Below are 115,343 nucleotides of genomic sequence, written 5' to 3' on the forward strand. Positions count from 1 at the left end.
GGTTTAGAACACGATGGACATTCTCAACTAGCAGATGAAAGCTTTACTCCAAAAGGTTGTAAAGTAAAAGGCGGTTATCCACAAATTACCAAAGCAAATATAGAACAAGTTTTTAATATCAAGCTTAGTGATAAAGAAAAAGAATTAATGGGTGCTAGTTGGAGTACTGATATTTCAGGTATTATCCTTGAAAAGTGTAGAGAAAAAAGTGCTTGTTGTTTAGGTAATGCTAGAGCTAGGATGAAAGTTTGGGAATTTGCTGATCCTATTCCTTTGCATAGAGAGCCTATACATTCACCGCGTTGGGATTTGGTCAAAAAATATCCTACTTGGGGCGATCAAGAGAAAAACTTTAGAGTGGAAAGTAAATTCATTAGCGAACAGCAAAAAACAGATTGGAGTAAAGAGTTTCCAACTATTATTTCAAGTATGCGTTTAGTGAATTTAAGTGGAGCAGGTATGCTTGAAAGAACCAGTAAATATCTTGCAGCTATTACGCCTGAAATGTTTGCAAATGTTCATCCAGAGCTTGCTTTAAAATATGGTATTAATGATGGAGATATGATGTGGATTCACTCTCCACAAGGCACAAAAATCAAAGTAAAATGTGTTCATAATCAATCGGTTACTCCAGATAGAATTTGTTTACCTTATAATTTTGCAGGGATTATGCAAGGGGTAGATTTAAGCTATAATTATCCAGAAGGAACCAAACCTTATACTATAGGTGAAAGCTCAAACACTGTGACAAATTATGGTTTTGATATTAACACGCAAATTTCTGAATTTAATGCAGGGCTTTGTAGACTTGAGAAAGCTTAAAAAGGATAAGTTATGGCTAGAATGAAATTTTATGTAGATAATAATCGTTGCATTTCTTGCTTTGCTTGTCAAGTGGCTTGTTCGAGCGCTCATGAAGTGCCAGTTGGGATAAATAGAAGAAAAGTAATTACTTTAAATGAAGGTATCGAAGGAAAAGAATTTTCTACTACTCTTGCTTGTCAGCATTGTACTGATGCACCATGTGAGCAAGTTTGTCCTGTAAAATGTTTTTATATAAGAGCTGATGGCATAGTTTTGCATGATAAAAAAACCTGTATAGGTTGTGGATATTGTCTTTATGCATGTCCTTTTGGCGCTCCACAATTTCCAAGAGATGGTGCTTTTGGTATAAAAGGAGAAATGGATAAATGCACCATGTGTGCAGGTGGTCCTGAGCCTACAAATTCTTACGAAGAAAGAGAACTTTATGGGCAAAATCGTATAGCAGAAGGTAAAGTTCCTATGTGTGCAGCCGTTTGTTCTACTAATGCACTTTTAGTTGGTGATGCAGCTGAAGTAAGTGCTATGTATAGAAAAAGAGTTATGCTAAGAGGACAAAATTTAGGACTTGATGTAAAATGAATTGAAAAGAGCACTTTTGGTGCTCTTTGATTTAAGGTTAGTAGATGAAAAAACTTAATGAAGAAATTCAAAATAATCTTGATAAAGATAATAAACTTTCTTGTGCTAAAGCTTTACAAATACTGAAAAACTATTCAAAAGAAGAATTTATTAATATTATTTCAAATTTAAAAATTAAAATTTCAGATTGTGAGCTTGGGCAATTTGGAAATTTGGATAAAACTTTTACCAGAAGTAAAATTTTTGAAACATTAGAACCATTTTTAGATCAAAAAAATCGTATAGAATGTAAATGTGCTTTAGAGAAAACTAAAAATTTTGATATGAAAGAAGTTAGGGCTACTTTAAAAGATTATAAAATTGATATTAAGTATTGTGAATTAGGATGTTTTAAAGAAAAAAAAGGTAAAAAATTTAATGTAAAAAGTAAGATTTGGATTGAAAATCCTGATGGAAAATTGCTTTTTGGTAAAGGGAAAACTGATATTTTAGAACTCATTGGAGAACATGGGAGTATCGCTAAAGCCGCTAAAATTTTGGGTATTAGCTATAAAAAAGCTTGGCTTTATATACAAGATTTGCAAATAAATATGAAAGAAGAATTAATTGTTGCAAAAAAAGGAAGAGGAGAAGAATCAGGGAGTAAATTAACTCCAAGAGCATATGAATTGATTAAAAATTATAAAATTTTACAACAAGATGTAGAAGAATTTACAGATAAGCGTTTTAAAGAATTATTTTTCAAAAAAAATGAAAAAAATAAATAAAGTTAATTTCCTTACAAGTTATAAGACTATATCATTATCTTTACTTTAGTTAAAAGGATAAATTATGAAGATTGATTGTAGAGATTTAGCTTGTCCGCGCCCTGTTATAGAAACTAAAAAAGCATTAGAAGAACTTTCCAAAGATGAGAATTTGCAAATTCTTTTAAATTCACAAGCTTCTAAAGAAAATGTTATGCGTTTTTTAAAATCTTTAAATATAGAATTTGAAACTAAAGATATAGAAGATGAAAGCATAATAAGTATCAAAAATAAAATGCCACTGCAAGAAAATCAATACAACAATGATGAATTTAATGTTTTGTTTTTAAAAAGTGATAAAGTCGGAGAAGGAGAGCTTGGTCAAAATTTAATGGTAGGTTTTTTAAAGACTTTAAAAGATGTAAATAATTTTCCTAAAAAAATTTTATGCGTTAATGATAGCGTTTTAATCAATACTAATTCTTCTCATATAGCTTTTGAAGCTATGAAAGAATTAGAACATATGGGAATAGAAATTTATAGTTGTGGAGCGTGTTTAGAGTATTTTGGTAAAACTCAAGAATTAAAAATAGGCAAAATAGGTAATGCTTATGAAATTTTAAATGAATTATTTGGAAAGGCTAAAATTATTTCTTTATGATTTATAAGAATCAAAAACTAACTCAATATGTTAAAGCTGCGGGTTGAGCTGCTAAGTTGGACCCGTCGGGTCTTGACAAAATTCTTGGCATTTTAAAACCCCATGCAAACATTCTTAGTGGTATTGTTAATAATGAAGATGCGAGTGTGTATAAACTAAATGAAGATTTAGCTTTAGTTCAGACTTTAGATTTTATAACTCCTATAGTAGATAGTGCATATCATTTTGGTGCTATAGCAGCAGCTAATGCGCTAAGTGATGTATTTGCTATGGGCGCTGATGTGCTTAGTGCATTAAATATAGTAGGATTTGATAAATGTCATTTTGATGATGAAGTTTTATTGGAAGTTTTGCAAGGAGCTAGAGATAAGGTCGAAGAAGCTGGAGGTGTTATAATAGGTGGTCATACTATACAAACTAGTGAATTTATTTTTGGTTTGAGTGTAACAGGTAAAGTTCATCCTAAAAAGTTTTTTGCAAATAACCATGCTAAAGAACAAGATGTGATTTTACTTACCAAACCTATAGGAAGTGGTATTTTAAGCACAGCTTTAAAGGCAAATTTATTAGATAAAAATGATATTTTGATAATGTGCGAGCAAATGGGTTTTTTAAATCTTTATGCAAGTAATATTTTGAAAAAATTTAAAAGTTTAAGTGCTTTGAGCGATGTCACAGGGTTTGGGCTTTTAGGGCACTTAAAAGAAATGTTAAATTCTGCTATTAGCATAGAAATTTATAAAGAAGAAATTCCTTTTATGAATAAAGTGATAGATATGGCAAATATGGGTATTATACCTCAAGGAGCTTATAATAACAAACAAGCTTTAAATAAATATGTGATTGTAGATAGAGAAAAAGAAGATGATATTGTGCTATTTGATCCACAAACTTCAGGCGGACTTTTAGCTGCTATGAATGAAAAAGAAGCCAATGAAGCTTTGAAAATTTTAAAAGATAATAATATTAATGCAAAAATTATTGCTAAATGTGTAAAAAATACCCGTAATTGTTTATTTTTGAAATAGATTGTATCTAATACTTCGATCAAATAATTATTAATGTTACTTTTTTTCCTATTTAATTAAAATTTTAAATTAATATATGTTAATTTATGTTTCATTTTTTGTATTATAGATATACATTAACTATCAAGGTGGAGGAAAAAATGATACAAAAAGCTTTACTTTTAGCAGAAGAATTGCAAAAAAAAATTGAAAGCAATATTTCTCAAAATGAAAAAGAATTTCATGCAAAAATGCAAAAACTTCTCAATAATCCAAAAAATAAAGTAATGCTCATAGAACTTTTAGATCGTTCTTTTAGATGTAAAGATAAAAGTGCAAGTTTTGAACTCATAGAGCACACTTTAAGTAAATATGGAATAGCAGATTTTTTTAGTGCTTTTGAAAAGTTTTTACTTTTTTCGTTTTTAAATTTTGGAAAATTCGCACCTAAAATAAGTGTTCCATTTTTTATTAAACATTTAAGAGAAGATACAAAGGCTATGGTTTTGGATGCAAATCCTAGTGTATTAGAACCTCATATGGTAAAAAGAAAAAATGAAGACAATATCACTTTAAATGTGAATTTAATTGGAGAAGAAGTTTTAGGTGAAGCTGAGAGCTCTTATAGAATGAAAAAATATGAAGAAGCTTTGAAAACTAGTTATATTACTTATATTTCGATTAAAATTACTACTATCTTTTCGCAAATTAATATCATTGATTTTGAGTATTCTAAAGATGAGGTTGTAAAAAGATTAGATAAATTATATGCTCTTGCTTTAGAAGAAGAAAAAAAGCAAGGCGTGCCTAAATTTATAAATCTTGATATGGAAGAATTTAGAGATTTAGAATTAACCGTTGAAGCTTTTATGGAGAGTATTTCTAAATTTGATATAAAAGCTGGTATTGTTTTACAAGCTTATCTTCCTGATTCTTATGAGTATCTTAAAAAACTATTTGCTTTTTCTAAAGAAAGAGTTTTAAAAGGTATGAAACCTATAAAAATACGCTTTGTCAAAGGTGCTAATATGGAAAGTGAAGAAACTATAGCATCTCAAAGAGGATGGGCTTTACCTACTTTTTATAAAAAGATTGATACTGATAGTAATTATAATAAAATGTTAGATTTTGTCTTAGAAGATGATAATTATAAATACATCAATATAGGTATAGCAAGTCATAATATTTTTGAAATTGCTTATGCTTATACACGCATAAGCGAGACAAATGCTTTAGATAGTTTTACTTTTGAAATGCTAGAAGGTATGAGTTTGCAATGTTCTTATGAATTATCAAAAATGCATGATCTTATACTTTATGCACCAGTTTGCGATGAGGCTCATTTTAATAATGCTATTGCTTATTTGGTTAGAAGACTTGATGAAAATACAAGCGAAGATAATTTCATGAGATATTTTTTTAATCTCAAAGTTAATGACTCTAATTGGCAAGCTCAAAAAGAATTATTTATTAAATCTTTAGAAGGCATCAAAACCCTTGATAATTCTACCCACAGAACTCAAGATAGAAATAAAGAGCAGCAAGTTGTGAGTTCTTATAAAAGCAAAGAATTTAAAAACGAGCCAGATACTGATTTTATCTTAAAAGCAAATAGAGAATGGGCAAAAAATATTAGATCTCAATATGAAAATTTACAAAATTATGATGTTTATCCAGTTATCAAAGAAGAGATTAAAAAAGATGGCTTAAAAGTTGTAGAAGTCAAAGATAAAATTCAAAACCGCATCATAGGAAAAGCGTATTTAGCAGGTGAAGAAGAAATCAAATATGCCTTAGATGTAGCTAAGGGTTCAAATTTTAGTGAGTTAAGTCATGATGAAATTTATAAAATTTTAGCAAACACTGCTCAACTTGTGAGAGAACGAAGAGGTGATTTGATAGGTATAGCAGCATTAGAAGTAGGAAAAACATTTTTAGAAATTGATCCTGAAGTAAGTGAAGCTATAGATTTTTTAGAATTTTATCCACATTCTTTAGAAAAATTAAAAGAGCAAAATCCAAATACAATTTTTAAAGCAAAAGGAGTGGGGGTTGTTATAGCACCATGGAATTTTCCAGTTGGAATTTCAGTAGGAACCATAGCAGCACCTTTAGCAGCAGGCAATAGAGTAATTTATAAGCCATCATCTCTTTCTATGCTAACAGGTTATATGCTTTGTAAATGTTTTTGGGATGCGGGTATTCCTAAAGATGCATTGATTTTTTTACCATCTAAAGGAAGCGATATTTCAAAATATCTTTTAGTAGATGAAAGTGTTAAATTTTCAGTATTAACAGGTGGAGAAGAAACTGCTTATGCAATGCTTAAGGCAAATCCAACCTTGCTTTTAAGTGCTGAAACAGGTGGAAAAAATGCAACTATAGTATCTAAATTTGCTGATCGTGATAGTGCGATTAAAAATATCATTCATTCAGCATTTTCAAATTCAGGTCAAAAATGTTCAGCTACTTCTTTACTTGTATTAGAAGAAGAAGTGTATGAAGATATAGAATTTAAAAAGACTTTAGTAGATGCAGCATCATCTATGGCCGTAGGAAATCCTTTTATATTTAAAAATAAACTTGGAGCTTTAGCGGATAAACCTGATGAAAAACTTACAAAAGCACTTGAGGAATTAAAACCTTATGAAAGTTGGGCTTTAAAACCAAGATTTGTTGATAATAATCCTTATCTTTTAACTCCAGGTATTAAATACGGAACTAAAAAAGGTGATTTTACTCATATGAATGAGCTTTTTGCGCCAATTTTAACCGTAATGAAGGCAAAAAATTTAAAAGAAGCTATTGAGATAGTAAATTCTACTGGCTATGGTCTAACAGCTGGATTTGAAAGTTTAGATGAGCGTGAGTGGGAGTATTTTCATACCAATATAGAGGCTGGAAACATATATATTAATAAACCTACAACAGGTGCTATAGTTCTTAGACAGCCTTTTGGTGGAGTAAAAAAATCGGCTATTGGCTTTGGTAGAAAGGTTGGGATTTATAATTATATTACTCAATTTATGGATTTAGAGCAGGAAAAAGCCGATTTAAATGTTTTAGAAAATGATTTGGTAAAAAAACTTCAATCTATGCATTTAAATTTAAATGATAAAGATAAGCTTGAATTTGAAGTAGTTAAAGATATGGCAAAAAGTTATGCTTACCATGCTAAAAATGAATTTGCTTTAGCTAAAGATTATGTAAATATTAGAGGTGAGGATAATTTATTTTCTTATACTAAAGTTAAAAATATTGCTTATAGGGTGTATAAAGATGATAGTTTAAAAGATATTTTAGGGGTTATTTTAGCAGCTAGTATTTTAAATATTGATCTTATTTTAAGTTATGATGAACATGAAAAAATTGATTTGATTAGAGAGATAAATAAACATATTAGTGCTAAAACTTTATTTCTTAAAGAAAGTAAGGAAAATTTTATTAATAAAATTAGTGAGTATGAAAGAATTCGTTATTTTGCACCTTTGGATAAAAATGATGAGATTTTCAAAAAAGCAGCAAGTTGTGCAAAAATTATTGCAAATACTAAACCTTTGCTCAATGGTCGTTTTGAGTTGCTTTTGTATCATAATGAAAAAGCATTGAGTATATCTTTCCATCGTTATGGAAATTTAGGTATTCGTGCATTAAAATAAGAAAGGAGTATAAATGGAAGTAGTTCAAATTAATACACAAATTGCGATAATGTTTATCGCATATTCAGCTTTAATGCTTTTTATAGGTTTTTATTTTTATAAACAAAATAAAAATTCTGAAGATTATTTTTTAGGTGGTCGTTCTATGGGGCCTGTTGTTTCAGCGCTTAGTGCTGGAGCTTCTGATATGAGTGGATGGCTTTTGATGGGCTTGCCTGGAGCTTTATATGTGAGTGGTTTAGCTGAAAGCTATATAGCTATAGGTCTTAGTATAGGAGCTTTTTTAAATTGGACTTTTGTGGCAAAAAGACTTAGAATTTATACTAGTGTGATTGCAAATTCTATTACAATTCCTGATTATTTTGAGACTAGATTTGATGATGATAAGCATATATTAAGAGTAATTTGTGCTTTTGTTATTTTGATATTTTTTACTTTTTATGTTTCTTCAGGATTAGTTGGTGGAGCAAAACTTTTTGAAGCAACTTTTGGGATAGATTATGATTATGCTTTGACTACTGGAACGATTATTATTGTTGCTTATACTTTTTTAGGTGGGTATAAAGCAGTTTGCTGGACAGATTTAATCCAAGGACTTTTAATGATGAGTGCTTTAATCATAGTTCCTATAGTGATGATTTATCATTTAGGTGGTTTTAGTGAGACTTTAAATATAGTGAGTGAAATAAAGCCAAATGCTTTATCTATGGGAGAAGGATTAAGTTTTATAGGTATAGTTTCAGCATTATCTTGGGGACTTGGATATTTTGGTCAACCTCATATTTTGGTGCGTTTTATGTCTATACGCTCAACTAAAGATATCCCAACTGCTACTTTTGTAGGGATTTCTTGGATGGTTGTATCATTAATTGGAGCTTGTATGATAGGAATTTTGGGCATAGCTTATGTGAGTAAATTTGAATTAAGCTTGCAAGATCCTGAAAAGATTTTTATAGTGATGTCGCAATTACTTTTTAATCCTTGGATAGCTGGAATTTTATTAAGTGCGATTTTGGCTGCTATTATGAGTACGGCTAGTTCTCAATTGCTAGTTTCAAGCTCAACTATAGCTGAGGATTTTTATAAAAGAATTTTCAACAAAGAAGCCTCAAATCAAACTGTTATGACTTTAGGTAGATTTGGAGTTTTAGCAGTTGCTGTAATTGCATTTGTGATTTCAACCGATAAAAATTCAAGTGTTTTAAGTATAGTTGCTTATGCTTGGGCTGGATTTGGTGCTAGTTTTGGTTCTGTAATGTTATTTTCGCTTTTTTGGTCTAAAATGACAAGATATGGGGCAATTGCAGGTATGGTTACTGGTGCTGTGGTTGTAGTTGTTTATAAAAACTTTTTAGCTGCTTGGTTAAATTCTAGTCTTTATGAGATTGTGCCAGGATTTATAGCTGCTTGTATTGCTATTGTAGTAGTGAGTTTATTTACCGCTGTTAGACCTGGAACTAAAGCAGCTTATGAAAAAATGCTACAGCATTTATGATTTTAAAGATAAGGTTATCTAACCTTATCTTATATAACTTTTTTTAATATAAGATGTTATTTCTTTGGCACTTTCGTCTAATACTCCTTTAGCATCTCCTCCTAAAAATCCCATTTTCATTTCTGAAGAGCTTTCAAAGCTAGCTATATTAAAGTCAAAATTATTTTTTAAGATTATTTTGATTTTAGACTTTGCAGCGCCTACTCCCATTGCACCTGTTGGAGCAAAATGTCTAAAAAGTCTATTTCCTTCATCATAGTATTTTATATTACATTCTATTTTTAGTGCATTACCATAAATTTGTTCTTTTTTTAAATAGTGATTGATTTGTTTTTGTAAGTATTGTTCTTCTTTTGAATTTCCACATTTAGCGTAAGCGTCTTCGTATTTTTTATAGCTTGATTTTCCTTTGATTTTTCCAATTGTAGTGCTAGCACATGCGGTAAAAATTAAACTTAAAATTATTAGTAGGGTTAATTTTAGATATTTCATTTGTAAGCCTTTTCTAAAATAGTGCTTATTATAACTAATTTTTCTGTATTTATAAAGTTTTTATATAATTGTGTTTTGGAAGGTTAGTTTATCTGGTGATAACCACTGACTTCAAATCAGATGAAAGGATAGTTGACTATTCTTTGGGGAGTTCGATTCTCTCACCTTCTCGCCAATTTTTATTAAAAAAATGGAGTTTTTTATGAGCAAAGCAGATATAGTTGTAGGAATTCAGTGGGGTGATGAAGGAAAAGGTAAAATAGTTGATAAATTATGTGAAAATTATGATTATGTTTGTAGAAGTGCTGGTGGGCATAATGCTGGACATACTATATGGGTCAATGGTCAAAGATATGCTTTACATTTAATGCCATCAGGAATACTTAATGATAAATGTATAAATATTATAGGTAATGGCGTGGTTGTTAATCCAGATGTTTTAATCAGCGAAATGGCTCAATTTGAAAATTTAAAAGAAAGATTATATATAAGCGATAGAGCTCATTTAAATTTAAATTGTCATGCTCTTATAGATCAAGCAAGAGAAAAATTAAAAGGTGAAAAAGCCATAGGAACAACTGGTAAAGGTATAGGACCAAGTTATGAAGATAAGATTAGTCGTACTGGACATAGAGTAGGAGAGCTTTTAGAGCCTGAAAAACTTTGTGAAAATTTAATGAAAGATTTTGAATTTAAAAAAAATTATTTTGATACTTTAAATATAGCAATGCCAAACTATGATGAAATTTTACAAGATTTAAAACGATTTAAAGAGATTTTAGCACCTTACATCACAGATACCACTAGAATGCTTTGGAAAGCTTTAGATAAAGATAAAAAAGTGCTTTTAGAAGGTGCACAAGGCTCTATGCTAGATATTGATCATGGAACTTACCCTTATGTAACTAGCTCAACTACTATTGCAGCAGGGGCTTTAAGTGGCTTAGGATTAAATCCAAAAGAAATAGGAAAAGTTATAGGTATAGTTAAAGCTTATACAACTAGAGTGGGAAATGGTGCTTTTCCAAGTGAAGATTTAGGTGAAGATGGAGAAAAAATAGGACTTATAGGTAAGGAAATTGGTGTAAGTACAGGTAGAAAAAGAAGATGTGGTTGGTTTGATGCTGTGGCTGTAAGATATACAGCTAGATTAAATGGTTTAGATTATTTATCTTTAATGAAACTTGATGTTTTAGATGGTTTTAAAAGCGTAAAAATATGTAAAGCCTATGAATATAATGGAAAAGAAATTGATTATGTTCCATGTGATTTAGAAAATGCAAAGCCAATTTATGAAGAAATGGAAGGTTGGGATAAGGTAGCAGGTATTAGAGATTATGATTTATTACCTGAAAATGCTAAAAAATACATTAAGCGTTTAGAAGAACTTAGTGGAGTTAAAGTTGGATATATATCTACAAGTCCAGAAAGAGATGATACTATCATTTTATGAAAAGTAAATATTCTTCTGTTATAAAGCTTAGAAAACAACAACTTGATAAAGCAGAAGCAAATTTAACCAAAACTAGGCAAAAAATTCTACAATGTGAAGAAGAATTAAAAGAAGCTACAAAAACTTGTGAAAGCTTAAGTTTAGCAGATAAAGGTTCTATAGCACTTTTAAGATCTTCTTTAAAAATGCAAGAAATAGCAAGAGATGGGAAAAGACTTATTAAGCAAAAATTAGACTTATTAAAAAAAGAATTAGCTCATAATCATCATCTTTATAAAAGAGCGCATTTAGAATTTGAAAAAATGAAAGTTTTGGAAAATGAGGAATTGAAAAAAATTAAAAAAATATTACAAAAAGAAGAAGAAAAATTTATTGATGAACTTGCTATCACAAGACATTTTAACAAGGGAAAATAATGAAAAAAATTATTTTAGTATTTAATTTGTTTGCATTGTATCTTTATGCTCAAGAAAATTGTGAGCAGTATTTTGAAGCAAGAAAAACTCAAATGCAAGATCAAATTCGAGAGTATGATGAGGCAAAACAAAGTTTGGAGGCATATAGGGCATCTTTTGAAGCCTTGCAAAAAGAAAAAATGCAAGCATTATTAGAAAAAGAAGCAGATGTTAATGCAAGTTTGCAAGAGATTAAAACTTTAAAAGAGCAAAATGAGCGTATTTTAGAAGCTATTAAACAAAATCTTCAAGTAATTAACGATAAGACTATGGGTCGTATTGCTGAAATTTATGCCAAAATGAAAGATGTAGCAGTAGCTGAAATACTTAGTCAAATGGATGATGAGGAAGCTTCTAAAATTTTACTATCTTTGGAGCCAAGAAAAATTTCTTCTATCATGGCAAAAATGGATCCTAAAAAGGCTTCTGATTTAACATTGCTTTTAAAAAATTTAGATCAAAATGTAAGTTCACAATAAGTTTTAAGGAGTTTTTAGCTTTTTTTAGTATTATTTCAATAAAAATAAAAAGGTGGATAAATGCGTATTAAACCAGCTCATATACCTTATATTGCGAATAAAATAATATTAGATTTGATGCATTCTTCTTTTGTGAAAATTAAAGATGATAGTCAAAAATTACTTAAAATTATTAAAGAAATTTTAGAAATTGATGTTTTAAATGAACGCAAACTTGATGAAAAAACCAAAGAATTATTAGAAAGTCAAGAAGAAGAAATTGAATTTATGCAAATTGATAGAAAAAGTATGTTTTGGATGATAAAGAAAAAGCTTGCGAGTGAATTTAAATTCATACTCGATAAAGAAGATAGATATAACAACCTTGCACATAAAGTTTTAGAAAATTTAGTTAATGAAGATTTGATTAATTATAATGTTTCGGAAAATCGCGTTAAAAATTTAATTTTTTCAAGCATAATGACTTATTTAAAAGAGTATGAAAATTTAGAAGATTTAGTTTATGAAAAAATTTCAAATTATAAAAGAAAATTAATCCCTGGCTCTGAAGAATATGAACTAGTTTTTGAAAAATTATATCAGGAAGAACTAAGAAAAAAAGGGCTTTTATGAAAGCTTATATTTATATAGAAAATGATGTTTTTTTAACTGCTAGAGCTTTTGGTGCAAGTGGAACTTTTTTTGGAGAATTAGTTTTTAATACTTCTTTAACAGGTTATCAAGAAATTATTTCTGATCCTTCATACGCAGGACAATTTATAGTTTTTTCTATGCCTGAAATTGGCATAGTAGGTGTAAATGATGATGATAATGAAAGCAAACAAATTCACGCTAGTGGAGTAATCATTAGACAATTAAATGATTATTATTCTAATTTTAGAGCAAAAGAAGATTTGGATTCTTATTTAAAATATCATGGAAAAATAGGGCTTTGTGAAATAGATACTAGATTTTTAGTAAAAATGATTAGAGATAATGGAAATTTAAGAGCCGTTGTATCTACTGAAATTAAAGATAAAGAAGAGCTTAAAAAAATGCTAAATTCAAGTGCTAAAATTGATGAGGTAAATTATGTAGCACAAGTGAGCACAAAAACTTCTTATAATCATAAAAAAGGTTCTTGGGATCATAGCAGCAAGACTTTTAAAAATTCAGTAAAGACAGATAAAACAGTTGCTGTTATTGATTATGGTGTGAAAGAAAATATACTTAATGAGCTTGTAAGTGTTGGTTTAAAAGTACAAGTATTCCCATATAATGTAAAAGCTAAAGAATTAATAGATCTTTATGAAAAAGGATTAATTCATGGCGTGTTTTTATCTAATGGTCCAGGAGAGCCAAAAATATTAAAAGAAGAAATTGCTCAAATAAAACAACTCATCCAAGCAAAAATTCCTATGCTAGGGATTTGTTTAGGCCATCAATTATTGAGTAATGCCTTTGGATATGAAACTTATAAGATGAAATTTGGCCAACATGGTGCAAATCATCCTGTGATTAATCTTACTAATAATACAGTTGAAATTACTGCTCAAAATCATAATTATAATGTTCCTGAAGAAATTGCAAAGGTGGCAGTTATAACTCATAGGAATTTATTTGGAGATAATGTAGAGGGTGTAAAGTATAAAGAATATCCTATCATTTCTGTGCAACATCATCCAGAAAGTTCCTCGGGGCCACATGAAAGTAAATATATTTTTAAAGAATTTTTAGAGCTTTTGTGAATTTAGATTTTATCGCATTAATTAGCATTGCATTTCTTTCTAGTTTTGGGCATTGTTATGGAATGTGCGGAGGGTTTATTTTAGCTTTTAACCAACTTGCAAAAAATATTAAAATTCCATTTTTTTTACTAATTCTTTCTTATCATTCAACAAGAGTAGTTGCTTATATTTGTTTAGGTATTTTTTTTGGATATTTTGCAAAATTATTTTCTTTTAGTGAATTTGCAAAGACTATGATGTTTTTTTGTATCGGTATTTTTATGATAATTCTTGCTTGTGCTTTACTTTTTAGGGGAAAATTATTAGTTTTTTTTGAAAATTCTTTTATTTTTGATTGCGTAATTAAAAAAAATATGCAAAAACTTTTGCAGCAAAAATCTATAAAAAGTGCTTTGGTGTTAGGATTTTTAAATGGTTTTGTGCCTTGCGGTTTGGTTTATTTTTATATAGCTTTTGGAATGAGTTTGCAAAGTATATATTATTCTATTTTAATAATGCTTCTTTTTGGCATAGCTACCTTACCAGGGATGATTTTTCTTGCATATTTTAGTAAAACTTTAAATGATAAATTTCAAAAGATCGGATCTTTTATATCTTATATATTGATACTATGCTATGGTGTGTATTTTTCTTATATGGGCTTTGTTTTAACAGCATAATTTTTGATAATTATTTCCAATATTAACCAAGCGTTAAGAAAATTAATTTTTAAGCTAAAAAAGATATTAATTGTCATATAATAAAAAAATTGCTTTATTGCAGAAAAAAATTAAGGAGAGGAAATGCACCCAGGAAATGCATTAAACTATGACTATACGGTTGCCAAATATTTTATGTTTGCTACCTTATTGTTTGGTATTATTGGTATGGCAATTGGGACGCTCATAGCTTTTCAAATGGCACATCCGGAACTAAATTATTTAGCTGGTGAGTATGGTACTTTTTCAAGACTTAGACCATTACATACTTCAGGTGTGATTTTTGGCTTTATGCTTTCAGGGATTTGGGCGACTTGGTATTATATTGGTCAACGCGTATTAAAAGTAAGTATGGCTGAATCAGGCTTTTTAATGTTTATCGGTAAGTTACATTTTTGGCTTTACATGATTACTATGATTTTTGCAGTTGTTTCATTATTTTTAGGTATAAGTACTTCAAAAGAATATGCAGAACTTGAATGGCCTTTAGATATATTAGTGGTTTTAATTTGGATTTTATGGGGAGTAAGCATTTTTGGTTTAATTGGAATTCGTAGAGAAAAAACGCTATATGTGTCATTGTGGTATTATATAGCTACATTTTTAGGTATAGCAATGCTTTATTTGTTTAATAATATGGCAGTACCTACTTATTTTGTAACTGGAATGGGTGATTGGTGGCATAGTGTTTCTATGTATGCAGGAACAAATGATGCATTAGTGCAATGGTGGTATGGGCATAATGCGGTTGCGTTTGTATTTACTGTAGGTATTATCGCTCAAATTTATTATTTTTTGCCAAAAGAAAGTGGTCAGCCAATTTTTTCTTATAAATTATCTTTATTTGCATTTTGGGGATTGATGTTTGTCTATTTATGGGCTGGTGGACACCATTTAATTTACTCAACTGTTCCTGATTGGATGCAAACCATGGCTTCTGTTTTTTCAATTATCCTAATTTTGCCTTCTTGGGGTTCTGCTATTAATATTTTACTTACTATGAAAGGTGAATGGAGTCAATTAAGAGAAAGTCCATTGATTAAATTCATGATTTTAGCATCAACATTCTATATGTTTTCCACTTTAGAAGGTCCTATTCTTTCTATTAAATCTGTTAATGCTTTAGCGCACTTTACAGATTGGATTCCTGGACATGTTCATGATGGAACACTTGGCTGGGTTGGTTTTATGACTATGGCTGCACTTTATCATATGGTTCCTAGAATGTTTAAAAGAGAGCTTTATAGTAAATCATTAATGGAAGCTCAATTTTGGATTCAAACTACTGGTATAGTACTTTATTTTAGTTCAATGTGGATAGCAGGTATTACTCAAGGTATGATGTGGAGAGCTACTGATGAGTATGGTAATTTATTATATACCTTTATTGATACGGTTGAAGCTATTGTTCCATATTATTGGATTAGAGCTGTGGGTGGATTATTGTATTTGATAGGATTTTTTATGTTTGTTTATAATATTTATAAATCAATTTCGGTGGGTAGAGTGCTTGATAAAGAGCCAAAAAGTGCTTCACCTATGGCAGCATAAGGAGAGAAGGTATGTTTAGTTGGTTAGAAAAAAATCCATTCTTTTTCGCTGTAGCAGTGTTTATAGTGATTGCTTATGCTGGGATTATAGAAATTTTACCTGATTTTGCACAAAATGCACGACCTATTGAAGGTAAAAAGCCATATACGGTATTACAATTGGCAGGTCGTAATGTGTATATTAAAGAAAGTTGTAATGCTTGCCATTCTCAATTAATTCGTCCGTTTAAATCTGAAACCGATCGTTATGGCATGTATTCACTTAGCGGGGAATATGCATATGATAGGCCATTTTTATGGGGATCAAAAAGAACAGGGCCTGATTTATTGCGTGTAGGAAATTTTAGAACTACAGATTGGCATGAAAATCATATGTGGGATCCAGTTTCAGTTGCCCCTGGTTCTATAATGCCAGCTTATAAACATATGTTTAGTAAAAATGCAAATATACAAACAGCATATGCTGAAGCTCTAACGGTTAAAAAAATATTCAATGTTCCTTATGATATAGAAAATGGAACTAAACTTGGAACTTGGGAAGAAGCACAAGCTGAAGTAATGACCGAAGCCAAAGATATAGTTGATCAAATGAAAAATCAAGATGTTAAAGATGCATTTGCAAAAGGTGAAATTAAAGAAATTGTTGCATTGATTGCATATCTTAATAGCTTGAAGTAAGGCGAAGTATGAATTTAGAACTAATAAGAGAATTACAAGCTTATGGTTTTTTTGCACTTGTAGTATTTTTAGTAGTTGTTTTATATTCTTATTGGTTTCATTTGTATAGATCTGAAAAAACAGGTAGAAGAAACTATGAGCAATATGCTGATTTAGCTTTGAATGATGAAATCAGCGATTGCATTTTAGAGCAAAATAAAAGGAGTGCTTAATGCAATGGTTAAATTTAGAAGATAATGTAAATTTATTGTCTTTTATCGGTGCAATTTTAATTATTTTAACCACACTTTTTATGGTTGGAAAATTGTTTAAGAGTATGAAAAACGATAAAAGTGAAGGTGAATTAAGTGAGCATAGTTGGGATGGTATAAGAGAATTTAAAAATCCTGTTCCACTTGGATGGGCAGTGGTGTATTTTTTAACTATAGTATGGTGTATTTGGTATTTTCTTTGGGGATATCCATTAAATAGCTATTCTCAAATAGGTGAGTATAATAAAGAAGTTCAAGTACATAATGAAAAATTTGCTCAAAAATTTGCAAATTTAAATTCTGAAGATAAAAAAGAGATGGGTAAAAATATTTTTTTAGTGCAATGCTCATCTTGTCATGGAATTACAGGAGATGGTATGAATGGAAAAGCTCAAAATCTTACTATTTGGGGTTCAGAAGAGGGGCTTATAGAAGTTATAACTAAAGGTTCTAAAGGTTTAAACTATCCAATGGGAGAGATGCCAAGTGCTGCTGATAATGGCATAGAAGAAGCTGATATTTCAGCTATTGCGGCTTATGTTGCTTCTGAAATTTCAGCTATTAAAAAAACAGAGAATCCTCAGCTTGTAGCAAAAGGAAAAGAACTTTTTGTAACTTGTACTGCTTGTCATGGCGAAGATGGCACCGGAATGATTGATGGCCAATTAGTCGCACCAAATCTTACAAAATATGGTAGTGCTGATTTTGTTGTAGATGTATTAAATCGTGGGAAAATAGGCTTTATCGGAGAGATGCCTAAATTTAATAATGGTATATTAAATGAGCTGCAAAAAGAAGCAGTTGGTGAATATGTAATTTCTCTTTCAAAGGGCGAATAATGGAAAATTCAAATAGATGCGTGTTTTCACTTTCTGGAGTTGGTGGAATGCTTGTTGCGACTGTATTGTTATTGACAATTTTAGTTACATTGACAATTTGTGGGCTTAAAATACAACAAGAAGTAATGCAAAAACCTTATAAATTGGAAAATGCAAATGAAATTAAGATGTTTAACTCTAAAGAAGTAGATCATATTATTATAAAGGAATAATTGTGGTTAAAGTTATGGAATATTTAATTATCGCTGGATTAATTGTAGCAGCTGCTATCACGGCTTGGTCAGTTTTAACTGCGAATAATTTACATATAGGATGAAAACTATATTAAAAGGCGGTATTTTCACCGCCATTTTGATATTTTTTATGAATTTTTCTTATGCTGACATTTTGTTAAATGATGGTATTTTAAATCAAGCTATCGAGCAAAATATTACTACAACTTCTAAACAAATAAAAAAACTTACAGGTGTTGATATAGCGTTAGCCTTAAGTGATAAAAAAAGTTTTGAAGAACTTAGAGCTTATGAGCACAATTTGACTAATCCTTATATTTTGTTAGTTTTTTCTAAAACATCTCATAGGGTTGATATTTTTTCAAGCAAAGATGCAATGATTTTTTTTGATAAAGAAAAAACTTTAAGTCCTTACCCTGAAAAAGGAACAATTTTACCAATTCTTGCAAATCCTAAACAAAAAGATATATATAATGCAGCTATTTTAAATGGATATGCAGATATTGCTGATCAAGTTGCAAGTTATTTTAATATACAACCATTTTATGGAAATTCAAACAGAGATACTTTAAATATTATGCGAATTTTAATTTATGGTTTTGTTTGTGTAGCTATTTTAATGCTAGTGCAAAGAAATCTAAAAAGGAAAAAAATAATTAATGGAAAATAAAAAAACGTTTTGGCCTTATGGAATTTTAATATCTATTGTATTGATTGTGATTGCTTGTATTGTTACTATTTACATAGCAAGTAAAGCTCCAGTTTATAATGATAATTTTTATTTTGATACTTATGCAAATGTAGATAAAAATTATAATGAAATTCAAAAAAGACAAAAGCAATTTGATGAAAATTTCAAATTAAGCTTGGATAATGAAAGTTTTGAAGATCAAAACAAAATAATATATTTAATAAATGATGGAAAAAATTCACTTAAGATTAATGTAGAAAATTTTAAAAATTATGATTTAAATCAACTTCAAATTCAAGCCTTGCTTACTCGTCCTCATACTAATGAGATGGATCAAAAATTAAAAGCGATGATAGTAGATTCTTCTTTGGTTTTTGATTTTAATATTAGTGAAAAAGGAGTTTGGAAACTTCTTGTTAAAATCACACAAAATGAAGAGAGCGTAGGTTTTTTTGAATTTTTTATAAAAACTAAATGAAGCTTTTTGTTTTTAGTTCATCAAGGGCTATAAGAAAATATTATGAAATAAAATTACAAGATAATGCATTAATCGATCAAGCTATAAATATAGCTGATTTTATGGAGAAAATCATCTTTTCTCCGTATTTAAAAGCTACTCATTATGAATGTTTGCTTTTAATGAGACAAGCTTGCAAGATGACTAAAAATTTAGAACAAGAATTAAAAATTCCTAGTAATTTTTTTACTTTTTTAAAAAATAATTCTTATTTGTTTAGTTTTTTTAAAGAGCTAAGCTTAGAAAGAAAAGATATTACTAGCTTGTATTATGCTGATACTTACGCACAATATGATGAGCATTTGCAAATTTTAGATGAGCTTTTTAAAAATTATTTAACTCTTTTAAAAGAGCAAAAGTTATACGATGAAATTTCTTTACCTTTTGATTATGAGATTAATATTAATTTTTTAAAAAACTATGATGAAATAATCTTTGATTTTCAAGGATTTTTAAGTGGTTTTGAACTTGAAATTTTATCCAAATTAAAAGATTTAATTCCTTTAAAAATTCAATTTTCATGTTCTAAATTTAATAAAGATTTTTTAGATAATGTAAAAATATTTGAAAATGCAAATTTTAAAGAAAATTATCATTATTTATATGATTTAAATTCTCATCAAAAATTAAAAGAGCAATCTTTTGGCAGCAAAGCTTTGATTTCTTATAAAAGTTTTCATTTAAGATCTTTACAAGCTGCTTTTGTTTTTGAAAAAATCAATTCTTTTTTAAAAGAAGGGATAAAAGCAAAAGATATTGTTGTCATTACTCCAGATGAAAATTTTACACAAATTTTAAAACTTTTTGATAAAAACAATATGTTAAATTTTGCAAGTGGTTTAAGTATAAAAAATACTCTTTTTTATCATAAATTAAAAGCCTTATATGATAGTGCTAAAGATGAAAAATATTCTTATCAAACTTTAAATTTAGAAGAAGATGAGTATTTAAATTTATACACTTGTAATCTACATATTTTTCAAACTGAAGAACAATTTAGCTTATTTAAAAAATCTTTTGATGAAATAATTGATTTTACTTTTTTTGAAAATTGTATCAATGATTTGCTTATAGATAATGAAGAAGAACTTGTATATAAAATTCAAGAAGAATTAATTTTTATCAAAGAATTAATCAAAACTCATCAATTAACTTTTTGTCAAATTTTAGAACTTTTTTTCATGCAAATTGATGGTATAAAATTAAGCAGTGTAGGCGGTGGAGAAGTTACTGTAATGGGGCTTTTAGAAAGTAGGGGGCTTAGCTTTGATGGGGTGATTGTGGTGGATTTTAATGATGAATTTATTCCAAAAAGAGTTTCTAGCGAGCTTTTTTTAAATAATCAAATTCGTAAAAATTCAGGCCTTATCACGCACGCTCAAAGAGAAAATTTACAAAGGCATTATTATTATATGCTTTTAAGTAGGGCTAAATTTATAGCTATTTCTTGCGTGGAAAATGAAGATAAAATAGCATCAAGATTTTTAAATGAGCTTGATTTTGATATCAAATTAGATCAAAAATATAGTCTTTTAGCTTATGCAAGATATTTTAAAACCCATAATAAAAAATGCTCTTTTAATCTTAACCCAATTACTCATATAAAGGCTGAGCATGATTATTTTGCAAAGGATTTGTCTTTTTCAAGATTAAATCTTTTGATTAATTATGGTTTGGACTATTATTATAAATATATTATTAGATTAAAAGAACCAAAAAAATTAGATAATACTTTAAAAGCTAATGAATTTGGTGTTTTAATTCACAAAGCTTTGGAAATTTATTACAAAGAAAAGTCTAAAAATTATTTTGATTATAAAGTTTTTATGCAAGTGGTGAAAAATTTAAAAGAATATAATATAGATGTATTGAATTTAGCTTTAATAGAGGCTATTTTTAAAGAATTTGAAATATTGGAAAATGAACATTTTGCTCAAGGTTATGTTGTAGAAAAATGTGAATTTATGCCTTCAAAAAAAGAATTTATCACAGATAATGGCGTAAAAATTTGTGCTATTGGTTATTTAGATAGACTTGATAATAATGGTCAAGAAAGAATGATTATAGATTATAAAAGCGCAAATATAGATGATAAATCATACCAACTTGCTTTTTATAAATTTTTATTAGAAAATGATAATGGTATCAATAATACAAAAGCTTGTTTTTATGATTTAAAAAATATCAACATAGTCTATGAAAATGCTAAAAATAAAAGCGTACAAGAGCTAAAAAATTTACTCAATGAGCTTTCAAAAGAGCCTTTAGAAAAAGAATTTTGCAATCAAAGTAATAAAAATACCTATAGCCCTTATACTATGCTTTATAAAAAGGAGTTTAAACTTTGAAAGCAAATTTTGAACCTTTTTTGGCTTTAGAAGCTAGTGCAGGAAGTGGAAAAACTTTTGCTCTTAGTGTGCGTTTTGTAGCTTTAGTTTTAATGGGTGCAAAGATTAATGAAATTTTAGCTCTTACTTTTACCAATAAAGCTACAAGTGAAATGAAAGAAAGGGTTTTTAAAACCTTTTTAGAATTTGATCTTTTAGAAAATAATCAAAACAAAGCCGAATGCAATGAGCTTATGAAAATGTTAGGTAAAAGCAAGGAAGAATTAGTATTTTTAAGAGATAAATACAAAGATGAATTTTTACGATCTAAGCTTAATATTTACACTTTTGATAGCTTTTTTTCTCAAATCATTAGAGCTTTTGCTTTAAATTTAGGCTTTATGAGTGATTTTAAAATCATACAAACACAAGATAGTTATGACAATTTTATTAGTAAATTAAATGATGAAGAATTAAAAGCTTTAGCCTATTATATGATACAAACTAAGAGTAAAAATAATTTTTTTACAAACCTTACAAAGCTATATGAAAGATCTTGCGAGATTGATTTTAGTCAAGATGTGCATTTTCCAAGTAAGGTTTTAGTAGAAAAAAGTCTTGAAAAATTTGTATCTTATGCCAAGCCTTTAAGTACAAATAGACATTATCTTTCTAATTTTACTTTTGAAGATATAGAAGATTTTTTATCTAAGCCTATTATTAGTGATTTGGGTAAAAAATATTTTGAAAAAATCATTGATAGTGAATTTTTACAAAAAAGATCAGAATTTTTACAAAGTGCTAAAGAGTATTTTATTCAAGTAGAAAATTATCGTATTAATATGCTTACAAGACTTTTAAAGCATTTTAAACAAGCAAGAAATGAAGAAAATATCAAGCAAAATGCTTTGACTTTTTCAGATATAGCTTTAAAATGCTATGAGTTAATTAGTGATAAATCTTATAAGGATTTGATTTATTTTAGGCTTGATGGATATATATCGCATTTATTAATTGATGAATTCCAAGATACTAATGTCTTGCAATATCAAATTCTAAAGCCTATTATAGCTGAATTAGTTTCTGGAGAAGGTGTTAAAAAAAATAGAAGTTTTTTTTATGTGGGTGATAAAAAACAAAGTATATATGGTTTTAGAGGTGGTAAAAAAGAGCTATTTGATCAGCTTTTAAAAGATTTTCCACAGATTAAATTACAGCATTTGGATACAAATTATCGTAGTAGAAAAGTTATAGTAGATTATGTCAATGAAGCTTTTAAAGATAAATTCCAAGATGCTAATTTAAATTCTAGTTTTACTTTACAAAAAAGCATTAAAGAAGGTGGATATGTAAAAATTTTACAAAATCAAATTCCACCAAAAGAGAGTCTTAGTGAAGCTAGTGGAAAAGAAGTTTTAAAAATCATTAATGAGCTTTTAGAAAAAGGTACTCAAATCAATGAAATTTGTATTTTAGTATGGATAAACAATGATGCTACTTTAATGAAAGATTTCCTTGAAAAACACGACATCAAAGCTTATACTCAAAGTAGTGTTGCTTTGATTGATTGTATTAGTGTGAGAGTGTTGTTTGAGTATGCTAAGGCGTGTGTTTTTAAAGATGAGTTTTGTTTGTATTTTGTAAAGAGTATTTTAGAAAAAGAAATAGCTTATTTAGAGCTTGATTTAAATCGCAGTGTGGTTGATATTTTAAAATATTTAGCTAATGCTTTAGGACTTGATTTGAGTGATTTAAATTTAATTGCTTATTTAGAATATGCAAGTGCTTTTGATAATTTTATAGAGTTTTTATTTACTCCTTGTGAGCTGCAATCTTTACAAGAACAAAACGATGGTGTAAATATCATGACCGTGCATAAATCCAAAGGGCTTGAATTTGAAAATTTAATAGTGCTTGATAGACTTAGTAAAGGAAGCAGTGATAATGATACTTTAATGTTTGAGTATGATTTAGAGCAAGGTTGGCAAGTAAAATATAGACATAGTGCTAGAAAATTTTTAGAAGATGAAAATTATGATGCTTTTTTAGCTAAAAGAAAAAAACTCATGGAAGAAGATAGGATTAATTGTTTATATGTAGCTTTTACTAGGGCTAAAAATTCTCTTTTTATTATCAAAAATGATGAAAGCTTTACAACATTGCAAAGTTATTTTAAAGACTATGAAGAAAAGCAAATAGGCTTTTTAGAAAGTAAAATCATCAAAGATGAAAAAAATGTTAAAAATATAGAGCAAATTGAAGAATTTGAAGAATTTCAAAAAGTAAATTTACAAGAAATTAAAATAAAAAATAATTTTTCAAGCAAAGAAATCCATTTTGGTTTGGCTTTGCATGAATTTTTGCAGTATTTTGATTTTATTACAAAAGATAATTTTGAATTTTGCAAACAAATGATATACAAAAAATATCGTTTTTACTTAAATGATGAAGATTTTAATGAGCTTTTTAAAAGACTTATTATGCTTTTAAAAGATGAGAGTTTTAACGCGCTTTTTGTGGGTAAAAAGCTACTAAAAGAGCAAATCGTTGCTTATAATGGTGAACAAAAACAGCTTGATATACTTGCACTTAGTGATGATGAAGCTATTGTAATAGACTATAAAACAGGCTTAAATTTAAATGAGCACAAAAGTCAAATTTTACTTTATAAAGAAGCTATAGAAAAAATCTTAGCTAAGACTTCCACTAAGGCTTTTTTGGTGTATATTTTAAAAAATAAAGTAGAGATAAGAGAAATTTAATTTATATAGATTATAAATGTCCATTTTTATATTTTATACTAATAAAAATTTTTTAAAAAGGATAAAAATGGCTTTAGCGGTTGAGACTATTCAAGATTATACTATTAAAATAGCTAAGAAGTCTTTTTGGATGTGTTTTAACGCTCCAAACAATGATTTTCATATCAATAAAACAAAACATAACAACTTGTTTGATAAAGACAAGACAGATTGTAAAGCAAGAGATGAATTTTTAGCTTTTATGAGAGAAAATTTTCCAAAAACAAAACCAACTATGGTATTTGATACAGCTCCAGTGGAGTGTTTGTCGTATCCTTATTTGGGGGAGTATTGCTATTGATTGTGAAGAAAATGATGAGGTTTATAAGGCTATAAACAAAAAAAACGAAGATGAAAATTGCATACCAAAATCTATGAATGCAGTTTTTTGGGAAATGAGTCCTGAGGTAGCCAAAGAACTACATGAAGCTAGGAAAATTGATTATGAAAATTTTTAAAGGTAAAAAATGCAAATAAAAACCCATATAAAACAAGCTTTAGATAAAGCAGAAATTATACTTATTACAGCTGGAGCTGGTATGGGTGTAGATAGTGGCTTGCCTGATTTTAGAAGAAAAGAAGGTTTTTGGAGAGCTTATCCGTATTTGGAAAAATTAAAAATTGATTTTGAGTATATGGCAAATCCTTCACAATTTTATAAAAATCCTGAGCTTGCTTGGGCTTTTTATGGCCATAGATTTAAGCTTTATAAAGATACTTTGCCACATAAAGGATATGAAGTACTTTTAAAATTAGCAAAAAGCAAGCAAGAATATTTTGTTGTTACGACTAATGTAGATGGACATTTTAAGAAAGTTGGTTTTGATGAGGATAGAATTTATGAATATTATGGAAGTATAAATTATCTTCAATGTTTTAATTATGCATGTGGTGATTTGATATGGCAAATGAAAGAAGAACTTCCTATAAATATACAAGAATTTAAAGCCTTATCTTTACCAAAATGTCCTAGATGTCAAGGTTTAGCAAGGCCAAATATTTTGATGTTTAATGATGGTAGTTTTAATGATAAGCGTATATCTTTACAAAAGCAAAATTATAAAACTTGGCTAAATATAAAGAAAATAAAAATATTTTAATCATAGAACTTGGTGCTGGCACGGCTATACCTAGCATGCGTTTGTTTGGTGAAAATTTTTGCAATAAAAATAAAATTCTTTTAAGAATTAATCCTAATGAATGCTATTTTCCAAAATTTTTTAAAAATGGCATAGGAGTTCAAATGGGAGCCTTGCAAGCTTTAGAAATGATAGATGAATTGATATAATAAATTTAAATTTTAGAAAGGTTATAAATGAGTGGTGAAAATACAGAAGTAAAATCATGCGTTGTGAGTTTGAAAGAGTTGGTGCAAGGTAAAGTGGATAAAAATGAAGAGATATTTTTAAAAGAAGGTTTTTCTTTAAACATACCTGATTATCAACGCCCTTATACTTGGGATATAAAGCAAGTTAAAATTCTTTTAAAAGATATAAACGAACAAATGAATAAAAATGATCAAAAATATCTTTTGGGAAGTTTGATATTGCATAAAAATGATAAAAATGATGGAAATAAATTCAACATAGTAGATGGCCAACAACGCCTTAGCACTTTAGCTTTAATTTTAAAAGTTTTATGTGGATACAATCAAGGAAAATGCGAGGAATGTAAAATAGGTAATTTTTTAAGCGATGTTAAATACTCTCATAATGAGTCAAAATACCATATCAAAGAAAATTATGAATATATAAAAACTTATTTTGAAAGTTATGATAAAAAAGACAAGTTTTTAGATTTTATTTTAGAGAATATAGAATTTATCTGCGTTTTAGCACCAAGCGAAGATGATGCATTCTTGTTTTTTGATAGTGCAAATTCAAAAGGCAAAGCTTTAAAATCATATGATCTTATAAAGGCTTTTCATTTGTATTCTTTAGAGAAAAAACAAGGCAATATGCTAGGTTATTATGCAAGGAAATTTGAAAATCTTGCAAAAGATGAAAGAAAAATCACTATTTTATTTGATGAGCTTTTAGCACCTGCTAGAGCATGGTTAAAACATAAAAGTATTAATACTAATGATATTAAAGCATATGATGAATTTTGTAAAGAATTTTTTAGTGATAAATTCCTTTATAGCAAGGAAAATTTAGGAATTTTAAGTAGTTTTGCTAATGGAGTGGATTTTTTTGAATATTTGTTTAAATATGATGAGTTTTTTGATAAATTATCAAATAATGCTTTATATCAAGAGCTAGATAAGATATATCAAACAGGATTTATTTATAACAAATACATTTATGCAATTGCTGTGATGATTTATTTTTCTAAATTTCCAAATGGCAATAGTGATTATTTTTTACTTTTGCTTGCAAGAGCTGCTTTTAGTTTGAGAGTTTATAGACCAAGTATTTATAGGGCTACTCAAAGAGATTATGCTTTGGAATTTTTAGAAAAAGTATATTTTGTATCTTTTGAAGAAGAATTAGAGCAAAATTTACTTGATTTTATAGCTGTAAAAAATGAAGAAGAAAGAAAAATAAAAATTGAAGAAGAAAGAAAAAATAAAGAAATAAAAACAAATCAAGGGCCTGATGGTGGGAAAAAATGGTATTTGGATATAGTTCAAGAAAAATATAAAAATCAACACATACAAAAGCATATAGTTAAGGAGAATGAAAATGGCAAATAATTCAACAAATAATCAAAATCAAGCAAATATTAAAAGTATTAGTGAAGTGGCGGATAAGATCTTTTTTGAAATTCCACCTTATCAAAGACTATATGAGTGGAATAAAGAGCAAATACAAACCTTGCTTAATGATATAAAAGCTAAATTTGATGATAAAGAATACTTTATCGGTAATGTAGTAGTAAGCAAAAAAGGCGATAAATATCTACTTATAGATGGCCAACAACGCTTAACAACTTTGTTTTTAATAGGATTTTTTCTTTCTTATAGAAAATGTGATGGTTGGCAAAATTTTATTATGCAAGGTGATAAACTTAGAATTTCTATGCCTATAAGAGAAAAAGAAGAAAAAGTTTTAAAGGAATTTGCTAAATTTTGTAATGAAGATAATAGTAGAGAAAATGATTTATTTTTACAAAAATTAAAAGAATTTCCACAGGATATAAGCCAAAACATACCACAAGCTTTAGAAGTTATAGTAAATTGGTTTGAAGAAAATATCGAAAATAATGATATTGCAGATTTTTTTGAGTTTATTTATAAAAAAGTAAAATTTGTTTTTGTAGAATTAGCCGAAAATACTGACTTAAACCGCTTTTTTATCCGTATGAATAACCGCGGCAAACAACTAGAAAAACATGAAATTTTAAAATCAAGATTGCTTTCTAAAATTAATGATGAAAATAAAAGAGCTTTTTATGCTCATATATGGGATATTTGCTCACAAATGGATAATTACATCTTTCAAAAAGCTAGTGATAGAAAGATTTCTAAATCAGATGAAAGTAGTGGAGATGATGAACAAAAAAATACTATTGATAAAAATACTATTGATGATATTATAAAAAATAACCAACAAAAAATTACAAAAAAAGATGATGATGAAGATAAATCTAAATTCAAATCCATAGTAGATTTTCCTACTTTTTTATTGCATGTTTATAAAATTTGCAATAAAAAAGATATTATCATAGACAAAAATAAGCTTTTAGAGTTTGTAAATACTGAAAGTATTGATTCCAAAGAGTTTATTAAAAATCTTTTAAAATATAGAATTTTATTTGATTATTTTGTTGTTAAGGGTATAGATGATGTGGAAAATTCTTATAAGATTAGAAAATTATCTAAGAAAAATAACACATATACAATTAGCGAAGATTCTAATGAAATGTCTAATCTTGCTATGGTGCAAAACTATCTACGCGTAGCAAGAAGTGGTATGTCTAATAATCATCATCACTGGCTTACTCCATTTTTGAAAAAAATAAATGATTATTTAAGTAGTCTTAAAGATAATAATACAATATCTGAAATTGTAAAATTTTTTTCTAATGATCTTAATATTGCTAGCGAAAATTTTGAGAATAATGTAGAAAATTATATAAAATCACTAATAAATAATGATAATCTGAAAGATTTTTATAAAGGAACACAATCAGGCTTAATACTTTTCCTTGAAAATTTAGATACAGCTTTAGCTAAAGAGCAATTGCAAGATAAAGTTTTAATTGATAAAGTTAATGAAATTTTACAAGATTCACAAAAGAAAGATGGTGAAAATTTTCAAATAGATAATTTTTTCAAAAATGAACAAGAATGCATATTAGATCAAGGAACTGCGACTTTGCATTATTGGTTTTATCGTTTGGAGTATTATTTATGGAAGTATTCAAAAAAAGAATATATTTCAAAAGTAGAAGATAATGAAAAATTAAAAGAAATAAATCGGGGAAATTTTAGTGAAATTGTTAGCAGTTTTTATTTTAGAAATTTAAATTCCATAGAGCATGTGCAAGCACAAAGCAAAGCAGAAGAATGGGGAGAAGACAAAGATAAAATAGATAATTTTGGAAATTTAGCGTTGATTAGCTCTAGTTTTAATTCATCTTTAAATAATCAAGATGTGCAAGATAAATATTTAGATTTGCAAAAATATATAAATAAAGATAATGTCATATCTTTAAAACTTTGGTTAATTTATGCTTTAAGCGAAGAAGATCAGTTAGGATGGACTTTTAAGAAAGCAGAAAATCATAAGAAACAAATGTTAGAAATCTTAAAAAATTCTTTTAAGGCAATCAAAGATAAAGCTTAAGCTTTATCTTTTTTTAAATTTAGCAAAAGCTTTATTTTTGCTTCTTATCTTACGAAAATACTCTTTTGACAAGATATCCTTTAAAATTTTAGCATTGTTATAACTTAGCTTAGTTTTTCTTTGTATGTAAGAGATGGCTTTGTTTGCTAAATTTTGTGCTTTAGATTTTTTTATCAAAGCTTTATCTAATATAGCTGTTTTAGGCATATTTTTGATAAATTCTAAATACTCTTCTTTGCTCTCAAAAGAAGAATCTTCAAAACTAAATGGAACCTGACTTGATATTTTTTTCTTTTTCATTTTTTCCTCCATATTTTAAAAAGATATTTTACCATAAAATATAGACATTTTTAGTCTATAAAATTATAATATAATTCAACTTTGCTAAATTTATTATTGATGAATTTGATTATAAGATAGCTTGATTTTAGTTTTGACAAGTGATGGTTTTTTATGTGGATAAAATGCAAATGTAGATATAAAATAGTGTTTTGATAAGGCGTTTGATTTTAAAAAAGGCTTATATAGATGATCAATTTATATTTATCAATACAGATGGAGAATTTATGCTTGATTTGCAGTTTGAAAATGTAAATATTTGGGCAATGGAATTTATGAGTTTGGTAAAAATGGACATAAATTTTTATATGAAATACGATGAAAAATAATCCTTAATCCTTTTTCTCAAAGACAAATTTCATGTATAATCAAGGATATGGGTTGGAAAATTTTAAGCTTGTTAGAGTTAAAAGAGTAAAATTTGGTTTTAAAAGAATGTGCTTAAAATACATTTTAACAATCAAAGTTTATGTATTTTAAAACATTTATTTTTATGGTTTTTTTGATTTTTAAATTTATCATATTAACTATCTTATCTTTTATTGCTAATATTAGGTTGTTATCTAGTATTGTGATTTGATCATATTTGATTTTTATAATAATCTTTCCTTTTTTATCTATAAGACCCCATTTATCACTACATTTAACTTTGGCAAAACCTTTGTTAAAATGATCTACTTCATCATATTGTGCTTTGATGATTAGCTTTCCTTTTTTATCTATAAAACCAAATTTTTTATTAATCAAGATTGAAGCTAATCCATCGTGAAAATAACTCACGATATTTTCTTTATTTAATATTAAATATAATCCAATTTTTGAAGCACCTTGTATGTCAAAAAAAGCTAGATCATCATCTAAATCATTTATAAAATCATATTTTGCCTCTATGATTAATTTTCCATTTTTATCTATAAAACCCCATTTATTATCAATTTCAACCGCAGCCATTCCTTGAAAAAAATCTTTAATTTTATTGTATTTAGTGTCTATAGCAATTTCCCCTTTTTTATTTATAAAACCCCATTTCCCATTAAGCTCAACTCTAGCTAAACCTTCGCTAAAGTCATAAGCATTATCATACTTTGCCTCTATGATTAATTTTCCATTTTTATCTATAAAACCCCATTTATTTTTTAAACAAATAGTTGTTAAATTTTCTTTATATTTTTTTATGTTTTTAAATTTAGTTTGTGCTGTAATATTTTCATCAATTTTATAAGGAAAAATTATTTTTATAATATTTCCTTTTTTATTTACAAAGCTATTTTCATCTCCATTATATACTCTAAATAAACCATTATAAAAGCTTTTGGAATTGATACTTCCATTTAGTTCTTTGATAAACTGTGCCTTTGAATCGATCAGAATTGATTTAAAAATAATATGTTGATTTTTTGTATCATGTATTTTTAAATTTATATAATATATTTTATTTGCATTTAACACCCCAAAACTATGATATTCTATATCAAAATTTTGATATGTGAAGGTACTTTTAGGTTGTTTAGTGGTGAGCATTGTTTAAATTATGATTATTTTTTTGGTTGCATAATAGATTTTTTTTATTAGCAAGATTTTTATCTAGTTTTAAAAGTGTTGTTTTCATGTGTTTTCCTTTTTAATTAATATAATTGCTATTATATGTATTTTTATAGACTACTGCTGTCTAGTTTAATAATTTTTGCTTAGAGATTGATATAAAAACTCTAAGCGGTAACTTTTAATATAGTTATTATTTTACAAGCTCTTCTAAATGCTTTAAAATTTTTACCATGGCTAAAGTATCGAGTTTGCAGTATTCTAGTAAGGCTTTGCGGTAAGTTTTTCTTTCATTTTCGCTCATATTTTGCATAGCTTCAAAACTTTGCATAGCTTCGCTTCCATTGTGGATTAAATCTAAATCATTATAAGATTGCTCCATATCAGGGATTAAAGCTGGTAAAACTTTTTTTATAGAATAACTTCCTTGCATTTTATAATGATAATAATCTTTATTTTGAAAAGGTATCATAAGATCTTTGATATTTTTTTCTATATTCAGCAAATGCTCGCTAAATTCAGGAAAAATAAGTGCTAAATTTCTTATCACACCTTTTTCAAAGCTTGCATTATAAGCAAGTATGCAAACATCTTTTGGTATATCGCTAATCAAATTTTTTGCAAGTTCATATCTTGGATCAACACCACATTCGCTTAAAAATTCTTTATGTTCTAGCTTGTCTTTATAGTCTATGTGTAAAGAGTATTGAAAAGGTATTTGCATATAAGGCTTTACACCTTTAAATTCAGGTACAGCTTGCATAAATGTTTCAAAGTCTAAATGATATATAGGATAAGTTAGAGTATTTAAAAAATTTTTGATATTTTCTTTGTTTATTTGAATTTCTTTATTTAGTGAAGCTTTGATTTGAATTTGTTGATTTTTATTAAAAACACTTAGATCTTTTATATCTTTAAAATTGATTATATTTTTATAATAAAGTTCAAATTTTTTATTTGCATTAAGCCTTGAAATACTAAAAATATTCTCACTTTCGCATAAATTTCTTTGCTTAGCCCAGCAGTACTTATATCCATCACACTCATAAGGATCAAAACAATGTGTTCCTATGTCTATATTTGGTTCTTCATTTTTACTTAAAATTTCTTCAAAGTATTTTAAATTTTCTTTGACTTGCTCTTGATTTTGGATGACTTTATTTGTGATATCATTTGAAATAAAAAGTTGATTTATATCAAGAAAATCTTCTCTATAGTATTCATTGTTTAAGTGGATTAGATTAACTTGTTTGATTTTATAATTTAAATTTGATAAAACATAATACTGCAAAGAACAATCATCTATATAAACATCTTTTAAAGAAGTAGAGCTTTTTACTTCATTTATGATTAAACCATCTTTGGTATTTTGCAAAATATCTATCATGATTAAAATGCCATCATAACAAAAAGTAGCTTCGTAGATTATTTCTTGATTGTTTTCTAATAAATTCTTAGTTTGTGCACAATTTTCCGCTGATTTATCTTTTTGGTATTTTATTTTTACTCCATTTGGAAAAAGCTCACAGGCTAGATCGCCTACTTTATTACCTGTGCTAAATTTAGCTAAAGTGTTTTCATCTGGCTTGCTTAAAACATCTTTTTTGTGAGTTTGCAACCATAAAGATTTTGCACATTGTGTGCCTCTTGTGTATCTTGATTTTGAAAAAAACATTATTTACCTTTATTTGTTGTTTTGTTTGAATTTTAGCCTATTTTATTAAAATAGGCTAGAGTATTATTTTTTCAAAGGTTTATCTCGCATTAGAGCATAGATTAGCCCACTTGAAATAGCAAAATGTACTAGTGAATTTTGCTTATCTTCTTTTCTTTCAGCAACAGTTTTACCTTCACCCTTTTTTAAAGCCCCAAAAAGACTAAGCCCAAACCACAATCCCAATATGATTTTTAATGGTAGTATTAAAATTGATAATAATGGATTATAACGATTATCTTTGAGTGTTATGCATGCAATATACAATAAAACACTTATCCATATAAAAGCCATAATGCCTAGTATTATTAAAGTGATATTTCTTTCTACTTGTAGAAAAAACATAGTAAGAATAATTATCCAAATTACAGGTAGTGCAGCAAATAATGCAACACACAAGCTTACATCTAAAATATTTCTATACACTATAACCTTACCTTTTACACCATAAATTATAAGCACTATTGCAATAACTATGTAAACAATAGCTGCTATGATAATCACTGAATTAGTATAATTTTTAAAAGTTTTTTGGGTTGTGTTATTATCTATAGTTTTTTCTATTGTTATATCTTGTTGTGATGTAGTATAATTTACTTCAGCATTAGCAAAAGTAAAACACATACACATTAACATGCTTAAAATTAAAAGTAGTTTTTTCATTTTATTCCTTTATTTTTAATTTGTTGTTTTAAATTTTTTATGTTGATTTTTTAACACCTCCATGACTTGATATTTTTTATTTTGTAATTGTAATTTATTTTATTGGACCGAGTTTGTCTATTTTTAATTTTTTATTTTGGTATGATTAGTAATGTAAAAACAAGTTATAATTATAAAAATCAAAACTAGGGAAAACAATGAGCGATTTAAAAAATAGTTTAAAGGGTTTTAAAGATAAAAATTTTGGTTTTTATTTTGATAAAAATAATAATTGTTATATTTATCATACTAAATTTGGCAGGGAAAGAGGTATTGAGATTGAAGAAAATAACGAGTGTTTTAAATTTGTTAATTTAAATAATGCAAATTATAAAAGTATTCAAGAAAATCTTGAGAGTCTTACAAACTATAAAAAATTTATAGAAGATTGTAAAGATAGAAACTTTAAAACCCTAGAAGAAATTTTTGATGAGTATAAGAAATTTATATATATTTGTAATAATATAAATTTTGATATTTTAAAAATAGCTTTTGGGAAATATTTAGAAAATTACAGTAAAGAAGATACTATTCATATTAAATTTTATGAAAATGGAGAATTTTTACAAACAAAAAGCGAAATTGTGGACAATTTTGGCAAAACATTTGGTAAAAAAATAGACGAGATAGATTTCAATCAAGATAATTTTAATGATGAAACTTTTAAACAATGGTGGGATAAAAGTATAAATAGTGCTAAAATGCAAGGCAATGCCACAAATTTATTAAAAGATAAAGATAAATTAATTAAAAATCTTGAAAAAATAAAAAAAGCAAGTAAGAGTGGAAATTTAACAGAACTATTTGAAGAACTTAAAGAAGTAGAAGGTATGAAAGCTACAGCTAGAGAATTGGCATATTTTTTACAATTTAATCAACAAGATGAATTTCCACTTGCAAATGACGCTTCCATAAATACTGCTAAATATATCTTTGAAATGTTAAATGAAAATTCAAAAGATGAACTTGAGAAAAGAAAAAAAGAAAGTACTTCAAATAATGAACAAGAATATTTTAATTTCGTTTTAGAAAAACTTGAAATACAAGAAAAACTTGAAATACAAGAAAAAATTGAACATCTTCCAAAATACTATATTTTAGATCAATTTTTAAATTTGATTGATAAGATAAGAAAATCTGATTTGGCTTTAATTACAAAAGATAATAAAGAAAATGATATAGCTAAAAGTGCGTATTATAAACTTTACGAAGCAGCTTATGATTTTGCAAATTTATGTGGCAAAGCAGATATAAAAAGCAATGATTTAGAAGGCTTTAAAGAGCTTTTAAAAACGCATAAAAACATCATTTTTCATGGAATTCCTGGAACTGGAAAAACCTATACTATAGTAAATAATGTAAAAAATATCATTAAAAATGAAAATCAAATGCTTATCACTCAATTTCACCCAAGTTTTTCTTATGAGGATTTTATAGAGGGTATTAAACCTGCGGGGGTTGAAAATGGACAATTAAAACTTGAGCTTAAAAATGGAATTTTTAGAGAATTTTGTGATAAAGCAAAAGAAGAAGAAAAAGGGTTTTTAGAAAAACTAGAAAATGGAAATTTCAATGAAGCTTTAAGTGATCATGGGTATTTTTTCATAGCCGATGAGATTAACCGTGCGGAATTATCTAGGGTTTTTGGAGAATTACTTTATGCACTTGAGTATAGAGGGGAAAAAGGCAAGATAAAAACACAATATGCCTCCATGAGAAGAGATGATGAGGATTTTTATGTGCCTGAAAATGTATTTTTCTTAGGGACAATGAATGATTTAGATAAAAGCATAGATAGTTTTGACTTAGCACTTAGAAGACGCTTTATATGGCAAGAAATGGAGTGTGATTATGGTGTAATAAGAGATGAAATATACGCAAAAAATATCGAAGAATACGCACAAGCTTGTCAAAAATTAAACAAAAAAATTAGTACAGATATAGGTGAAAAATATCAACTTGGACATTCTTATTTTCTAAAAATTGAATTTAAAAATGATGAGATTAAAGATAGTGATATGAAAAAACTTTTTAGCAACCGCTTTGAAGCGCTTTTAAAAGAGTATTTAAGAAGTGAATATAGTGAAAAAGATATACAAGATCGCTTGGATGGTTTAAAAAAACTTTTTGTTATAGAAAAACCAAATGAACCAAAAAAATGAAAAATCCAATAAAAATAAATGATAATAGCTTTATAGAAATAGAGCAAAAATCTTCAAAAATACAAAATTTTGATTTGTATTTTGAAGATTTTATAAAAGATGGAAATTTCTTTTCTTTTTTCAATGATGATGAAAAAATTTTAAGTAAAAATGCTAAAAATCTCATCATATCAGCAAGAACAATTGATGAAAATAAAAGGCAAATCACTAGTGGAAATTATATAGGAAAAATTTCTTATAATGGTTTAGAAATTGAGATAAATTCCAGGTTTGGTAAAAAGTTCTTAGAAAGAATGCTAAATTTTGCTAATGATGTATTTGTCGATGATGTGAGTATTTATCAAGATATAAAAAAGGAAAGCAATATAAGCGAGTTTATACTTTTTTACATCTTTGTGCAAAAACTTGAAAAAAGTTTTTTGATAGGTTTGCCTAAAAATTATCAAAGTAAAAAATACAACGATTTGCGTTTTAAAGGAAATATCGATATAGTTGAATTTATAAAACACAATATTCCTTTAAAAGCAAAGGTTGCTACAAAATCAAGAGAGCAAATAGAAGATGTGCATATTATCAATGTGCTTTATAAGGCATTACAAGTCATAGAAAAGAAAAATTCAAGCTTTTTAAAAAATATAAAACATATAAAAGCTTATCTAACACAAAATAAAAGTGAGCATTGTTTTATAAAAGAAAGTTTAAACAAAGCCTTTTCTAGTAAAGCCTTGAAAAATCAAAACTATCAAAACTACAAAGAGCTTTTAAAATATGCAAAAATGATCATAGAAAGTGAAAATTTCACTAGTAAAAATAAAAACAATCAAAAAAGCTATGGTTTTATCATCAATGTGGCAGAGCTTTTTGAAATTTATATAAGCAAGCTTTTAAGAAATAATTTTGAAGAATATATGGTTGATTCTCCAAAACTTGAAATTTATAAAAATAGCTTTTATAAACGCTATATAATACCTGATATTGTTTTGTCTAAAGATGATAATTATATAGTCTTTGATACTAAATATAAAAAAATGATAATGGAAGGTAAAAACCAAAATGGCATGGGAGATTTAGATAGAAATGATTTATTTCAAATTCATACTTATATGGGGTATTATCAAAAGATAGGCAAAGTGCTTTTGGGCGGACTTTTATATCCTATACAAGAATTTGAAAAAGAAAAATGCCATAGTGAAAATTCTATCCTTTCAGATGAGTATAAATTTATAGTTGATGGAATTTTTCTTGAAGATAGTCAAGATAAAGAAATCACTCTTGAGTGTATTACCCAAAAAGAAGCACAATTTATAGAAAGGATCAAAGAGCTACTAAAACAATCATTTTAGTAGCTTAGTAAAAGAAATTTTTCTTTCTATATCCTCGTGAGTGATAGAGTCTATTTCTAGTTCATAGGGTTTAAAATTTTTCGTGCTAATATTGGCAAATAAAATATCCCAACTCACATCTAAAAGTTTTTTTAACCCCTTTGAAAAATCATAATCTTTTAAGTAAAAATTATTTCTTATCAAATTTTCATTTTGTTTTAAAATTTCTAGTAATTCTTGCTCTTTAATGTAAAATAACTTTTCTATAAGTATGTTTTGATAAGGTGAGATGTCGTTGATGTTGAGTATTTTTTTATCTATCCAGCCATTTTTAGGATAGGCATATGCGCTTGCGAGATGATAGAGTTTGCTTTTTGTGTTTGTTTCTTTTAATTTATAGTGTATTTTTGCATTATGTTTTACAAAATCTACAATGCAAAAATGTTTAAAATTCACATAAGTTTGACTTAAAAAATTTTCAAAAGACAAAAGTTTGCTTTGAGTATTTACATCTAAAAAATATCCATTTTCTAAATGATGAGTTTGACTTAGTAATTGTATATTTTCTGCGTTTTGAATTTGTACTTGGAAATTTAACTCATCATTGTTGACTTCATGTAATGCTTTAATGTATTCTTTTGTTTTTACATCATTAAATCCAAACACAAAACTTTTATGTATTGTTCCTTGAAGTGTTATATTCATAGTTTTATCCTTTTTATAAAAATCCCATATTGATTTTTTCATCATCTGATTTGAGTTTTGATTCTTTTTCTAATTTTTCTAAAAACTTATCAATATTTTTGATTTTAAAAATTTTATCTTGTCTAAGGATTAACGCAAAATCCCCCAAGCAAATATTTTGAAGCTTTAAAAGTTTGTTTGCAATTTGTTTTTTGTCATAATTTAATTTTAGTTCTTTAGCAAAAAATTCAAAAGCTTTCAAAAGCTTTTCTTGCTTTAATGCTTTAAATTCTACTTTTAGATCAAACCTTCTGATGCTAGCTTGATCAAGGCTTTTTAGATGATTTGTAGAAGCTATGAAAATGCCCTCAAAATTTTCCATTTGCATAAGCATTTCATTTACCAAATTTCTTTCCCAATTTTTACTTGCATTTTCTCTATCTGAAATTAAAGCATCTATTTCATCAAGCTGTAAAATAGCATTGTTGTTAGAAGCTTGTTTAAAAATCCTTGCGATATTTTTTTCGTTATTTCCCACATAAGGATCTAAGATATCACTAAGTTTATAAGAATGTAAAGTTTTATTTAAACTCTTAGCCATTTCTTTAGCAAACTCACTCTTTCCGCTACCTGCTATACCATAGCTTAAAATTCTCAAATTTGAATTTTTATCAATATTTTTTATCAATTCTTTTAAATTTAAATCACTTTCTATTAAGTTTAAATCATATTTTTTACTTGTTTTTTCTATGGATATAGGCTTGAGTGATCTTGCTTTTAAGTTTTCATTAATCAATCTTAAAAATATCTCTTGGCTTTTGTTTTTAAATATCCTTGCATTTTGAGCACATTTTAATATAACCCCTTGAGAAAGCTCTGGGTGAGAAGCTATGCTTTTATAATTGTTTCATCTATTTTTAATCTTTGCTTATCAAATAAATTTTGAATATTTTGAATTTTCTTTTCTTTAGGCATACTTTCTAATTCTAAAATCACATCAAAACGCCTTAAATACGCTTCATCCATATCATTAGAATTAGATAAAAATATGCATATAGCTTTATTTTCATCTAAAATTTTATTAATTCTTATTTTTTCAGCCAAAGAATTATAACAAAAACTATCTTCACATTCATCAAACAATATCATTTGTTTTTTAGGATTAACTATCTTTTGAAGAGCGTAAAAATTCGAAATTCTATTAGAATTTTTTTGACTTATTTTAGTTTTCACACATAAAATCTCTCGATTAAATTCTTTAGCTATAAGTGCGCTGAGTTCATTTTTACCTACACCAGCTTTGCCATATATAAAAATATTTCCTTTTTGTTTGTATTTTAAAAGGGTGATTATATCATTCACTTTTTCTTGAATATAATCAAAATCATTCAATTTTAGTCTAGCTTTTGGTAAAAAATATGCAAATTCTTTAAAAAGCATACTTTTGCTGATATCTTGTATAAAAATATTCTCCAAATTATTAACATCTACTCCAAAAGCATCGCTATCATAAAAACTCAAGATATCGAGTTTATAAAGTATAGAATTATCACCTAAAGCTTTATTGATATCTTTTATAGGGTGATTAAAAATTTTTTCTATGATTTTTCTAGCTAAATTATTACTATAACCTTGATGCAAAGGAAAGCAACCCTTGTTTGCATAATGGAAAAATACAAAAACATCACATTCAATTTGAGTAAAATTCAAATATTTTTTGAGATAATTTAAATTTTTCTTTAAAAAATGAGGATAAACAATTTTAGAGTATTGTTTATAGATAAAACTAGGGATTTTGCTATCTTTTTCTAGTATATCTTCAAATTCGCTGTAAAAATCTTTCTTTATTTGCTTATTATTAGAAAACATTAGTGCATGTAGCGAAATGACTTTTATATTATGTGAGTAATAATCAAAGTCCATGATATGAGTAGGATTAGAAGTATTTGCTTGCATTATAAACCTTTAAACTAAGATGTATAATGCAATTATAAGCAAAATAACTAGACTTGAATTGTCTATTTATGAAAAATTATTTGTTGTTTTATTGTTTAATAAGTCTTCGTAAAAACTTTTAATATGTTTTCCAAAATATTTCTTAAAATTTTCAGTATTTATCATATCACTTTTTGCGTTATTGCAAATACAGCAAGCTAAAACACAATTTTCTTCATTGTAACCTTTATCTGGATCTAATCTTTCAATTTGCAATGAACTACTAAAAGATGGTTTTTTGGAATTTATAGGTTTATTATCTCCAAATAAATTATCTAGATTGCTTTGTGTTGTTTTGCAGTAAAAACATTTTTTCTCTTGTTTTTTATACCATGATATAAATTTTCTAGCACTTCCAAATGGCTCTTCATTATCATTTCTTCTTTTTGTAGGGTTATATCTACTTTTTAAGTATTTTAAAGAATTTTGTGTTTTTTTATAAAATTTGTCGTATTTTTTATTGTCAAATTCTTCATATAACTCATTTAACTTAAAAATTATATAACCTTTAAGAGATTTATGTTTTTTCTTTAATTCACTCTTTGCTTCTTTTTCATCAAGTTCCTTTATGGCTTTATCCCATTCTGATAAAACACCTTTTAGATAAAGCTCTTCAAATTTTTCTTCTAATGTTTGATTTTTCATTTTTTCCTTCCTTCAATAAAAGATATTAGCACTAATGCAATGCAATGCGCCACCTTTTTTGATGATAGGTTTTAGATATATACCTATGATTTATTTATCTTTATAGATATTTTGTAAAAAGCTTAAAACTCTCTCATCTTCATCTATACCATAAGTTGGCACAAAAATTACCTTGTCAAACTCTAAAAAATTTAAATACCCACCCTATTTGTATTTTTGCATAAATTCTTTAGAATAACTCATTTTAGTAACTTTAAAATCTTTTAAAGCAGTGTTTAATTTCTCAAAAAATTGTGCATTTTCTAAGGAAAAATCATTGATTAGCACATGATTTTTACTTATAAATCTTATCATACTATCGCTATGTGCGTATCTATCATAAGCTAGCCTTGGTAAAAAGACTATATGTTTTAAATTTAGACTTTGTTTTAAAGTTTGTACGATGTTTTCTTTGCTAAGTGTTGAGTTTTGGCTAAAAATTTTCTCACACATAAAGGCAATATCATGTTTTCTTATAAAATTGCCTCCATCAAGGATCAAATTTAAGTGATTTTTTAAAGGTTTTATGGCGGTTTTTAAATGCGGGTAATTTTTAAGATAATCAGGATCATAAGTATAACTTGTCGCTGTATTTTTATATACTAAAGGCATGAAATCTCTTAGCCATATATCATTGCTTAGTATTTCTTTAAAAGCGATGTTAAATTTAGCGAAATTTTGTACAAGATTTTGATAAATTCTTTTATGTTTTAGCGATAAAAGTGTGGAAATGGCTATCATTGATTATCCTCGTATGTTTAAAACTAGTATTTCATCATTATAAATAATGTGACATTGTAAAATATCTCCCTAAAGTTTTAATTTACCCTTAGAATATTTATAATGTTTTATGGCAAATTCTAAAGAAGAATTCATCTCATCATAATGCTCTTTTAAAAGCTACTTTTGTATGCTTTGACATTCTACAAATAAAGCTTTTGTTTTTAAAATTATTCACATTGTTATAGCCTAAATTCTTTGTAAGCAAATTATTAGTATGAGTTAAAATATATTTTATAATATCAAGTATCTTAATAATTTGCTAAGTAATTTAGAAAATGATAACTAAAAATATAGACACTAATAGTCTGTATTTTTGCAGTATAATTTGACGAAAATTATCCCAAAGGTGCAAAAATGAATAATTTCATTGAGAATCTATTAAGCGTAAATGATAAATTTAGAGAAGATAGCAAAAAAGGTATAGTGATATCAATATTTTTGAAGCTCTAGGTGTTGAATATAAAGAAAATTATCATTCCAAATTTATAGATTATTTGATAAATCCAAAAGCTGATCATTATCAAGAAATTTTTGCGAATGAGTTTTTGAAAAAGATTGAAGAAAATGTGAAAGCTAGCAATTTTCAAAATCTTACAGCACAAGATATAGAAAGCGTAGAAACTGAATTTTGTGTAAAAAATAATAGAAGAATAGATATACTCATAAGTTTAAAAGACAAAAGATATATTATTATAGAAAATAAACTTTATGCAAAAGATCAAAAAAATCAACTCAAAGACTATATAAATTACATAAGTAAAAAAATAGAAACTATGGATAATAATCATGAAAACATACTTACGATTTATTTGCATATGGATGAAAATGCAGAACCTAGTCAAATGAGTTTAGGTGTAAAGTATGGATTTAAAATAAATAATAATTTTATATATAATAGTAATAATAAAAAAATGAGCCATTATTTTAAAATGGATTATAGATGGATTAAAGAATGGATTAATACTTGTATAAAAACATGCGATGATGAGATTAAAAATAATACAATCGAGTTTAAAAATGATATGCAAAATGTGATTTTTACTTTAAATCAATATAAAACCCTTTTAACTTGGTATGTTGCAACAGGTGATTATGAGGCTAAAGATTATGTATTAAAATTTTTAAAAGAAAATTTAAAAAATGCCATGACTTTGTATAGATATACTAAAAATAAAAGTGAGTTTAAAGATGTAGATAATGATAAATACAAAAAGGCAAAAGATATTGTAAGAGATAAATGGGAAGAAATTTGCGAAGAATTAATAAGCGAGTTTTTTAATCAACTCGAAGAAGAATTTCAAAAAGAAAAAAACTATATGCAATATAAAATGGCTAGGAAGTAGGCTTGATGAAAATAAAATTAATTGGGATTGGTTTGATTTTTATCCTGCAATCTATGCAAGTGATGAGAACGATGTGTGGCCTAGTGTGGGTTTTTATTTTGGAAAAAGCAAGTATAATTATTTTGGATTAACTTTTAAAATAAATTATTTAGAAGATAAAAATAAATATAAAAAATGTTTAGAACATTTTCAAAACTCAAATATAAGAAATGATGGTATCTGTAGAAGTGGTGATCATTATTACTATGATGAATTTAAAAATTTTGATTTTAAAGAAAAATATGCTTTTGTATATTGGCTAATAAATAATCATGGCAGTTGGATGGTAGAATTTTCTAAAATTTTAAAAGAATTTTTAAATAAAGAAACTATAAAAAGCACTTTGGAAAAAATAAATGAAGAATTAAAATCAAGCAAATAAATAATTATATGCTTATTTGCTTAAGATATTGTTCAATAACTTCTTTGACTTTATCGGCTATAAAATTAGGCTCTAAGACTTTTATATAAGGCATATAATAATACACCAAAGGCAAAATTTCCATTTCATGATTTATCTCAAGTTCTATTGCTATGGAGCCATCATTATCTTTGCCGGTAATAATTTGAGATTTTAAAGGCTTTCTTTCAAAGTATTTTCGTATAGGTTCTTCGATTAAAAGTCTTACCACAAAAGTCTTTTCAAGACTAAACCATATAGAATTTGCCTTTTGAAGCTTAGTTTCTAAGTTTTCATCTGTTTGAAAATGCTCTTGTGTTAGAGTGATATTTTGTATATTTTTTAAGTAAAATTTCTTGAAAATTTCACGCTTTTTCATATCAAAAGCAAGTAGATACCAAAAACCATTGAAAAAGGCTAGTTTTAAAGGTTTGGTTTGAAAAAGCTTGTTTTCATATTTAAATACAATTTGCGTTTTAGTGTTTATAGCTTTTTCAAGAATTTGAAAATTTTTTAAATCTTTCTCTTCTAATTTCTCAGTATCTAAGCTAGCATAAATTGGATTATTGATGTTTTGAGTGAGTTTAGAAAGTATAGGATGTGCTTTAGCATAAAAACTATCTCCAGCGCTTTTTGCCATGGTATCTAAGACTTCAAGAATGATTTTTTCATCTTGGTTTTGATAATCTTTGTTTGTATCAATACGCCATTTTCTACCATTTCTTATAAGCCCCATTTCTTCTAAAACACCTTGCATGTCTCTTTTTATGGTTTTAGGATTAACATTTAACTCCTCGGCTAGTTCTTTTATGGTGAGGCCATTTTTAGATTTAACAAGTTTTTCATATAAAAATTCCAAGCGCGTTAATTTAGGGTTTGATATATATTTTGCAAAATTTTTCATTATATATTCCTTGCTTTTTAAAGAATAATTTTATATAAACATTATTTGATTTTAACAATATATTATGAAAAATTATAACAATCTTAATATTTAAAAAACTTTAAATATGCTTAAATTAAGTAATAATTAAGATAAAATAATTATAATCACATTTTAAAAATTTTTTGGCAAAGGTAAGATGATGACAAAGATAACAAAGCCAAACGAAGTAAAACGCGAATGGATCGTTTTAGACGCTGAAGGAAAGCGTTTTGGTCGTCTTTTGACAGAAGTGGCGACTATTTTAAGAGGTAAAAATAAACCTTGTTATACTCCAAATGTTGATTGTGGAGATTATGTAATTATCATTAATGCTTCTAAAGCAGTTTTTACAGGTGCAAATAAAGCAGAAGATAAACTATATCATAGACATTCAGGATATTTTGGAAGTGTTAAAAGTGAGAAATTTGGTGATTTATTAGAAAAAAATCCAGTTAAATTATATAAATTAGCAGTTCGTGGTATGCTACCTAAAACAAATTTGGGTAGAGCTATGCTTAAAAAATTAAAAATTTATGCAGGTAGTGAACACCCTCATACTGCTCAAATTGCTAATAAAGGAAAATAATCATGGCAACAACATACGCAACAGGTAAAAGAAAAACGGCTATTGCTAAGGTTTGGGTAAAACCTGGTAGTGGTAAAATTATCGTTAATGATATGGATTTAAATACTTGGCTTGGTGGACATGAAGCTATAAAATTAAAAGTAGTTCAACCTTTATTAGTAACTAAGCAAGAAACTTCTATGGATATTAAAGCTACTACTTTAGGTGGTGGATATAGTGCTCAAGCTGAAGCTTTAAGACATGGTATTTCAAGAGCTTTAGCTGCCATGGATGCAGATTTTAGAGCATTGCTAAAACCAAAAGGACTTCTTACTAGAGATAGTAGAACTGTTGAGCGTAAAAAATACGGTCGTAGAAAAGCAAGAAGAAGCCCGCAATTTTCTAAGCGTTAATCATCCATTGGATCCTTTTTTGGATCCATATTCTCGCATATATTTTATAAATATTTTTCTTTCATTTAATAAAACAAGATTTTTTATTTATAAAAAATATTTACAATTTCATTTGTCCGATCAGGGAAACCTCCTTTTTGTAGTAAATTAAGCCTCTGCTAAAGAGGCTTATCTTTCTTTAATATTCTTTTTAATATAATATTTGCTAATTTACTTCATTTAAGGAAAAATTATGAAAAAAGTTATAAGTTTATTGAGCTTAGCTAGTGTTTTATTTGCTTTTGATACAAGTAAAATGGAAATTACTCCAACATTTAACTATACAGTTCCAGAAGGAAATTTAGATCTTAAAAATTATGGCGGAGCTGGTATTAGATTTGGTTATCATTATGACACTTTTTGGATAGATCAAGCTGAATTAGGTATGGAATATACTAGTAAAGCAAAATATAATAATCCATCTCACACTCATACACACACTAATGTGGCAAGATTTTACACCAATGCTATTAAAGGAATGGATATAACAGATAATGTTTATTTATATGGTTTATTAGGTCTTGGTTATGAATATTTAAGCAATGGTGCGTATGAAAATAAAAGTGGCATGTTTGCTCAATATGGCGCAGGGATGAAATTTGCACTTAGTGATAGTTTAGCTTTAAGACTTGAAGCAAGAGATCAAATTAAATTTAATGATGGTGATCATAATTTAATTTCTAGTGCAGGTTTGAGTTTTTATTTTGGAAAAAATATATCTAAACAGGATATAATACAAGAAAAAATTACAATAGTAGAAATACAAGAACCTATTGAGAAAAGTTGTTCAGAACCAAGAAAAGGTGCTTTACTTGATCATATAGGTTGTGAAAGAACTATCGCCTTAGAAGGATATTTTGGATTTGATCAAATTATTATTAATCCTGAATTTGAACAAAAAATTCAAGAAGTTGGAAAAGTTTTAGAGGAAAATCCACAATATTATACAATCTTAGAAGGACATACTGATAGTACAGGGCCAAAAGCATATAATCAAAAATTGTCTTTAGATCGTGCTAATGCAGTAGCAAAAGAACTTGAAAAAGCAGGTGTTTCTAAAGATAAAATCACAACAAAAGGTTATGGTTATGATAAACCAATAGCCAGTAACGATACAAAAGAAGGTCGTGCGCAAAATAGAAGAGTGGAGGCTAAATTTTTTATAAAAGAATAATCATTGTATAAAAAAACTATTTTATTTGATTTGGATGGCACTTTGATTGATTCAACAAGTGCCATTTTAAAAGGATTTAATGATGCTTTTAAAACTTTTGGACAAACTCCAAAAGATCATGAGTGGGTTAAATCTTTGATAGGTTTTCCGCTTGATATTGCTTTTGAAAAGTTAGGCGTCGCAAAGGAAAAAATTCAAGATTATATAGTCGCTTATAGAAATACTTATAAAGATATTTATATCGATCAAACATATTTATTACCTTTAGCCAAAGAAAGCGTAAAAGAAGCAAGTTTATTTGCTAATTTAGCGGTAGTAACTACTAAAAGTTCCAAATTTTCAAAGCCTTTATTAGATCATTTAGGTATTGGGAGATATTTTAAGGTTGTTATAGGAAGAGATGATGTGGTTTATCCAAAACCAAATGCAGAGCCTATATTTTTAGCTTTAGATAAACTAGAACAAGATACAAAAAATACTTTTATGATAGGCGATACTCATATTGATATCTTAGCAGCAAAAAATGCCAATGTCATCCCTATAGCAGTTACAAGTGGATATGAATCAAAGAAAAATTTGCAAAAATTTAATACTTTAATATTTGAAAATACTTATCAAGCTGTGCAATATTTAAAAAATATCCAATAAATTCACATTCTAAGTATGTGCTAGATTCATGTTGAAGATTTTTTATTATTGTTTAAGATAATAAAAGATAAAGTAGCTATTGATTTGAAAGTAAATAATTGAATTTAAGGATAGTTTATAATGAGTAAGATAATGAAAACAATGGATGGAAATGAAGCAGCTGCCTATGCTGCATATGCATTCACAGAGGTTGCAGGAATTTATCCTATTACCCCAAGTTCTCCTATGGCTGATTATACAGATGTTTGGGCGTCTCAAGGGAAGAAAAATTTGTTTGGAGTGCCTGTTAAAGTAGTAGAAATGCAAAGTGAAGCAGGAGCTGCAGGAACGGTTCATGGATCTTTACAAGCAGGATCGCTTACTACTACCTACACAGCTTCTCAAGGGCTTTTATTGAAAATACCAAATATGTATAAAATAGCAGGTCAATTACTACCAGGTGTTATACATGTGGCAGCAAGAGCTTTGGCTTCTCAAGCACTTTCTATTTTTGGAGATCATCAAGATATTTATGCAGCTAGACAAACAGGGTTTGCAATGCTTTGTTCGCATTCTGTGCAAGAATGTATGGATTTAGCTGGTGTTGCACATTTAGCAGCGATTAAAGGAAGAGTACCTTTTATGCATTTTTTTGATGGTTTTAGAACTTCACATGAAATTCAAAAAATTGAAGTAATGGATTATGTACATTTTGATCGTTTATTGGATCGTAAGGCTTTGAATGAATTTAGAAATGCCTGTCTTAATCCAGAAAATCCTAAAACAAGAGGGACTGCGCAAAATGATGATATTTATTTCCAAACACGAGAATTAGCAAATAGATATTATGATGGGGTTGCTGATATTGTAAATGAATATATGCAAGAAATTTCTAAGATTACAGGAAGAGAATATAAGCCTTTTGTGTATTATGGAAACCCACAGGCTACAAGTGTTGTGGTAGCTATGGGTTCTGTGACTGAGGCTTTAAAAGAAGTGGTGGATTATTTAAATAATAAAGGTCATAAAGTAGGGGTTTTAAAAGTTCATTTATATAGACCTTTTAGCTTAAAATATCTTTTTGATGTGATGCCTCAAAGTGTTGAAAGAATTGCTGTTTTAGATAGGACAAAAGAGCCAGGTAGTTTGGGTGAGCCATTGTATTTAGATTTAAAAAGTGCATATTATGGCAAAGAAAAAGCACCTTTGATAGTGGGTGGTAGATATGGTTTATCTTCAAAAGATGTTGATCCTGCACAACTTTTAGCTGTGTTTGACAATTTAAATCAGCAAAATCCAAAAGATGGTTTTACCATAGGCATAATTGATGATGTTACCCATACTTCTTTAAATGTCGGAGAAAAAATTTCACTTAGTGATGATAGCACTATAGAATGTTTATTTTATGGACTTGGTGCAGATGGCACAGTAGGAGCAAATAAAAATTCTATTAAGATTATAGGCGATAAAACAGATTTTTATGCGCAAGCTTATTTTGCATATGATTCTAAAAAATCAGGTGGTTATACAAGAAGTCATTTAAGATTTTCTAAAAAACCAATTACTTCAACCTATTTAGTTTCAACTCCTCATTTTGTAGCATGTTCAGTGGCAGCATATTTAGAAATTTATGATGTTTTGGCAGGAATTAGAAAAGGTGGTACCTTTCTTTTAAATAGTATTTGGAATGCACAAGAAACTATTAAAAAAATCCCAAATGCCGTAAAAAGGGTTTTAGCACAAAAAGAAATTAATTTTTATATCATTAATGCTACAAAACTTGCTAGAGAAATAGGACTTGGAAGTAGGACAAATACTATTATGCAAGCAGCATTTTTTAAACTTGCAAATATTATCGATTTTGAAGATGCTAAAAAATATATGAAAGAATTAGCATATAAATCATATAGCAAAAAAGGCGATGCAATAGTTGAAATGAATTACAAGGCTATTGATATGGGTGAAGATGGACTTGTAAAAGTTGATATTGATCCTTCTTGGGTAAATTTAGCTGATGAAATTAAAGAAGAAACTATAGCCTATAAGGGAACTGAATTTGTAGAAAAAATTGCCAAACCTATGAATGCTGCAAAGGGCGATGATTTACCAGTTTCTGCATTTTTGGGATATGAAGATGGTAGTTTTGAGCATGGAACTACTGAATTTGAAAAAAGAGGCGTTGGGGTTATGGTGCCAAGATGGATAGAAGCAAACTGCATACAATGCAACCAATGTGCATCAGTTTGTCCTCATGCTGTTATTAGACCATTTTTGATTGATGAAGAAGAATTAAATAATGCTCCAGCTGGAGTAAAAGAACATAATTTAAATGCAAAAGGTGTAAAAGAGCAAAAACTTAGCTTTAAAATTCAAGTATCTCCGCTTGATTGTACCGGGTGTGAGCTTTGTGCACAAGAATGTCCTACTAAAGAAAAATCCTTAGTTATGGTGCCATTAGGTGAAGAACTCGAACATGGAGAGCAAGAAAATGCTGATTATTTATTTAAAAAAGTTACTTATAAAGATAATGTTTTAAATAGAGAGAATACTAAAGGAATTCAGTTTGCTCAGCCTTTATTTGAATTCCATGGTGCTTGTCCAGGGTGTGGTGAAACTCCATATATTACTTTAATTACAAGATTATTCGGAGAAAGAATGATTGTTGCTAATGCAACGGGTTGTAGTTCTATTTATGGTGGGTCAGCACCTTCTACTCCATATAGAAAAAGCAATAAAAATGGTCATGGGCCAGCTTGGGGTAATTCTTTGTTTGAGGATAATGCTGAATTTGGTTTTGGGATGAAAATGGCAACTGACACAACTAGACATAAAATAGAATATATTATGAATGAAAGTATGCAAGAAGTTCCTAATGCACTTTCAGCTTTATATAAAGAATGGATTGCAAATAAAGAAGATTATAAGCTATCTTTAGAACTAAGAGATAAATTGGTGCCACTTTTAGAGGAAAACAAATCAATCAAAGCTGTAAATGATATTTTAGAACTTAAAAGTTTCTTGAGTAAAAAATCCCATTGGATTTTTGGAGGAGATGGTTGGGCCTATGATATAGGTTATGGTGGCCTTGATCATGTTTTGGCCAGTGGAGAAAATGTTAATATTTTAGTTTTAGATACTGAAGTGTATTCAAATACCGGAGGACAAAGTTCAAAATCTTCAAGAACAGGTGCTGTAGCACAGTTTGCAGCTGCTGGAAAACCTGTGCAAAAGAAAGATTTAGGTCAAATTGCTATGACTTATGGATATATTTTTGTAGCTCAAGTAAATTCTAATGCAAATTATGCGCAATTGCTAAAAGCAGTGATAGCTGCTGAGGCTTATGATGGACCATCATTGATTATTGCTTATTCTCCTTGTATTGCTCATGGTATTAAAGGTGGGCTTGGAAATTCAGGAGATCAAGCAGATTTGGCTACAAAATGTGGATATTGGCCAACTTATATTTATGATCCACGCTTAGAAGCTGAAGGTAAAAATCCTTTAACAATTTCATCTAAAGAGCCTGATTGGGATTTGTATGAGAATTTTTTAATGAATGAAGTTCGTTATAGTTCTTTGAAAAAATCAAATCCAGAACAAGCTAAAGAATTGTTTGAAAAAAATAAAGCAGATGCACAGCGTCGTTATAGACAACTAAAGCGTTTAGCTAGTGCTGATTTTAGCAATGAAAATTAAAATTGCTTAAAAATCTTTTTATATTTATATCAGTGGTTAGTCTTTATAGTGCTGATCATTTCATTTTTGAAAAATCTTGCAATGTGGATTTAACCGCATTGCAAGATCCTTTTTTTCAAGACAAATCTTATGTAGATTTCAATCTTTCGTTGCAAGCTATAATGTCAAATAAAGTTAAGATTAACAATGCTTGGTATATGCTAAATGATGAAATTAATGGATTTAAAATAATTAAAATAGATAAATTTCAAGTTTTGCTTATAAAAAATGATAAAGAAGAGATGGTTTTAAATTTATATGAGAAAAATAATAATATTGTTATTTATTAGTATATGTTTTGCTCAAGTTTATGCAAATTCGTGCTATCAAAGAATTTTTAATATAAGCGTTAATTCTAAAAGTACTTTACTAGAAATTTTAAATGAGCTTGGCAAGGAATGTGGTTTTAGTATTATCATAAAAGATTCTTTGGCGCAAAATAAATTAAATGCTACTCAAAATTATCTTCATATTAGAAAGATGTCTTTATGAGAAATTTTTAATCTTTTGTTAAAAGAAAATAATCTTGCTTATGATTATGAAAAAAATATTTTAAAAATTTATGGAAAAGTGGTAAAGACTTTTAAAATTCATTATATTAGCTCTATTAGAGAAGGACAAAGTATCACTAAAGCTTCGGTAGATTCAAGACCAAGACAAGGAGAATATGAACATTCTAGCAAAGAGGCTGATAATTTGGTTATAAGCACTGATAGGTTTGATTTTTGGGAGAAAATTGCAGAAGAAATTCAAGCTTTACTTGATGAAAATACTACCAAACCTATTATTAATACCAATGCAGGAATCATTACCTTGCAAGCGACTCCATATGAAATTGCAAGAGTGCAAAATTATTTAAATGATTTAAATAAACGATTGAAAAAGCAAGTTCTAATTGATGTGAGTATAGTTGCCGTGCATTTAAACAAAAATCATTCTAGTGGGATTAATTGGCAAGAACTTGCTTTTAAGTTAAATGGTGATGATAAAGATTTTATCATAAATAAAGGTGGCATTAAAAATATCAATTTAAAAGCAAATATACAAACTCAAGCGATTATAAATTTATTACAAGAAAATGGCAAAACCACGGTGCTTTCTAATCCAAAACTTATGGCTTTAAATAATCAACAAGCAATTATTTCTATAGGCGATACTATAAATTATCAAGTTAAAGAAAGTTCCAAAGGTACTGAAAATGGAAGTACAATTAGCGAAACTTATAATAATTATTCTATTTTTGTAGGAATTTTACTTAATATTTTGCCAGAAATTTCAGATGATCATAAGATTATGCTTAGGATAAATCCTAGTTTGAGTGATTTTAAATATAGTGTTGATAATCATCGTCAAAATAAACCAAGAAATATTGCACCTGATACTATACAAAAAAAGCTTTCAACTGTTGTAGAAGTGGAAGATTCTCAAACTTTAATTTTAGGTGGTTTGATTAGCAAAAATAGCATTAATAATCAAAATGAAATCAATTTGCTTTCTAAAATACCTATTTTTGGGTTATTATTTCAAGGTGAGCAAAATATAGAAGATGTCAGTGAAATTGTTTTTATCATCAAGCCAACCATACTTAAAGAAGATAAAAAGATACTAAATTTAAAAGATTTGGGTTTTAAAAATGAAGATTATATGTTTTAGCATGTTAATCATGTTTTTAGTTTTTTCAAAATTAAAAGCAAAAATTAGCATTAAAAATGAGAATATAGATTCTTTGATTTTATATGAAAAATTTATCAATGATCCAAGTTATATCAATGCTTTAAATTTAGCTCAATATTTTTATGCTATAAAAGATTATCAAAATTCTTCATTTTGGGCTATAGAAGCCAATGAAATTGAGTATTTAGGAAAAGATGCTTGGCTGATTTTTATTAATTCTAAAATCAAACAAGGACAAATTGATCAAGCATTAAAAGCCAAAGAAGAATATGAAAAAGTATTAAATGCAAGTTATTAAATATAGAGATATTTTTCAAAATTTAATAGATGATATGCTTACTCACAATGAGCTTTTATCACTAGATAAAGATTTTTTTCAAAAATTAGCTTTAGAATATGAACTACAATTTTTAGACTTAAATGATAAATTTGATTTTGAAAAATATTTGTATAATTTACCCCTTGCTCTTATAGAAAAATATAAAATTTTATGTTTTGAAGAAAATGATGAGTGTATAAAAATTATTTCTTATAAGCCTTTATATAATGAAGTTTTAGAAAAATTACAAAATATTTTTCGAGATAAAAGTATCTATGTTTTTATAGTTGAATTTGCAAAATTTGAATATTTTTTTGAAAAAGTTAAATTTTTAATAAAATTTAAAAACTATTCTTACGAAGTAGAAAAAATTTTAAATTCTCAAAACAATAAAGAAGGAGATTTTTTAGAACAAATTTTATTTTTGATTTTATCTTATGCTAGTTTTTTAAAAGCAAGCGATATTCATTTTGAACCTTTAGAAGATATAGTGAAATTAAGATTTAGAATTGATGGAATTTTAAAAATTATTATTTGTTTTACTCATGAAATTTATCAAGCATTACTTACACACATAAAAATCATATCTTTGCTTAATGTTGCTGAACAAAGAAATGCTCAAGATGGAAGTTTTAGCAAATGTATCCAAGAACAGCAATATGATTTTAGGGTTTCTATTATGCCTTTATTGTTTGGACAAAGCGTGGTAATAAGGATTTTAAAACAAGAAAAAAATATTTTTCAGCTAGAAAACCTTTTGATTAAAGATGAGATTCTTGAGAAAATAAAACTTAACATACAAGCTTTGAGTGGCTTGATTTTATTTTGCGGGCCAACAGGAAGTGGAAAAAGTACTTTTATGCATAGTTTATTAAATGAACTTGATGAGAGTAAAAAAATTATCACTTTAGAAGACCCTATAGAATATAAATTAACAAAAGCTCAGCAAATTCTTTTAAATTCTAAAGCTGATTTTGATTTTTCTAAGGCTTTAAGAGGAGTTTTAAGGCAAGATCCTGATGTTATAATGATAGGAGAGATTAGAGATGAAGAAAGCTTGGATATAGTTCTAAAGGCCTCTTTAAGCGGACATTTGGTTTTTAGCACTTTACACACTAATAATGCTTTAGAAGCAATTTTTAGAATGATACATATGGGAGCTAAGTCTTATCTTATAGCAAGATCTTTAAATTTAATCATTGCTCAGCGTTTAGTGCGTAAGCTTTGTGAATGCAAAGAAGAAATTAGTGAGATTATTTATAAAAATCAAATAATAAATGGAAAATTTTATAAAGCTAAGGGTTGTCCAAAATGTATGATGAGCGGCTATAAAGGAAGAATTATGATAGCAGAGTTTTTATTTTTAGATGCAAATGTTAAAAATTTGATTGAAAATAATTCTTCTTTTGAACAAATACAAGCTTATATTTTAAAAAATGATTTTTTATCTTTAAGTGAAGATGCATTGGATAAAATTAAAAAAGGCTTTACTTCTATAGAAGAAATTTGGAAAGTTTTGTTTTGAAAGATTTTATAATAACTTATATTTCTAATCACAAAGAAAAACAAAGTATCATTAAAGCAAAAAATCTTTACGAGGCTAGAATCAAAGCTTTGCAAAAATATAATTCTTTAGTAGAAGTAAAAGAGTGTTGTATTCAAAAAAATATAAAAATCAAAGAAGAAGAATTGATCTTTATTCTTAAAGATTTGTATATGATTTTAAAAGCTGGACTTAGCTTACAAGAAGCAATTTTAGAATTTTCTCAGCATTCTTACGATAAAAAAATAACTTTTATCTTTAATGAGATATATCAAAAACTTAAAAATGGTTCAGCATATGAAGAAGCTTTTAAAGATTTATTTAATCTAAGAGAGTTGGCTATTTTAAAAATTTGTGATGGTAAAGAGGAATTAAATGAAGCATTTAAAATTATCATAGCTTTAAAAGAAAAACAAATAAAAAATTTAAAACAATTTAAAAAAGCCATTTCGTATCCTATTTTGGTTTTGATAAGTATCATTTTTGCTTTTTTTGTTTTGATGTTTTTTGTGTTGCCTGAATTTAAGAGTTTGTTTATTCAACTTGATTTGCAATTGCCTACAATTACAAAAATTTTATTTTTTATAGGAGATTTTTTAGCTAGTTATTTTTGGACTATATTCTTTTGTTTAGATATTTTTATTGCATGTATGTATATTTTATATAAAAAATCTCTTGTGTTTGACAAGATACTTTTTTATATACCTATATTTGGAAATATTATCGCGTATCAAGATAAATTTTGTTTTTTTATTATTTTTTCGTATTTATTAAAATCAGGTATAGATGCTAAAAAAGCACTTAAAATGTCTAACAATGGCATACAAAATAAGTTTTTAAAAGCTAAGATTTCTAAAGCTATAGTTTCATTTGAATCAGGATTAAATTTAGCTGAAGCTTTTTTACGCATTAATATTTTTGAAACCTTTGTTATTAGAATGATAAATATAGGTTTGAAAAGTTCTAAGCTTGATGAAAGTGCTTATGAGCTTGCTCTATTTTTTGAGCAAAAAAAGGAAGTATATATTCAAAAAATTTTTATACTACTTGAGCCATTGATGATTATATTTATGGCATTGATGATTTTAGTTCTTGCTTTAGGAGTATTTTTACCAATGTGGCAAATTACTCAAGGAATTTAAGAACTAAATAGTCATATGTAATTTTAATTATGGTTAGAGCTACTATGGTTAAAAAAAGTTTTTTAATGAAAATCCCTTGTGTTTTTAAAACAAGTTTTGAGCCAATAAATGCACCTAAAATTTGTCCTATACCCATTAAAATACCAACTTTCCAAAGAACTTCATAAGAATACAAAAATACAGCCAAAGCTACTATGTTACTTGTAAAATTTAAAATTTTAGTATTAATACTAGCGTTTTTCATGCTAAAGCCTAAAAAGATCACGCAAGCAAATATCCAAAAAGAACCTGTGCCAGGTCCTAAAAAACCATCATAAAAACCTAACAATAAACCAAAAATAATTTGAAAACTAGCAGTGCTTATTTTGGCTTTGTGTTGAGTATTTCCGATGTTTGGTTTAAAAATAGTATAAAGAAAAATCAAAATAAGACATATTAAAACTATGATTTTAACATCATCTTGGTTGATTAATAAAACACTATATGTTCCTAAAATAGCACCAATTGCAGTAAATAAAATTCCCAAAGCAATTCTTCGTATCTGCATGGACTTTCTATAAGCTAATACAGCTGTAAAAGAACCAAAAGTGCTTTGAAGTTTATTGGTAGCTAAAGCTAAATGAGGAGGTATTCCACAAGCAAATAATGCAGGTATGGTAATAAGTCCACCACCTCCAACTATAGCATCAACGCCTCCTGCAAAAATTGCTACAAGAAATAATATTATATAACAGTTTAGTTCAAGCTCCATAAAATTTCCTTATTTTGTCCGATTCTGTATAAGGCAAAGTCATATTTTATAGGATCTTTTGGATCTAATTTTTGCAAATTTCTAGTTAATTCTAATACACTTTGAAAATCATAAATCTTACGCTTTATAAGCTTAAGTTTTAATGAAATTTTATGTGTATGAGTGTCAAGGGGTATTAAGAGATCTTTTTTATCTATATTTTTAAAAAGCCCTAAATCTATTTCATCTTTTCTTACCATCCATCTTAAATACATATTGTATCTTTTAAGTGTAGATTTTGGTTTTTGAAATTTTTTAGAAAAGAAAAATTCATAACCATAGCTTCGATAAGGGTTTATTTTATATATGGTATCGATAAAATTTGAAATTGCTTCTGTGATGTTTTGTTCTTTTTTATAAGCTTTGGTAAAAATATTTTCTATACTATCTTCGTTTTGTAATCTTTTTAAGGTAATAAATATTTGAGCAATATCTTGAGAATTTTGAAAACGATATTTTAAATTTTTGCTTTCTCGTATGATGATTTTTTCACTACTTTTTAAAAGTGAAAAATCAAGTTTTTGTAAAAAATTGACAATATTTTTTGCATTACCATATGCAAATAAAGCACAAATTAGGGCTATGGTGGGATTTTTATAAATACTTGCAATTTGCAGAGGATCAGGATGAGAAAAAAGCTCTTTTTGTGTATTTTTATTTAGTGCAAAATTGTCTAAAAGAGCTTTTATGTGCATTAAGATTTTAAGCCAAGTAAAGTATCTAGCATTTGATCTACTGTGGTTACTATTTTAGCTGCTGCTCCATAACTTGCTTGATATTGTATAAGAGAAGCTAATTCTTCATTTGTATTCACACCGCTTTTTGATTGATATTCTGCATAAACTGTATTTAAAACGGTTGAGTTTGTAGCATGTGCGAAGTTATTGTTTTCAGCATTTGAAGCAATTTGTCCAGTGAATTTTCTATAATATCCATCTAGTGTTAAACTATCTACCGTGCCATCTTTGTTATAAAAATTTACTTTTTGAGTTTGAAGTTGTAACATAGCATTTGCTACATCGTTGTTACCATCTATACCAGAAGAACTTGCTTTTAAAGTATTTGGATCATTTCTAATGCTTGAATTTACATTGATATTACTTGCATCTTGTCCATTAAAAAATGATGAAACATTTAAAGCTCCAGGGAAATTTGTACCATTGTCTTTAAAAGCTATTTTATAACCTTTTTTTAAGCCTCCAATTTGTAAATTCCCGCTATCACTTTGTCCATCATAATGATAAAAAGCATTAAAAAAATCACTTAAATCATTATCTTGTTTATTATCATTGTTGTCATCAATATCTGCATTAATTTGTTTAACTATATCTTCTATAGTGGTATTAACATCTATATTTATAGTTCTTTTAGCAACCTCTTTGCCTTGATTATCATATACAATAAGATCAAAACTACCAGCTTGAATATTTTTATCATAACTCATTAATGAATTATTTGGTTTCAATCCTTTTAAATTATCAGAATTTACTCTTTCAGTAGCAGCTTGCGCATAGACATTATTTGTTTGAGTGATAAGGGTTTTTGTAAAAGTATTTAGCATATCTTTGTATTCTTGTAAGGTGCCATCACTATAAGTATCGTGATTTCCATCATAATTTCTCCCTCTAAGATCTAATTGAGCACCTAATTGACCACCCGTTATTTTACTAGTTAAATCATATCTATTTTCATCATTTACTTCGTAATAAATTTGATAAAATCCTTGTGGATTATTATCATCAAGTTTTAAAGGATGAAAGCTTGATCCATTGACCATACTAAAACCTTGAATGCTCAAATCATAGTATTTTCCAGAATCAGTCATAGTTGTTTCTAGAGTATTATCTTGAGTAGCTTTTCCTTTCCAAGCTACCGCATCAACTAATTTTGAAAGCCTTAATTCTAGTTCATCTCTTCTATCTCTTAGTTGATTAGCATTATCAGTTGGTAAAACTTCTGCTTGTTCAAGTTGCTTGTTAATATTTGCAATTTCTTCACCTATACTATTGATTTCATCTACTGTTTGTTTGAGTTGTTCATTAACAGTTTTTTGCATTTGATCAAGAGATTGCAAAGTTTTTTGAATATTTTGAGTTAGAGTATTAGCACTTTCTACTAAATCTATTTTGCTAGCTGCATCATTTGGATTGGAAGCAAAATTATTCCATGCGTCATAATAGTTCTTGTAATCTTGCAAGATACCAGTTCCTTGCATATCAGGAAATCTTTGACTTGCTTCTTGTAAAATTTTTCCTAAATAATCGGTGTATTGTTGTTGAGTGGTGGCGTTTTTTAATTTATAATAAGAATGTTCATCATGCAATCTTTTAATGGTATCAATTTGAGTTCCAGTGCCTAGAGTTAAACCACCTCTTTCTACTGACATAGCAGAGCTTTGTACAGCTCTTTGCCTTGTGTAAAAAACTGCACCTGCGTTAGAGATGTTATTACCTGTTGTATTGATTTGAATTTCAGCAGCTTTTATGCCACTAACTCCAGTATATAAACTATCAAAAATTCCCATGCTTTAGCCTTTAAACATTCATTTTAAACAATGAATCTGGAATAGTTTTTTTATCTCCATAAGCATTATTTGTTCCATTTTGTTCAAACATGGCATTTAAAAGATTGTCGTAAAAATCTTTAATCACAAGAACCAATTTAGCGTATTCTTTATTTTTTTGATGCAAGGTGTTTAAATTTTGCTTTAAAAGAGCCAGTTTTTCTTTGTCTTCATCATCTAAAAGCTCATCTAAGCCTTTATTATTACCTTGATTGCTTAAATTTATTAAAGCTTGGTCGAGATTTTTTTTGGCAAGTTGAAAATCGCTTATAAGTTTTGTTTTATCTTCGACACTTTTACTTACATGTTTATGATTTGCAGCTTGAATTTGAACAATATCCTCGATTGTAAGATTAATAAGTTTTTCTAAAATTGAATTTGTTTCGTCTAAGTATTTTTTAACCATTTTCTATCCTTTCTTGGGCAAAACCCAAAAAAGGATGGAAAATTTATAGTAAAGAATCTGCTATTGCTTTTGAAGTTGATGATAAATCTATTTTGTAATCACCATTTTTAATTTGAGTAGCAATTTGAGCAGCTTTACTTTCCTCTGTTTTTTGAGTTTCTTTCGCCTTGTTGTTTTCTTTATTTTCTGTTTTATTTAAATCTGCAGCAATTTGTTGAGCTACATAACCTTGATGTACCGGGTTTATCATTTTAAGCCTCCGCTTCTATTAAAACTCTAGAAGATACATCGACAAATAAAAAAATAACTTAACCCCTTTCTTTTAAATAATCAAATAATAATTTTGAAAATCCTAAGCCACCGCTTAAAGCCTTACTCATAGTATCATTATACATAGATGAGTAAATTTCATCGCTTGCATCTTTGCCAAACAAAGAATTTTCTTGTTTTAAAGAAATATCTAAAACACTTTTGATTAAAAAAGCTTCAAAAGCATCGGTTTGTTCTTTTAAAGCTTTATCTTCATCATTTAAAGCTTGGATATGAGTTATATTATTTTTAAAAGCACTATCTGCATAGTTTTTAGCTGCTTTGTAGCTATTGTTATGCTTAGTAATGCTTTCATAGAGATTACTACTATAATTTTTACTAGCTAAATAGTTATCAACTTTCATTATATCACCTCTAATTCAGCACTAATTGCGCCAGCTCTTTTTAAATTTTGCATGATAGCTATGATGTCGTTTGGAGTAGCGCCAAGTTTATTGAGCATTCTTGCTATATTTGCTACTGTTGTTTTGGTGTTTGTGATTTTTAAAGTATTTGAAACAGGATCTAAAATTCCACCATCTTTCATATCTATTTCATTTTGTGCTAATGCTGCATTGTTATTTGGATCGATTTTTATAGTTATATCTTTATGGGTGATCAATATAGGTTCTACTTCTATATTTACCCCAGCTACGATAGTGCCAGTTCTTTCATCTATGATTACTTTACTTTCAGGAGTATAAGCAATATCTTGTTCTAAAACTCTAGCCATAAATTCTACATGAGAAAATTCTTCAGGTTTAATGAGCTTGATAGTTCTAGAATCTAAAGCTTTAGCTATATCTGTATCAAAAATAGCATTTAAAACTCTTTCTATATTATTTGCTGTTTTAAAATCAGCTTCTTTTAAACTTAGTATTAAATCATCATTTTGGCTAAAGTTTTGTGGAATTTCTCTTTCGACAACTGCGCCATTGATAACATTAGCTGAAGTTGAGTGTGTTCCAGCTGCACCAGGTCTTGGGCTAAGTCCGCCAATAGCTAATGAACCTTGAGCTACTGCGTAAATTTCGCCATCTACACCTTTTAAAGCAGTCATAAGTAAAGTTCCACCTTGTAAAGATTTAGCATCGCCTAATGAAGCCACGCTAACATCAAGCTTATCACCACTTCTTGCAAAAGCAGGTAATTTAGCTGTAACCATTACCGCAGCAGTATTTTTTGATTTGATATCTCCTGGACTGACTTTTACATTCATACCTTGAAGCATATTTGAGATTGATTGTAGGGTAAATTCACTACTTGTTCCATCACCACTTCCGTTTAATCCAACAACTAAACCATACCCTATAAGCTGATTATCTCTAACGCCTACAACATTGGTTAATTCTTTGATGGTAGCTGCATATAAACTAATGCTAAAAGCTATGAAAGATAATAATATTCTCATCGATTCTTCCTTTAATCTGTTGCTTTTATATTTAGATCAAAGCAAAAATGATTCCAAAATTATTTTGATGTATAAAAACTTAAAGTGGTATTGCCAAATTTTTTTTCTTTATTTTTATTAAAATGATTAATCTCTTGTGGGGTTTTAAAAACACTAGAGTGCTCAAATATTATAAATTTAAGATTATTAGTTTGTAGTGTTTGAATCATCTTTAAAGTTTTTTCATAAATATCTAAAAAACCCTCCCGTATATCAAAAGGCGGATCAAGATATAAAATGATTTCTTCTTTTGTATTTTGTATGATTTGTAGTGTTTTTATAAAAGTATCATCATTAAAACAAATAGTATTTTTATCTATATTGCAAGCATTTTTCAAAGCTATTTGATAAGCTTTTTTATCTAATTCTATAGCATAGCTTTTTAAGCAACCATTACTGCGTGCTTCAAGAGCCATAGAAGCGCTTCCTCCAAATGCTTCAATAAAAATTTTATCTTGTAAATTAAAACGCAAAACATTAAAAACACAAGCTTTTACTATGGATTTAGTGCTTCTAGTTGTATTTAAATTAGGCAAAAGAATTTTTTTACCTTTATAAGAACCGCTTTCTATGTAAGAATATAGTTTTTTATTTTTTATTTTATTTTGTTTTTTATCTTCTTTTGTGTAAGAATTCAAAAAGTCTTTAACGCTTTTAAATTCTTCATTTTTAGGCATTATTGTGTTCTTCTTGGATGAGATTTTTTATTTGCATTTTATAAATATCAAATATTTCATCAATTTTTTTATGACTTTCATTACGAAGTTCTTCTAGCACCACTTGGCATTTTTTATTCATCAATTTTTTTTCACGATATGCTATTTTATAAGCAATATTTTGCAAACTCGCATTATATTCTTCTAGGGCATTTAATAGTTCTTCGCTACTAAAAGGTATGTTTAAAAAAACAGAATTTTTACTAATAATAAATTGTGGTTTTTGCGAGTGAATTTTTTCATCGCAAATCATAAAATCACAATCTTTTTTTAAAACCAAATGATCTTTTAAAAGAAGTTCTAAAGTTTTTTCTAAAATTAAATCTTTACATTCAAGAGAAATTTTCATTCTACTAAACCCACTTTTAAGGAATGTTTTTTCAAAGTATATGGTACTATACCTAAGGCCAAATTTGCAAGTTCTGCAAAGGTTAAAATATAAAAATCTTCAAAATTTCTTCCAGAAATAGTTTGCAATTGTTTAAAACATTTATCAAACATATAAAAAGCATAAAAATCCTCAACGACTAAAAAATCACTTCCGCTATCATAAGCATCTAAGACAATTGCTACTGCCATTTTATATGCTAATTCTGGATTTAAATTTAAAAAGCTATATCCGCAAGATTTGTGTTTTCTTTCAAAATCTATAATTTTAGCATCAAGTAAATTTAACAATTTCAAAGATGATTGTGTTTCAAATTCTCCTTGATAAATACATGCATTAAAATTGCTAAATTTTTTTACAATATGATTTTTGCTTAGATGTTGTAGAAAAATATCAGGTGCGTATTGAATTTTTTCAATTTTATTCATAATATTATAAGAACTAAGTTCGCATGCTAAGATATTATCTTCATTCATCATTCTTTCGTATTCTTTTAGGATATGTTCAGGATTATAATCAATGATAAAATAATTTTTTCCCAAAGGTTTTTCGCAAATTTTATTTTTAACTTCTATTGTATCTAAAGCATCTTTTATGATATCAAAAAAACAAAATAAATCATTATTGCTATTAGTGTAAATATTATACATTAAAATACCCTTTTAAAATATACTTCTTGCATAACCTGCTTTAACAAGCATTTTTTTAAGCTCTTTGATATAAGCTTCATAGTCTGATTCATTAAATGAAATAAAATTTTTAAAAGTCGTATGATAGTAAATTCCATTTTCTTCATCAGCAACTAATTTTAAAAATTGAGGAGTTTTATCAGGATATTTTAGCAACATTTTATATGCAAATATAAAAAAGCTATCTCCTAAGTATCGAGGTAAAAATTCCCTAACCTCACTTGTGTAGTATAAAAAATCATATTGTTTATAAAGCTCTATATCATGAGTATCTATTAGACCATCAAATAAATGAAGTTTATCATAAAAATCACTTTTATCCATGATGAGATCTTTAATGGCTCTTTTAGTATCAAGCGGTTCTATGATAAGTTCTGTTCCAAATTCTTGGATAATATTTTTTAAATTTCTTCTTTGTCTGATTGCTATTTGATTGATTTTGATACAACTTTCAGAGTTTTCGTCAAAATCAAAATATATATCATCTTTTTTTACTTGTAAAAGTAAATCATAAACGCTTTGAAAATCATCACTATTATAAACATAAGGCTTATAATAAGCTAAATAATCACTATTTTTATCAAAACGAAAAATTCTTAAAATGATTTTCATATCCTAATCCTTGGTGTTATTTTTCATTATATACATTTTAAACTTATAAAAATTTGATTATTATAGAAAATTAAATTCATTTTGTATAAAATATTCACATGGATAAGGAAAAATTGATTATTAAAGCTTTTGCTAATCCTATCAACGGCGATGATGGAGCTATTGTTGATGGGTATTGTTATTCTAAAGATTTATTTTGTGAAAATGTCCATTTTAAAAGATCATGGATGAGTTTAGAGCAAATTGGAGCAAAAGCCATGCTTGTCAATATTTCTGATGCGATTGTAATGAATTCAACTCCAAAATATGCTCTTTTAGGGCTTTCATTGCCAAAGGATATTTCTTTTGATGAGGTAAAAAAACTTCAAAATGGTTTGCTTAAAGAAGCAAAAAAATTTAACATACAAATCATTGGCGGTGATACAATTTCTGATGATAAAATCAATATTTCTTTAACCCTTATTTCTAAAATCAATCAAAAAGCTATTTATCGTAAAGGTTTAAAAAAAGGTGATCTTTTAGCTTTTACTGGAAAATTGGGTGATAGTATTAAGGGTTTAAAAATTTTACAAAATGGATTTTTCTTACATTCTAATCATCGCTTTATAAAGCCTAATTTAAAACACAAATTTTTTTACGATGTGGCTAAGAAAATAAGAGTAAGTATGGATATATCAGATGGTTTGAATAAAGATTTATCAAGAATGCTTGCTATAAATCACTTAAGTGTTACATTTTTGAAAAAATTAATTTTTTTTGAATTAAATAGTGCAGAAGAATATGAAATTTTATTTGCATTTGATAAAAAATATAAAGCTTATATTAAAAATATGGCAAAAAAACACAGAATAAAATTAAATATTTTTGCTAAAACTAAAACTGGAAGGTATAAATACTATGGAAAAGAACACCATTTTTAAACCACTTTATGCTTTAAAGCATAGCCCTATTGATGTATATTTTTCTAAAAATAGCAATGATTTTGTGGTTAGAGAAAAGCCTTTATATGAATTTAGTGGTAAAGGTGAGCATCTTATTTTACATATACAAAAAAAAGATTTAAGCACAAGTGAGGCTTTAAGGATTTTAAGTGAGCAAAGTGGTATAAAAATAAGAGATTTTGGATATTGTGGATTAAAAGATAAGCAGGGTTTAACCACGCAATACATCTCAATGCCTAAAAAATTTGAAGAAAATTTAAAAAATTTTAAGCATGAAAAAATGAAAATTTTAGAAACTTTTATTCATGATAATAAACTTCGCATAGGTCATTTAAAAGGAAATTCATTTTTCATACGATTAAAAAAAGTTTCTAGTGTGGATGCGCTTAAGATAGAACAAGCTTTTAATAATTTAAAAATTCAAGGTTTTGCTAATTATTTTGGCTATCAGCGTTTTGGAAAATTTCAGGATAATTTTTTGCAAGGTTTGGAAATTTTACAAGGTAAAAAAATAAAAAATAAAAAAATGCAAGAATTTTTAATTTCTGCTTTTCAAAGTGAGCTTTTTAATAGATATTTGAGCAAAAGAGTAGAAATCTCTCATTTTATGCAAGAATTTAGTGAAAAAGAAATCAAGCAAATTTATGCCTTTAATGCACAAGAATATAAAAATTTAAAACAGCAAAAACAATTTTTTAAATTGCTTCAAGGAGAAGTTTTAGGTCATTATCCTTTTGGAAAATGTTTTATTTGTGAAAATTTAGAAGATGAAGTGCAAAGATTTATACAAAAAGATATTAGCACTATGGGACTTTTGATTGGAGCAAAAGCTTATGAGAGTCAAAATGATAGCTTGGCTTTAAAAATAGAAGATGAAATTTTTAGTGATTTTTATAAGTATAAAGCTAAAATGCAAGGTTCTAGGCGATTTTTATGGTCATATATGCAAGATTGTAGGTATCATTATGATGAAGAAAAAGCTCATTTTATTTTGGAATTTTTCTTGCAAAAAGGTTCTTATGCGACTGTGGTTTTAGAGGAGATTTTGCACAAAGATATTAACGAATAAAATTTAAAAATGATATTGAATATCAGTTAAAATTTATTTTTTATAAATTATAATAACCATTATCATTTTTTACTAAAGGAGTAAAATGTCAGTTTTGGTTATTGGTGCAGATGAGATCACCCCTATTAAGGCAGTTTTAACAAATTTAGGCGCAAAAGATATAGAGCATTGGGATGCTAGAAATGAAAATAGGGTAAATAGAAAACCCATCCCGCAAAACACACAATGCATTGTTATGCTTACAAGTTTTTTAAATCATAATACTATGAAAAAAATCAAAACAGAAGCTAAAAAAAGAAATATACCATTAGTATGTGCTAAACGAAGTGTTAGTTGTGTGTATTGTGAGTATTGTAAGGTATTTGGATTAGATCAAGAGTATAAATGTATAAAAAAAGGATAAACTGATGTTTGGATTTAGTCAAAATCACCAATTTATTCCAGATGTTTTTAAAAATTATTCCTTATATGAAATAAATTATATATTTTTAAATTTTTACAATACTTTAAATGAAGATGATATGAAAATTCCATATAGCTACGCAAATAAAGCACAAAATTTAAAAGAATTATTTATTTTAAGGATTAAAGATTTATTGCAAGAAAGTGATGATATTAAGTGTTTTTATTCTAAAAATATTATTCAAGCTTATATAAGTGGTGCTAGTATTAAATTAGAAAATAAAATTCCAAAATCACCACTTGCAAAAATGATATTAAGTATATCAAATGATAGTATTTTAATAAATCCACAAATTGCGTTTGAAAATTTTGTTTTTGATAAAATTTGCAAAAGCAACCCTAAATTAAAGATTACAATAAAAGATGATTTGTGTATTATAGAAGATACAATAGCTATACTGATAAAATTCAATCAAAATCAAGATAAAGATATAGAATGGGCTTTAAAGCATATTGGTGAAAATTCGTTTGAAAAATTTTACATTGTGTATCCAAGGAGTGAAAATTTCACTCATTATAAACAAATAAGAGCTTTTTTATGTGAAAATAATAATATTGTGTTAAAATTAGTCCCTTATACTATTAATAATCAAATTTTAAGGAGATGTTAATGTCAATAGCAGTAATTTTTGGGAGTTCTATGGGAAATACAGAAGGTGCAGCTAATATGATCGCTGAAAAATTAGGTATTTCTGATGTATTAAATATAGCAGATATTGATGCAGATAAGATTAATTCTTATGATAAATTAATTTGCGGGACTTCTACTTGGGGAAGTGGTGATTTGCAAGATGATTGGGATGGATTTGATTTTTCAAAATTAAATCTTAGCGGTAAAACAGTGGCAGTTTTTGGCATGGGAGATAGCGAGAGTTATTCTGATACATATTGTAGTGGTATGGGAAAATTGGCTCAAGGGCTTAAATCAGCTGGTGCAAATTTAGTAGGTGCTGTTTCAACTGGAGGTTATACTTTTGAAGCAAGCGATGCTGTTGAAGGCGATAAATTTGTAGGATTAGCATTGGATAATGACAATCATGAAGATTTAACTGAAAATAGAATCAATACTTGGATAGAACAAATCAAACCTTCTTTTTCTTAACAACAAAGATGTCTTTACAGACATCTTTTAAATTCTAATTTTTTATTTAGTAAAATTTGATTATCTGTATATTTTGCCCATTGAATTTCTAGCGCATATAAATTTGCATCACTAAATTTAGCAAAGGCAAATTTTTTAAAATATATTTTTTCTTGTTCTTTTGTTGCTTCTTTGAAAATTGCTTTGATTTGGAGTCCTTTGATAAATTTTAATGTGTTGTTATCATAAGCAATATTTGCTGAAATATTTGGATATTTATAAGCAAGTTGTATGTGTTTTGTATGAGAATGACTTGCAAAAATTAAAGCTAAATTTTTTACATCAAAAGCATAGTAACAACTTGCACAATACACTCCTTGATCATCATCAAGAATGCCTAAGCTTAGAACTTTTTGTGAAAGAATAAAATCTTGAATTTTTTCATGCATAATTTTTAGCTTGTAAAGATAATGTTTTTTGATAAAACATATGACTTAAAAAAATTACATAAAATACTTGTAAAAACAAACCAAGCAAAGGAATGCTAGAAAGCATAAAAAACACAAAGGTTGTAATTTTAAAATATAAAGGAGAAGAATTTTCAAAAAAAGTTTGAAATTTTTCTTCATCTAAAACACAACTTGCCACATCAAGAATTAAAAATTTATGAAATAAATAATAAAAAACTCCATAATATATAAAAATACTCACAAAAGGAATGATAAGTAAAATAGTTGCTAAGATGAACAAAATACTTCCTATGATTAAAATTTTAAAAATTTTAAATAAAACTACAGAAAATTTAACTTCTGTATCAATGCTATAGTTATAATACTTAGCATTAATTTTTTTTACAATATAAGGTGTTAAAAAAGATATAATCAGCATAGACATAAAAACAGAAGCAAAAATAATGATAAAAAAACCGCCTATAGCACTTAAAAATGCTAAGGAAAACTGAACTATGCTAAAACTAAAAAACCAAGCAAACCAAGAGTCGCTTGTAAAAGAATCTAAATAAGAAAAAAATGCATCATAAGTAAAATATACGCATAAGCTTAAAAGTACTACACTAAAAAACAAAGGCAAAAAAGAAAATTTTAAAAATGGTTTGCTAAGAAAATCTTGCAAACTAACATAAAATATACTCATTTTATATTTTTATAGGCTTCTTGGAGTTTTTTATAAATTTCTTGATAATCTAAGCTTTTTTTTAGAATTTGGTTTAAAACTTCATTGTCTTCTACGCCATTCCATGTTTTTTTATAAGTACCATCTTTATAGCCATTTTCTTGTCTAAATTGGTTTAAGATATTTTTGCCTATGTAAATTTTATAAAGATCAAAAAAGCTCAATCCGCATTTTCTAGCTAAGACAAAATATACACTCAAAAGTTCACCTAAATCATAGTCAAAACCGCTACATTTATGGATGATTAGTTCAATATCATTTAAAATTCCATATATATCAGCATCGATTGGAATGGTATTATCTTTACAAAAATCATCAAAAAAAGTTACAGATGAAACTTCTTCTGCGATGAAATTTTTATCTGTAATATTTTTTTCTTTGTATTCTTCTAAAATTAAACTCATAATAAAATGCCAAATATCTACAATTTCAATGCGAACATTATCCCAGTTTGCAGGCGTGTTGATATTTTTCCAGTGTTTCCAAGCAAAAGAATCTATAAGTTCAGCACATTCCATATAAATACATCTTCTAAAGCTAATTAATTTACCTTCTTTTGTATAGCCATTTTCCCATCCTATACCATTGGTATCATCATTTAGTTTTTGTTGAAGTTCGAGCATGCTTTTTAAGATATCTTTTGCTGTCATTGTTAAGCCTTATGCATAAAATCCAAATTCTTTATTATTTTCTTCTTTTTTTTCTTTTTGTTTATTGTAATTTTCCCAAATTTCTTCTAATAATTTAGCACTATCTTGGAAAAGTTGTTTTTTAACATCATCAAGATCAGTTTTACCTAATTCTTGTTTTAAGCTTTTATCCATAGTGTTGAGTAATTCGTGTAAAGTTGCTTTTTTATGTTCTTCACTTTTTGGTTCAGGTAAAGCATCGCCTATTTTCATTGCAGTAGTGATTAACTCTTTAGGCTGTAAACTTCCTACTCTTGAATTTTTCATAAATTCGTCAATTTGTGGTTGGAATTTAGCAACTGCATCTTTAATTTCTTTTATATCATCTTCTGAAAGTTTAGTTCCAGTATATGAAAAAGAAAAACCAAATTGTCGTCTTAAGCTTAAAGAAGCAGAGTTATCATTTTTTTCATAATTTACTTCTTTTTTATCATACATAGCAAATGAAAGATGATTACCACTTTTTGTTTTGATATCCATCGAAAAATTTTGAGAATTTAAACCAGAAACTTGCATGCTATATCCTTTCAAATTTAATTAAAAAATAAATCGGTAAAAGTGCTGAAAATTTAACTAATTTCTTAAATTAAAACTATAAAATTTTTAATATTTAAAATATTGTAATATCAAGTTTTAAATACTTGATAAATCCCCAAAAACTTTAAGTATTTTTTCACTATCACAATGAAGTAAAATTTGTTCTTTTTGGTGTAAATTTTTACAAGCTTGCAAGGCTTGTTTTAAGTGTTCTTTTATAGAATATACCAATCCATATGCAATAGCTTCTTTATCGAGCCCACCAAGCATATAAATTAAAGGCATTCTTAAAGCTTTGTTGATATCTAATTTTGCTTGCTCATTAAGCGTGGTTTTAAAATCAAATTTGCTAGGGTGTTTAAATTTATAAGCAAGTGCAAGATCTAAAAAGTCATCAATATTTTTTAATTTTTCTCCGCTGATAAAAGGATATGTAAAATAAAATAAATCAAGTATATTTTGACTTATTTTGCTTTCTTCATCGTAAGAATTTTGTATAAAATCATAATAGTTTTGAAAAGAATCTTTATAGTTTTGAACCAAAGTTAAAGCAATTTTTGTTTTAGTAAAAGTATTTAAGAATATTTTAGGATTACTTTCAAAAGAAAAATCTAAAAAATTAAAATTTTTAGTATTTTGGTATAAAATTTGAGTTGGATTTGTAAAAGTTAAAATGATATTTTTTGCATTTAAATCATTTAGTTTAGAATTTTTAGCTTGTGAAATTTGATGCAGTGATGAAAAATTATTATAAGCAAATTTATTATTCATGGGTTTTTCATAAAATCCAAAATCATCCCAAAAATTTTCTTCACTACAAGCTATACACCCATGTCCTGCAGCTACTGGCCAAGAGGTTTTAGAATTAAATTTAACTTTGGGACAATTATTATAAGCATAAGGTCCTTTGCAACCTACCTTAAATAAGCAGTATCCTTGTTTTATATTTTCATCATCAAAACTTTGAGCAAAATTTCCAGCTTCAAATTTGGCTTTTCTTTCGCATAGATCATGTAAACATTTTCCATAAAGAGCTAAAGGTCTATTTTGTTCATCTAGGGCCATATTTTGTTCAAAAAGTATATAAGAACAAAGTGTTGCAATGATATTGATATCACTTGGAGGACATCCTGGTACATTGATAATCTTTTCTTCTAAAACCTTAGAGATTCCAATGCTTTTAGTGGGATTTGGATGTGCTGCTTGAATTCCTCCATAACTTGAGCAAGTTCCTATGGCAAATATGCTTTTAGCGTTTTTTGCACATTTTTGCAAAATTTCATATCCATTTTCTCCGCAAGCTCCTATGGTAAGGTAAAATGGATCTATCGCACATACTCCACCTTCTACTGCTAAAAGATAATCTTTTGTGTTTAAAATTTGTTCTAAATGGTTTTCAGCTTGATGCCCACTTGCGCTCATAAGAGTTTCATGATATTCTAAGGAAATAAAATCAAAAATTAAATCTAAAAAATCAGGCAAAGATGTCCTAAGCAAACTTTCACTACAACCTGTACATTCACTTAAATGTAGCCATATTAAACTAGGTGGTGTGTGAAGTTGAAAATATCTATGAGCTAATGGTATAAACTCATTTGGAAGAGCTAAAATTTTAACAATAGCACTAACGGCTTCTAAATTGATATTTTTTTCTTCTTTATTTTCTTTTTCCAAAAGTGCAATTTTTTGTTCAAGAATTTTTTGTAGCTCTTCGTTGCTTAAAGACATATCTTATCCTTTGGCAATTTGTATCATTTTTAAAAAATTATTCACTTTTAAAGCAGCCGAACCTACTAATACCCCATGGCAATTTTTTAAACTGCATATGGTTTTAATGTTTTCTTGATTAACACTTCCACCATATAAAAATTTATTTGAACCAAATTGACTTAAAAAATTCAAAACTTCTTCGATATCTTTACTATCTGCACTAACTCCTGTGCCTATAGAATAAATTGGTTCATAAGCGATGATAAGTTTATTGTAATTTAGATCAATATTATCTAATTGGTTTTTTAAAAAATCTAAACTTTTTTTAGCCTGTTTTGTTTCTAGACTCTCTCCTATACAATAGATAATGTTATAGCCAAGATTTTTTGCAAAATCAAATTTTACTCTTAAGAATTCTTCACTTTCTCCTAAAGCTCTTCTTTCAGAATGACCTATTAATACACTTTGAATGTTAAATTCTTCTAAGTGTTCTTGAGCGATTTCTCCAGTATATGCCCCATTTTTGCAAGGATAAAAATTTTGTGCACCTTGGTGAAAATTAAGTTTTAAACTAGAAAAAGCTGTACTTGGAGGAAAGATGAAAATTTCATCTTCATTATTTTGATAAGAATTGATTTCTTTAGCGTAATTTTCAAAACTAGCCCTTGTGTGATTACACTTTAAATTTGCAGCAAAAATCATTCATCACCTTTTACCATTAAAGGTTTAACTCCAGGGAGTTCTTTTCCTTCTATAAGTTCTAATGACGCACCTCCACCAGTGGAGATAAAGGTCATTTCATCAGCATCACCAGCCCTTGCTACAACATCAGCAGTGTCACCACCACCAATGACAGTAGTCGCATGAGATTCACTAATATAATGACTCATTTTAATACTACCTTTTGAGAATTTATCTATTTCAAAAACTCCCATAGGCCCATTCCACCATATAGTTTGTGCATCTGAAAGCGCTTCTTTAAATAATCTCACACTAGCAGGTCCTATATCAAGTCCCATCCAATCAGATGGAATTTCTTGTACAGGAACATACTTCATCACTGCTTCTTGCGAGCAAGTTTGTGCAGCAGTTACATCAACAGGAAGATAAATTTTTACTCCTAATTCTTTACCTTTTGATAGAATTTTATTTGCTTCTTCTATTAAATCTTCCTCTAAAAGCGAATTTCCTATGTCATAGCCTTGAGCTTTTAAAAAAGTAAAGGTCATACCTCCACCTATGATAAGTTTATCTACTTTTGGAAGTAAATTAGTCAAAGCTTGTAACTTGCCGCTTACTTTAGATCCTCCAACTACAGCTACAAAAGGGCGAGCAGGATGCTTGATAAGATTGCTTGCAAATTCTATTTCTTTTTGTAATAAAAATCCAGCACCTTTGTGGGTATTATCAAAAAATTTTGTAATAGCTTCTACGCTTGAGTGAGCTCTATGGCAAACTCCAAAAGCATCATTGATATAAACATCAGCCATAGATGCAAGTTCTTTGGCTAAATTTTCATCATTTTTTGTTTCACCTTTTTCAAAGCGTAAATTTTCTAAAAGTAAAATTTCACTTTTTTGTAATTGGCTAGCTTTCTTTTTAGCATCTTCGCCGATAATATCTTTAGCCATGATTACTTCTTTATTCATTAATCTAGCAAGTCTTTTTGCAACAGGTTCTAAAGAATATTTAGAAGCAATCTCTTTTGGACGACCTAAATGTGAAGCTAAAATAACACTACAACCATTATCTAAGCAATATCTTATAGTAGGAATGGCTGATCTTATGCGACGATCGTCTGTGATATTTAAAAATTCATCTTGAGGCACATTAAAATCACATCTTATGAAAACTTTTTTATTGGCTAAATCTATGTCTTTGATTGATAAAATATTACTCATTATTAAGCCTTTGCAATAAATACTGCCATATCAACTAAACGAGAAGAATAACCCCATTCATTATCATACCAAGCAACTACTTTAACAAAATCATCACAAATGACTTGAGTTAAATCGCTTGCTACAATTGCTCCATATGAGCAAGTTATAAAATCGCTTGAAACTCTTTGATCATCATCAACAAGTAATAAGCCTTTTAAATTTGTGTTTGCGGCTGTTTTGAAAGCTTCATTGATTTGTTCTTTGGTAACTTTTGTTTTTAAAGTTGCGGTTAAATCTACAGTTGATACATCAGCTACTGGAACACGCATACTTTGGCCATGTAATCTTCCATCAAGTTCAGGCATGACAAGTTTCATAGCTTTGGCAGCTCCGGTAGAAGTTGGGATGATATTTTGCGCAGCAGCACGAGATCTTCTTTTATCTCTAGCTTTTGCATCGATAATACTTTGACCATTAGTATAAGCATGTATAGTAGTCATTAAACCTTTTTCTATACCAAAATTATCTTGTAAAACTCTACATATTGGCCCTAGACAATTTGTAGTACAACTTGCATTAGAAATGATTTTTTCACCTTTATAATGATGCGCATTTACTCCTAAAACATAAGTTGGAGTATTGTCTTTTGCTGGAGCACTCATGATAACTTTTTCTATACCATGATCTAAAAACCCTTGGCATTTTTCTAGGGTTAAATGTGCTCCTGTGCATTCTAAAACAATTTGTGCTCCATATTTTGCAAAATCTAAATCCGCTACATTTCTGCTTTTTAAAACTTTTATTTTTTTATTATCAATAATTAAATCATCTCCATCATTTTCAACACTACCTTCATATACTCCATGCACTGTGTCGTATTTAAAAAGATATTTAGTAAGTTCTGTATCGGTAGTATCATTGATCGCTACAAGTTCTATATCATCGCGTTTCATGATAATCCTTGCAACACATCTTCCAATGCGTCCAAAACCATTTATTGCAACTTTTACAGCCATTTTCATTTCCTTTTTATGATTAAATGCTAAAATTCTACTAAAAAAAGGTTAAAATTTTATATGAAAATCGCACTTTTTGGAGGTAGTTTTGATCCGCCTCATTTAGGACATAATGCTATTGTATTTAATGCTTTGGAATATTTAGATATTGATAAATTAGTCATTATGCCAACTTTTATTAGCCCTTTTAAACAAAAATTTACTGCTAATGAGCAAATACGTTTAAAATGGTGTGAGGCAGTTTGGACAAATATATCAAAAGTAGAAATTTGTGATTTTGAAATTTTAAAACAAAGACCTGTGCCTAGTATAGAAAGTGTAGATTTTTTATATAAAAAATATGAAATTTCAAAATTTTATTTAATTTTAGGTGCTGATCATTTAAAAAATTTACACCAATGGCATGAATTTGAAAGATTGCAAAATTTGGTAGAATTTGTCATAGCAAAAAGAGATAATATATTTATCCCTAAAGAATTTAAAACTTTAGATACTAAAGTAGATATTTCTTCATCTTTTATAAGACAAACTTTGCAAACAACTCAAGTTTGTAAGCAAATCAAAGAAGAGGTTAAGCTTTGTTATTCTAAATTTAGAAATCATTAAAAAGGAAAGAAATGCAAGAAAGAATTGATAATATAGTTCAAATTTTAGATGATAAAAAAGCAGATTTAATAGAAACTTTTAATATGCAAGATAAAGATTATTTTGTTAAATTTGTAGTGATTGCTACTACTATGGGAGAAAGGCATGCCCTTTCTTTGATTGATGATTTAAAAACCAATCTTAAAAGTAAGGGTGAGGAGTTTTTAAATATAGAAAATAGTGAAGAATGGACTGTGCTTGATTTAGGTGATATTTTAATTCATTTGATGAGTGAAACTTATAGAGCAAAATATAATATAGAAGAATTTTTAAAAAGTTTAAATAAAGAGAGTAAAAATCAGGAATAAACAATTATAGAGTAAATAATATCAATTTAAAGATATAAAAGAGCACTTGTTATCATAAAACACGAATATTAGCAATAAGAGCTTGTTTAAAATTTAAAATTATACTATTCTTTAATTTATTTTATATATTTTCCTTTAAAATTTTTTGAATGACAATATTATGATTTGAATTTTTTATTGGATTGTTTTGTTTAAAAATATTTAAAATTACAACATTAAAACCCAATAGATTTTATCTTTTTAAGTAAGATTAAAGTAAAATCCTCAAAAGAAGGTAAATTTAAATTTTTTATCTCTCTTTGTTGCTTTCCCCACATACATTCAGGGAAAAAAGCATCTTCTTTAAATCTTGCCATGACATGAAAATGCACTCTTGGTACATAGTTCGCAAAAGAAGCAATGTTGATTTTTTCAGGATTATAATACTCTTTCAAACTCTTTTCGCTAATCAATATAAAATCAAAAAGCATTTTTTGTATAAAAATTGGACAATCGCTTAATTCTTTGTAAGATTCTTTAGTAAAAATTTTAATCCAAGGAATTTGAGAATTTTCTTTTTCTATATATAAAAAATTATTTTCATAAATCATATTAACTCTTAAAAAAAGACTAGGATAATCCTAGTCTTTTGATTATTTTTTTGGACCTATCATTTTGGTAGGATCTACAAATTTAGCAAAATCTTCTTGATTAACTAAACCAAGTTCCATAGCACTTTCTTTTAAAGATATTCCTTTTTTGTGCGCATTTTTAGCTACTTTTGCTGCATTTTCATAACCAATATGTGGATTTAATGCAGTAACTAGCATTAAAGAATTATGTAAGTTAAAATCAATTTTTTCTTTATTTGGCTCTATACCTACCGCACAATGAATGTTAAAGGAATGCATAGCATCGGCAAGTAAATCAAGACTTTGTAAAAAATTATAAATAATTACAGGTTTAAAAACATTAAGTTCAAAATTTCCTTGACTTGCTGCAAATCCTATTGTAGCATCATTTCCCATTACTTGCACAGCTACCATGGTGATAGCTTCACATTGAGTAGGATTTACTTTACCTGGCATGATAGAGCTTCCTGGTTCATTTTCTGGTATGTTAATTTCTCCTAAGCCACATCTTGGTCCTGAAGCAAGCCATCTAATATCATTTGCTATTTTCATTAAATTTGCAGCCAAACCTTTCATGGCACCATGAGTAAAATTAATCGCATCATGGCTTGTTAGAGCATGAAATTTATTTGGACTTGATACAAATTTAGTGCCTATTAGTTTGCTTAGTTCTTCGCTTACTTTTTCACTAAGTTCAGGATGAGCATTCAATCCTGTGCCAACTGCTGTTCCACCAATTGCTAATTCTCTTAATGTTGGTAAAGAAGCGATGATTTGTTCTTTTGAATGAGTAAGCATAGATAAATATCCGCTAAATTCTTGTGCTAAAGTTAGTGGAGTAGCATCTTGAAGATGTGTTCTACCTATTTTTATGATACCTTCAAAATCTTTTACTTTTTTTTCAAAAGTAGCTATAAGTTCATCTAAGGCTGGTATTAATTTTTTTTCTACTTGCTCTACTGAAACTATACTCATAGCGGTTGGAAAAGTATCGTTTGAGCTTTGAGACATATTTACATGATCATTTGGATGAACGAGTTTTTCTTTTCTAAAGTCTCCACCCATAATTTCAGTAGCACGATTTGCAATCACTTCATTCATGTTCATATTGCTTTGTGTGCCTGAGCCTGTTTGCCATATAGCTAGAGGAAAATTATCATCAAATTTACCTGCTACTATTTCATCGCAAGCTTGCACTATGGCATTTTTTTTAGCATCATCTAATTTTCCAAGTTTATTATTTACAATAGCTAAAGATTTTTTCAAATTTGCAAAAGCATAGATTAAAACTTTTGGCATTTTTTCTATACCAATCTTAAAATTTTCAAAACTTCTTTGAGTTTGAGCACCCCAATATTTTTCATCAGGAACTTTAATTTCTCCCATAGTATCATGTTCGATTCTATATTCCATGGACTTTCCTTTTAAATTAAAATTATAATTATATTTAAACGCAAATAAACCTAAAACTAGCTTTAATTTAAAAAATATTTTTTAAAAATTTATTTAATTGTAGTTTTTTGACAAAACTACACATTGTATTTATTCTACAGTTACACTTTTTGCTAAATTTCTTGGCATATCCACATCATTGCCTAATCTTATGGAAACTTCTAAGGCTAAAAGCTGTAAGATTACCATCATTTCAAAAAATTCACACATATAATGTTCTTGATTAGAAGTTTTTATAAAATCATCACTTAAGTCAAAATTAATAGGTGAAATAGCAAGCAAAGTAGAATCTCTTGCTGCAAGCTCTTCGACATTGGATTTAGTTTTTTCATAAAGACAATTTTTTGGCATTAGCGCAACGGTGAAAAGCTCACTATCGGCTAAAGCTATAGGCCCATGTTTCATTTCACCTGCTGGATAACCTTCAGCGTGTAAATATGAAATTTCTTTGAGTTTTAAAGCTCCTTCTAAAGCCAAAGGATAAAATACATCCCTTCCTATAAAGAAAAATCCATGTCCATGTAAGTATCTTTTTGAAATTCTATGTACTTTTTCATGTAAATTTTGACTTACTTTAACGATATTTGGCAAAGTTCTTAAGGCTTGAATTTCTTTACTCATATCAAAATTTGCTTTTTGTGCAAGATAGATTGCAAACATCCATAAAGTTGTAACTTGTGTTGCAAAAGCTTTTGTTGATGCCACACCTTTTTCGATACCTGCTCTAGTAAGTAAAGATATATCAGCAAGACGCACGATGTTAGAATTATCTACATTGCATATTGCTAAAGTTTTTACCCCTTGAGCTTTTGCTATTTTTAAAGCTTCAAGTGTATCAGCGGTTTCCCCACTTTGTGAAATTACCACAAAAAGAGTATTTTTTCCTATAATAGCTTCTCTATATCTAAATTCACTTGCGACTTCTACTTTAGTTTTTACTTTGGCAAGTCTTTCTAGTAAATAAGCTCCGCTTAAGGCTGCATGGTAGCTTGTCCCGCAAGCACAAAGAGTAATTTCTTCTATATTTTTTAAAATTTCTTCATTGATATCTTCAAAAATAATCTCTTCTCCTTGTAAGCGCCCCATTAAAACTTCACCTAAGACTCTACTTTGCTCATAAATTTCTTTTTCCATAAAAAATCTATAACCATCTTTTTGTGCGAAGCTTTTATCTTGACTTAAAACTACAAAATTAGGTTGAATGTAAGCTTGATCATGGCAAAGTTTGCATTCTTTTAAATTTACATAACCATAATCACCATCTTCAAGATAAGCTACTTTATCTACTAAAGAAATCAATGGTGCATCGCTTGAAGCAAAATAATATTCATTTTCATCGCCATTTTTACCTATGATTAAAGGCACGGCATTTTTTGCAAAATAAATAGTATTAGGATCTTTTTTACTAATAAGCAAAATTGCATAAGCACCTTTTAACTCACCAATTGTTTTTTTAAAAGCTTCAAAAGGCTCATGATTATGTGCATAGTATTCAAATAAATGAACTATAACTTCAGTGTCAGTTTGACTTAAAAAATTAACACCTTTTTGGTTAAGTTGGTTTTTTAATTCTTGATAATTTTCGATAATTCCATTATGTATTACACAAGAATACTCTCCTAAATGCGGATGAGCGTTGATTTCTGTTGGTTTTCCATGTGTTGCCCAGCGTGTATGTCCTATAGCTAAGCCAAAACCTTCACTATTAAATTGTTTGGTTTTATTAGCTAAATTCTCTAATTTTCCTACTGCTTTGAAAAAATCAAGCTCTCCATCTTTCATTACAGCTATACCAGCACTATCATAACCTCTATATTCTAATTCTTTTAAACCATCAAGAATGATTTTTTTCTTTTCTTTGTTGCCTATATATCCTACAATTCCACACATTTTTTACTCGCTTATTAGTGATTTTAAAATTTTTTCCTTATAATCATGCAAATTTTCATTTTTATGCAAGATTAAAACATTTCTAGTTCTTTCCTTTATAGTCTGGATTTTAGCCGCACTTAAAACTATATCGTAATTTGCTAAAACACTCACGACATAAGCCATTAAGCCTTTTTGATCTTTTGTGTTTAGGGTGATTTTGGCATAGTTTTTAGAATAATCCATGTCTAATTTTAATTCATCTTTTTTAATGTTTGGTTTTTTTATTTTTTTTTGTATTTTTATATGTAATTTCGAATTTAGTAAATTTTCTAAACTTTGTTTTTGTTCATCATTGACAATGTCAGAATATTCAAATTTCAAATACACTTTATCATCAAATAGTTCAAAATAACTCATAAAAACTAAATTTAAAGAGCTTAAAGAATTGAGTATATTTTCTATATTGTTTTTTTTATTCATAATAGCTGCTAGGATAAAATTATCTTTATTGTCAAGCCAAAATGTAAAATTTTGTTTTTGAGCGATTTGAGTAATTTTGATGATTTTTTCAAAACTATTTTTGATAAAAAATAAATTTGATTTTATATGGGTAATATTGGTTTGTGTTTCTTTGTCAAGCTCGATAAAAGCTTTACTTCTTTTTAAAGTTTGTTCTTTTTTAACTCTTCTTTGTCCTTCATCGATTAAATTTTCATCTTCAAAGCCCTCAAGAGCGTTTTGATATAATTTTTCTAAGCTTTTATAATAAAAAGTATTTTCTATTTTTAAAGCTTTAGCATTGCATAATGATAAAATTTGAAGTATTTTTAAAGTATTTATATCACAAAGTTTTGCTATGAAATTTAATATTATGGTTTGATTGTCAATATCTTCTGTTTCTATGATATCCTTAAAAGCATTGAAATTTTTAAATAATCTTAATCCAAGTTCTAAATTTTTATCTCCTATATTAAATTTACTAACATAAGCTCTATAAATATTGGCTAAAGATATTTCATTATCTTCTTTGATAGCACTTAAAAGTATAGTTAATTTAAGTGTTAATAAAATATTTTCATCAAATTCTTTTTCTTGTTCTTCAAAATGATACAAACAAAGTAAAGCTCTATCAAGAGCACTATAAACACCTTCTTCTTCGAGTAAAAACCTGCTTTGAGTTAAAGGTTTGCAAAAGTCTTTTAAGACATTTGCATCTAAAATAAGTTTTAAAATACTATAAGAATGTTTTCTTTTTAAAATTATTTTGAAAAGTTCTAAATTTAATTCTTTATTTTTAGCTCTTTTTATAGCAAAAATTAGTTTTATATCAAAATGATAATTTTTATCTTTTAAATTTAAAAGATTTTGCAAGATGTGGTTTAAATCTTTTTCTTGATTATTATAAGTAAAATAGTCATCTTGTGAAAAGTTGGAATTTAAAATATTAAAATGTTTTTCTTGTATGCATCTTGATAAAAAATGAGTATAAATTCCACAAGTATGCATACTTTGCAATGCTTTTTGTGTGAGTATAGAGCTAAGATTTAAATTTTTCTTTTCTTTTTTATGCATTAAATTTGCAAGTTCTTGGGCGTTGCTTATAAAAAAAGTATTAATATCTTTGCCTTCTAAAAGATTCATAGCACATTTAAGTGAAAATAAAAAATCACTTGCAAGTTTAAATTCACTCATTTCTTTTTCGTTAATAAAATTTAACATATAATTTTTTGGACTATCTTTATATAAGATATTTAAATTTTCAATATCTAATTGCTCATCAAGTCCGCCAAAATTTTTATTAATATCAAATTCTTGTTGGAGAAGTATTTTTTTAAAAGGATTAAATTTTTGGATAATTTTTAAAGCAAATTCGTCTTTTAGCTCAGTTTGTGCTTGAGTAATTTTTTCTCTTATTTGCTTAAATAAAAATTTAGATCCGCAGATAAATCTATATTGTAAAATATTTTGCTTTAGTTCATTTTTTGCTATATTATAAAGTCCATTAAGCTCACAAATTTGATAGTTTATATTTAGATTAATATCATTTAAAATTCCTATAAAACTTTTCATTAAAGGCTTGATATTATAAGCTTTAATATCTTTATATATTAAGAGTAAATCTACATTTTCTTTAATGCTTAAATTATTTTTTGCATATTGCTTGATGGCTAAAATACAAAGTGGAATTTTTTCATCGTTTGGAAAAAAATCATTAAAATAATCATTTAAAACTAATTCATAAGAATCTTCTATAAAATGATCTATTTCTTTAGAATGATGAAAGCTAAAAGAACCTTGTTTTAAAAAAAGCCTAGAGCAGTAAGCTTCATAATCTTTTAAGGAATTTTTTAGTTTAAGAGTTTTCTCTATACTAAGACTCACGATTTATCCTTAAATTGTATTTTTTAAATCATATCAAAAATATTTTGTATTAAATTTTAAGTAAGTTGAAAATATAATTATATTTTTAATTTCTAAAAATGGTTAGATAATGCAAACAATTATTCAAAAATTAGATAATGAAGAAAGATTAAATGAAGAAGAAGCTAATCAACTTTGGGATTTAGATCTTTTTACTTTAGGCAAATACGCTCAAAAAATTCGCACGAGATTACACGGAAAAAAAGTTTATTTTAATATCAATCGTCATATAAATCCAACTAATATTTGTGCAGATACTTGTAAATTTTGTGCTTTTTCGGCTCATAGAAAAAATCCAAATCCTTATACTATGACTCATGAAGATATTATGAAAATTGTAGACGAAACGGTTCAAAGAGATACTAAAGAAATTCATATTGTTTCAGCACATAATAAAAATACTTCATGGCAGTGGTATTTAGAAATTTTTAAGATGATTAAGCAAAAGTATCCATTTTTACACATCAAGGCTTTAACTGCTGCTGAAGTTGATTTTTTAAGTAGAGCTTTTGATATGAGTTATGAAGAAGTTATAGATAAAATGCTTGAGTATGGTGTTGATTCTATGCCAGGTGGTGGTGCGGAAATTTTTGATGAAGAAGTTAGAAAAAAAATTTGTCATGGTAAAGTTAGCAGTCAAAATTGGTTAAAAATTCATAAAATTTGGCATGAAAAAGGAAGATTAAGTAATGCTACTATGCTTTTTGGACACATAGAAAATAGAACTCATCGTATTAATCATATGATAAGATTAAGAGAACTTCAAGATCAAACTAAAGGTTTTAATGCTTTTATTCCGTTAGTTTGGCAACAAGATAATAGTTTTATAACAGATAAAAAACCTTTAGGTTCAGTAGAAATTTTAAAAACACTTGCCATTGCAAGAATAGTTTTGGATAATATTAAAAACATCAAAGCTTATTGGGCAACTATGGGGATAAATTTAGCTATGGTAGCACAAGACTTTGGTGCTAATGATTTAGATGGCACTATAGAAAAAGAAAGCATACAAAGCGCAGGAGGTGCAAAGAGTTCTAATGGATTGAATTTAAAAACTTTTATAGAAATGATACAAAGTTCAGGGTATGTTGCTATAGAGCGAGATAGTTTATATAATGAGTTAAAAATTTATTAAGGTAAAAAATGGATTTTTTTAAGCTTAAAGAGCATAAAAGTGATGTAAAAACTGAAATTTATGCTGGTATTGTTACATTTTTGTCGATGATTTATATCATTCCTGTAAATGCTAATATAGTAAGCAATTCTGGCATGCCATTAGAAGCTTTGATTATAGCTACTGCTTTGGTAACTATTATTGCGACCGCATTTAGTGCTTTATTTTCAAATACTCCTATTGCTATGAGTGTTGGTATGGGACTCAATACTTATTTTACTTTTGGGGTTTGCAATACTTATCAAATTCCTTGGCAAACGGCTTTAGGAGCTGTATTTATATCCGGAGCTATTTTTACTTTACTTTCTTTTACAAATTTTAGAGTTTGGGTAGTAAAAAGCATTCCTGAAGATTTAAGAAGGGCAATTTCTGCTGGAGTTGGAGTTTTTATTGCTTTTATAGGTTTATCTCAAATGGGGATTATAGTTAAAAATGAAGCAACTTTAGTAACCCTAGGAGATCTTTCTAGTACCAAGGTTTTATTTGGTTTATTTGGTTTATTTTTGGTTTTTACTTTTTGGGCTTGGAGGATTAAATCAGCTTTTATTTTGGCTGTGATTATTAGTTCTTTATGTGCATGGATTTTTAATATAGACGGGGCTATTTTTCCGCAAGAATTTATTTCTTTACCTGTGATTAATGGAGAAAATGGTTTAGGTGCTATTTTTGGACAGCTTGATATTAAAGGCGCTTTAGAATTAGCAATGATTCCTGTGATTTTAACTTTTTTTGTAACGCAACTTTTTGATAGCATAGGAACCATAACAGGAGCTGGAGCTAGAGGTAAAATTTTTGATGGCAAAGATGGCGAGAAAAAGCTAGGTAAAACTTTAGGAGCAGATGCGGCTAGTTCAGTGATGGGGTCGGTAGTGGGAACTTCTACTGTAACCGCTTTTGTGGAAAGCTCAACGGGTGTTGAAACGGGTGGCAGAACAGGACTTACTGCTTTGGTGACAGCTATATGTTTTATTTTTACTTTATTTTTACTTCCTGTATTTAAAGCAATTCCAGCAAATTCTATTTATCCAATTTTAGTTTTAGTAGGTGTTTTAATGTTTATGGAAGTTACGAATATAAATTTCAAAGATAAATCTATCGCCGTGAGTGTTTTTTTCATAGTGACTATGATGCCTTTAACTTATTCTATAACAAATGGTATAGCATTTGGTTTTATTGCTTATATATTAATGTGCATTATGCAAAAAGAATTCTCAAAGATCACTTTCGGTATAGCTGTTTTAGGCTTTATTTCTTTATTGGTATTTTTATTACAAGGACATTAGAATGTATTATTACTCTTATGAAGAATTTCAACAAGATTTTATTCCTTTTGCGCGTAAAATTAAAGAGGAATTTAACCCAGAAGTTTTACTAGCTATAGCAAGAGGTGGAATGACTTTGGGACATTTTTTAGCTGAAGGTTTAGAAAATAGAAATTTATTTTCTTTAAATTCTATCCATTATGAAGATACGCAAAAATTAGATACTTTTAAAATTTTTAACATTCCTGATCTTGGTGCATATAAGAAAGTTCTTTTGGTGGATGATATAATCGATAGTGGTGAAACTATGATGGAAATTAAAAAAATTTTGCTACAGAAATACCCTCATTTAGAACTTCAAGTTGCAAGTGTGTTTTATAAAAGCTCTGCTTTGCTTGTTCCAGAATTTTACATTAAAGAAGCAAAAGAATGGATAGAATTTTTTTGGAGTATTAAAATTTAGTCTTTTAAAAGAAATATTGTAATAATATTTGCATATTACTTTTAAAAGGATATTTCATGAAAATAACAAGAAGAAAGTTTCTAAAGTCATTTGCAGCAACTTCAGCTCTTGCTTCTGTAAATCCTTTAGTAGCTGCAACTCAAACTACATTTTACGATACCAAAAAGATTCCTCATGCAACACATTTTGGAGCTTTTTGGGCTGAAGTCAATTCAGAAGGCAAGCTTATCAAAGTTACCCCGCAACAATCTGATAAACATCCTTCTGTTATCACTGATGCTATTATTGATAGGACCTATTCAGATACTAGGATAAAATATCCTTGTGTTAGAAAAAGTTTTTTAGAAGGTAAAAAGAAACCTCATTTAAGAGGTAAAGAACCTTTTGTGAGAGTAAGTTGGGAAAAAGCTTTAGAGCTTGTTTTGGAAAAATTAAAAGAAACTCCAATTGAGAATTTATTTAACGCAAGTTATGGTGCTTGGGGGCATGTTGGATTGCTTCATAATTGTAACTCAGTAGCTGGAAGGTTTTTTAATACAGCCTTAGGTGGTCATATAGGAACTGATGGTGAGTATAGTAATGGTGCTGCAGGTAGGGTTAATGCTACCATAATGGGAGATTTGGAAGTTTATTCTTTACAAACTGCGCATGAAGTAATTTTAAAAAATACCCAAGTGTATGTTTTATGGGGCACTGATCTTTACAAATGCAATCAAATCGATTTCAAAGTAGCTAATCGTGGTAATGATGAGTATTATAAAAAATATAGCAAATCAAATATCAAATTTATAACCATTGATCCACAATATACAACAACAGCTGAAATTTTAAATGCCGATTGGATTAAAATTCGTCCAAATACTGATGTAGCGTTGATGCTTGGTATGATGAACTATCTTTATAAAAGCGGTAAGTATGATAAAAAATTTATAGAAAAATATACTGATGGTTTTGACAAATTTTTGCCTTATTTATTAGGTAAAAGTGATGGTATCGATAAAACACCTGCTTGGGCGGCTAATATCACAGGAGTTGATGAAAAAGTTATTACAGCTTTAGCAGATACTTTTGTAAGCAATAGGACATTTTTAGCAGGAAATTGGGCTATGCAAAGAGCTCAACATGGAGAACAAGCTGATTGGACTTTAATGGTTTTAGCTTCCATGATAGGACAAATTGGTTTGCCAGGTGGAGGTTTTGGTTTTTCTATGCACTATTCAGGAGGAGGACAAGCTTTTTCAGGAGTTAGGCTTCCTGTGGGCTTGCCACAAGGAAAAAATAATCTTGATAGCAATATTCCAGCAAGCAGAATTTCTGAAGCTATTTTAAATCCAGGTAAAAAAATAAAATTCAAAGGTAAAGAAATAACTTTTCCTAAAATAAAACTAATGTATGTAGTTGGTGCATCAGTTTTGGGGCATCATCCAAATACAAATGAGCTTATAAAAGCTTTAAGAACTCTTGATACCCTTATAGTTCATGAACCATGGTGGACTCCTATGGCAAAAATGGCTGATATTGTTTTACCATCAACCACTACTTTAGAAAGAGACGATATAAGTTTTGGTGGATCTTATTCTCAAGATTATGTTTATGCTATGAAAAAAGTAATCGAGCCATATTTTGAAAGTAGAAATGATTATGACATTTTTGAAGAATTAGCAAAAAAAATAGGTGAAAGAGAGCATAAAAAATTTACAGGTGGAAAAACAAAACAGCAATGGCTTGAAGGATTCTATGGAAGAAGCGATTGTCCTTATTATATGGAATTTGCAGATTTTTGGAAACAAGGTTTTGTGCATTTTGAAATTCCAGAAGAAGCATATAAGTATGTTAGACACTCTGCATTTAGAGCAGATCCAGTAGCAAATAAACTTGCTACAGAAAGTGGAAAAATTCAAATCTATTCTCCTAAATTTGAAAGCTATAAATTAGAAGACTTTAAAGGGCATCCAACTTGGTTTGAGCCAGCTGAATGGCTTGGAAATGAAAAGCTCGTTAAAAAATATCCATTTCATTTATTAAGTCCTCATCCAAGATATAGAGTGCATTCTCAGCTTGATAATACTTGGGTGAGAGATTTATATAAAATTCAAGGTAGAGAACCTGTGGTTATTAATGCTAATGATGCTGAAAAATTAGGTATAAAACATGGTGATGTTGTAGAAGTGTATAACGATAGAGGTTCTCTCTTAGCCGGTGCTTTTGTGACAGATAAAATCATGGAAGGGGTTGTTAGTATCCAAGAGGGTGCTTGGTATGATCCAGAAGATGTGTCAGATAGCAAACCAAGATGCAATGCAGGTCATGTAAATGTTTTAACAAGTTCAAGGCCAACTTCAACTATGGCTCAAGCAACTAGTGTTAATACTTGTCTTGTAGGTATCAAAAAACTAAAAGAAGTGATTAAACCTTATAACTCAACTACACCACCAGAAATTATAGGAGCTTAATATGAAAAAAATTATATTTAGTTTATTGTTTTTAATGAATGCATTATTTGCTAAAGATATGTTTGTTTTTAATGAAAAAGTAGATCTTTTAGATAGCTCTAGTAAAAAAGTTGTGGGTCAAATTTATGAGGGTTCTAAGGTCGAGCTTATAAAAAATGAAGGAGAATATTCATTGATAAAAGTTAAAGGAGAAGTGGTAGAGTCAAATCCAAAATCTTTAGCTTATACAAAAGATGGTATTTATCTTTTACTGACTTTAAATTCTCAAAATGCAAAAAATGAAATGGAATTTTTAGTAAAAAGTAAAGATTTAACCGACAAAGAAATAGATGCTTGGGATGAAATAGAACTTGTGTATTATGATACTTGCACAAGTTGTCATGCAGCTCATAAACCAAAAGAACATTTAATGGAAGAATGGGATGCTTATCTTTCAGCTATGCAAGGATTTGCTAAAATAACAGATGCTGAAAAAGCCAGAATTTTAAGATTTTTACAATCTCATGCAAGCAATGGTCCTGTAAAACTTGACTAAATATGAAAAAATATTTAGCAGTTGTTTTATTGCTTGACTTTTGTGCTTTGCTATATGGCATAAGCGCTTTATCTATTAGCTATAATGAGGCTAAAATTTTCTTCTATGATCATAGCTTGATTGCTATGATCGCAAGATTTGGAACTACTCTTTTAGGGCAGAATGATTATGGTTTGAGAATTATTTTTGTTTTGCTTCATTCTTTAAGCTGTATTTTGCTTTATATCTTAGCTTTAAAATATACTAAAACTTCTTTTGATGCTTTTATGTCGGTAGTTCTTTTTATTCTTTTACCAGGTAGCGTTGCCAGTGCTCTTTTGATAAATGAATCATCTATTGTGATATTTTTTACTCTTTTGATATTGGTTTTGTTTGAGTATAAAAAGACTATATTTTTTTATATTTGTTTAGTTTTTTCTTTATATATAGATGGAAATTTTGCAATCTTATATCTTGCGTTTTTCTTTTTTGGAATTTACATACGCGATAAAATTCTCATCAGCGTAGCCTTATTATTATTTGCTATTGCGATGAGTGTTTATGGTTTTGATACAAGTGGCAAACCTCAAGGATATGTTTTAGATACTTTAGGTATATTTGCAGCTTGTTTTTCGCCTTTGGTTTTTTTATATTTTTTTTATGTTATATATAAAATGCTTTTTCAAAAAGATAAGCCTTTATTATGGTTTATAATAGCTATAACTTTCATTTTTTGTTTAATTTTTTCATTAAGACAAAAACTATTTTTAGAAGATTTTTTACCATTTTGCGTAGTTTGCACTCCGCTTTTGCTGCGTTATTTGATGTCTTCTTATCGAGCAAGACTTCCTCAATTACGCTTAAAACATAATGTTTTCATAGAGTGTTCTTTAATATTTTTGATATTTTTTTATTTAGGTATAATCTTTAATCATTCTTTTTATTATATTTTAAAAAATCCGCAAAAACATTTTGCTTATGATTACCATATAGCCAAAGAATTAGCATACCAACTTAAGCAAAAAAATATTTTTCAAGTACATACAAAAAAAGATCTTGCATTAAGACTTAAATTTTATGGTATTAAGGAAGGTAAAAAAGAATTATCCTTGACGGATAAGCCCAGTGATATTATCATTAAACTAGCAAAACATTCTTTGTATTTTAATTTACAATGATAAAAGCCTTTACTCTTATAGAGCTTTCTTTAGTATGTATTATACTTTCTTTGATTTTTTCTATAGGATATTTTTATATAAAACCAGATTATTTGCGTTTGGGTGCAGAGCAAATTTTAAATGATATTAAATACACTAGACACTTAGCATTAGTGCAAAATGATTTTAGAGCAAAAGAATTTAATATTGCAAAAAGATCATGGTTTCAAGCTAAGTGGCAGCTATATTTTATTAAATCAAAAACAGCCACAAATAACGAACAAACTTATACTATATTTTTAGACAAAAATGGTGATGGTAATGCAAATATCGGTAAAAATATTCTTAATAAAGATAGAGAAATAGCCATAGATTTGTTAAATCCTAATCTTTTGATGAATTCAGGACAAAGTGGAGTTATCACTCAAGGTGATGCAAAGACTAACCCTAGATATAACATAGAAAAAACTTATGGAATTACAAAAGTTTTATTTGAAGGTTCATGTAAAGGTAGTACTCGTTTGGTATTTGATGATTATGGGCGTTTGTATTCTCCTTTGAAAAATGCTTTAAGAATTTATGATAAATTACTTGATTTTAAAAATGATTGTATTATAAGGTTATCCACCAAGCAAAATCAACATATTTGTATAATTATAAATTCTCAAACTTCTTACGCATATATACCCAAATTTGAAAAAGATTTTAAACAATATTTGACTTTAAATAATAAAACAACAACTTGTGATAAATTGTAATTTTTATTGTTTCTAAATATTAACTTTCAAAGAGCATAATTACACTCGTAAAAGCAAAACATTCATAGATAACTCCTTAGTTTTTAAAGATCTAGCAAATGTTAGATCTTTAAAGATTTTCTTTTCTTTGCTTGCTTTAATTTATAAATTTTATTTACTTTAAGAAATTTCATATAAAACTATGATATAATTTTGTTACATTTTTAATTTTAATAAGGAGAATTCTCATGAAACTAGTTAAACTTAGTTTAGTAGCAGCATTAGCTGCAGGCGCTTTTTCAGCAGCTAATGCTGTTTCACTTGAAGAAGCTATAAAAGATGTTGATGTATCAGGTATGTTCAGATACAGATTTGAATCTGATAGATTAACTGAAGGAGATCTAGTTCAAGATGGTTATAATAGCTCTAAAAATAATCAACATAAATTTAAATCTCAATTAAATTTTAAAGCGGCTTTAGATGATAACTTCAAAGCTTTTGTGCAATTCCAATACAAATCAACAGATAATGGCTTTGGTGCGGAAAGTCAAGGAAATTTAGGAACTGATACTGATTCTACATTCAATGTTCAACAAGCTTATTTAGAATACACTAACGAAGCTTATGCTACTAGCGTAATGCTTGGTAAAATGGAAGTAGATTCTATTTGGACTGACGATGCAGTAGGAACAGGTGCTAGAATCACTAACAATTCTATCGATGGTTTAACTTTTGCTGGTTTTTGGTTTGATGCTCTAAACTGGCATGATGATAGTGATTTTGGATCAACAAAAATTAACAAATCTTCTTTATATGGTGCTGCTGTATTAGGCGAATTCGATCCATTTGCTTTCCAATTATGGGCAGCTTACTCAGCAGGTAATGCTTTCTTATATGCAGTAGATGCTAGCTATAGTTTTGCTTTTGATGATAGTATGAAATTTAAAGCAGAAGCTCAATATTTAGGAAATAGTCTAGATAGTGATTTTAAAGATTTTTATAAATTACAAAATGGAGCGGAAACATATAAAAATGGTAATTTTTATGCTGGAAAACTTTCAGCAGACATCTTAGCTTTTGATCTACAAGCTGGTGTAGTTGGTTATGGTGATAAAGCTAAAAATACAATTGTAACTATTGAGGATACTGGTAGAGTAATCGCTCCAGGCAAACAAATTTTCTATTCTGAAGGTAGTAAATTAACAGGAGATATGGGTAAAAATTTCTTCTATTTTGCAGGTGTAGGTTATACTTTTGCTGAAAAATTAAGATTAGGTTTTGACTATGTCGGTGGTACCACTAAATTAGAAAGCACTCCAAATGTAGATAAAAATGAATATGTTGGAAGTGTATCTTATGCATATAGCCCAAAACTTACATTTAGTGGATTCTATTCTTACTTGACTGAAGATCAAGGTCCAACAGACGCTGATGATCAATATATCAGACTTGAAGCTCTTTACAAATTCTAATTTTAAAAGCTAAGCCTTTTTGGCTTAGCTTGCTATTTCTAAAATTATCTCTTCTTTTAAACCTTGTATTTTTATCTCTTTTATTTTTAATTCTTTAGGTAAATTGGTTAAAATTTCTTCTTTGTTTTTGATTAAATTTTGTGCTAAAAAATTTAAAATCACCCCTCTATAAGCTTTTGCATAATGACTTAATGCTTTACCATTTTTTAAAAAAGTAAAACTTATATAATTTTGTTTTAAAGTATAAAATTTTTCATAGAATTTTGCTCTTAGATCTATAATGATTTCATCTTTTAAAAGCTCATCTAAATTTTTTGAAAAATTATCCTTATAAAATTTTTCTATATTAAAATTTTCTATTTTTTTACCTTGTTTAAATTTATAATAAGGCAAAAAATCACCAGCACCAACTGGACCAAATAAATTAGAAAATATAATTACATTATTATCGATATATTTTTTAGCATTATTATTTAACTTATCATAGTTTAAAAATTCATAGGCTACTCCATTATATCTTTGTATAGCTTTTGTGGTTTTTCTTTTAAAAATATCATTACTTAAAATATCTATCTCATCATCATTTTTTATCCCAAAAAAATCTTTTAAATTTTCATAATTTAAAGCATTGATATAATCTTGATATTTCTTTATAGCTTCTATTCTTTTTTTATACAATTTTTCAAATATAAATGATTTTTCATTAATTTCATCATTATCATTTATAATACTTTTACTTTCACTAGGAGAAAATAGTATTTTCATAACTTATTCCTTAAATTTTTAATTTTTTAAATTATATAAAATTATATAAAATATCTTGACAATATTTTAATTTTAGAATATAATTCAACTTTATTTTTGCTGGTTTAGCTCAGTTGGTAGAGCAGCTGCCTTGTAAGCAGCAGGTCGGGGGTTCAAGTCCCTTAACCAGCTCCATTGTTGATAGCAGTGTTTGACCAGAGATGAAAAGCATTTTTATTATGGTGAGTTACTCAAGTGGCCAACGAGGGCAGACTGTAAATCTGCTGGCTTTCGCCTTCCGTGGTTCGAATCCACGACTCACCACCATTGCTTTGCGGGAGTAGCTCAGTTGGCTAGAGCATCAGCCTTCCAAGCTGAGGGTCGCGGGTTCGAGTCCCGTTTCCCGCTCCAACCTTAATTTTGGTAGAGTGAAACTGGGAGCTGTTTTTATTTATTTCTAGCAGTTTCAAATTTCCAAAATTTTTTAATTTATGTTTTTAATTTTTCTGAGCGCTCGTATGGCTCAGAGGTAGAGCACTCCCTTGGTAAGGGAGAGGTCGCGGGTTCAAGTCCCGCTATGAGCTCCATTAATTTCAAAAGATTATAAAACATAAATTGGTATTTGTCTGAAAAATTTTATATGGAGGAAAAATATGGCTAAAGAAAAGTTTTCGCGAAATAAGCCTCATGTTAATATCGGTACTATCGGTCATGTTGATCATGGTAAAACTACTTTAACGGCTGCAATTTCCGCTGTTCTTTCTAGAAGAGGTTTGGCTGAGCTTAAAGATTATGACAATATCGATAATGCTCCAGAAGAAAAAGAGCGTGGTATTACTATTGCTACATCACATATTGAATATGAAACAGAAAATCGTCACTATGCACATGTTGATTGTCCAGGGCACGCTGACTATGTTAAAAATATGATTACTGGTGCTGCTCAAATGGATGGAGCTATTCTTGTTGTTTCTGCAGCAGATGGTCCAATGCCACAAACTAGAGAGCACATTCTACTTTCTCGTCAAGTAGGTGTTCCATATATTGTAGTATTTATGAATAAAGCAGATATGGTTGATGATGCTGAGTTATTAGAATTAGTTGAAATGGAAATTAGAGAATTGCTAAGCTCTTATGATTTCCCAGGTGATGACACTCCTATTATTTCAGGTTCAGCATTACAAGCACTTGAAGAAGCTAAAGCAGGACAAGATGGTGAATGGTCTAAAAAGATTTTAGATCTTATGGCTGCGGTTGATGATTATATCCCAACACCTACCCGTGATACAGATAAAGATTTCTTAATGCCAATTGAAGATGTTTTCTCAATTTCTGGTCGTGGTACTGTTGTTACAGGTAGAATTGAAAAAGGTGTTGTAAAAGTTGGTGATACTATTGAAATCGTTGGTATTAGAGATACTCAAACAACAACTGTAACTGGTGTTGAAATGTTTAGAAAAGAAATGGATCAAGGTGAAGCAGGTGATAATGTTGGTGTGCTTCTTCGTGGTACTAAAAAAGAAGATGTTTTACGCGGTATGGTTCTTGCTAAACCAAAATCAATCACCCCACATACAGATTTCGAAGCTGAAGTTTATATTTTAAATAAAGATGAAGGTGGTCGTCACACTCCATTCTTTAACAATTATAGACCACAATTTTATGTAAGAACAACGGATGTTACAGGTGCGATTAAACTTGCTGATGGTGTTGAAATGGTTATGCCAGGTGAAAATGTAAGCATTACTGTAAGTCTTATTGCTCCAGTTGCACTTGAAGAAGGTACTCGTTTTGCTATCCGTGAAGGTGGTCGTACTGTTGGTTCAGGTGTTGTTTCTAAAATTATTAAATAATCATGAGCGAGATTTTTCTCGCTTTTTATAAGGATAAAAATGAGAATTAAAGTTGGTTTAAAATGTGAAGAGTGTGGAGATATTAACTATAGCACATTTAAAAATAGTAAAAATACAACTGAAAAGTTAGAATTAAAAAAATATTGCCCAAGATTAAAAAAACACACTATTCATAAAGAAGTTAAATTAAAAAGTTAAGGCTTTTTAAGCCCTTAGGGCAATAGCTCCAATGGTAGAGCGCCGGATTCCAAATCCGATGGTTGGGGGTTCGAATCCCTCTTGCCCTGCCACAAAATAAGGTTAAGTATGGAAAAAATAATAACTTATTTTAAATTATCAAAAGCTGAATTAGGAAAAGTGATTTGGCCTTTAAAAGAACAGGTTAGAAATGCTTATATTACAGTTTTTGTTGTTGTTGCTGTTGTTTCATTGTTTTTGGCGTTAGTAGATTTGCTTATGTCGTTTTCGCTATCTAAAATTATAGGATAATAAAAATGAATCATAAATGGTATGCAATTCAAACTTATGCTGGTAGTGAAATGGCAGTAAAAAGAGCTATTGAAAATTTAGTAAGAGATCATGGAATTCAAGATCGCTTGCTTGAAGTTATAGTTCCAACTGAAGATGTAATTGAATTTAAAAATGGTAAAGAAAAAATAAGCGAAAGAAGTTTATACTCTGGTTATGTTTTTGCAAATATTGATTTATCAACAGAGCTTTGGCATAAAATTCAATCTTTGCCAAAAGTGGGTCGTTTTATTGGCGAAAGTAAAAAGCCAACCCCATTAAGCGAAAAAGATATTAATCTTATTTTAGAAAAGGTGAAAAATAAAGCAGCACCTAAACCTAAAATTTCATTTGATAAAGAAGAGAGTGTAAGAATTACTGAAGGTCCTTTTGCAAATTTTGTTGGTATAGTAGAAGAATATGACATGGTAAGAGGTGTATTGAAATTAAATGTTTCTATTTTTGGAAGATCAACACCTGTAGAAATTTTATATTCTCAAGTTGAAAAAATTGTTTGATAATTAAGTAAAGGAGAAGGTTATGGCTAAAAAAGTTGTAGGTGAAATAAAATTACAAATAGCTGCTACTAAGGCTAATCCATCACCTCCGGTTGGTCCTGCTTTAGGTCAACAAGGTGTGAATATAATGGAATTTTGCAAAGCATTTAACGAAAGAACTAAAGATATGGCTGGTTTTAATATTCCAGTTGTTATCACTGTTTATGCTGATAAAAGTTTTACATTTATCACAAAACAACCACCAGCTACAGATTTAATTAAAAAAGCTGCTGGTATAAGTAAAGGAGCCGATAATCCACTTAAAAATAAAGTTGGAAAATTAACCAAAGCTCAGGTTTTAGAGATTGTTGATAAAAAAATTGCTGATATGAACACAAAAGATAAAGAACAAGCTGCTAAAATTATAATGGGTTCAGCTCGTTCTATGGGTGTTGAAATAGTAGATTAATACTCTTTACCGCCAAGAGTATAAAAAGGCGGAAGCACTTTATATAAAATGCGGAGAAAATTGATGTCAAAGAATACTAAAAGATTTACTGAATTATTAAAAAAAGTTGATGCAAATAAAAATTACTTAATGGATGAAGCAATTACTACTGTAAAAACTCTTGCTTCTGCGAAATTTGATGAAACTGTTGAAATTGCATTGAAATTAAATGTTGATCCAAGACATGCTGATCAAATGGTAAGAGGTAGTGTGGTGTTACCTAGTGGTACAGGAAAAAAAGTTCGTGTTGCTGTTATCGCTAAAGATGCTAAAACAGATGAAGCAAAAAATGCAGGTGCTGATATAGTTGGTAGTGATGATTTAATAGAAGAAATTCAAAAAGGCAATATGGATTTTGATGTTTTAATTGCAACACCGAATTTAATGGGTTTAGTTGGTAAAGTTGGTCGTATTTTAGGACCAAAAGGTTTAATGCCAAATCCAAAAACTGGAACTGTGACTATGGATGTGGCACAAGCTGTGAATAATGCTAAAAATGGTCAAGTAAATTTCCGTGTAGATAAACAAGGAAACATCCATGCTGGACTTGGAAAAGTTAGTTTTACTCAAGAGCAATTAAAAGAAAATATGCTTGCTTTTATAAAAGCGATTAATAAACACAAACCTGCAGCGGCAAAAGGAAGATATATTAAAAATGCTTCTCTTTCTTTAACTATGAGTCCTTCTCTTTCTTTAGACACTCAAGAGCTTCTTGATACAAAATAATTAATGAGAGTTTTTCTCTCATTAATAAAATTTAGATAAAATAATTAATTATTTTATTTTATTTAAATTTTATCTTAGATTGGAGATAGCCGAGGTCTTTGACTTAATTAGATTTTCTACTCTGCTTGAAATCACCGGTCGGAAAGGAGTAAAGATGACAAAAAGCCAAAAAATTGAACTTGTTTCTAAACTTGAAGATAGTTTTAAAACTAGCGAAGCTGTTGTGGTTTGCAACTATAAAGGTTTACATACTAAAAAACTTGAAGAGTTAAGAAATAATGCAAGAGAAATGGGTGTTAAAGTTCAAATTATTAAAAATACTTTAGCAAGTATAGCTCTTAAAAATGCCGGCAAAGATGGAATGGAACTTAAAGATACAAATATTTATCTTTGGGGAGAAGATCAGTTAAATGTTTCAAAAGTTGCTGATAAATTTAGCGAAGTAAATCCATCGTTTGAAATTAAAACAGCATTTATCGATGGCGAAGTTGCTGCTATTAGCAAAGTTAAAGCTCTTGCTAAAATGCCTTCTCGCAACGATTTACTTGCTATGCTTTTGCAAGTTTGGAATGCGCCAATTACCAATTTTACAATTGGATTGGATGCATTAAAAAATAAAAAAGAATCAGAATAAAATCATAAAAAGGATAAAAAATGGCAATTACTAAAGAAGATGTATTAGAATTTATTTCAAATTTAAGTGTTCTTGAGTTATCAGAATTAGTAAAAGAATTTGAAGAAAAATTTGGTGTTTCTGCTGCTCCAGTAATGGTTGCTGCTGGCGGTGCTGCTGGCGGTGCTGCTGGCGGTGCTGCTGAAGAAAAAACTGAATTTGATATTGTTTTACAAGATGGTGGAGATAAAAAAATCAATGTAATTAAAGTTGTTCGTGCTTTAACTGGTCTTGGTTTAAAAGAAGCAAAAGATGCTGTTGAGCAAACTCCATCAGTTCTTAAAGAAGGTGTTAGTAAAGCAGAAGCTGAAGAAGCTAAAAAACAACTTGAAGAAGCTGGCGCTAAGGTTGAGCTTAAATAATTTTAATTTAACAAAAGAAAGGATGAAAATCCTTTCTTGTTTTCCTTGTATTAGGATCCTTTCTTACAATACTTTTACCATGGGGTATAAAAATGTTAAATACACAATCAGGAAATCGTTTAAGAATAGACTTTTCGAATGTTCCTCAACAAATAGACATTCCAAATTTATTACAATTACAAAAAAAGAGTTTTGATTATTTTTTAAATGTAGATGCAAAAAATTCTGAAAGTGGAATTGAAAAAGTTTTTAAATCAATTTTTCCAATTCATGATCCACAAAATAGATTAAGTTTAGAATATGTTAGTAGTGAAGTAGGTAAGCCAAAATATACTATTAGAGAATGTATGGAAAGAGGTTTAACTTATTCAGTAAATTTAAAAATGAAAATACGCCTTACTTTACATGAAAAAGATGAAAAGACAGGTGAAAAAATTGGTATAAAAGATATTAAAGAACAAGAAATTTATATTAGAGAAATTCCTTTAATGACAGATAGAATTTCTTTTATTATTAATGGAGTTGAAAGAGTTGTGGTAAATCAACTTCATAGAAGTCCAGGGGTTATCTTTAAAGAAGAAGAAAGTTCGACTGTAGCTAATAAATTAGTTTATACTGCTCAAATAATTCCAGATCGTGGCTCTTGGTTATATTTTGAATATGATGCAAAAGATGTTTTATATGTGCGTATTAATAAAAGAAGAAAAGTGCCTATTACAATTTTATTTAGAGCTCTTGGATATAAAAAACAAGATATTATAAAATTATTTTATCCTATTCAAACTATACATGTTAAAAAAGATAAATTTTTAACCCAATTTAATCCAAATGATTTTCTTGATAGAGTTGAATATGACTTAAAAGATGAAAAAGGAAATATCATCCATCAAGCTGGCAAAAGAATGACTAAGAAAAAAGCAGAGCAGCTTATTAAAGATGGTCTAAAATGGGTTGAGTATCCAGTTGAAATTTTAACTAATAGATATTTAGCAAATCCAATTATCAATAAAGAAACAGGTGAGGTGCTATTTGACTCTTTAACTTTACTTGATGAAGCAAAATTAGCTAAAATTAAAGAAGAAAAACAATTTGATATCGCAAATGACTTAGCAAATGGAGTAGATGCTGCAATTATAAATTCATTTATCCAAGATAATGAAACATTGAAATTGTTAAAACAAACAGAAAATATTGATGATGAAAATGATTTAGCAGCAATTAGAATTTACAAGGTTATGAGACCTGGTGAACCTGTGGTAAAAGATGCTGCTAAAGCTTTTGTAAATGATTTGTTTTTTAATCCTGAAAGATATGATTTGACTAAAGTTGGTCGTATGAAAATGAATCATAAGTTAGGATTGGATACACCTGAGTATGTTACGGTTTTAACCAATGAAGATATAGTAAAAACAGCAAAATATCTTATAAAAGTTAAAAATGGTAGAGGTCATATAGATGATAGAGACCATTTGGGAAATCGTCGTATCAGATCTATTGGAGAGCTTTTGGCAAATGAATTGCATGTTGGTCTTGCTAAAATGCAAAAATCTATTAGAGATAAATTTACCGCTTTAAATACTGATATTGATAAAGTCATGCCTTATGATTTAATAAATCCTAAAACTATAACTGTGACTATTATGGAATTTTTCACCGGTGGGCAATTGTCTCAATTTATGGATCAAACTAATCCTTTAAGCGAAGTAACTCATAAACGCCGTTTATCAGCACTTGGAGAAGGAGGCTTGGTAAAAGAAAGAGCTGGATTTGAAGTACGTGATGTCCATGCAACTCATTATGGTAGAATTTGTCCAGTTGAAACTCCAGAAGGTCAAAATATTGGTTTGATTAATACTTTATCAACTTATGCTAAAGTAAATGATTTGGGTTTTGTTGAGGCGCCTTATAGAAAAGTTGAGAATGGAAAAGTTAGTAACGAAATTATTTATCTTACAGCCACTCAAGAAGAAGGATTAATTATAGCTGCAGCTTCTACTAAGATAGACAATAAAGGAAATATCATAGAAGAATTTGTAGAAGCTAGACAAGATGGCGAAACAATTTTGGCTAGAAAAGAAGAAGTGCAATTAATCGATCTTTGTTCTGGTATGATTGTGGGTGTCGCAGCTTCTTTGATTCCATTTTTAGAACATGATGATGCAAATAGGGCTTTGATGGGTTCAAACATGCAGCGTCAAGCCGTTCCACTTTTAAGAGCTGAAGCTCCAATTGTCGGCACAGGTATGGAGAAAATCATAGCTCGTGATGCATGGGAAGCAATAAAAGCTAAAAGAGCAGGTATAGTTGAAAAAGTAGATAATAAGAATATATTTATTTTGGGTGAAGATGAAAATGGACCTTTTATAGATCATTATAAAATGGAGAAAAATTTAAGAACCAATCAAAACACAACCTTTATCCAACATCCTATAGTGAAAAAAGGTAATTTTGTTCAAGCAGGACAAATCATTGCAGATGGTCCAAGTATGGATCAAGGTGAACTTGCTATTGGTAAAAATGCACTGATTGCTTTTATGCCTTGGCATGGTTATAACTATGAAGATGCTATAGTAATTAGTGAAAAAATTCTAAGAGAAGATACTTTTACTAGTGTTCATATCTATGAAAAAGAAGTTGAAGCTAGAGAATTAAAAGATGGTGTAGAAGAAATTACCAAAGATATTCCAAATGTTAAAGAAGATGATTTAGCTCATCTTGATGAAAGTGGTATAGCAAAAATCGGCACTCACATCAAACCAGGAATGATTTTAGTAGGTAAAGTTTCTCCAAAAGGAGAGGTAAAACCAACTCCAGAAGAAAGACTTTTAAGAGCTATTTTTGGTGAAAAAGCTGGCCATGTGGTAAATAAATCTTTGTATGCAACTGCTTCTATGGAGGGTGTTGTTGTTGATGTGAAGATTTTTACTAAAAAAGGTTACGAAAAAGATGCTAGAGCTATAAAAGCTTATGATGAAGAAAAGTTAAATTTAGAAAAAGAGCACCATGATAGACTTTTAATGATGGATAGAGAAGAAACTTTAAGAGTTTGTTCTTTACTTTCTAAATCTGCTTTAAATTCGGATGAAGAAATAAATGGTAAAAAATACAAAAAAGGTGCAAAAGTTGATATTAAAGAACTTGAAAAAATCAATCGTTTTGCGCTAAATTCTTTGGTAAAAGTATATTCTAAAGATGTTCAAAAAGAATACGAAGAATTAAAAAATCATTTCCAAAATGAAAAGAAAAAATTGAAAACAGAACATGATGAAAAACTTGAAATTTTAGAAAAAGATGATATTTTACCAAGTGGCGTGGTTAAGCTTGTAAAAGTTTATATAGCAACCAAAAGAAAACTTAAAGTCGGTGATAAAATGGCTGGACGCCATGGAAATAAAGGTATAGTTTCAAATATCGTTCCTGAAGTGGATATGCCATATTTACCTGATGGGAGATCTATTGATATAGCTTTAAATCCTTTAGGTGTTCCAAGTCGTATGAATATTGGCCAAATTCTCGAAAGCCACTTGGGTATAGTTGGTATGAAGCTTGGTGATCAAATTCAAGAAATATTTGATAAAAAACAAAAAGATTTTATCAAGCAATTACGTACAAAAATTCTTGAAATTTGTAGCGTGTCAAGATTGATTTTAGAAAAGAAATTTGTAGAAAGTTTAAATGATGATCAATTAATTGCTTATGCAAGAGATTGGGCTAAAGGTGTTAAATTTGCAACTCCTGTTTTTGAAGGTGTAACTGTTGAAGAATTTGGTAAGCTGTTTGAAATGGCAAAAATAGCTATGGATGGAAAAAGCGAGCTTTATGATGGAAGAACCGGAGAAAAAATGGCAGAGCGTGTGCATGTGGGATGTATGTATATGTTAAAGCTTCACCATTTAGTAGATGAAAAAGTTCACGCAAGAAGTACTGGACCTTATAGTCTTGTTACTCAACAACCTGTTGGTGGTAAAGCTTTATTTGGTGGACAAAGATTTGGTGAAATGGAAGTTTGGGCTTTAGAAGCTTATGGTGCTGCGCATACTTTAAAAGAAATGCTAACAATAAAATCTGACGATGTTGAAGGTAGATTTAGTGCCTATAAGGCTTTAACAAAAGGTGAGAATGTTCCAGCTACGGGTATCCCAGAAACATTCTTTGTGCTTACAAATGAATTAAAATCTCTTGCTTTAGATGTTGAGATTTTTGATAAGGATGAAAATAATGAGTAAATTTAAACCTATCGAAATAAAAGAAGATGGTAGACCAAGAGACTTTGAAGCTTTTCAATTAAGACTTGCAAGTCCAGAAAAAATTAAGTCTTGGTCTTATGGTGAAGTAAAAAAACCTGAAACCATTAATTATAGAACTTTAAAGCCTGAAAGAGATGGTTTGTTTTGTGCAAAGATATTTGGTCCTATTCGAGATTATGAATGTCTTTGTGGTAAATATAAAAAAATGCGTTTTAAAGGTATTAAATGTGAAAAATGTGGTGTGGAAGTTACAAGCTCAAAAGTACGTCGTTCCAGAATGGGGCATATTGAACTAGTAACTCCTGTGGCCCATATTTGGTATGTGAATTCTTTACCTAGTCGTATTGGTACTTTACTTGGTGTTAAGATGAAAGATTTAGAACGCGTATTGTATTATGAAGCATATATAGTTGAAAATCCAGGTGAGGCATATTATGATAATGAAAATTCTAAAAAAGTTGAATTTTGTGATGTTTTAAATGAAGAACAATATTTAAATTTAATGCAACGCTATGAAAGTAGTGGTTTTAAAGCTAGAATGGGTGGAGAAGTTGTTAGAGATTTGCTAGCAAATTTAGATCTTGTTGCACTTTTAAATCAATTAAAAGAAGATATTGCTTCAACTAATTCCGAAGCAAAGAAGAAAACTATTATTAAGCGTTTAAAAGTAGTTGAAAATTTCTTAAATAGCAACTTAAATAGTAATACAAATATCGATGAAGTAGTGCCAAATCGTCCAGAATGGATGATGATTACAAATTTACCAGTTTTACCGCCAGATTTAAGACCTTTAGTGGCTTTAGATGGTGGGAAATTTGCGGTTTCTGATGTGAATGATTTATATAGAAGAGTTATTAACAGAAATACTCGTTTAAAAAGATTGATGGAGCTTGATGCACCAGAAATCATTATAAGAAATGAAAAAAGAATGCTTCAAGAGGCGGTAGATGCTTTATTTGATAATGGTAGAAGAGCAAATGCTGTAAAAGGTGCGAATAAGCGTCCGTTGAAATCTTTAAGTGAGATTATAAAAGGTAAACAAGGCCGTTTTAGACAAAATCTTTTAGGCAAAAGGGTGGATTTTTCAGGCCGTAGTGTTATTGTTGTGGGTCCAAAACTAAGAATGGATCAATGCGGTCTCCCTAAAAAAATGGCTTTGGAGTTATTTAAACCACATTTACTAGCAAAGCTTGAAGAAAAAGGTTATGCAACCACTGTAAAACAAGCTAAAAAAATGATAGAAAATAAAACTAATGAAGTATGGGAGTGTTTAGAAGAGGTGGTTAAAGGTCATCCTGTTATGCTTAACCGTGCTCCAACTCTTCATAAACTTTCTATACAAGCATTTCATCCAGTACTTGTTGAAGGTAAAGCTATACAACTTCATCCTTTAGTTTGTGCTGCTTTTAATGCTGACTTTGATGGTGACCAAATGGCTGTTCATGTACCTTTATCTCAAGAAGCAATTGCTGAATGTAAAGTATTGATGCTTTCTTCTATGAATATATTATTACCTGCTAGTGGTAGATCAGTAACTGTTCCATCTCAAGATATGGTTTTAGGAATTTATTATTTATCTTTAGAAAAAGATGGTGCTAAAGGTGAGCATAAAATTTGTACTGGTATAGATGAAGTAATGATAGCTTTAGAAGCTAAATCTTTAGATATACATGCAAGTATTAAGAGTGTCGTTGATGGTAGAAAAGTTACTACAACTGCTGGTAGATTAATTATTAAATCCATCTTACCTGATTTTGTTCCAGAAAATATGTGGAATAAGGTTATGAAGAAAAAAGACATTGCTGCTTTGGTTGATTATGTTTATAAAATAGGTGGGTTAGAGGTTAGTGCAAGCTTTTTAGATAAGCTTAAAGATCTTGGGTTTGAATATGCTACAAAAGCAGGTATTTCAATCTCAATTGCTGATATTATCGTACCCGATCAAAAACAAAAAAATATTGATGAAGCAAAAAAACAAGTTAGAGAAATTCAAAATTCATATAATTTAGGACTTATCACTTCAGGCGAAAGATACAATAAAATCATTGATATTTGGAAAAGTACTAATAATATTCTTTCTAAAGATATGATGGATTTAATCAAAAAAGATAAAGAAGGGTTCAATTCTATTTACATGATGGCTGATTCTGGAGCTAGGGGTTCTGCTGCTCAAATTTCTCAGCTAGCTGCTATGAGAGGTTTGATGGCAAAACCTGATGGTTCTATTATAGAAACACCTATTATCTCAAATTTCCGTGAAGGACTTAATGTTCTTGAGTATTTTATTTCCACTCATGGTGCTAGAAAAGGTTTAGCGGATACTGCTTTAAAAACAGCAAATGCAGGTTATTTAACAAGAAAACTTATAGATGTTGCTCAAAATGTAAAAGTTACTATAGATGATTGTGGCACACATGAAGGAGTTGAAATAAATGAAATTACAGCAGATGGTGTGGTGATTGAAACTTTAGAAGAAAGAATTTTAGGAAGAGTTTTAGCTGAAAATATTATTGATTCTATTACGAATGAAATTTTATTTTCTGAAGGTACTTTGATAGATGAAGAAAAAGCAAAAATTATAGTTGAAAGTGGCGTAAAAAGTGCAAGCATAAGAACTCCTATCACTTGTAAAGCTAAAAAAGGTGTTTGTTCAAAATGCTATGGTATTAACCTAGGCGAAGGAAAATTAGTTAAACCAGGTGAGGCTGTAGGTATTATATCTGCTCAATCAATTGGTGAGCCAGGAACACAGCTTACACTAAGAACTTTCCACAGTGGTGGTACAGCAAGTACTGATTTGCAAGATCGTCAAGTAGTAGCACACAAAGAAGGTTTTGTAAGATTTTATAATCTTAATACTTATGAAGATAGACAAGGTAAAACTATAGTGGCTAATCACCGCAATGCCGCTGTTTTACTTGTAGAGCCAAAAATTAAAGCACCTTTTAAAGGTGTGATTAATGTTGAGTATGCTTATGAAGATGTCATTGTAAGTATAAAAAATAAAAATAATGAATCAAAATTTATCTTAAGAAAATATGATTTAGCTAAAGCTAATGAACTTGCTGGAGTTAGTGGAAATATTGAAGGAAAATTATATATTCCATATAATAATGGAGATGAAGTTAGTGAAAATGAAAGCATTGTAGAAGTCATCAAGGAAGGCTGGAACATACCAAATCGTATTCCATATGCAAGTGAATTGCTTGTAAATGATGGCGATCCAATAACTCAAGATATCATTGCTGATGCAAAAGGAACTTTGAAATTTTATATTCTTAAAGGCGATGGCTTAGATAGAATTAAAAATCTTAAAAAGGGTGATATAGTTAAAGAAAAAGGTGTATTTGTAGTGATTGCAGATGAAAATGATCGTGAAGCAAAAAGACATTATATACCAAGAGATTCTGTAATTGAATTTAATGATAGCTCAGTGATTAGCAATCCTAAAACTATTATTGCTAAATCAAGCAAAAAAGATAAAATAATAATTGCTGAATGGGATGCTTATAACAATACTGTTATTGCCGAGATAAATGGAATTATCAGCTTTGAAGATATAGAATCAGGTTATAGTGCTGATGAGCAAATTGATGAAGCAACTGGTAAAAGATCGCTTGTTATTAATGAGTATTTACCAAGTGGAGTGCGCCCTGCTATTTTGGTTTTAGGAGATAAAGGAAAAACGATCCGTTATCAGTTAGAGCCTAAGACTGTTATTTATGTAAATGATGGTGATAAGGTTAAGCAAGCTGATATTTTAGCTAAAACACCAAAGGCAGTAGCTAAATCAAAAGATATTACTGGAGGTCTTCCAAGGGTTTCAGAATTATTTGAAGCGAGAAAACCAAAAAATACTGCGGTTATTGCTGAAATAGATGGTGTGGTGAGATTTGACAAGCCTTTAAGATCAAAAGAAAGAATCATTATCCAAGCAGAAGATGGAAGTAGTGCGGAATATTTAATTGATAAATCAAGACGTATTCAGGTGAGAGACGGAGAATTTATCCATGCGGGTGAGAAATTAACCGATGGTGTTATTTCAAGTCATGATGTGCTTAGAATTTTAGGTGAAAAAGCGTTGCATTACTATCTTATATCTGAAATTCAACAAGTTTATCGTGGACAAGGTGTTGTAATTTCAGATAAGCATATTGAAATTATAGTTTCTCAAATGTTAAGACAAGTAAAAATATTAGATAGTGGTCATACTAATTTTATAGTTGGAGATTTGGTTTCAAGAAGAAAATTCATAGAAGAAAATGAGAGAATTTTAAAATATGATGGAGATCCGGCTATAGCTGAGCCAATTTTACTTGGTGTAACAAGAGCAGCTATTGGAAGTGATAGTGTAATCTCTGCTGCTTCTTTCCAGGAAACAACTAAAGTTTTAACAGAAGCTAGTATTGCTGGTAAATTTGATTACTTAGAGGACTTAAAAGAAAATGTTATTTTGGGTCGTATGATACCTGTTGGTACGGGACTTTATGGAGAGCAAAATTTAAAACTCAAACAGCAAAATTAGTTTTTTATCCTAGCATTTTTGCTAGGATTTTTAATCATAATTCTTATATATAATTAAAAATATTCAATAGTTTATAATTTTATAAGTAAAATTTAGATAACATTCGAAGTTTATTATTTTATTAATGAAAGGAATTACTGTGCCAACCATAAATCAATTGGTTAGAAAAGAGCGTAAAAAAGTTTTAGAAAAATCTAAATCTCCAGCGCTTAAAAATTGTCCACAAAGAAGAGGGGTTTGCACTAGGGTTTATACTACAACCCCTAAAAAACCAAACTCAGCATTAAGAAAAGTTGCCAAAGTAAGACTTACAAGTGGCTTTGAGGTTATTAGTTATATCGGTGGTGAAGGTCATAACTTACAAGAACATAGTATTGTTTTAGTAAGAGGTGGTAGGGTAAAAGACTTACCAGGTGTTAAGTATCACATCGTTCGTGGTGCATTAGATACTGCAGGTGTTGCAAAAAGAACAGTTTCTCGTTCTAAATATGGCGCTAAACGCCCTAAAGCAGCTGCTAAATAGTATAAATATTACAGACAAATCCATTAGATTTGATTTTGTTTGAGTAAAATTATAAAATTTGAAGGAAAAAATATGAGAAGAAGAAAAGCTCCGGTAAGAGAAGTCTTGCCTGATCCGATTTATGGAAACAAAGTAATCACAAAATTCATTAATTCTTTAATGTATGATGGTAAAAAAAGTACAGCTACTACTATAATGTATGGTGCTTTAGAGGCTATCGATAAAAAAGGTGGCGAAAAAAAAGGTATTGAAATTTTCAATGACGCTATAGAAAATATAAAGCCTTTATTAGAAGTTAAATCTCGCCGTGTCGGTGGAGCTACATATCAAGTTCCAGTTGAAGTTCGTCCGGCTAGACAACAAGCTTTAGCTATAAGATGGATTATATCTTTTGCTAGAAAAAGAAGCGAAAGAACAATGATAGAAAAATTAGCAGCTGAGTTATTAGATGCTGCAAATAGTAAAGGTGCTTCATTTAAGAAAAAAGAAGATACATATAAAATGGCTGAAGCAAATAAAGCATTTGCTCACTATCGTTGGTAATAAGGAGAAAGTATGTCAAGAAGTACTCCTTTAAAAAGAGTTAGAAATATAGGTATTGCAGCGCATATTGATGCAGGAAAAACTACTACTAGTGAAAGAATTTTATTTTTCACTGGTATGAGTCATAAAATAGGTGAAGTTCATGATGGTGCTGCTACTATGGATTGGATGGAGCAAGAAAAAGAAAGAGGTATAACTATTACTTCTGCTGCTACAACTTGTTTTTGGAAGGATCATCAAATAAATCTTATAGATACTCCAGGCCATGTTGATTTTACAATTGAAGTTGAAAGATCTATGCGTGTTTTAGATGGTGCTGTGGCTGTATTTTGTTCTGTTGGTGGTGTTCAGCCTCAAAGCGAGACAGTTTGGAGACAAGCAAATAAATATGGTGTTCCTAGAATAGTATTTGTAAATAAAATGGATAGAATCGGAGCAAATTTTTACAATGTTGAAGATCAAATTAAAAATAGATTAAAAGCTAATCCTGTTCCAATTCAAATTCCAATAGGCGCTGAAGATGAATTTAAAGGTGTTATAGATTTAGTTACTATGAAGGCTTTAGTTTGGGAAGATGATACTAAGCCAACTGACTATGTAGAAAAAGAAATTCCAGCTGAATTGCAAGAAAAAGCTCAAGAATATCGTGTTAAAATGGTTGAAGCTGTTTCGGAAACATCTGATGAATTGATGGAAAAATATTTAGGCGGAGAAGAATTAACTCAAGAGGAAATTAAAGCAGGTATTAAAGTAGGTTGTTTAAATTTAAGCATAGTTCCTATGCTTTGTGGAACAGCATTTAAAAATAAAGGTGTTCAACCTTTACTTGATGCTGTTGTGGCTTATTTACCAGCCCCAGATGAAGTTGCAAACATCAAAGGTGAATATGAAGATGGTACAGAAGTTTCTGTAAAATCAACTGATGATGGAGAATTCGCAGGACTTGCATTTAAGATTATGACAGATCCTTTTGTTGGACAATTAACTTTCGTGCGCGTTTATAGAGGAAGCTTAGAAAGTGGTTCATACGCGTATAATTCTACAAAAGATAAAAAAGAAAGAATTGGTCGTCTTTTAAAGATGCACTCTAATAAAAGAGAAGAAATTAAGACTTTATATGCTGGAGAAATTGGAGCAGTCGTTGGTTTAAAAGATACTTTAACAGGCGATACTTTGGTTAGTGAAAAAGATAGAGTTATCTTAGAAAGAATGGATTTTCCTGATCCTGTTATTTCTGTTGCGGTTGAACCAAAAACGAAAGCTGATCAAGAAAAAATGTCTATTGCTCTAAATAAATTAGCACAAGAAGATCCTAGCTTTAGAGTTTCTACTGATGAGGAAAGTGGTCAAACTATCATTTCAGGTATGGGTGAGCTTCACCTAGAAATCATTGTTGATCGTATGCTTAGAGAATTTAAAGTAGAAGCTGAAGTTGGACAACCTCAAGTTGCTTATCGTGAAACTATTAGAAAAACAGTTGAGCAAGAATACAAATATGCTAAACAATCAGGTGGTAGAGGTCAATATGGTCATGTATTCTTAAGACTTGAACCGCTTGAGCCAGGTAGTGGGTATGAATTTGTAAATGATATTAAAGGCGGTGTTATACCAAAAGAGTATATACCAGCTGTTGATAAAGGTATACAAGAAGCATTGCAAAATGGTGTTTTAGCTGGATATCCTGTTGAAGATGTAAAAGTAACTGTTTATGATGGTTCTTATCATGAAGTTGATTCTTCTGAAATGGCATTTAAACTTGCTGCTTCTATGGGATTTAAAGAAGGTGCTAGAAAAGCAGGTGCTGTAATACTTGAGCCTATGATGAAAGTTGAAGTTGAAACTCCTGAAGAATATATGGGTGATGTAATCGGTGATTTAAATAAACGCCGTGGTCAGGTAAATTCTATGGATGAAAGAGGTGGTAATAAAATCATTACAGCGTTTTGTCCATTAGCTGAGATGTTTGGTTACTCAACCGATCTTAGAAGTCAAACTCAAGGTAGGGCTACTTATTCTATGGAATTTGATCATTATGATGAAGTTCCTAAAAATGTTTCAGAAGAGATTATCAAAAAAAGAAATGGATAATCTTTTCAATCCAAGATGAAAATTTCATCTTGGATTTTTGTGTTTTTTTTGATTTTGCTAAATTAATATTTACTTTCATTGATATCGCAAGCTTATCCAGATTCTTTTATAAATCTTCTTTTTTTAAATTAGTTGAAATCGATGAAAATCTTATATATTTTAATAATTTTCATAGTTTCATTTTATAGGGTTTTGTTTTTAGAAATTTTCAAAAATGATATTAATTTTTTATCTTTTTTATGAATTTCTTCTACATTTGTTTTAAATTTAACTCTTTTTCTAGTATAAATATTAAGTGATTGTTTGTCATCTTCTATGAATATTATTTCTATATTGTTATTGTGCTTAATCTTCTTCATATATAAAGAAAAATTTATCATTGATGTAAATAATTGGAGTATAAGAATATGCAGATTCATTTTTTAAATTAATAAAAAGCAATAATGTATATTTTTACAATCTTTTATAAAATTTATTATTTCTTTTTAATTATTGGTTTTCATTGATAAGTTTTTAAATAAAAGTAGATTTTTAGAGGTTTTTTATAGATGAAGAATTATTCTTCATCTATATTGTTTTTGCGTACAACTTTAATGCGTGCTATGCTATTACCATCCATTTTTTTAACTTCATAGTGACAAAATTCATCATCTATTTTATCTCCAACTACTGGTAATCTACCAAGAAGATTAAATACATAGCCACCTATTGTTACTTGTTCTAATTCTTCATTAAAATTAATATCTAGAAGTTCTTCAACACCGCTAATTTCATAACGACCTTGAAATTCATAAATATTTTCTGCTAGTTTTTTATAATTTGGACTAGAATCATCATGTTCATCATTGATATCGCCAATAATTTCTTCCATAATATCTTCCATAGTCAAAATTCCAGCAGTTCCGCCATATTCATCTACGACTAATGCAGTATGAACTTGCTCTTTATTCATCATAAATAAAATTTTTGAAATGCTGATATTTTCTGGAACTAGTATCATTTTAATTAAAAAATCATCAAGATTTTTTTTGCGTCCATTAAATTCATTTTGCATGATATCTCTAATGTGTACCATACCTAAAATGACATCTTTAGAACCATCTATATAAGGAAAACGAGTATGTTTGTATTTTGAAACTACTTGCATATTTTCTTCATAACTTTTTTGCTTGTTAAGACATATCATATCTTTTCTTGGAGTCATAATTTCTTTTGCAACGGTATCTGAAAAATCAACTGCATTGCGTATGATTTCAGTTTCAAATTCATCTAAAATACCGCCTTTTTGACTTTCACTGGCTATGAATTTAATTTCTTCTTCAGAATGAGTTAATTCATGTTCTTTTACAGGTTTTATACCTATAATTTTTAAAGAAATTGCTGCTAAAAAATCAAATGTTTTAATGAAAGGTAAGAAAAGCAACCAAAACAAATGTAAAGGTCTAGCTATCCATAAGACTACTTTATCAGCTATGGTTATGGCTATGCTTTTTGGTACTAATTCTCCTAAAACTACATGAAGTAAAGTTATTGTTGCAAATGCTATAATAAAAGCTATAGTATGCACTAATGTTTGGGTAATTCCTAAATTTGTTAGTGGTATTTCAAGAATTTTAGCAATAGCAGGTTCGCCTATCCAACCAAGAGCAAGTGAGCTTAAAGTGATACCTAGTTGGCAAGCGCTAAGATAAGTATCAAGTTTAGAAGTAACATCTAAAGCTTTTTTTGCATTTGGTTTTTTTTCTTTAACCATTTCTTCAAGTTTTGATCTTCTTACTTTTACAATGCTAAATTCAGAAAGAACAAAAAAACCATTTAAAAGCACCAAAACCAATGCTATGATAATCATAAAAGTAGAATAGCCTACATCAAGCGAGGCAACTGCGGGTAAAGTTTGATTTAAATCTAAATGTTGACTGGGGTCCAATGAAACTCCTTGTTGAGAAATAAAGTATTTAATTATACACAAGCAAAAGTAAAATTTTAGCTTAAAAAATTTTACTTTTATATTAAATTAAAATTTATATATCAAAACTATTAATTTATTTTCTATAATCAATGTTTTGCTCAAATTCATCTAAACGCTTATAAATACTGCGTAATTGAGTGATAGTTGTCCAATTTGTTATAAAGATACTAAAAGAACTTCTTACTTGATCAAAGGCATTGCCTACTTGTATAATAATGCCAAGTTGTATGACTCCTAAAAACAAACTTGGAGCCATAATTAAAAAAGGCACTATAACCATAATTTGTTCAAATAAATAAAGCCATATATTAAAATATCCATAATGTAAAAATAATCTTTTATAATTTACTTTAAGTCCTGTAAAAAGATTTAAAATACTTTCATCACTTGCATAATTTTTTCTATCATCTTCAGCATATACAAGTTCTTTTCTAAATGCTGCTTCTGCTTTTTGATTGTTATATTCAAGTCCAGGTAATTTAATACCTACAAACCAAGATATAACCAATCCCCCCAAAGAAACTAAAAATGCTATCCATACTAAAGAGCCTTTAATATCTTTTAAAATAGGCAAATTTACATGCTCGCTAAGCATCCATAATATTGGTATAAAAGCAATTAAGGTCATTAGAGCTCTTACAAAAGCAAGCCCTAGGCTTTCGATAATTTTTGAAAAATTATAAATATCTTCTTGAATTCTTTGAGAGCTACCTTCTATATTATCATCTTTTTTTTGCCAAAATTTAATATAATCAAAAGTCATAGCCTCGCGCCATTTGAATGCATAAATGCTACCAAAATATTTAGTTATAGTAGCAATTAACACATAAGGCAAGGCAAGATATAAAAATTGTTTAATAAAATGATAAAAATCGTTAATACTGTGATTTTTAGCATTTTGTAAAACATCATAAAAATCCTTATACCATTCATTGATAGCCACATTAATAGATGTTTGAGCCAATAAAGCACCTAATAACAAAAATAAACCTAAATAAGCCCATAATGCCCATTGTTTTGATAAAAAAAACGATTTAAACAAATTTATCCTTTGCGTGTAATATTATTTTCTATTTAAAAATTCTTTTATATTATAATTTATTGGTAAAATAAATGTAATTTTATCACTATTTTTAAGCATTTCTTTTGGTGGTTTTGGTAAAGGCGAAGCTCGAGTAACCAAATCAAGTGCTTCATTATTTAAGATAGCGTATGAAGAATATCTTTTAATATCTTTTAATATAACATTTCCATTCTCATTAATCATAACTTTTATACTTACTTTACCTTCTTGTTTTTCAAGTAATGCTTGTTGAGGATATTTTTGAAATTTTAATAAATGAGCCATTAGCAATGCTTGATAGCTTTGAATTTGTTTTTTTGCATTGCCAGTGATTAAAGTTTGAGTAGTCTTTTCTTCACTTTTTAAAGGCGCATTTAAATTTTGCTCTTGTGCTTTTGAATTATTTAAAGTGTTTGCATTATTTGATGAATTATTTTGTGTATTATTGTTTTTTTGAGAAATTTTAAAAGATTTTTTTTCGCTTGATTGTAGTTTTGCTTTGCTTGCATTAGTTATTGAATCTAAAGCATAATTTTCACTTTTTTCTACATGGCTTTGAGTATTGGAAGATTTTTGCCGATCTATTGTTAATTTTTTGATTTCACCTATAGGAAGTTCAGAGACTATCATGATAGATTCAAATTTATCTCCCTGTTTTAAATTCAACCCTGTTGTCTGATAATCAGAAGATGAAGAAAAAAATATAAAAAAAATAATGATTATATGAAAAGATACCGATAAACAAAAACTTAGACTTTTCATTTTATTGTTCTTTTTGTGAAACTAATGCAATTTTGACATATCCTTCTTCTCTAACTTTGCCAATAACTTGCATAATTTGCTCATATTGTGTCACTTTGTCTATATGAAAATAAATAATTTCTTCTTTATTATTTTTACTTTTATCGTTGATAATAGAATTTATCTTTTCTAGAGTTGTTTTAGTGTCATTAATTGCAATTTCTCCATTTTTATCAATATAAACTACAATTGGATTTTTAGGTTTTTCTTCAGATTGTTTAGAGCTTTTTGGTAATTCTATTTTTAATGAATTGGTTACAATTGGTGTTACAGCCATAAAAATAATGAGTAAAACTAGCATTATATCGATAAAAGGAGTAACATTGATCTCATTTAATTCTTTATCTTCTTCAATGTATTGCATTAATTGTCCTTGGTTGAAAATTCTCTATTGTAGAGTAAATATAATTTAGATACATTTTGATTTAGTTCATTTGAGAAACTAATACTTAATCTTGATAGATAATTGTAAAATAAAACAGAAGGTATAGCTACAACAAGTCCTAAGGCAGTAGCAAATAATGCTTCGGCTATGCCCGGTGCAATAATACTAAGACTGGTGTTTTCGGTTTTTGCTATATCAATAAAACTATGCATTATGCCCCATACTGTCCCAAACAATCCTATAAAAGGCGCACTTGAACTAATAGATGCTAAAAAAGAAATACTTTTTTTTGTATTTAAAATAATTGCATTGATTTTTAATTTTAAGCGTTGCTTTATTCTGTATTCTAGTGATTTGGATTTTATTTCACTTTTTTCTAGCTCATCATCTATTTCTTTAAAAAAATTTAAAATAATGCTTTTATTAGAAAAATCAAGATTAGAAAAATTATATTTTTGTAAAATTTCTTCATCGTTTTTTAATATCTTGATATATCTTTTATAGGTAATTGTTTTATAAATAAAAATTGTCCAACTAGTTATGGAAAATAAAACAAGTATCCAAATTATAGATTTTACAATTATATGAGCATTTAGATATAAATTTTCAAAGTTTAAATTAACTTCGTTGGGATTTAGAGCAATATTACTCATATTTCCTTCATTTGCGTATAAAAAATTTATACACAATAATAAAAACAAGCTAAATATTTTAATTTTTTTCATTTTCTTCTCCATTAATATTTATACTCAAAACTTAAGATAAAAGTTCTACCGCGAGCCGAATTATTATAAACATATACAGGATCAAATAATCCACCTATGTTTTGATTATCTCCTGTATTATAGGCATAAAGAGCATCCATATAATCTTTATCAAATAAATTTTGTACTTCAGCTTTAATATTGAAATCTTTAAATAACTTATATTCTATATATAGATCCACTATTGTAGGAATTTTTGGAAGATCATCAGTTTTTTTAAGCGGAGCCATAGCATCTGGATTATTTGGATCATCATCTAAGCTTCCAACAGGTGCAATTCTTTTTGCTTTTCCTGTGTATTTAATGATGCTACCTATTGTCAATTTATCATCTGCTCTTATCCCAATATCAAGATTTGCATAGTGTTCTGGTAATTGTGCAAATTGACTTTGTCCTGATTGAGCCCCACCGCTTTCTAAAGACTCAGAGTCTGAAAATTTGTGTTTTGATTTTTGATAAGTATAGGATAGGTTTAAATAAAAATGACTCATATCATATTTAAATTCAAGTTCAGCTCCATGAAATTTCGCTTTTTCATTATCATTTAACTGCATTACAAAAATACTATCATCTGCTTTTAGTTTATATCTTCGATTATAGATATAGTTTTTTACATCTGTGTTATAATAAAGCAGTTTAAAACCTAATGTATCTTCGTCTTTTAGAATACTATGAGCAAAAGAATTAAAGCCGATTTGGTAAGTATAAGCATCTTCTTGTTTTAACAAAGTATTCATATTGTGTTGTTTAGAAGCATCATGTGTAAAAAAATATTCTTGGACATTAGGAATTCTACTACTTTTAGAATAGGATATAAATGGATTAAATAAAGGATTGATATCAGCAGACAACATGAAAGAATAATTAAAACTATTATAGTCTTTATTAATATATGTTGCATTTTTTGGTTGGCAATAAGGATTATTTTCGCTACATTCTCCTTTATATCCGCTAAGGTTAGCATTGGTCCAGTTTATGTTTGTATTTAACTTAAAAATATCTATTGTGTAATCTGTATCAATATAAAATGTTTTAATTTCTTGTTTTCCTTTGGGATAAAAACTTGTTAAAATATAAGGCAATAAAACTCTTTCTTGTGGAAAACTATTATCGTATTTATTATTTAAAATATTCACTCCATAGGTAAAATCAAAATTAGAATTATCACTAATTTCTTTTTTCATCGTATTGCTTAAATCAAAAGTTATAGCGCGGTTTTTTGTAATAACTCCTTCCATATTATGATAACCCCAAGTGCTACCTTTATTATATTTTTGTCGCCCATCATTATAGGCAAATAAAAAATTTAAATCTAAGATATCATTTTCAGGATTATATCTATAATCTAATTGATAAGTATTATTATCCAATTTTCTTCCTGCTATGTTATTGTCGTAGGCTCTATAAGTTAATAAAAATTTATTAAAGTCATTTTCATATTCAAATTTTAAAAGTTGGCTTCTTGGTTGATTATATAATTTACTTGGATTAATAGGAGGATTTAAATTTGAATCAGGTACTCCGTCCCCATCGCTATCAAAAGGAGGTTTTTGATCCCCTATAAATCCACCTCCGCCAATTTTGTAATTTTGAGATACATTTTGACCGCTATACCCAAATAACATTCCCACACTTGCATTATTATCAAGTGAAGTTTTAGCTGCTATTGTTCCCATAAAATTAGGACCTATAGCATTACTCCCGTAGGAGTATTTTCCTAAAAATCCAAAAATATTGCCATCGCTAACAACATCATCTACACCAATAGTTCTAAAATTTGCTGTTCCCATTAAAGCATTTGATCCATTTGATCCACTAAAAAATCCACGAGTCACATCCACTTTAACTAAAAAATTTTTATCAACTAAAGTATTAAAACTAGAAGTTCCTATTTGACCATGAAAACTATCATCACTTGCCGAACCAAAAAAAGTTTGAGTTACGCCATCTATTTTTGTATTTGCCCTACCAAGTCCTGTCATACCTCTGATATTTACAGAAACTCCTCCTTGTGCTTGATCTACTTGGGTATAAGCACCAGGTATGCTTCTGATGACAGAATCTATACTTTGTGTATCAAAATCATCTCTAGTGCTCACAGCTCCAGGAGTGACAAAAGGTTTGTCGTTGTTTTCAATTTTTGATCCAGAAATTTCTAAAGTATCTAGCTCTATTTCTTCGCCTAAAATTGCATTTGCTAATATTATTGTTAGATAAAATAAATTATATTTTTTCATTATTGATTATCTCCAAAAACAAAAACATAATCACCATCTTGATGTTCTATATTTTTTGGATCTGTGTTGAAGATTACAACTGAAATTTTTTTCTTGCTTTTAAAATCTTTTATATGTAATGGGATACCTATTTTTTTACTAACATGAAACATTCCTGCTACGAGTAAAATTGTATTTTTAGAATTGACTAAGACATCTGCCATTCTTCTATCTTTGAATTGTTGAATTTCTGTAAGTTTTTCTAAAAGTTTTTCATCCTCAATTTTATGAGAAGAAGAAATGATTTTTTTAATTTCTTGTTTTACTTTGTTTTGAATAGATAAATTTCCTTTTAAGGGTTGAGCTCCTTGATAAATTTGAGCAATTTCATCTTTAGATAAATTTGCACCAATCATATTAGTATTCGAGTAAAATGTTAATTTAATTAAATCCTTATAGGATTTCCAATCCCATGTTTTATCCCAATT

113 protein-coding genes, 6 tRNA genes and 1 pseudogene (2 of these 120 cut by a window edge) are annotated in these 115,343 nt (G+C 28.4%); 77 read left to right on the forward strand and 43 right to left on the reverse strand.

The genetic code is table 11. The features are described 5' to 3' along the window. The 7 genes from FPD38_RS03545 to putP form a co-directional block, all read left to right on the forward strand. A protein-coding gene (locus FPD38_RS03545) for a formate dehydrogenase subunit alpha (RefSeq protein ID WP_261798281.1) crosses the window boundary here: on the forward strand, positions 1–822 show its final stretch. 2,001 nt of this gene lie to the left of the window's left edge; the window shows 822 of its 2,823 coding nt (coding positions 2,002–2,823); its start codon lies beyond the left edge, outside the window; its stop codon occupies positions 820–822. A 12-nt stretch (positions 823–834) separates the two neighbouring features. Beyond that, complete coding sequence (gene fdh3B, locus FPD38_RS03550; RefSeq protein ID WP_147555412.1) at positions 835–1,404, forward strand: formate dehydrogenase FDH3 subunit beta; 570 nt, start codon at positions 835–837, stop codon at positions 1,402–1,404. 44 nt (positions 1,405–1,448) lie between these two features. Beyond that, on the forward strand, positions 1,449–2,171 hold the full coding sequence (locus FPD38_RS03555) for a winged helix-turn-helix domain-containing protein (RefSeq protein ID WP_147555413.1): 723 nt from the start codon (positions 1,449–1,451) through the stop codon (positions 2,169–2,171). Positions 2,172–2,235: 64 nt separating this feature from the next. Beyond that, positions 2,236–2,811: a sulfurtransferase-like selenium metabolism protein YedF gene (yedF, locus tag FPD38_RS03560; RefSeq protein WP_147555414.1), complete on the forward strand. Its 576-nt coding sequence runs from the start codon at positions 2,236–2,238 to the stop codon at positions 2,809–2,811. Continuing rightward, on the forward strand, positions 2,808–3,839 hold the full coding sequence (gene selD / locus FPD38_RS03565; RefSeq protein ID WP_147555415.1) for a selenide, water dikinase SelD: 1,032 nt from the start codon (positions 2,808–2,810) through the stop codon (positions 3,837–3,839). The genes yedF and selD overlap by 4 nt, the downstream gene beginning before the upstream one ends. Positions 3,840–3,979: 140 nt before the next feature. Further along, complete coding sequence (locus tag FPD38_RS03570; protein ID WP_147555416.1) at positions 3,980–7,477, forward strand: proline dehydrogenase family protein; 3,498 nt, start codon at positions 3,980–3,982, stop codon at positions 7,475–7,477. Between the two features lie 13 nt (positions 7,478–7,490). After that, positions 7,491–8,972, forward strand: a complete 1,482-nt coding sequence (gene putP / locus FPD38_RS03575; RefSeq protein WP_147555417.1) for a sodium/proline symporter PutP — start codon at positions 7,491–7,493, stop codon at positions 8,970–8,972. A 24-nt stretch (positions 8,973–8,996) separates the two neighbouring features. Here the strand turns inward: putP and FPD38_RS03580 are convergent, their stop codons facing one another. Then, positions 8,997–9,464 (reverse strand): hypothetical protein, encoded by a 468-nt coding sequence (locus FPD38_RS03580; RefSeq protein WP_147555418.1) that lies wholly within the window; start codon positions 9,462–9,464, stop codon positions 8,997–8,999. A 77-nt stretch (positions 9,465–9,541) separates the two neighbouring features. On the opposite strand from FPD38_RS03580, the gene FPD38_RS03585 reads away from it, so the two are divergent. The 22 genes from FPD38_RS03585 (at position 9,542) to FPD38_RS03680 (ending at position 28,953) form a co-directional block, all read left to right on the forward strand. After that, positions 9,542–9,639: transfer RNA gene (locus FPD38_RS03585), tRNA-Sec, on the forward strand. 27 nt (positions 9,640–9,666) lie between these two features. After that, positions 9,667–10,917, forward strand: a complete 1,251-nt coding sequence (locus FPD38_RS03590) for an adenylosuccinate synthase (protein ID WP_147555419.1) — start codon at positions 9,667–9,669, stop codon at positions 10,915–10,917. Then, positions 10,914–11,333 (forward strand): flagellar FliJ family protein, encoded by a 420-nt coding sequence (locus FPD38_RS03595; RefSeq protein WP_039665185.1) that lies wholly within the window; start codon positions 10,914–10,916, stop codon positions 11,331–11,333. The genes FPD38_RS03590 and FPD38_RS03595 overlap by 4 nt, the downstream gene beginning before the upstream one ends. Continuing rightward, entirely contained in the window at positions 11,330–11,851 is a 522-nt protein-coding gene (locus FPD38_RS03600) for a MotE family protein (protein ID WP_261798287.1), read from the forward strand. The genes FPD38_RS03595 and FPD38_RS03600 overlap by 4 nt, the downstream gene beginning before the upstream one ends. A gap of 60 nt (positions 11,852–11,911) precedes the next feature. Next, positions 11,912–12,463 carry a DUF507 family protein gene (locus tag FPD38_RS03605; RefSeq protein ID WP_147555421.1) on the forward strand — a complete coding sequence of 184 codons (552 nt, stop codon included), beginning with the start codon at positions 11,912–11,914 and terminating at the stop codon, positions 12,461–12,463. Continuing rightward, positions 12,460–13,578, forward strand: coding sequence for a glutamine-hydrolyzing carbamoyl-phosphate synthase small subunit (gene carA, locus FPD38_RS03610; protein WP_147555422.1), 1,119 nt, complete (start codon positions 12,460–12,462; stop codon positions 13,576–13,578). The genes FPD38_RS03605 and carA overlap by 4 nt, the downstream gene beginning before the upstream one ends. After that, positions 13,575–14,237 carry a sulfite exporter TauE/SafE family protein gene (locus FPD38_RS03615; RefSeq protein ID WP_147555423.1) on the forward strand — a complete coding sequence of 221 codons (663 nt, stop codon included), beginning with the start codon at positions 13,575–13,577 and terminating at the stop codon, positions 14,235–14,237. The genes carA and FPD38_RS03615 overlap by 4 nt, the downstream gene beginning before the upstream one ends. Before the next feature lie 123 nt (positions 14,238–14,360). Further along, positions 14,361–15,827: a cytochrome-c oxidase, cbb3-type subunit I gene (gene ccoN / locus FPD38_RS03620; RefSeq protein WP_147555424.1), complete on the forward strand. Its 1,467-nt coding sequence runs from the start codon at positions 14,361–14,363 to the stop codon at positions 15,825–15,827. Between the two features lie 11 nt (positions 15,828–15,838). Continuing rightward, on the forward strand, positions 15,839–16,504 hold the full coding sequence (ccoO, locus tag FPD38_RS03625; RefSeq protein ID WP_147555425.1) for a cytochrome-c oxidase, cbb3-type subunit II: 666 nt from the start codon (positions 15,839–15,841) through the stop codon (positions 16,502–16,504). An 8-nt stretch (positions 16,505–16,512) separates the two neighbouring features. Continuing rightward, positions 16,513–16,716, forward strand: coding sequence for a cytochrome c oxidase, cbb3-type, CcoQ subunit (locus tag FPD38_RS03630; protein ID WP_147555426.1), 204 nt, complete (start codon positions 16,513–16,515; stop codon positions 16,714–16,716). Then, the gene (gene ccoP, locus FPD38_RS03635; RefSeq protein ID WP_147555427.1) at positions 16,716–17,594 is read left to right on the forward strand and encodes a cytochrome-c oxidase, cbb3-type subunit III; all 879 of its coding nucleotides are present in this window, start codon (positions 16,716–16,718) and stop codon (positions 17,592–17,594) included. The genes FPD38_RS03630 and ccoP overlap by 1 nt, the downstream gene beginning before the upstream one ends. After that, positions 17,594–17,806 (forward strand): DUF4006 family protein, encoded by a 213-nt coding sequence (locus tag FPD38_RS03640; RefSeq protein WP_147555428.1) that lies wholly within the window; start codon positions 17,594–17,596, stop codon positions 17,804–17,806. Before ccoP ends, FPD38_RS03640 begins: the two co-directional genes overlap by 1 nt. 14 nt (positions 17,807–17,820) lie before the next feature. Beyond that, the gene (locus tag FPD38_RS08265; protein WP_410002929.1) at positions 17,821–17,910 is read left to right on the forward strand and encodes a hypothetical protein; all 90 of its coding nucleotides are present in this window, start codon (positions 17,821–17,823) and stop codon (positions 17,908–17,910) included. After that, positions 17,907–18,497 (forward strand): hypothetical protein, encoded by a 591-nt coding sequence (locus tag FPD38_RS03645; protein ID WP_147555429.1) that lies wholly within the window; start codon positions 17,907–17,909, stop codon positions 18,495–18,497. Before FPD38_RS08265 ends, FPD38_RS03645 begins: the two co-directional genes overlap by 4 nt. Next, positions 18,487–18,996 (forward strand): FixH family protein, encoded by a 510-nt coding sequence (locus tag FPD38_RS03650; protein WP_147555430.1) that lies wholly within the window; start codon positions 18,487–18,489, stop codon positions 18,994–18,996. Before FPD38_RS03645 ends, FPD38_RS03650 begins: the two co-directional genes overlap by 11 nt. After that, positions 18,993–21,383 (forward strand): PD-(D/E)XK nuclease family protein, encoded by a 2,391-nt coding sequence (locus tag FPD38_RS03655; RefSeq protein WP_147555431.1) that lies wholly within the window; start codon positions 18,993–18,995, stop codon positions 21,381–21,383. The genes FPD38_RS03650 and FPD38_RS03655 overlap by 4 nt, the downstream gene beginning before the upstream one ends. After that, positions 21,380–24,124, forward strand: a complete 2,745-nt coding sequence (locus tag FPD38_RS03660; RefSeq protein ID WP_147555432.1) for a RecB-like helicase — start codon at positions 21,380–21,382, stop codon at positions 24,122–24,124. The genes FPD38_RS03655 and FPD38_RS03660 overlap by 4 nt, the downstream gene beginning before the upstream one ends. A 67-nt stretch (positions 24,125–24,191) precedes the next feature. Then, positions 24,192–24,464, forward strand: coding sequence for a hypothetical protein (locus tag FPD38_RS08140; protein ID WP_187153092.1), 273 nt, complete (start codon positions 24,192–24,194; stop codon positions 24,462–24,464). A gap of 166 nt (positions 24,465–24,630) precedes the next feature. Then, positions 24,631–25,263, forward strand: coding sequence for an SIR2 family NAD-dependent protein deacylase (locus tag FPD38_RS03670; protein ID WP_261798283.1), 633 nt, complete (start codon positions 24,631–24,633; stop codon positions 25,261–25,263). After that, positions 25,230–25,451: an SIR2 family NAD-dependent protein deacylase gene (locus FPD38_RS08270; protein WP_261798284.1), complete on the forward strand. Its 222-nt coding sequence runs from the start codon at positions 25,230–25,232 to the stop codon at positions 25,449–25,451. Before FPD38_RS03670 ends, FPD38_RS08270 begins: the two co-directional genes overlap by 34 nt. A gap of 27 nt (positions 25,452–25,478) precedes the next feature. Then, positions 25,479–26,858 carry a DUF262 domain-containing protein gene (locus tag FPD38_RS03675; protein ID WP_147555433.1) on the forward strand — a complete coding sequence of 460 codons (1,380 nt, stop codon included), beginning with the start codon at positions 25,479–25,481 and terminating at the stop codon, positions 26,856–26,858. Continuing rightward, the gene (locus FPD38_RS03680; protein ID WP_147555434.1) at positions 26,848–28,953 is read left to right on the forward strand and encodes a DUF262 domain-containing protein; all 2,106 of its coding nucleotides are present in this window, start codon (positions 26,848–26,850) and stop codon (positions 28,951–28,953) included. The genes FPD38_RS03675 and FPD38_RS03680 overlap by 11 nt, the downstream gene beginning before the upstream one ends. Before the next feature lie 3 nt (positions 28,954–28,956). Here the strand turns inward: FPD38_RS03680 and FPD38_RS03685 are convergent, their stop codons facing one another. Further along, positions 28,957–29,253, reverse strand: a complete 297-nt coding sequence (locus tag FPD38_RS03685) for a hypothetical protein (protein WP_147555435.1) — start codon at positions 29,251–29,253, stop codon at positions 28,957–28,959. A 203-nt stretch (positions 29,254–29,456) separates the two neighbouring features. Here FPD38_RS03685 and FPD38_RS08145 point away from each other — a divergent pair, with 203 nt between their 5' ends. Beyond that, a complete protein-coding gene (locus tag FPD38_RS08145) occupies positions 29,457–29,621 on the forward strand; it encodes a hypothetical protein (protein ID WP_187153093.1) in 165 nt (54 codons plus the stop codon). 124 nt (positions 29,622–29,745) lie between these two features. On the opposite strand, the gene FPD38_RS03690 is transcribed toward FPD38_RS08145, so the two are convergent. The 3 genes from FPD38_RS03690 to FPD38_RS03700 form a co-directional block, all read right to left on the reverse strand. Continuing rightward, complete coding sequence (locus FPD38_RS03690; RefSeq protein WP_147555436.1) at positions 29,746–30,813, reverse strand: WG repeat-containing protein; 1,068 nt, start codon at positions 30,811–30,813, stop codon at positions 29,746–29,748. 214 nt (positions 30,814–31,027) lie between these two features. Beyond that, a complete protein-coding gene (locus tag FPD38_RS03695; protein WP_147555437.1) occupies positions 31,028–32,509 on the reverse strand; it encodes a DUF2779 domain-containing protein in 1,482 nt (493 codons plus the stop codon). Positions 32,510–32,572: 63 nt separating this feature from the next. After that, positions 32,573–33,211, reverse strand: a complete 639-nt coding sequence (locus FPD38_RS03700; RefSeq protein ID WP_147555438.1) for a hypothetical protein — start codon at positions 33,209–33,211, stop codon at positions 32,573–32,575. Between the two features lie 197 nt (positions 33,212–33,408). Here FPD38_RS03700 and FPD38_RS03705 point away from each other — a divergent pair, with 197 nt between their 5' ends. Both FPD38_RS03705 and FPD38_RS03710 read left to right on the forward strand, forming a co-directional pair. Beyond that, positions 33,409–35,412, forward strand: coding sequence for an McrB family protein (locus FPD38_RS03705; RefSeq protein ID WP_147555439.1), 2,004 nt, complete (start codon positions 33,409–33,411; stop codon positions 35,410–35,412). Continuing rightward, positions 35,409–36,755 (forward strand): 5-methylcytosine restriction system specificity protein McrC, encoded by a 1,347-nt coding sequence (locus FPD38_RS03710; RefSeq protein ID WP_187153094.1) that lies wholly within the window; start codon positions 35,409–35,411, stop codon positions 36,753–36,755. The genes FPD38_RS03705 and FPD38_RS03710 overlap by 4 nt, the downstream gene beginning before the upstream one ends. On the opposite strand, the gene FPD38_RS03715 is transcribed toward FPD38_RS03710, so the two are convergent. The 5 genes from FPD38_RS03715 to FPD38_RS03735 all read right to left on the reverse strand — a co-directional run bounded on the left by FPD38_RS03715 (position 36,747) and on the right by FPD38_RS03735 (position 40,838). Beyond that, on the reverse strand, positions 36,747–37,439 hold the full coding sequence (locus FPD38_RS03715; RefSeq protein WP_147555440.1) for a hypothetical protein: 693 nt from the start codon (positions 37,437–37,439) through the stop codon (positions 36,747–36,749). The genes FPD38_RS03710 and FPD38_RS03715 overlap by 9 nt on opposite strands. Positions 37,440–37,452: 13 nt before the next feature. Continuing rightward, positions 37,453–38,214: an ATP-binding protein gene (locus tag FPD38_RS03720; protein ID WP_187153095.1), complete on the reverse strand. Its 762-nt coding sequence runs from the start codon at positions 38,212–38,214 to the stop codon at positions 37,453–37,455. A gap of 92 nt (positions 38,215–38,306) precedes the next feature. Next, positions 38,307–39,374, reverse strand: coding sequence for a P-loop NTPase family protein (locus FPD38_RS03725; RefSeq protein WP_147555442.1), 1,068 nt, complete (start codon positions 39,372–39,374; stop codon positions 38,307–38,309). A 66-nt stretch (positions 39,375–39,440) separates the two neighbouring features. Next, complete coding sequence (locus FPD38_RS03730; RefSeq protein ID WP_147555443.1) at positions 39,441–40,058, reverse strand: hypothetical protein; 618 nt, start codon at positions 40,056–40,058, stop codon at positions 39,441–39,443. A 204-nt stretch (positions 40,059–40,262) separates the two neighbouring features. Continuing rightward, on the reverse strand, positions 40,263–40,838 hold the full coding sequence (locus tag FPD38_RS03735; protein ID WP_147555444.1) for an agmatine deiminase family protein: 576 nt from the start codon (positions 40,836–40,838) through the stop codon (positions 40,263–40,265). Between the two features lie 527 nt (positions 40,839–41,365). On the opposite strand from FPD38_RS03735, the gene FPD38_RS08275 reads away from it, so the two are divergent. Together FPD38_RS08275 and FPD38_RS08280 are read left to right on the forward strand one after the other, a co-directional pair. After that, positions 41,366–42,223: a PDDEXK-like family protein gene (locus tag FPD38_RS08275; protein ID WP_261798288.1), complete on the forward strand. Its 858-nt coding sequence runs from the start codon at positions 41,366–41,368 to the stop codon at positions 42,221–42,223. 73 nt (positions 42,224–42,296) lie between these two features. Then, entirely contained in the window at positions 42,297–42,644 is a 348-nt protein-coding gene (locus FPD38_RS08280) for a hypothetical protein (protein WP_261798285.1), read from the forward strand. Between the two features lie 4 nt (positions 42,645–42,648). On the opposite strand, the gene FPD38_RS03745 is transcribed toward FPD38_RS08280, so the two are convergent. Continuing rightward, entirely contained in the window at positions 42,649–43,566 is a 918-nt protein-coding gene (locus tag FPD38_RS03745; RefSeq protein WP_147555445.1) for a helix-turn-helix transcriptional regulator, read from the reverse strand. 181 nt (positions 43,567–43,747) lie between these two features. Between FPD38_RS03745 and rplM the strand changes: the two genes are divergently transcribed. From rplM to FPD38_RS03795, 10 genes and pseudogenes are all read left to right on the forward strand, one after another. Further along, the gene (gene rplM, locus FPD38_RS03750; protein ID WP_039617653.1) at positions 43,748–44,173 is read left to right on the forward strand and encodes a 50S ribosomal protein L13; all 426 of its coding nucleotides are present in this window, start codon (positions 43,748–43,750) and stop codon (positions 44,171–44,173) included. Between the two features lie 2 nt (positions 44,174–44,175). Further along, on the forward strand, positions 44,176–44,565 hold the full coding sequence (gene rpsI, locus FPD38_RS03755) for a 30S ribosomal protein S9 (RefSeq protein ID WP_039665200.1): 390 nt from the start codon (positions 44,176–44,178) through the stop codon (positions 44,563–44,565). A gap of 232 nt (positions 44,566–44,797) precedes the next feature. Continuing rightward, positions 44,798–45,778 (forward strand): OmpA family protein, encoded by a 981-nt coding sequence (locus FPD38_RS03760; RefSeq protein WP_147555446.1) that lies wholly within the window; start codon positions 44,798–44,800, stop codon positions 45,776–45,778. Positions 45,779–45,781: 3 nt separating this feature from the next. Further along, the gene (locus FPD38_RS03765; protein ID WP_147555447.1) at positions 45,782–46,426 is read left to right on the forward strand and encodes an HAD family hydrolase; all 645 of its coding nucleotides are present in this window, start codon (positions 45,782–45,784) and stop codon (positions 46,424–46,426) included. A 120-nt stretch (positions 46,427–46,546) separates the two neighbouring features. Next, the gene (gene nifJ / locus FPD38_RS03770) at positions 46,547–50,101 is read left to right on the forward strand and encodes a pyruvate:ferredoxin (flavodoxin) oxidoreductase (protein ID WP_147555448.1); all 3,555 of its coding nucleotides are present in this window, start codon (positions 46,547–46,549) and stop codon (positions 50,099–50,101) included. A 2-nt stretch (positions 50,102–50,103) separates the two neighbouring features. Continuing rightward, positions 50,104–50,430, forward strand: coding sequence for a hypothetical protein (locus tag FPD38_RS03775; RefSeq protein ID WP_147555449.1), 327 nt, complete (start codon positions 50,104–50,106; stop codon positions 50,428–50,430). Beyond that, a pseudogene (gene mshL, locus FPD38_RS03780) lies at positions 50,408–51,793 on the forward strand (pilus (MSHA type) biogenesis protein MshL). Before FPD38_RS03775 ends, mshL begins: the two are co-directional and overlap by 23 nt. Next, positions 51,774–52,112, forward strand: coding sequence for a hypothetical protein (locus FPD38_RS03785; RefSeq protein ID WP_147555450.1), 339 nt, complete (start codon positions 51,774–51,776; stop codon positions 52,110–52,112). Before mshL ends, FPD38_RS03785 begins: the two are co-directional and overlap by 20 nt. Continuing rightward, positions 52,099–53,658, forward strand: a complete 1,560-nt coding sequence (locus FPD38_RS03790; RefSeq protein WP_147555451.1) for a GspE/PulE family protein — start codon at positions 52,099–52,101, stop codon at positions 53,656–53,658. Before FPD38_RS03785 ends, FPD38_RS03790 begins: the two co-directional genes overlap by 14 nt. Then, entirely contained in the window at positions 53,655–54,818 is a 1,164-nt protein-coding gene (locus FPD38_RS03795; RefSeq protein ID WP_147555452.1) for a type II secretion system F family protein, read from the forward strand. Before FPD38_RS03790 ends, FPD38_RS03795 begins: the two co-directional genes overlap by 4 nt. On the opposite strand, the gene FPD38_RS03800 is transcribed toward FPD38_RS03795, so the two are convergent. Genes FPD38_RS03800 through FPD38_RS03850 form a run of 11 tightly spaced genes read right to left on the reverse strand, consistent with a single transcriptional unit; the run spans position 54,802 to position 62,741 of the window. Next, complete coding sequence (locus FPD38_RS03800) at positions 54,802–55,569, reverse strand: TSUP family transporter (RefSeq protein ID WP_147555453.1); 768 nt, start codon at positions 55,567–55,569, stop codon at positions 54,802–54,804. The two genes, FPD38_RS03795 and FPD38_RS03800, sit on opposite strands and share 17 nt — an antisense overlap. Further along, complete coding sequence (locus FPD38_RS03805; RefSeq protein WP_147555454.1) at positions 55,554–56,303, reverse strand: TIGR02757 family protein; 750 nt, start codon at positions 56,301–56,303, stop codon at positions 55,554–55,556. Before FPD38_RS03805 ends, FPD38_RS03800 begins: the two co-directional genes overlap by 16 nt. Then, complete coding sequence (gene flgK, locus FPD38_RS03810) at positions 56,303–58,132, reverse strand: flagellar hook-associated protein FlgK (RefSeq protein WP_147555455.1); 1,830 nt, start codon at positions 58,130–58,132, stop codon at positions 56,303–56,305. Before flgK ends, FPD38_RS03805 begins: the two co-directional genes overlap by 1 nt. Positions 58,133–58,142: 10 nt before the next feature. Beyond that, positions 58,143–58,577, reverse strand: coding sequence for a flagellar protein FlgN (locus tag FPD38_RS03815; RefSeq protein ID WP_147555456.1), 435 nt, complete (start codon positions 58,575–58,577; stop codon positions 58,143–58,145). Between the two features lie 43 nt (positions 58,578–58,620). Then, positions 58,621–58,827, reverse strand: a complete 207-nt coding sequence (locus FPD38_RS03820) for a flagellar biosynthesis anti-sigma factor FlgM (protein WP_147555457.1) — start codon at positions 58,825–58,827, stop codon at positions 58,621–58,623. Positions 58,828–58,885: 58 nt separating this feature from the next. Further along, positions 58,886–59,251, reverse strand: coding sequence for a rod-binding protein (locus FPD38_RS03825; protein ID WP_187153096.1), 366 nt, complete (start codon positions 59,249–59,251; stop codon positions 58,886–58,888). Further along, the gene (locus FPD38_RS03830) at positions 59,251–60,297 is read right to left on the reverse strand and encodes a flagellar basal body P-ring protein FlgI (RefSeq protein WP_147555458.1); all 1,047 of its coding nucleotides are present in this window, start codon (positions 60,295–60,297) and stop codon (positions 59,251–59,253) included. The genes FPD38_RS03825 and FPD38_RS03830 overlap by 1 nt, the downstream gene beginning before the upstream one ends. A 59-nt stretch (positions 60,298–60,356) precedes the next feature. Then, positions 60,357–61,013 carry an RsmD family RNA methyltransferase gene (locus FPD38_RS03835; RefSeq protein ID WP_147555459.1) on the reverse strand — a complete coding sequence of 219 codons (657 nt, stop codon included), beginning with the start codon at positions 61,011–61,013 and terminating at the stop codon, positions 60,357–60,359. After that, positions 61,006–61,401 carry an ornithine carbamoyltransferase gene (locus FPD38_RS03840; RefSeq protein WP_147555460.1) on the reverse strand — a complete coding sequence of 132 codons (396 nt, stop codon included), beginning with the start codon at positions 61,399–61,401 and terminating at the stop codon, positions 61,006–61,008. Before FPD38_RS03840 ends, FPD38_RS03835 begins: the two co-directional genes overlap by 8 nt. Further along, positions 61,398–62,090: an HdrB C-terminal domain-containing protein gene (locus FPD38_RS03845; protein ID WP_147555461.1), complete on the reverse strand. Its 693-nt coding sequence runs from the start codon at positions 62,088–62,090 to the stop codon at positions 61,398–61,400. Before FPD38_RS03845 ends, FPD38_RS03840 begins: the two co-directional genes overlap by 4 nt. 12 nt (positions 62,091–62,102) lie before the next feature. Beyond that, positions 62,103–62,741, reverse strand: a complete 639-nt coding sequence (locus FPD38_RS03850) for a DUF5644 domain-containing protein (protein WP_147555462.1) — start codon at positions 62,739–62,741, stop codon at positions 62,103–62,105. 98 nt (positions 62,742–62,839) lie between these two features. On the opposite strand from FPD38_RS03850, the gene FPD38_RS03855 reads away from it, so the two are divergent. The 5 genes from FPD38_RS03855 to fldA all read left to right on the forward strand — a co-directional run bounded on the left by FPD38_RS03855 (position 62,840) and on the right by fldA (position 66,315). Continuing rightward, the gene (locus FPD38_RS03855; protein ID WP_147555463.1) at positions 62,840–63,661 is read left to right on the forward strand and encodes a thiamine-phosphate kinase; all 822 of its coding nucleotides are present in this window, start codon (positions 62,840–62,842) and stop codon (positions 63,659–63,661) included. Continuing rightward, positions 63,630–64,751 (forward strand): tRNA pseudouridine(13) synthase TruD, encoded by a 1,122-nt coding sequence (gene truD, locus FPD38_RS03860; RefSeq protein ID WP_147555507.1) that lies wholly within the window; start codon positions 63,630–63,632, stop codon positions 64,749–64,751. The genes FPD38_RS03855 and truD overlap by 32 nt, the downstream gene beginning before the upstream one ends. 85 nt (positions 64,752–64,836) lie before the next feature. Next, the gene (locus tag FPD38_RS03865) at positions 64,837–65,154 is read left to right on the forward strand and encodes a DUF2325 domain-containing protein (RefSeq protein WP_147555464.1); all 318 of its coding nucleotides are present in this window, start codon (positions 64,837–64,839) and stop codon (positions 65,152–65,154) included. Positions 65,155–65,158: 4 nt separating this feature from the next. After that, complete coding sequence (locus tag FPD38_RS03870; protein ID WP_147555465.1) at positions 65,159–65,824, forward strand: hypothetical protein; 666 nt, start codon at positions 65,159–65,161, stop codon at positions 65,822–65,824. Then, the gene (fldA, locus tag FPD38_RS03875; protein WP_147555466.1) at positions 65,824–66,315 is read left to right on the forward strand and encodes a flavodoxin FldA; all 492 of its coding nucleotides are present in this window, start codon (positions 65,824–65,826) and stop codon (positions 66,313–66,315) included. The genes FPD38_RS03870 and fldA overlap by 1 nt, the downstream gene beginning before the upstream one ends. A 14-nt stretch (positions 66,316–66,329) precedes the next feature. On the opposite strand, the gene FPD38_RS03880 is transcribed toward fldA, so the two are convergent. From FPD38_RS03880 to gap, 8 genes are all read right to left on the reverse strand, one after another. After that, entirely contained in the window at positions 66,330–66,743 is a 414-nt protein-coding gene (locus tag FPD38_RS03880) for a pyridoxine 5'-phosphate oxidase family protein (RefSeq protein WP_039665220.1), read from the reverse strand. Next, positions 66,736–67,446 (reverse strand): EI24 domain-containing protein, encoded by a 711-nt coding sequence (locus tag FPD38_RS03885; RefSeq protein WP_147555467.1) that lies wholly within the window; start codon positions 67,444–67,446, stop codon positions 66,736–66,738. Before FPD38_RS03885 ends, FPD38_RS03880 begins: the two co-directional genes overlap by 8 nt. Next, complete coding sequence (gene dut, locus FPD38_RS03890) at positions 67,443–68,135, reverse strand: dUTPase (protein ID WP_147555468.1); 693 nt, start codon at positions 68,133–68,135, stop codon at positions 67,443–67,445. Before dut ends, FPD38_RS03885 begins: the two co-directional genes overlap by 4 nt. A 9-nt stretch (positions 68,136–68,144) precedes the next feature. Next, a complete protein-coding gene (locus tag FPD38_RS03895) occupies positions 68,145–68,690 on the reverse strand; it encodes an ATP-binding protein (RefSeq protein WP_147555469.1) in 546 nt (181 codons plus the stop codon). A 117-nt stretch (positions 68,691–68,807) separates the two neighbouring features. Continuing rightward, positions 68,808–70,439 (reverse strand): hydrogenase small subunit, encoded by a 1,632-nt coding sequence (locus FPD38_RS03900; protein WP_147555470.1) that lies wholly within the window; start codon positions 70,437–70,439, stop codon positions 68,808–68,810. 3 nt (positions 70,440–70,442) lie between these two features. After that, complete coding sequence (locus tag FPD38_RS03905; protein ID WP_147555471.1) at positions 70,443–71,123, reverse strand: triose-phosphate isomerase; 681 nt, start codon at positions 71,121–71,123, stop codon at positions 70,443–70,445. Next, positions 71,120–72,322 (reverse strand): phosphoglycerate kinase, encoded by a 1,203-nt coding sequence (locus FPD38_RS03910; protein ID WP_147555472.1) that lies wholly within the window; start codon positions 72,320–72,322, stop codon positions 71,120–71,122. The genes FPD38_RS03905 and FPD38_RS03910 overlap by 4 nt, the downstream gene beginning before the upstream one ends. A gap of 2 nt (positions 72,323–72,324) precedes the next feature. Further along, a complete protein-coding gene (gene gap, locus FPD38_RS03915; protein ID WP_147555473.1) occupies positions 72,325–73,320 on the reverse strand; it encodes a type I glyceraldehyde-3-phosphate dehydrogenase in 996 nt (331 codons plus the stop codon). A 60-nt stretch (positions 73,321–73,380) separates the two neighbouring features. Here gap and nadD point away from each other — a divergent pair, with 60 nt between their 5' ends. Both nadD and rsfS read left to right on the forward strand, forming a co-directional pair. Next, positions 73,381–73,926 (forward strand): nicotinate (nicotinamide) nucleotide adenylyltransferase, encoded by a 546-nt coding sequence (gene nadD / locus FPD38_RS03920; protein WP_147555474.1) that lies wholly within the window; start codon positions 73,381–73,383, stop codon positions 73,924–73,926. An 11-nt stretch (positions 73,927–73,937) separates the two neighbouring features. After that, on the forward strand, positions 73,938–74,273 hold the full coding sequence (rsfS, locus tag FPD38_RS03925; RefSeq protein ID WP_147555475.1) for a ribosome silencing factor: 336 nt from the start codon (positions 73,938–73,940) through the stop codon (positions 74,271–74,273). Between the two features lie 215 nt (positions 74,274–74,488). On the opposite strand, the gene FPD38_RS03930 is transcribed toward rsfS, so the two are convergent. The 4 genes from FPD38_RS03930 to FPD38_RS03945 all read right to left on the reverse strand — a co-directional run bounded on the left by FPD38_RS03930 (position 74,489) and on the right by FPD38_RS03945 (position 80,590). After that, positions 74,489–74,863, reverse strand: coding sequence for an HIT domain-containing protein (locus FPD38_RS03930; protein ID WP_147555476.1), 375 nt, complete (start codon positions 74,861–74,863; stop codon positions 74,489–74,491). 42 nt (positions 74,864–74,905) lie between these two features. After that, the gene (gene fumC / locus FPD38_RS03935) at positions 74,906–76,297 is read right to left on the reverse strand and encodes a class II fumarate hydratase (protein WP_147555477.1); all 1,392 of its coding nucleotides are present in this window, start codon (positions 76,295–76,297) and stop codon (positions 74,906–74,908) included. Between the two features lie 129 nt (positions 76,298–76,426). Further along, positions 76,427–78,226 (reverse strand): glutamine--fructose-6-phosphate transaminase (isomerizing), encoded by a 1,800-nt coding sequence (glmS, locus tag FPD38_RS03940; protein WP_147555478.1) that lies wholly within the window; start codon positions 78,224–78,226, stop codon positions 76,427–76,429. A gap of 3 nt (positions 78,227–78,229) precedes the next feature. Further along, positions 78,230–80,590 carry a nucleotidyltransferase gene (locus FPD38_RS03945; RefSeq protein ID WP_261798286.1) on the reverse strand — a complete coding sequence of 787 codons (2,361 nt, stop codon included), beginning with the start codon at positions 80,588–80,590 and terminating at the stop codon, positions 78,230–78,232. Between the two features lie 109 nt (positions 80,591–80,699). Here FPD38_RS03945 and mqnE point away from each other — a divergent pair, with 109 nt between their 5' ends. The 8 genes from mqnE to FPD38_RS03985 all read left to right on the forward strand — a co-directional run bounded on the left by mqnE (position 80,700) and on the right by FPD38_RS03985 (position 89,861). Next, on the forward strand, positions 80,700–81,764 hold the full coding sequence (gene mqnE, locus FPD38_RS03950) for an aminofutalosine synthase MqnE (protein ID WP_147555479.1): 1,065 nt from the start codon (positions 80,700–80,702) through the stop codon (positions 81,762–81,764). Positions 81,765–81,772: 8 nt separating this feature from the next. Continuing rightward, positions 81,773–83,086: an NCS2 family permease gene (locus tag FPD38_RS03955; protein WP_147555480.1), complete on the forward strand. Its 1,314-nt coding sequence runs from the start codon at positions 81,773–81,775 to the stop codon at positions 83,084–83,086. 1 nt (position 83,087) lies between these two features. Beyond that, on the forward strand, positions 83,088–83,528 hold the full coding sequence (locus FPD38_RS03960; protein WP_147555481.1) for a phosphoribosyltransferase: 441 nt from the start codon (positions 83,088–83,090) through the stop codon (positions 83,526–83,528). A gap of 56 nt (positions 83,529–83,584) precedes the next feature. Further along, positions 83,585–85,981 carry a molybdopterin guanine dinucleotide-containing S/N-oxide reductase gene (locus FPD38_RS03965; protein ID WP_147555482.1) on the forward strand — a complete coding sequence of 799 codons (2,397 nt, stop codon included), beginning with the start codon at positions 83,585–83,587 and terminating at the stop codon, positions 85,979–85,981. A gap of 1 nt (position 85,982) precedes the next feature. Continuing rightward, positions 85,983–86,516 carry a hypothetical protein gene (locus tag FPD38_RS03970; RefSeq protein WP_147555483.1) on the forward strand — a complete coding sequence of 178 codons (534 nt, stop codon included), beginning with the start codon at positions 85,983–85,985 and terminating at the stop codon, positions 86,514–86,516. Between the two features lie 2 nt (positions 86,517–86,518). Continuing rightward, a complete protein-coding gene (locus FPD38_RS03975) occupies positions 86,519–87,673 on the forward strand; it encodes a glycosyltransferase family protein (RefSeq protein ID WP_147555484.1) in 1,155 nt (384 codons plus the stop codon). After that, the gene (locus FPD38_RS03980; protein ID WP_147555485.1) at positions 87,670–88,410 is read left to right on the forward strand and encodes a pilus assembly FimT family protein; all 741 of its coding nucleotides are present in this window, start codon (positions 87,670–87,672) and stop codon (positions 88,408–88,410) included. Before FPD38_RS03975 ends, FPD38_RS03980 begins: the two co-directional genes overlap by 4 nt. Positions 88,411–88,637: 227 nt before the next feature. Next, the gene (locus FPD38_RS03985) at positions 88,638–89,861 is read left to right on the forward strand and encodes a major outer membrane protein (protein ID WP_147555486.1); all 1,224 of its coding nucleotides are present in this window, start codon (positions 88,638–88,640) and stop codon (positions 89,859–89,861) included. A 24-nt stretch (positions 89,862–89,885) separates the two neighbouring features. Here FPD38_RS03985 and FPD38_RS03990 read toward each other — a convergent pair whose 3' ends face one another. Continuing rightward, positions 89,886–90,626, reverse strand: coding sequence for a YaaA family protein (locus FPD38_RS03990; protein ID WP_147555487.1), 741 nt, complete (start codon positions 90,624–90,626; stop codon positions 89,886–89,888). Between the two features lie 98 nt (positions 90,627–90,724). Between FPD38_RS03990 and FPD38_RS03995 the strand changes: the two genes are divergently transcribed. The 18 genes from FPD38_RS03995 (at position 90,725) to fusA (ending at position 107,657) form a co-directional block, all read left to right on the forward strand. Next, positions 90,725–90,800, forward strand: a tRNA-Thr gene (locus tag FPD38_RS03995). Positions 90,801–90,846: 46 nt separating this feature from the next. Next, positions 90,847–90,932: transfer RNA gene (locus FPD38_RS04000), tRNA-Tyr, on the forward strand. Positions 90,933–90,939: 7 nt separating this feature from the next. Then, positions 90,940–91,016: transfer RNA gene (locus FPD38_RS04005), tRNA-Gly, on the forward strand. Between the two features lie 101 nt (positions 91,017–91,117). After that, a tRNA-Thr gene (locus tag FPD38_RS04010) sits at positions 91,118–91,192 on the forward strand. Positions 91,193–91,258: 66 nt separating this feature from the next. Next, on the forward strand, positions 91,259–92,458 hold the full coding sequence (gene tuf, locus FPD38_RS04015) for an elongation factor Tu (RefSeq protein ID WP_039665247.1): 1,200 nt from the start codon (positions 91,259–91,261) through the stop codon (positions 92,456–92,458). 39 nt (positions 92,459–92,497) lie between these two features. Beyond that, entirely contained in the window at positions 92,498–92,656 is a 159-nt protein-coding gene (gene rpmG, locus FPD38_RS04020) for a 50S ribosomal protein L33 (protein ID WP_012661178.1), read from the forward strand. 16 nt (positions 92,657–92,672) lie between these two features. Further along, positions 92,673–92,748 (forward strand) — tRNA-Trp (locus FPD38_RS04025). A gap of 16 nt (positions 92,749–92,764) precedes the next feature. After that, positions 92,765–92,947: a preprotein translocase subunit SecE gene (gene secE, locus FPD38_RS04030; protein ID WP_039665248.1), complete on the forward strand. Its 183-nt coding sequence runs from the start codon at positions 92,765–92,767 to the stop codon at positions 92,945–92,947. 5 nt (positions 92,948–92,952) lie between these two features. Then, on the forward strand, positions 92,953–93,483 hold the full coding sequence (gene nusG, locus FPD38_RS04035) for a transcription termination/antitermination protein NusG (protein WP_039665249.1): 531 nt from the start codon (positions 92,953–92,955) through the stop codon (positions 93,481–93,483). A 22-nt stretch (positions 93,484–93,505) separates the two neighbouring features. Beyond that, the gene (gene rplK / locus FPD38_RS04040) at positions 93,506–93,931 is read left to right on the forward strand and encodes a 50S ribosomal protein L11 (RefSeq protein ID WP_147555488.1); all 426 of its coding nucleotides are present in this window, start codon (positions 93,506–93,508) and stop codon (positions 93,929–93,931) included. A gap of 63 nt (positions 93,932–93,994) precedes the next feature. Beyond that, positions 93,995–94,696 (forward strand): 50S ribosomal protein L1, encoded by a 702-nt coding sequence (gene rplA, locus FPD38_RS04045; protein ID WP_147555489.1) that lies wholly within the window; start codon positions 93,995–93,997, stop codon positions 94,694–94,696. A 154-nt stretch (positions 94,697–94,850) separates the two neighbouring features. After that, positions 94,851–95,330, forward strand: coding sequence for a 50S ribosomal protein L10 (gene rplJ / locus FPD38_RS04050; protein ID WP_147555490.1), 480 nt, complete (start codon positions 94,851–94,853; stop codon positions 95,328–95,330). A 20-nt stretch (positions 95,331–95,350) separates the two neighbouring features. Further along, entirely contained in the window at positions 95,351–95,731 is a 381-nt protein-coding gene (rplL, locus tag FPD38_RS04055) for a 50S ribosomal protein L7/L12 (RefSeq protein WP_039665252.1), read from the forward strand. 92 nt (positions 95,732–95,823) lie between these two features. Beyond that, positions 95,824–99,957 carry a DNA-directed RNA polymerase subunit beta gene (gene rpoB / locus FPD38_RS04060; protein WP_147555491.1) on the forward strand — a complete coding sequence of 1,378 codons (4,134 nt, stop codon included), beginning with the start codon at positions 95,824–95,826 and terminating at the stop codon, positions 99,955–99,957. After that, the gene (gene rpoC / locus FPD38_RS04065; RefSeq protein WP_147555492.1) at positions 99,950–104,503 is read left to right on the forward strand and encodes a DNA-directed RNA polymerase subunit beta'; all 4,554 of its coding nucleotides are present in this window, start codon (positions 99,950–99,952) and stop codon (positions 104,501–104,503) included. Before rpoB ends, rpoC begins: the two co-directional genes overlap by 8 nt. A 139-nt stretch (positions 104,504–104,642) precedes the next feature. Continuing rightward, positions 104,643–105,026: a 30S ribosomal protein S12 gene (gene rpsL / locus FPD38_RS04070; RefSeq protein ID WP_012661187.1), complete on the forward strand. Its 384-nt coding sequence runs from the start codon at positions 104,643–104,645 to the stop codon at positions 105,024–105,026. Between the two features lie 72 nt (positions 105,027–105,098). Further along, entirely contained in the window at positions 105,099–105,569 is a 471-nt protein-coding gene (gene rpsG, locus FPD38_RS04075) for a 30S ribosomal protein S7 (protein ID WP_012661188.1), read from the forward strand. Positions 105,570–105,581: 12 nt separating this feature from the next. Continuing rightward, positions 105,582–107,657, forward strand: a complete 2,076-nt coding sequence (gene fusA, locus FPD38_RS04080) for an elongation factor G (RefSeq protein ID WP_147555493.1) — start codon at positions 105,582–105,584, stop codon at positions 107,655–107,657. A gap of 182 nt (positions 107,658–107,839) precedes the next feature. On the opposite strand, the gene FPD38_RS08150 is transcribed toward fusA, so the two are convergent. From FPD38_RS08150 to FPD38_RS04115, 8 genes are all read right to left on the reverse strand, one after another. Continuing rightward, positions 107,840–108,016 carry a hypothetical protein gene (locus FPD38_RS08150; protein ID WP_187153097.1) on the reverse strand — a complete coding sequence of 59 codons (177 nt, stop codon included), beginning with the start codon at positions 108,014–108,016 and terminating at the stop codon, positions 107,840–107,842. A 197-nt stretch (positions 108,017–108,213) separates the two neighbouring features. Then, complete coding sequence (locus FPD38_RS04085) at positions 108,214–109,584, reverse strand: hemolysin family protein (protein ID WP_147555494.1); 1,371 nt, start codon at positions 109,582–109,584, stop codon at positions 108,214–108,216. A gap of 115 nt (positions 109,585–109,699) precedes the next feature. Next, complete coding sequence (locus FPD38_RS04090; RefSeq protein ID WP_410002930.1) at positions 109,700–110,674, reverse strand: putative transporter; 975 nt, start codon at positions 110,672–110,674, stop codon at positions 109,700–109,702. A gap of 15 nt (positions 110,675–110,689) precedes the next feature. Next, on the reverse strand, positions 110,690–111,451 hold the full coding sequence (locus FPD38_RS04095) for an energy transducer TonB (protein ID WP_147555496.1): 762 nt from the start codon (positions 111,449–111,451) through the stop codon (positions 110,690–110,692). Position 111,452: 1 nt separating this feature from the next. After that, complete coding sequence (locus tag FPD38_RS04100; RefSeq protein ID WP_147555497.1) at positions 111,453–111,854, reverse strand: ExbD/TolR family protein; 402 nt, start codon at positions 111,852–111,854, stop codon at positions 111,453–111,455. After that, positions 111,854–112,600 carry a MotA/TolQ/ExbB proton channel family protein gene (locus FPD38_RS04105; RefSeq protein ID WP_187153098.1) on the reverse strand — a complete coding sequence of 249 codons (747 nt, stop codon included), beginning with the start codon at positions 112,598–112,600 and terminating at the stop codon, positions 111,854–111,856. The genes FPD38_RS04100 and FPD38_RS04105 overlap by 1 nt, the downstream gene beginning before the upstream one ends. Before the next feature lie 11 nt (positions 112,601–112,611). Then, positions 112,612–114,876, reverse strand: a complete 2,265-nt coding sequence (locus tag FPD38_RS04110) for a TonB-dependent receptor (protein ID WP_147555499.1) — start codon at positions 114,874–114,876, stop codon at positions 112,612–112,614. Then, positions 114,876–115,343, reverse strand: the 3' portion of a protein-coding gene (locus FPD38_RS04115) for a ChaN family lipoprotein (RefSeq protein WP_147555500.1). 372 nt of this gene lie beyond the right edge of the window; the window shows 468 of its 840 coding nt (coding positions 373–840); its start codon lies off the right edge, out of view; the stop codon is at positions 114,876–114,878. The genes FPD38_RS04110 and FPD38_RS04115 overlap by 1 nt, the downstream gene beginning before the upstream one ends.

Origin of the sequence: Campylobacter volucris (assembly GCF_008011665.1) — a bacterium.
GTDB lineage: Bacteria > Campylobacterota > Campylobacteria > Campylobacterales > Campylobacteraceae > Campylobacter_D > Campylobacter_D volucris_A.

What these genes read in the sequence shown, in the direction of transcription:
- fdh3B (WP_147555412.1), top strand. Translation starts at nt 835, where the DNA reads ATGGCTAGAATGAAATTTTATGTAGATAATAATCGTTGCATTTCTTGC.
- FPD38_RS03555 (WP_147555413.1), top strand. Translation starts at nt 1,449, where the DNA reads ATGAAAAAACTTAATGAAGAAATTCAAAATAATCTTGATAAAGATAAT.
- yedF (WP_147555414.1), top strand. Translation starts at nt 2,236, where the DNA reads ATGAAGATTGATTGTAGAGATTTAGCTTGTCCGCGCCCTGTTATAGAA.
- FPD38_RS03570 (WP_147555416.1), top strand. Translation starts at nt 3,980, where the DNA reads ATGATACAAAAAGCTTTACTTTTAGCAGAAGAATTGCAAAAAAAAATT.
- putP (WP_147555417.1), top strand. Translation starts at nt 7,491, where the DNA reads ATGGAAGTAGTTCAAATTAATACACAAATTGCGATAATGTTTATCGCA.
- FPD38_RS03580 (WP_147555418.1), bottom strand. Translation starts at nt 9,464, where the DNA reads ATGAAATATCTAAAATTAACCCTACTAATAATTTTAAGTTTAATTTTT.
- FPD38_RS03590 (WP_147555419.1), top strand. Translation starts at nt 9,667, where the DNA reads ATGAGCAAAGCAGATATAGTTGTAGGAATTCAGTGGGGTGATGAAGGA.
- FPD38_RS03595 (WP_039665185.1), top strand. Translation starts at nt 10,914, where the DNA reads ATGAAAAGTAAATATTCTTCTGTTATAAAGCTTAGAAAACAACAACTT.
- FPD38_RS03605 (WP_147555421.1), top strand. Translation starts at nt 11,912, where the DNA reads ATGCGTATTAAACCAGCTCATATACCTTATATTGCGAATAAAATAATA.
- carA (WP_147555422.1), top strand. Translation starts at nt 12,460, where the DNA reads ATGAAAGCTTATATTTATATAGAAAATGATGTTTTTTTAACTGCTAGA.
- ccoN (WP_147555424.1), top strand. Translation starts at nt 14,361, where the DNA reads ATGCACCCAGGAAATGCATTAAACTATGACTATACGGTTGCCAAATAT.
- ccoO (WP_147555425.1), top strand. Translation starts at nt 15,839, where the DNA reads ATGTTTAGTTGGTTAGAAAAAAATCCATTCTTTTTCGCTGTAGCAGTG.
- FPD38_RS03630 (WP_147555426.1), top strand. Translation starts at nt 16,513, where the DNA reads ATGAATTTAGAACTAATAAGAGAATTACAAGCTTATGGTTTTTTTGCA.
- ccoP (WP_147555427.1), top strand. Translation starts at nt 16,716, where the DNA reads ATGCAATGGTTAAATTTAGAAGATAATGTAAATTTATTGTCTTTTATC.
- FPD38_RS03640 (WP_147555428.1), top strand. Translation starts at nt 17,594, where the DNA reads ATGGAAAATTCAAATAGATGCGTGTTTTCACTTTCTGGAGTTGGTGGA.
- FPD38_RS08265 (WP_410002929.1), top strand. Translation starts at nt 17,821, where the DNA reads ATGGAATATTTAATTATCGCTGGATTAATTGTAGCAGCTGCTATCACG.
- FPD38_RS03645 (WP_147555429.1), top strand. Translation starts at nt 17,907, where the DNA reads ATGAAAACTATATTAAAAGGCGGTATTTTCACCGCCATTTTGATATTT.
- FPD38_RS03650 (WP_147555430.1), top strand. Translation starts at nt 18,487, where the DNA reads ATGGAAAATAAAAAAACGTTTTGGCCTTATGGAATTTTAATATCTATT.
- FPD38_RS03655 (WP_147555431.1), top strand. Translation starts at nt 18,993, where the DNA reads ATGAAGCTTTTTGTTTTTAGTTCATCAAGGGCTATAAGAAAATATTAT.
- FPD38_RS08140 (WP_187153092.1), top strand. Translation starts at nt 24,192, where the DNA reads ATGGCTTTAGCGGTTGAGACTATTCAAGATTATACTATTAAAATAGCT.
- FPD38_RS03670 (WP_261798283.1), top strand. Translation starts at nt 24,631, where the DNA reads ATGCAAATAAAAACCCATATAAAACAAGCTTTAGATAAAGCAGAAATT.
- FPD38_RS03675 (WP_147555433.1), top strand. Translation starts at nt 25,479, where the DNA reads ATGAGTGGTGAAAATACAGAAGTAAAATCATGCGTTGTGAGTTTGAAA.
- FPD38_RS03680 (WP_147555434.1), top strand. Translation starts at nt 26,848, where the DNA reads ATGGCAAATAATTCAACAAATAATCAAAATCAAGCAAATATTAAAAGT.
- FPD38_RS03685 (WP_147555435.1), bottom strand. Translation starts at nt 29,253, where the DNA reads ATGAAAAAGAAAAAAATATCAAGTCAGGTTCCATTTAGTTTTGAAGAT.
- FPD38_RS03690 (WP_147555436.1), bottom strand. Translation starts at nt 30,813, where the DNA reads ATGCTCACCACTAAACAACCTAAAAGTACCTTCACATATCAAAATTTT.
- FPD38_RS03695 (WP_147555437.1), bottom strand. Translation starts at nt 32,509, where the DNA reads ATGTTTTTTTCAAAATCAAGATACACAAGAGGCACACAATGTGCAAAA.
- FPD38_RS03700 (WP_147555438.1), bottom strand. Translation starts at nt 33,211, where the DNA reads ATGAAAAAACTACTTTTAATTTTAAGCATGTTAATGTGTATGTGTTTT.
- FPD38_RS03705 (WP_147555439.1), top strand. Translation starts at nt 33,409, where the DNA reads ATGAGCGATTTAAAAAATAGTTTAAAGGGTTTTAAAGATAAAAATTTT.
- FPD38_RS03710 (WP_187153094.1), top strand. Translation starts at nt 35,409, where the DNA reads ATGAAAAATCCAATAAAAATAAATGATAATAGCTTTATAGAAATAGAG.
- FPD38_RS03715 (WP_147555440.1), bottom strand. Translation starts at nt 37,439, where the DNA reads ATGAATATAACACTTCAAGGAACAATACATAAAAGTTTTGTGTTTGGA.
- FPD38_RS03725 (WP_147555442.1), bottom strand. Translation starts at nt 39,374, where the DNA reads ATGCAAGCAAATACTTCTAATCCTACTCATATCATGGACTTTGATTAT.
- FPD38_RS03730 (WP_147555443.1), bottom strand. Translation starts at nt 40,058, where the DNA reads ATGAAAAATCAAACATTAGAAGAAAAATTTGAAGAGCTTTATCTAAAA.
- FPD38_RS03735 (WP_147555444.1), bottom strand. Translation starts at nt 40,838, where the DNA reads ATGATAGCCATTTCCACACTTTTATCGCTAAAACATAAAAGAATTTAT.
- FPD38_RS03745 (WP_147555445.1), bottom strand. Translation starts at nt 43,566, where the DNA reads ATGAAAAATTTTGCAAAATATATATCAAACCCTAAATTAACGCGCTTG.
- rplM (WP_039617653.1), top strand. Translation starts at nt 43,748, where the DNA reads ATGACAAAGATAACAAAGCCAAACGAAGTAAAACGCGAATGGATCGTT.
- rpsI (WP_039665200.1), top strand. Translation starts at nt 44,176, where the DNA reads ATGGCAACAACATACGCAACAGGTAAAAGAAAAACGGCTATTGCTAAG.
- FPD38_RS03760 (WP_147555446.1), top strand. Translation starts at nt 44,798, where the DNA reads ATGAAAAAAGTTATAAGTTTATTGAGCTTAGCTAGTGTTTTATTTGCT.
- nifJ (WP_147555448.1), top strand. Translation starts at nt 46,547, where the DNA reads ATGAGTAAGATAATGAAAACAATGGATGGAAATGAAGCAGCTGCCTAT.
- FPD38_RS03785 (WP_147555450.1), top strand. Translation starts at nt 51,774, where the DNA reads ATGAAGATTATATGTTTTAGCATGTTAATCATGTTTTTAGTTTTTTCA.
- FPD38_RS03790 (WP_147555451.1), top strand. Translation starts at nt 52,099, where the DNA reads ATGCAAGTTATTAAATATAGAGATATTTTTCAAAATTTAATAGATGAT.
- FPD38_RS03800 (WP_147555453.1), bottom strand. Translation starts at nt 55,569, where the DNA reads ATGGAGCTTGAACTAAACTGTTATATAATATTATTTCTTGTAGCAATT.
- FPD38_RS03805 (WP_147555454.1), bottom strand. Translation starts at nt 56,303, where the DNA reads ATGCACATAAAAGCTCTTTTAGACAATTTTGCACTAAATAAAAATACA.
- flgK (WP_147555455.1), bottom strand. Translation starts at nt 58,132, where the DNA reads ATGGGAATTTTTGATAGTTTATATACTGGAGTTAGTGGCATAAAAGCT.
- FPD38_RS03815 (WP_147555456.1), bottom strand. Translation starts at nt 58,577, where the DNA reads ATGGTTAAAAAATACTTAGACGAAACAAATTCAATTTTAGAAAAACTT.
- FPD38_RS03820 (WP_147555457.1), bottom strand. Translation starts at nt 58,827, where the DNA reads ATGATAAACCCGGTACATCAAGGTTATGTAGCTCAACAAATTGCTGCA.
- FPD38_RS03825 (WP_187153096.1), bottom strand. Translation starts at nt 59,251, where the DNA reads ATGAAAGTTGATAACTATTTAGCTAGTAAAAATTATAGTAGTAATCTC.
- FPD38_RS03830 (WP_147555458.1), bottom strand. Translation starts at nt 60,297, where the DNA reads ATGAGAATATTATTATCTTTCATAGCTTTTAGCATTAGTTTATATGCA.
- FPD38_RS03835 (WP_147555459.1), bottom strand. Translation starts at nt 61,013, where the DNA reads ATGCCTAAAAATGAAGAATTTAAAAGCGTTAAAGACTTTTTGAATTCT.
- FPD38_RS03840 (WP_147555460.1), bottom strand. Translation starts at nt 61,401, where the DNA reads ATGAAAATTTCTCTTGAATGTAAAGATTTAATTTTAGAAAAAACTTTA.
- FPD38_RS03845 (WP_147555461.1), bottom strand. Translation starts at nt 62,090, where the DNA reads ATGTATAATATTTACACTAATAGCAATAATGATTTATTTTGTTTTTTT.
- FPD38_RS03850 (WP_147555462.1), bottom strand. Translation starts at nt 62,741, where the DNA reads ATGAAAATCATTTTAAGAATTTTTCGTTTTGATAAAAATAGTGATTAT.
- FPD38_RS03855 (WP_147555463.1), top strand. Translation starts at nt 62,840, where the DNA reads ATGGATAAGGAAAAATTGATTATTAAAGCTTTTGCTAATCCTATCAAC.
- FPD38_RS03865 (WP_147555464.1), top strand. Translation starts at nt 64,837, where the DNA reads ATGTCAGTTTTGGTTATTGGTGCAGATGAGATCACCCCTATTAAGGCA.
- FPD38_RS03870 (WP_147555465.1), top strand. Translation starts at nt 65,159, where the DNA reads ATGTTTGGATTTAGTCAAAATCACCAATTTATTCCAGATGTTTTTAAA.
- fldA (WP_147555466.1), top strand. Translation starts at nt 65,824, where the DNA reads ATGTCAATAGCAGTAATTTTTGGGAGTTCTATGGGAAATACAGAAGGT.
- FPD38_RS03880 (WP_039665220.1), bottom strand. Translation starts at nt 66,743, where the DNA reads ATGCATGAAAAAATTCAAGATTTTATTCTTTCACAAAAAGTTCTAAGC.
- FPD38_RS03885 (WP_147555467.1), bottom strand. Translation starts at nt 67,446, where the DNA reads ATGAGTATATTTTATGTTAGTTTGCAAGATTTTCTTAGCAAACCATTT.
- dut (WP_147555468.1), bottom strand. Translation starts at nt 68,135, where the DNA reads ATGACAGCAAAAGATATCTTAAAAAGCATGCTCGAACTTCAACAAAAA.
- FPD38_RS03895 (WP_147555469.1), bottom strand. Translation starts at nt 68,690, where the DNA reads ATGCAAGTTTCTGGTTTAAATTCTCAAAATTTTTCGATGGATATCAAA.
- FPD38_RS03900 (WP_147555470.1), bottom strand. Translation starts at nt 70,439, where the DNA reads ATGTCTTTAAGCAACGAAGAGCTACAAAAAATTCTTGAACAAAAAATT.
- FPD38_RS03905 (WP_147555471.1), bottom strand. Translation starts at nt 71,123, where the DNA reads ATGATTTTTGCTGCAAATTTAAAGTGTAATCACACAAGGGCTAGTTTT.
- FPD38_RS03910 (WP_147555472.1), bottom strand. Translation starts at nt 72,322, where the DNA reads ATGAGTAATATTTTATCAATCAAAGACATAGATTTAGCCAATAAAAAA.
- gap (WP_147555473.1), bottom strand. Translation starts at nt 73,320, where the DNA reads ATGGCTGTAAAAGTTGCAATAAATGGTTTTGGACGCATTGGAAGATGT.
- nadD (WP_147555474.1), top strand. Translation starts at nt 73,381, where the DNA reads ATGAAAATCGCACTTTTTGGAGGTAGTTTTGATCCGCCTCATTTAGGA.
- rsfS (WP_147555475.1), top strand. Translation starts at nt 73,938, where the DNA reads ATGCAAGAAAGAATTGATAATATAGTTCAAATTTTAGATGATAAAAAA.
- FPD38_RS03930 (WP_147555476.1), bottom strand. Translation starts at nt 74,863, where the DNA reads ATGATTTATGAAAATAATTTTTTATATATAGAAAAAGAAAATTCTCAA.
- fumC (WP_147555477.1), bottom strand. Translation starts at nt 76,297, where the DNA reads ATGGAATATAGAATCGAACATGATACTATGGGAGAAATTAAAGTTCCT.
- glmS (WP_147555478.1), bottom strand. Translation starts at nt 78,226, where the DNA reads ATGTGTGGAATTGTAGGATATATAGGCAACAAAGAAAAGAAAAAAATC.
- mqnE (WP_147555479.1), top strand. Translation starts at nt 80,700, where the DNA reads ATGCAAACAATTATTCAAAAATTAGATAATGAAGAAAGATTAAATGAA.
- FPD38_RS03955 (WP_147555480.1), top strand. Translation starts at nt 81,773, where the DNA reads ATGGATTTTTTTAAGCTTAAAGAGCATAAAAGTGATGTAAAAACTGAA.
- FPD38_RS03960 (WP_147555481.1), top strand. Translation starts at nt 83,088, where the DNA reads ATGTATTATTACTCTTATGAAGAATTTCAACAAGATTTTATTCCTTTT.
- FPD38_RS03965 (WP_147555482.1), top strand. Translation starts at nt 83,585, where the DNA reads ATGAAAATAACAAGAAGAAAGTTTCTAAAGTCATTTGCAGCAACTTCA.
- FPD38_RS03970 (WP_147555483.1), top strand. Translation starts at nt 85,983, where the DNA reads ATGAAAAAAATTATATTTAGTTTATTGTTTTTAATGAATGCATTATTT.
- FPD38_RS03975 (WP_147555484.1), top strand. Translation starts at nt 86,519, where the DNA reads ATGAAAAAATATTTAGCAGTTGTTTTATTGCTTGACTTTTGTGCTTTG.
- FPD38_RS03980 (WP_147555485.1), top strand. Translation starts at nt 87,670, where the DNA reads ATGATAAAAGCCTTTACTCTTATAGAGCTTTCTTTAGTATGTATTATA.
- FPD38_RS03985 (WP_147555486.1), top strand. Translation starts at nt 88,638, where the DNA reads ATGAAACTAGTTAAACTTAGTTTAGTAGCAGCATTAGCTGCAGGCGCT.
- FPD38_RS03990 (WP_147555487.1), bottom strand. Translation starts at nt 90,626, where the DNA reads ATGAAAATACTATTTTCTCCTAGTGAAAGTAAAAGTATTATAAATGAT.
- tuf (WP_039665247.1), top strand. Translation starts at nt 91,259, where the DNA reads ATGGCTAAAGAAAAGTTTTCGCGAAATAAGCCTCATGTTAATATCGGT.
- rpmG (WP_012661178.1), top strand. Translation starts at nt 92,498, where the DNA reads ATGAGAATTAAAGTTGGTTTAAAATGTGAAGAGTGTGGAGATATTAAC.
- secE (WP_039665248.1), top strand. Translation starts at nt 92,765, where the DNA reads ATGGAAAAAATAATAACTTATTTTAAATTATCAAAAGCTGAATTAGGA.
- nusG (WP_039665249.1), top strand. Translation starts at nt 92,953, where the DNA reads ATGAATCATAAATGGTATGCAATTCAAACTTATGCTGGTAGTGAAATG.
- rplK (WP_147555488.1), top strand. Translation starts at nt 93,506, where the DNA reads ATGGCTAAAAAAGTTGTAGGTGAAATAAAATTACAAATAGCTGCTACT.
- rplA (WP_147555489.1), top strand. Translation starts at nt 93,995, where the DNA reads ATGTCAAAGAATACTAAAAGATTTACTGAATTATTAAAAAAAGTTGAT.
- rplJ (WP_147555490.1), top strand. Translation starts at nt 94,851, where the DNA reads ATGACAAAAAGCCAAAAAATTGAACTTGTTTCTAAACTTGAAGATAGT.
- rplL (WP_039665252.1), top strand. Translation starts at nt 95,351, where the DNA reads ATGGCAATTACTAAAGAAGATGTATTAGAATTTATTTCAAATTTAAGT.
- rpoB (WP_147555491.1), top strand. Translation starts at nt 95,824, where the DNA reads ATGTTAAATACACAATCAGGAAATCGTTTAAGAATAGACTTTTCGAAT.
- rpoC (WP_147555492.1), top strand. Translation starts at nt 99,950, where the DNA reads ATGAGTAAATTTAAACCTATCGAAATAAAAGAAGATGGTAGACCAAGA.
- rpsG (WP_012661188.1), top strand. Translation starts at nt 105,099, where the DNA reads ATGAGAAGAAGAAAAGCTCCGGTAAGAGAAGTCTTGCCTGATCCGATT.
- fusA (WP_147555493.1), top strand. Translation starts at nt 105,582, where the DNA reads ATGTCAAGAAGTACTCCTTTAAAAAGAGTTAGAAATATAGGTATTGCA.
- FPD38_RS08150 (WP_187153097.1), bottom strand. Translation starts at nt 108,016, where the DNA reads ATGAAGAAGATTAAGCACAATAACAATATAGAAATAATATTCATAGAA.
- FPD38_RS04095 (WP_147555496.1), bottom strand. Translation starts at nt 111,451, where the DNA reads ATGAAAAGTCTAAGTTTTTGTTTATCGGTATCTTTTCATATAATCATT.
- FPD38_RS04100 (WP_147555497.1), bottom strand. Translation starts at nt 111,854, where the DNA reads ATGCAATACATTGAAGAAGATAAAGAATTAAATGAGATCAATGTTACT.
- FPD38_RS04105 (WP_187153098.1), bottom strand. Translation starts at nt 112,600, where the DNA reads ATGAAAAAAATTAAAATATTTAGCTTGTTTTTATTATTGTGTATAAAT.
- FPD38_RS04110 (WP_147555499.1), bottom strand. Translation starts at nt 114,876, where the DNA reads ATGAAAAAATATAATTTATTTTATCTAACAATAATATTAGCAAATGCA.